This window comes from Pseudomonas sp. LBUM1651 (genome assembly GCF_059716135.1).
On record NZ_CP166805.1, the window covers coordinates 398,806 to 514,148 of the forward strand.

Here is a 115,343-nt window from a genome sequence, read left to right on the forward strand (position 1 = left end):
CCTGAGCGATGGCCGCAGCGTGCGGATGATCGGCTTGAACACGCCCGAGCTGGGCAAGCAGGGCCGTTCCGACGAGCCGTTCGCCGTGGCGGCGCGCAAGCGTCTGGAAGCATTGGTGACCGCCAGCGACGGCCAGGTCGGCGTGCTCCCGGGTAAAGAGAGCAAGGATCACTACGGTCGCACCCTTGCGCATCTCTATGGCGCCGATGGCGTCAACCTCGAAGCGCAGATGCTCGCTGAGGGCCTTGGGTTTCAGGTGGCGGTCGCGCCGAATGTCGATCTGGTCACCTGTCAGCAAGCGGCGGAACGCAGTGCGCGGCAGGCCGGGCTCGGCGTGTGGCGTCAGTCACCTGTACTGAAAGCGGAGCAGATCAACGCGTCCGGTTTCGCCGTGGTCAGTGGGCGTGTGAGCAAGGTTCAACGCAATCGCGGCGGCGTTTGGATCGAGTTGCAGGATGCGCTTGTATTGCGTGTTGCACCCAACTTACTGGGGCAGTTCGATGTCGCGGCGCTGGAGCGACTGAAGGGCAAGCAGGTCGAGGCGCGTGGCTGGGTCGTGGACCGTTCCCGCCGAGGCGGGTTGAAACCGGGGCAGGCACGCTGGCTCCTGCCTTTGACCGATCCGGTGATGTTGCAAGCGGCACATTTATAAAAAATTGTAGACATTTTTTATGTGGATTGTGAACAGACTATCCCTTGTGTTCCGTGGCTCTTGGCCCAAAGTCGTAGTGCCGGGCGCTTGACAGGGGTGACTGGTCAGTCTTGTGGGGACTTTGCGAGGCGCGTATCCTCGCTGACCAGTCTGTCCAACAGTAAAAGCGGAATGCCCCCATGTCTGATCTGAAAACTGCCGCTCTCGAATATCACGCCCATCCTCGTCCAGGTAAGCTGAGTGTCGAGCTCACCAAGGCCACCGCTACCGCCCGCGACCTGTCGCTGGCCTACAGCCCCGGCGTAGCCGAACCAGTACGCGAAATCGCCCGCGATCCTGAACTGGCCTACAAATACACCGGCAAAGGCAACCTGGTTGCAGTCATTTCCGATGGCACCGCGATTCTGGGCCTGGGTAACCTCGGCCCATTGGCTTCCAAGCCAGTGATGGAAGGTAAAGGGGTGCTGTTCAAGCGTTTCGCCGGCATCGACGTGTTCGACATCGAAGTCGATTCCGAAAGCCCACAAGCCTTCATCGACACCGTCAAGCGCATCTCCATCACCTTCGGTGGCATCAACCTGGAAGACATCAAGGCACCTGAGTGCTTTGAGATCGAACGCGCTCTGATCGAGCAGTGCGACATTCCAGTGTTCCACGATGACCAGCACGGCACCGCAATCGTAACCGCGGCCGGCATGATCAACGCCCTGGAAATCGCTGGAAAAACCCTCGCCGACGCCAAGATCGTCTGCCTGGGCGCCGGTGCTGCCGCCATCTCCTGCATGAAATTGCTGGTGAGCATGGGCGCCAACATCGAAAACATCTACATGGTTGACCGTACCGGCGTGATCCACTCCGGCCGTGACGACCTGAACCAGTACAAGGCTGTCTTCGCTCACGCGACCGACAAGCGCACCCTGGCTGATGCCCTGACCGGTGCAGACGTGTTCGTGGGCCTGTCCGGCCCGAACCTGCTGAGCGCTGAAGGCCTGAAGTCCATGGCGGCCAACCCGATTGTGTTCGCGTGCTCGAACCCGGATCCGGAAATCTCCCCGGAACTGGCTCACGCTACCCGTGACGACGTGATCATGGCCACCGGCCGTTCGGACTACCCGAACCAGGTCAACAACGTACTGGGCTTCCCGTTCATTTTCCGTGGTGCCCTGGACGTTCGCGCCAAGCGCATCAACGAAGAAATGAAAGTGGCGGCGGCCAACGCCCTGCGTGAACTGGCCAAGCTGCCGGTACCTCAGGAAGTGTGCGACGCCTACGGCGGCATCAAGCTGGAATTCGGTCGTGAGTACATCATTCCGAAGCCAATGGATGCCCGCCTGATCACCTTGATCTCCGACGCCGTCGCCAAGGCTGCGATCGAGACCGGTGTGGCAACCCTGCCGTATCCGAAGAACTACCCGCTGAAAAGCGTGGATGACGTGTTTAACGGATAAAAGCAGCGCCCATGAAAAACCCAGCCTGGTGCTGGGTTTTTTTATGGCTGTAGGAGCGAGCTTGCTCGCGAAGGTCGTGAACGATAACGCGTAAAACCAGATGCCAAGAGGCGCCCTCGGGTTTTTCGCGAGCAAGCTCGCTCCTACAGCTAGAACAAATCGATCGGCGCCGCTTCATCCGCTGGCAGCGGGCTTCCCGGCGCGTTGCCGTTACCCAGCTCATTCACCGACGGCGGCGTGTCTTCGGCCTTGAACAGCTCGAAGTACGCGCCTGGCGTGCCAGGGGTGGCAGCGCGACCACTGACCGGGTCAACCCGCAGGCTCAGAATGCCTTCCGGCTCTGGCTGCGTATGCGGCGGCTTGTCCTTGAGCGCGGCTGCCATGTAATTCATCCAGATCGGCAACGCCACAGTGCCGCCGAACTCACGTTTGCCCAGGCTTTCCGGCTGGTCGAAACCGGTCCAGACGGTGGTCACATAATCGGCGTTGTAGCCCGAGAACCACGCATCCTTGGATTCGTTGGTGGTGCCGGTCTTGCCCGCGATGTCGGGGCGGCCCATGGCCAGTGCGCGGCGGCCCGTGCCGAGTTTGATCACGTCCTCGAGCATGCTGTTGAGGATGTAAGTGGTGCGGCCATCGACAATGCGTTCTGCGACGGCCGGTGCCTGAGGCGCTGGCTGACCCGGAGCCTCGCCCGGCGTCGCGTTGACCGTGAAGGCCTCGGCGACTGGGGCGGCAATCCCGTCCGGGGCGACATCGCCTTTCGGCACACTCGGCGGGTTGGCGACGAACAGCGTGTCGCCATTACGGCTTTCGATCTTGTCGATGATGTACGGGCTGACCTTGTAGCCGCCGTTGGCAAACGTGCTCCAGCCGGTGGCGATTTCCATAGGCGTCAGGGTCGCGGTGCCCAGGGCCAGCGACAGGTTGCGCGGCAGGTCCTGCTTGTTGAAGCCGAACTTGCTGATGTAGTCGATGGTGCGATCAACGCCCAGCGCCTGCACCAGACGGATCGACACCAGGTTGCGCGACTTGTACAGCCCTTCGCGCAGACGGATCGGGCCGAGGAAAGTGTTGGTGTCGTTCTTCGGTCGCCAGACCTTGTCCAGGTATTCGTCGACGAACACGATCGGTGCGTCGTTTACCAGGCTGGCGGCGGTGTAGCCGTTATCCAGTGCGGCGCTGTAGACGAACGGTTTGAAGCTCGAGCCTGGCTGGCGCTTGGCCTGCAGGGCGCGGTTGTAATTGCTCTGCTCGAAGGCGAAGCCGCCGACCAGCGAACGAATGGCGCCGTTCTGCGGGTCAAGGGAAACCAGCGCGCCTTGTGCTTGCGGGATCTGGCTGAACTTCAGCGAATTGTCCGGTTGGCGCTGCACGCGAATCAAGTCGCCGACCTGGGCAACATCCGACGGCTGCTTGGGGTTGGCGCCCATGCTGTTGGTGTTCAGGAATGGCCGTGCCCATTTCATGCTGTCCCAGCCAATGTGCTCGTCGCCGGTACGGGTCATCACTTGCAGGCCGGTCTTGTCGACCTGGGTGACGATGGCCGGTTCAAGGCCGCTGATGGTGCGCTGTTTGGTCAGTTCGGTGGCCCAGGCTTCACGCGTCTTGCCCGGCAGGCGCGACTCGGGGCCGCGATAACCATGACGCTGATCGTAAGTCATCAAGCCTTCGTGAAGCGCGGTGTTGGCCATTTCCTGCAGGTTGCTCGGCACGGTGGTCGTGACGCGGAAACCTTCGGTGTAGGCATCGCTGCCATAGCGGCCGACCATTTCGGCGCGAGCCATTTCGGCGATGTAGGGTGCGTTCACTTCCGGGGTCGGCACGTGATAGCTGGCGTTCAGCGGCTCGTTGATCGCAGCGGTGTAGTCGGCTTCGGTGATTTTCCCGAGCTTGTACATGCGCCCCAGGATCCAGTCGCGACGCTCCTTGCTGCGCGCCGGGTTGGCCAGCGGGTTGAAGCGCGACGGGGCTTTTGGCAGACCGGCGATCATCGCCATCTGCGCCAGGCTGACGTCACGAATCGACTTGCCGTAATACACCTGCGCCGCCGCCTCGATGCCGTAGGCGCGGTTACCCAGGTAGATCTTGTTGACGTACAGCTCAAGGATCTCGTCTTTGGTCAGCTGTCGTTCGATCTGCAGCGCCAGGAGGATTTCAGTGGTCTTGCGCGAGAAGCTGCGTTCGCTGGTCAGGAAGAAGTTCTTCGCCACCTGCATGGTGATGGTGCTGCCGCCGGACTGAATGTGGCCGCTTTTGACCAATTGGGTGGCGGCGCGCATCAGGCTGCCGGGATCGACGCCGTAATGGTTGGCGAAATTGTCGTCTTCAGCACTTAGTAACGCATTTATGAAATTGGGGGGAATGTCGGCGAAACGGATCGGAGTGCGGCGCATTTCGCCAAATTCTGCGATCAACTTGTTATCGCTGCTGTATACCCGTAGAGGAATCTGCAACTGAATGCTTCTCAGCGCCTCCACAGACGGCAATCCGGGGCTAAGGTAAAGAAACGCACCGCTCAGACCAAGAAGCAGTCCGCAGAAAACGGCGACGATGGACCAACCGAAAAATTTCAGCAGACGAATCAAGGCTTTGGGATATCCAGGGCAAAGAATGAATGAGGCATCAGGGTTCAGGTTAAAAGGAGAACGACCCGCGCTTGACGTAAAAAGCGGAAAAAAACGCTGGGCATTATAAGCATTTTTCCGTCGAGAGCGTCATTTGCGCTGCTGTCAAGACGGGTGGATGGAACGCAATGGACATTACAGAGTCCGTAACTCACGGATAGTCATAGGGAATTGGTAGTGCTAGGACTCTTCAATAAAAAGGCCAATACGCTTCTGGGGATCGACATCAGCTCCACGTCGGTGAAGCTTCTGGAGCTAAGCCGCCAGGGCGACCGCTACCGGGTCGAGGCCTATGCGGTAGAGCCGCTGCCCGCCAGCGCGGTGGTCGAGAAAAATATCGCCGAGCTCGAAGGCGTGGGTCAGGCACTCACGCGCGTGCTGCTCAAGGCCAGAACCAGTCTCAGGAACGTCGCGGTGGCCGTTGCCGGCTCGGCGGTGATCACCAAGACCATCGAAATGGATGCCGGTCTTTCCGACGACGAGATGGAAAACCAGCTGAAAATCGAGGCTGATCAATACATCCCTTATCCGCTGGACGAAGTCGCCATCGACTTCGAAGTCCAGGGGCCATCGGCGCGCAACCCCGAGCGGGTCAATGTGTTGCTGGCAGCCTGTCGCAAGGAAAACGTCGAAGTCCGTGAGGCGGCGCTCGCACTGGCCGGTCTGACCGCTCGTGTGGTCGATGTCGAGGCCTACGCGCTGGAGCGATCCTTCGGTTTGCTGACAGGGCAACTGGCGGTCGCTCAGGAGCGCCTGACGGTTGCCGTGGTCGACATCGGTGCGACCATGACGACGCTCAGCGTCCTGTACAACGGACGCATCATCTACACCCGCGAACAATTGTTCGGCGGTCGTCAACTGACGGAAGAAATCCAGCGACGTTATGGCCTGACCCTCGAACAGGCAGGGTTGGCAAAGAAGCAGGGCGGTTTGCCGGACGACTACGTCAGCGAGGTGCTGCAGCCGTTTCGTGATGCGCTGGTGCAGCAGGTGTCGCGGTCATTGCAGTTTTTCTTCGCCTCCGGGCAGTACAACGCGGTCGATCACATCCTGCTGGCCGGCGGCACCGCTTCGGTCCCGGGGCTGGACCGGTTGATCGAGCAACGTTTGGGCACGCCGACGCAGGTGGCCAATCCCTTCTCGAACATGACCCTGAGCAGCAAGGTCAACGCCGGCGCCCTGGCCAGCGATGCACCGGCGCTGATGATCGCTTGCGGGCTGGCCCTCAGGAGTTTCGACTGATGGCGCGGATCAACCTTTTACCCTGGCGCGAAGAACTGCGGGAACAGCGCCGCAAACGCTTCTTGCTGGCGCTGGTCGGTGTGCTGGTGGGGTCAGTGGGAGCAGTGCTGATTGCGGATCAGGCCATCAGCGGCGCCATCGATCGACAAGTCGCCCGAAACGATTACATCGGTAAACAGATTACGGTGGTCGACGAGCGGATCAAGCAGATCAGTGACCTGAAAGCCCGTCGCCAGCAACTGGTCGAGCGCATGCGCATCATCCAGGACCTGCAAGGCAATCGTCCGATCAGCGGGCGGATCTTCGATCAGTTGGCGCGTACCTTGCCGGACGGGGTGTATTTCACCGAGGTGAAAATGGAAGGCAAGACCCTGTCCATTACCGGCGCGGCAGATTCCAATAACCGCGTGTCAGACCTTATGCGCAATCTGGATGCATCGGACTGGTTCGACGCGCCGAACCTGACGGAAGTCAAGGCGACCACCGCTGGCCAGCTGGATCAGGCCAACGTCTTCCAGTTGACCGTTCGTCAGACCCCGCCTGCCGCTACGGAGACTGTTCAATGAGGCCGGCCGAATGGATTGAAGGCTTGCGCAAGATCGACATCAACGACCTGGACACCAACAACATGGGGTCCTGGCCGCCCGCCATCAAGACGCTGGCGGGTGCGCTGTTGATGATTCTGGTGCTGGCGCTGGGCTACAGTTTTTCCATCAGCGACCTTGAGAGTCAGCTCGCACTCAAGCGTGAGGAAGAGTCGACGCTCAAAGAGCAATTCGCCTCCAAGGCGCACATGGCGGCGAATCTGGAGCTATACATCCAGCAGATGAAGGAAATGGAGAATTCCTTTGGCGTGCTCTTGCGGCAATTGCCCAGCGACACAGAAGTGCCCGGTCTGCTGGAGGACATCACCCGAACCGGCCTGGGCAGTGGCCTGGAGTTCGAAGAAATCAAACTGCTGCCGGAGGTCACCCAGCAGTTCTACATCGAGTTGCCGATCCAGATCACCGTCACCGGCGCGTATCACGACCTCGCCACGTTCGTCAGTGGCGTGGCCGGGCTGCCGCGAATCGTCACCCTGCATGACTTCGACCTCGCGCCGGCCAACCCCGAGGGCGGGACGAAATTGCGCATGAGCATCCTCGCCAAGACTTACCGCTATAACGACAAGGGGCTGCAGAAATGACCCCTATGCGTTTTATCCCGATGATCGGAATACTGGTCGTTCTGGCCGGTTGTGGCGGCGACACTGACTTCAGCGACCTGGATGCGTACATGAACGAAATGCGCCTGCGTGCGCCGGGCAAGATTGAACCAACACCGACATTCCGGTCTTACCCAACGTTCACCTACAACGCCGCTAACCTGCGAAGCCCCTTTTCCCGGCAGGTCAAAGTCGACCTGGCGGGCCAGAAACACGGCTCACGCAACGTCAAGCCTGATCCCAACCGGGTCAAGCAGTACCTCGAAGGTTTCAACATCGAGCAGTTTGAAATGGTCGGCACGATCTCCAATGCGACTGGCTCCTTTGCGCTGTTGCGCGGGGCGGGCGGTGTGCATCGGTTGAAGGTCGGCGATTACCTGGGACGTAACGATGGCCGGATCGTCGCCATCAGCGGCTCGCAAGTCGATGTGGTCGAAATCGTTCCCGACGGCGAAGGCGCCTGGCTGGAACGGCCGCGGACCATCCCTTTGAAAGAGCACTCATAGTGGAACTCGAATAATGAACAGGATTTTCGCAACCTTCGGAATATCGCTATGGATAGCGGTGCTGTCGCCGATGGTACAAGCGGTCAACCTCAAAGCGCTGGATGTCGCTGCGCTGCCAGGGGACCGCGTCGAGTTGAAGTTGTCTTTCGATGGCGCGCCACCGGCGCCCCACGGTTACACGACGGAGCAGCCTGCGCGGATTGCGCTGGACCTGCCCGGTGTGGTCAACCAGCTGGCGAGCAAAACCCGCGACCTCGGCGGCGGCAATGCCCGCAGCGCCACGGTGGTGGAAGCCAAGGACCGCACGCGGCTGATCATCAACCTGACTCAATTGGCCCCGTACACCGCTCGTGTCGAAGGCAATAATCTGTTTGTGGTGGTCGGGCGCGGAGCCAGTAACCCAGCCTCCGCACCCGCAGCCAAACCGCCACGTGTCGCCACGGCAACTCCGGCGCCGGTCAAGGCCTATACGCCAGTGAGCAAAGCGATCCGCGGCGTGGATTTCCAGCGCGGCACCCAGGGTGAAGGCAATGTGGTCATCGACCTGTCGGATCCATCCATTGCCCCAGACATTCAGGAGCGCGATGGCAAGATTGTCGTTGGTTTCGCCAGGACCCAATTGCCGGAACCGTTGCGGGTCCGTCTGGACGTCAAGGATTTCGCCACGCCCGTGCAATTCGTCAACGCCAGCGCCACGGGAGACCGGGCGACCATCAGCATTGAGCCCAGTGGAGCGTTCGATTACTCGACCTATCAGACCGACAACAAGCTGACCGTCAGCGTCCGCCCGATGACCGTAGACGACTTGCAGAAGCGCAACGCGGAGCGTTTTGCCTACACCGGTGAAAAGCTCTCGCTGAACTTCCAGGACATTGACGTGCGTTCGGTGCTGCAACTGATCGCCGATTTCACCAACCTCAATCTGGTGGCCAGCGACACGGTGCAGGGCGGCATTACCTTGCGCTTGCAGAACGTGCCGTGGGATCAGGCGCTGGACCTGGTGCTGAAAACCAAGGGCCTGGACAAACGCAAGATCGGCAACGTGCTGCTGGTGGCACCGGCCGATGAGATTGCCGCCCGCGAGCGCCAGGAACTGGAGTCGCAGAAGCAGATCGCCGAACTGGCACCACTGCGACGCGAGCTGCTGCAAGTCAATTACGCCAAGGCGGCCGATATCGCCAAGCTGTTCCAGTCGGTGACCAGTGCCGAGGCGAAAGTCGACGAACGGGGTTCGATCACCGTGGACGAACGAACCAATAACATCATTGCCTATCAGACCCAGGACCGCCTCGACGAGCTGCGCCGTATCGTCGCGCAACTGGATATACCGGTGCGTCAGGTGATGATCGAGGCACGGATTGTCGAAGCCAACGTCGACTACGACAAAAGCCTCGGCGTGCGCTGGGGTGGTTCGTTGCAAAACAAGGGCAACTGGAACACGTCCGGGGTAAGCAACGGCGCCAACGCATCGTCGACCATCGGCACGCCCGGGAGCACCAGTACCAACTCACCGTTCGTCGACATGGGCACCGCCGCCAACACCTCGGGGCTCGGCATCGCCTTCATCACCGACAATGTGCTGCTGGATCTTGAGCTGACCGCGATGGAAAAAACCGGTAACGGCGAAATCGTCTCGCAACCCAAGGTGGTCACCTCCGACAAGGAAACCGCGAAAATCCTCAAGGGCACCGAGATTCCGTACCAGGAAGCCAGCTCCAGCGGCGCTACGTCGGTGTCGTTCAAGGAAGCCTCGCTGTCGCTGGAAGTGACGCCGCAGATCACCCCGGACAACCGGATCATCATGGAGGTCAAGGTCACCAAGGACGAACCGGACTACCTGAACAAGGTGCAGGATGTACCGCCCATCAAGAAAAACGAGGTCAACGCCAAGGTCCTCGTCAATGACGGCGAGACCATCGTGATCGGTGGGGTTTTCTCAAATACTCAGAGCAAGGTTGTAGATAAGGTGCCATTTCTCGGTGATGTGCCGTATCTTGGCCGCCTTTTCCGGCGTGACGTGGTTTCGGAGAAAAAATCCGAGCTGCTGGTATTTCTCACTCCGCGTATCATGAACAACCAGGCGATTGCTGTGAGTCATTGATTCTGTGCGAAATTTGATTCTTGTTGGACCGATGGGGGCTGGAAAAAGCACCATCGGCCGGTTGCTGGCCAAAGAGCTGCGCCTGCCATTCAAAGATTCCGATAAGGAAATTGAATTGCGCACGGGCGCCAATATCCCATGGATTTTCGATAAGGAAGGCGAACCGGGCTTCCGTGACCGCGAGCAGGCGATGATTGCCGAGCTGTGCGGCTGCGATGGCGTGGTACTGGCGACCGGCGGTGGAGCGGTCATGCGCGAAGCCAATCGTCGAGCGCTGCGTGCCGGTGGTCGGGTGGTTTATCTGCATGCTTCTGTCGAGCAGCAGGTTGGCCGTACCGCCCGTGACCGCAATCGACCCCTGTTGCGTACTGCCGATCCGGCCAAGACCCTTCGGGACCTGCTGGAGTTGCGTGATCCGCTGTATCGGGAAATCGCCGACCTGGTGGTGGAAACCGATGAACGACCGCCGCGAATGGTGGTGCTCGACATTCTTGACCGCCTGCAGCAGCTGCCTCCCCGTTAAAGCACAGCGCGAAATGCGCTATCCTCGGCGTCCTGCCGCGACCGCTCAAGGTTGTGGCGCAAGGCTGCCGAACGGCGTCACACCAACAGATGCCGTGGACATTCGATAACTCAAGGCAGGACGCCTGATTCCATCTTCACTGTGGGGACACATGCAGACACTCAAGGTCGATCTAGGCGAGCGCAGCTACCCGATTCATATTGGCGAAGGTTTGTTGGATCAGCCGGAGCTGCTGGCCCCGCATATTCGCGGACGACAGGTGGCGATCATCTCCAACGAAACCGTTGCGCCGCTCTATCTCGAACGTCTGACCCGCAGCCTTGCGCAGTTCTCGGTGATTTCCGTGGTGCTGCCTGACGGCGAAGCCTTCAAGACCTGGGAAACCCTGCAACTGATTTTCGACGGTCTACTGACCGCACGCCATGATCGCCGCACCACCGTGATCGCTCTCGGTGGCGGTGTGATTGGCGACATGGCCGGTTTTGCTGCTGCCTGCTACCAGCGCGGTGTCGATTTCATTCAGGTTCCGACCACGCTGCTGTCGCAAGTCGACTCCTCGGTGGGCGGCAAGACCGGGATCAATCATCCGCTGGGCAAAAACATGGTCGGCGCCTTCTATCAGCCGAACGTGGTGCTGATCGATACCGCCACACTCAACACTCTGCCGGCCCGCGAGTTGTCCGCCGGGTTGGCTGAAGTCATCAAGTACGGGCTGATTTGCGACGAGCCGTTCCTCACCTGGCTCGAAGAAAACGTCGATCGCCTGCGCGCCCTGGACCAGGTTGCCCTGACTTATGCGATCGAGCGTTCCTGCGCGGCCAAAGCGGCGGTGGTCGGTGCCGACGAGAAGGAAACCGGCGTTCGTGCCACCTTGAACCTTGGACACACCTTCGGCCATGCCATCGAGACCCACATGGGATATGGTGTGTGGCTACATGGTGAGGCGGTAGCTGCCGGCACCGTAATGGCCCTTGAGATGTCCACGCGCCTGGGCTGGATCAGCGAGCAGGAGCGTGATCGCGGCATTCGCCTGTTCCAGCGCGCCGGCCTGCCGGTCATTCCGCCGGAAGAGATGACTGAAGCCGATTTTCTCGAACACATGGCAATTGACAAGAAAGTGATCGACGGTCGCTTACGCCTGGTGCTGCTGCGCCACATGGGTGAAGCGGTGGTGACCGACGATTATCCGAAAGAGGTTCTACAGGCCACGCTGGGAGCGGACTACCGCGCCCTGGCTCAGCTTAAAGGTTAATAAGATCCCGATGACTAGTTTGCACGCCGACGAGGCTTTCCTCGGCCATTACCAGTTAAGCCATGACCCTTTTGCTCCACGGGTGCCGGGCTTCAAATTTTTCCCGGCCCAGCGCAAACCGGTGCTGGGGCAACTGCATCACCTGGCCCGCTACAGTCAGTTGCTGCTGGTGGTTACCGGTCCGCAAGGCAGTGGCAAGACCCTGTTGCGTCAGGCTCTGGTGGCCAGTACCAACAAACAATCCGTTCAGAGCGTGGTGGTTTCCGCTCGTGGCGCCGGCGATGCGGCTGGCGTGCTGCGTCAGGTGGCCCAGGCGTTGAACGTCGCCCAAGCAGAGATTGGCCCGATCCTGGCTCAGGTCGTGCAGCTCGCGCTGACGGGGCAGGAAGTCTATTTGCTGGTGGACGATGCCGAGCAACTCGACGAATCCGCGCTGGAAGCCTTGATGGAGTTGGCCGCTGGTGCTCCGGAAGGTCGCCCGCATGTGTTCCTGTTCGGCGAGTCCTCGCTGATCGCCCAGCTGGAAGCGTTGAATCTTGAAGAAGAGCGCTTCCACGTCATCGAGTTGCAGCCTTACACCGAAGAAGAAACCCGCGAATATCTGGACCAGCGGCTCGAAGGCGCCGGCCGGGGTATCGAACTTTTTACCGCAGATCAGATCTCTGATATTCACGAAAGCTCCGACGGCTGGCCTGGCAACATCAACCAGGTTGCCCGCGATGCAATGATCGAAGCCATGATAGCCAGCCGCTCAGCGGTCAAGCGTCCAAGTATGGGGTTCAACATGCCGAAGAAACACGTATTGGCGATTTCCGCCGTCGTCGTGGTCGCGGTAGCCGCCGCCTGGTTGATGCCGGGTCGCAGCAAAGCACCGACCACCGGCGCACCTGCCAACGAACAGGCGCAACTGCCGCTCGGCCAGGGCACGCCACAACCTAACAGCGGCGGCGCACCTGCCGTGGAATTCGCTGGCAACTCGCAACCGATGCCATTGCCGCTGGTCGGCAACTCGCAGCCGGTCATGCGTGGCCCGCTGGCCGAAGCGGCCGGTGGCATCACCGAAGGCGACGACGGTGTGCCGGTCGAAGGTTCCAGCGATACGCCGCCGACCGTGACCACCACCGCGCCTCCTGCGGGCGTTCCGGCCGGTCCGGCGCCAACACCTGCCGCCAAGCCGACGCCTGCGCCGACTCAGGTCGCGACAGCCAAGCCGGTCCCGACGGCGCCTGCAGTGAAGCCGGCTCCAGCGCCAGCCAAGCCAGCCGCGGTCGCTACCGCCAAGCCTGCCGAGAAACCAGCCGCCGCTGCTGCTAAAGGCGCTGGTGGCACCTGGTACGCCGGACAACCTACGAGCAATTACGTGGTGCAGATCCTCGGCACCAGCTCCGAGGCGGCTGCGCAGAACTTCGTCAAAGAGCAGGGCGGCGAGTACCGTTATTTCAAGAAAGTCCTCAACGGCAAGCCACTTTACGTCATCACCTACGGTAACTTCGCCAACCGCGATGCTGCCGTTACTGCCATCAAGGCCTTGCCAGCGAAGGTTCAGGCTGGTAAACCTTGGCCTCGCACAGTCGCCAGCGTCCAACAGGAACTGGCAACAACTCGCTGAAGATTCGGCGGCCTTACCCAGGCCGCCTCTCCAAGCACCTCAAAATTTCTACGAGTGCGCGCCGTCTCTACAGACCGCGTGCCTTGTGGTGTCTGCGTTACAGTAGTCTTTGAGTCGTTGCGGTCAGAATTAAAAAAGTTTTGACTAGCACAGCAGATCGCTTTAAACCTTTCACAAATGCGACATAGATTTGCGACAGTTCGTCGTCAAATTTGTGAGCGTCTGTGTCGCTGTGTACAATGACCACCCTTTTGCCCCCGCTAAGCCGGCGTACGTTCGGCGCGGAGTGTAAGTGGTTGAATTGAAAAGAAATTTGCCTCGTTAAGAGGCAGCCTGGTGAGAAAGTGTCTATGAAAGCAGGTCTGTACCAACCAGATGAATTCAAGGATAACTGCGGTTTCGGCCTGATAGCTCATATGCAGGGCGAGCCCAGTCATACCCTTTTGCAAACGGCCATCGAGGCCCTGACCTGCATGACCCACCGCGGTGGGATCAACGCCGACGGCAAGACCGGTGACGGTTGCGGTCTGCTGATTCAAAAGCCGGATGTGTTCCTGCGTGCGATCGCCCAGGAAACCTTCGGCGTCGAATTGCCCAAGCAATACGCAGTGGGCATGGTCTTCTTCAATCAGGATCCGGTCAAAGCCGAAGCCGCTCGCGAGAACATGAACCGCGAGATCCTGGCCGAAGGCCTGACCCTGGTCGGCTGGCGCAAAGTGCCGATCGACACCAGCGTCCTCGGCCGCCTGGCCCTCGAGCGCCTGCCGCAGATCGAGCAGGTCTACATCGGCGGTGAAGGCCTGAGCGATCAGGACATGGCGATCAAGCTGTTCAGCGCTCGTCGTCGCTCGTCCGTGGCCAACGCCGCCGACGTCGATCACTACATCTGCAGCTTTTCCCACAAGACCATCATTTATAAAGGCCTGATGATGCCGGCGGATTTGACCGCCTTCTATCCAGACCTCAGTGATCAGCGCCTGCAAACCTCGATTTGCGTGTTCCACCAGCGCTTCTCCACCAACACCTTGCCGAAATGGCCGCTGGCCCAGCCATTCCGCTTCCTCGCCCACAACGGCGAGATCAACACCATCACCGGCAACCGCAACTGGGCCCAGGCCCGTCGCACCAAGTTCACCAACGATCTGATGGATCTGGAAGAGCTCGGCCCGCTGGTGAACCGCGTCGGTTCCGACTCCTCCAGCATGGACAACATGCTCGAGCTGATGGTCACCGGTGGCATCGACCTGTTCCGTGGCGTGCGGATGATCATTCCGCCTGCGTGGCAGAACGTCGAAACCATGGACCCGGACCTGCGTGCGTTCTACGAATACAACTCGATGCACATGGAACCGTGGGACGGCCCGGCCGGCGTGGTCATGACCGACGGTCGCTACGCGGTGTGCCTGCTCGACCGTAACGGTCTGCGCCCGGCGCGTTGGGTCACCACCAAAAACGGTTTCATCACCCTGGCCTCCGAAATCGGTGTCTGGAACTACCAGCCTGAAGACGTTATCGCCAAGGGCCGCGTTGGCCCGGGTCAGATCTTCGCCGTGGACACCGAAACCGGTCAGATCCTCGACACCGACGCCATCGACAACCGCTTGAAGTCTCGTCATCCGTATAAGCAATGGCTGCGCAAGAATGCCCTGCGCATTCAGGCGACCATGGAAGACAACGACCACGGTTCGGCGTTCTACGATGTTGACCAGCTCAAGCAGTACATGAAGATGTACCAGGTCACTTTCGAAGAACGTGATCAGGTCCTGCGTCCGCTCGGCGAGCAAGGCTACGAGGCCGTTGGCTCGATGGGCGACGATACGCCGATGGCCGTGCTGTCCCAGCGCGTGCGCACGCCGTACGACTATTTCCGCCAGCAGTTCGCGCAGGTCACCAACCCGCCGATCGACCCGCTGCGTGAAGCCATCGTCATGTCGCTGGAGATCTGCCTCGGTGCCGAGCGCAACATCTTCCAGGAGTCGCCGGAACACGCCTCGCGCGTGATCCTCAGCTCGCCGGTCATTTCCCCGGCCAAGTGGCGCTCGCTGATGAACCTCGATCGTCCGGGCTTCGAACGCCAGATCATCGACCTCAACTACGACGAAAGCGTCGGCCTTGAAGCCGCCGTGCGTAACGTCGCCGATCAGGCTGAAGAAGCCGTTCGCGCCGGTCGCACCCAGATCGTCTTGAGTGACCGTCACATCGCGCCGGGCAAGTTGCCGATCCACGCTTCCCTTGCCACCGGTGCGGTACACCACCGCCTGACCGAAAAAGGCCTGCGTTGCGACTCCAACATCCTCGTGGAAACCGCCACCGCTCGCGATCCGCACCACTTTGCAGTACTGATCGGTTTCGGCGCCTCGGCGGTCTATCCGTTCCTGGCCTACGAAGTGCTGGGTGACCTGATCCGCACCGGTGAAGTGCTGGGCGACCTCTATGAGGTGTTCAAGAACTACCGCAAAGGCATCACCAAAGGCCTGCTGAAAATCCTGTCGAAGATGGGTATTTCGACCATCGCTTCGTACCGGGGTGCGCAGCTGTTCGAAGCCATCGGCCTGTCCGAAGAAGTCTGCGACCTGAGCTTCCGTGGCGTGCCAAGCCGCATCAAGGGCGCACGTTTCGTCGACATCGAAGCCGAGCAGAAAGCCCTGGCCGCTGAAGCCTGGAGCCCGCGCAAACCGATCCAGCAGGGCGGTCTGCTGAAGTTCGTCCACGGTGGCGAATATCACGCGTACAACCCGGACGTGGTCAACACCCTGCAAGCCGCTGTGCAGCAGGGCGACTACAGCAAGTTCAAGGAATACACGGCGCTGGTGGACAACCGTCCGGTGTCGATGATCCGCGACCTGTTCAAGGTCAAGACCCTGGACACGCCGCTGGACATCAGCGAGATCGAACCGCTGGAATCGGTGCTCAAGCGCTTCGACTCCGCCGGCATCTCCCTCGGCGCGCTGTCGCCGGAAGCTCACGAAGCCCTGGCCGAAGCCATGAACCGCCTCGGTGCGCGTTCCAACTCCGGCGAAGGCGGCGAAGACCCGGCGCGTTACGGCACCATCAAGAGCTCGAAAATCAAGCAAGTCGCGACCGGCCGTTTCGGTGTCACTCCGGAATACCTGGTCAACGCTGAAGTGCTGCAGATCAAGGTCGCTCAGGGCGCCAAGCCCGGCGAAGGCGGTCAGCTGCCAGGCGGCAAGGTCAACGGTCTGATCGCCAAGCTGCGTTACGCAGTGCCGGGCGTGACTTTGATTTCGCCTCCGCCGCACCACGACATCTATTCGATCGAAGACTTGTCGCAGCTGATTTTCGACCTGAAACAAGTCAACCCGAAGGCCCTGGTCTCGGTGAAGCTGGTGGCAGAAGCCGGCGTCGGCACCATCGCCGCCGGTGTGGCCAAGGCCTACGCGGACTTGATCACCATCTCCGGCTACGACGGCGGCACCGGCGCATCGCCGCTGACCTCGATCAAATACGCGGGCGCGCCGTGGGAACTCGGCCTGGCCGAAACCCACCAGACCCTGCGTGGCAATGACCTGCGCGGCAAAGTCCGGGTGCAGACCGACGGCGGCCTGAAAACCGGTCTCGACGTGATCAAGGCCGCGATCCTCGGTGCTGAAAGCTTCGGCTTCGGCACCGCGCCAATGATTGCGCTGGGCTGCAAATACCTGCGTATCTGCCACCTGAACAACTGCGCCACCGGCGTCGCGACTCAGAACGAAAAATTGCGCAAGGATCACTACATCGGCACCGTCGACATGGTGGTGAACTTCTTCACCTACGTCGCCGAAGAAACCCGTGAGTGGCTGGCCAAGCTGGGCGTGCGCTCCCTCGAAGAGCTGATCGGCCGTACCGATCTGCTGGAAATCCTCGAAGGCCAGACCGCCAAGCAGCAACACCTCGATCTGACGCCGTTGCTCGGCAGCGATCACATCCCGGCAGACAAACCACAGTTCTGCCAGGTCGACCGCAACCCGCCGTTCGACAAAGGCTTGCTGGCCGAGAAAATGATCGTCATGGCCACTTCGGCCATCAACGACATGAGCGGCGCCGATTTCGCCCTGGATATCTGCAACTGCGACCGTTCGATCGGTGCGCGGATCTCCGGTGAAATTGCGCGCAAGCATGGCAACCAGGGCATGGCGAACGCGCCAATCACCTTCCGCTTCAAAGGGACGGCCGGTCAGAGCTTCGGTGTGTGGAACGCCGGCGGCTTGAACATGTACCTGGAAGGCGACGCCAACGACTACGTCGGCAAAGGCATGACCGGCGGCAAGCTGGTTATCGTTCCGCCGAAGGGCAGCGTCTACAAGACTCAGGACAGTGCGATCATCGGCAACACCTGCCTGTACGGCGCCACCGGCGGCAAATTGTTCGCCGCCGGCACCGCAGGCGAGCGTTTCGCGGTGCGTAACTCCGGTGCCCACACCGTGGTTGAAGGCACGGGCGATCACTGCTGCGAGTACATGACCGGTGGTTTCGTCTGCGTGCTGGGCAAGACCGGTTACAACTTCGGCTCAGGCATGACCGGCGGTTTCGCCTACGTGCTCGACCAGGACAACACCTTCGTTGACCGGGTCAACCACGAACTGGTGGAAATCCAGCGGATCAGCGGCGAAGCGATGGAAGCCTACCGTAGCCACCTGCAACGCGTGCTGGACGAATACGTCGCGGAAACCGACAGCGAATGGGGTCGTAACCTCGCTGAAAACCTCGATGACTATTTGCGTCGTTTCTGGCTCGTCAAACCGAAAGCGGCGAGCTTGAAATCTTTGCTCTCCAGTACTCGTGCGAGTCCGCAATAAACGACGCAGCTACAAGCGGCAAGCTTCAAGCCGCAAGCTTGAGGCAGTGCGCGGTGTGGCGGATTAATTTGATTTTCTTGCAGCTTGAAGCTTGTAGCTTGGAGCTGTCGTGTACGAGGTTTTGAAGATGGCCGAACGTCTAAACAACGACTTCCAATTCATCGATGTCGGGCGCAAAGATCCGAAGAAGAAACTGTTGCGTCAACGCAAGAAAGAGTTCGTGGAGATCTACGAACCCTTCAAACCCCAGCATTCGGCCGATCAGGCCCACCGCTGCCTGGGTTGCGGTAACCCGTATTGTGAATGGAAGTGCCCGGTGCACAACTTCATTCCGAACTGGCTGAAACTGGTGGCTGAGGGCAACATCCTCCAGGCCGCCGAACTGTCGCACCAGACCAACACCCTGCCGGAAGTGTGCGGCCGGGTGTGCCCGCAGGATCGTCTGTGCGAGGGTGCCTGCACCCTCAACGACGGTTTCGGCGCGGTGACCATCGGTTCGGTCGAGAAGTACATCACCGACACCGCGTTCGCCATGGGCTGGCGCCCGGACATGTCCAAGGTCAAGCCGACTGGCAAGCGTGTTGCGATCATCGGCGCAGGCCCGGCCGGTCTCGGCTGTGCCGACGTGCTGGTACGCGGCGGCGTGACCCCGGTGGTGTTCGACAAGAACCCGGAAATCGGCGGTCTGCTGACCTTCGGCATCCCCGAGTTCAAGCTGGAAAAGACCGTGCTGAGCAATCGTCGCGAAGTCTTCACCGGCATGGGTATCGAGTTCCGCCTGAACACCGAAGTTGGCAAGGACGTGTCCGTCGAGCAACTGCTCGAAGAATACGATGCCGTGTTCATGGGCATGGGCACCTACACCTACATGAAGGGCGGCTTTGCCGGTGAGGATTTGCCGGGCGTGCATGACGCGCTCGACTTTCTGGTCGCCAACGTCAACCGCAACCTGGGCTTTGAAAAGTCGCCGGAAGATTTCGTCGACATGAAAGGCAAGAAGGTTGTGGTGCTGGGCGGCGGCGACACGGCGATGGACTGCAACCGTACCTCGATTCGCCAGGGCGCCAAGTCGGTGACCTGCGCCTATCGTCGTGACGAAGCGAACATGCCGGGCTCGCGCAAAGAGGTGAAGAACGCCAAGGAAGAAGGCGTGAAATTCCTCTACAACCGCCAGCCGATCGCCATCGTCGGTGAAGACAAGGTCGAAGGCGTGAAGGTGGTCGAGACCCGTCTCGGCGAACCGGACGCCCGTGGCCGTCGCAGTCCCGAGCCGATCCCGGGTTCCGAAGAGATCATCCCGGCCGACGCCGTGGTCATCGCTTTCGGTTTCCGTCCAAGCCCGGCGCCGTGGTTCGAGCAGTTCAGCATCCAGACTGACAGCCAGGGCCGCGTTGTGGCGCCGGAACAAGGTCAGTACAAGCATCAGACCAGCAACCCGAAAATCTTCGCCGGTGGCGACATGGTTCGCGGCTCTGACCTGGTGGTGACGGCGATCTTCGAAGGCCGCAATGCCGCCGAAGGGATTCTGGATTACCTGGGCGTCTAACCCCCGTTCGAAACTGCACTGCAATTCCTGTGGGAGCTGGCCTGCCAGCGATAGCATCACCTCGGTCTACCTGACCAACCGAGGTGCCTGCATCGCCGGCAGGCCAGCTCCCACAGTGTTTTTTGGTGCTGCAAAAATGCGACAAATTGACCCGATAGACAAAAGGCTGACCTGCAACCGTGCCTTTTGCCTCGCGCTCTGAGAAAATGCCCGCACTTTTTTTCCGGATGCCGACATGACTGCCCTGAAGAACGACCGTTTCCTTCGCGCCCTGCTCAAGCAACCCGTAGACGTCACGCCTGTCTGGATGATGCGTCAGGCCGGTCGCTACCTGCCGGAATACCGCGCCAGCCGTGCCAAGGCCGGCGACTTCATGAGCCTGTGCATGAACCCGGCGTTCGCTTGCGAAGTCACGATGCAACCGCTCGACCGCTACCCACAACTGGACGCGGCGATCCTCTTCTCGGACATCCTGACCATCCCCGATGCCATGGGCCAGGGCCTGTACTTCGAAACCGGTGAAGGTCCACGCTTCAAGAAAGTCGTCAGTACGATGGCCGACATCGAAGCCCTGCCGATTCCTGATCCGCACAAAGACCTCGGCTACGTGATGGACGCGGTCAGCACCATCCGCCGCGAACTGAACGGCCGCGTGCCGCTGATCGGCTTTTCCGGCAGCCCTTGGACGTTGGCCACCTACATGGTCGAAGGCGGTTCGTCGAAAGACTTCCGCAAGACCAAAGCCATGCTCTACGACAACCCGCAAGCCATGCACCTGCTGCTGGACAAACTGGCCCAGTCGGTCACGTCCTACCTCAACGGCCAGATCATGGCCGGCGCGCAAGCGGTACAGATTTTCGACACTTGGGGCGGCAACCTTTCGGCAGCGGCGTATCAGGAATTCTCCCTAGCCTACATGCGCAAAATCGTCAGCGGCCTGATCCGCGAACACGAAGGCCGTAAGGTTCCGGTCATCCTGTTCACCAAGAACGGCGGCCTGTGGCTGGAAAGCATCGCCGACGCGGGTGCTGATGCGCTGGGCCTGGACTGGACCTGCGACATCGGCAACGCCCGCGATCGCGTCGGCAGCAAAGTCGCCTTGCAAGGCAATATGGATCCGACCGTGCTCTACGCCAAACCGGAAGCCATTCGCACCGAAGTCGGCCGGATCCTCGCCAGTTATGGCAAGGGCAGCGGTCACGTGTTCAACCTCGGACATGGCATCACCCCGGAGGTCGATCCGGAGCATGCGGGTGCGTTCCTGCGCGCGGTGCATGAGTTGTCGGCGCAGTATCACGAGTAGTCATTCCCAGGTTCCATCCAGCCTGTCCGGCCAACGCCGGGCAGGCTTTTTTTTGCCTGAAAAACGTATGCCAGCTTAATGGGTTTTCACTTGTAAGAATGTTTTCTCTCTTTGTCAGATAAGTGAAGAGAGAGATCAATCCTCATGCAAGCGAAGACTTGTCCTACATAGAAAACGGGTTCATCCCGGTAAGGTTCCAGACCTTCGTTCGGTGCCGCACACCGAGCGGAATTACGAACAGCGGCGCCCGAAAAGGCGCCTTAATTTTCGATAAGTAGTCTGGAACACAATCATGAAAAAAACTCTCTACAAGGGAGGTGTGTTAACTGCATGCGCCTCTCCAATGATCCTGTTATCGGCAATGTTGGCGTCTCAAACTGTTTCGGCCCATGGTTATCTTGAAGTGCCACCTTCGCGGGCATTGCTTTGCCAGAAAGGCTTGAACACCAACTGTGGTGGCGCGCAATACGAGCCTCAAAGCGTTGGCGAGACGTTCAAAGGCTTTCCGGCCGGTGCAGGTGGTGCTCCTCTGCAAGGGCCGATCGATGGCAAAATTCCGAGTGGCGGTCATCCATCGTTCTCCGCTATGGATGCCCAGTCCGCCACCCGTTGGCATCTGACGGAAATCAAGGACCGCAATATCGATTTCCAATGGCGCTACACCGCGGTTCACCCGGCCACCAAACATGAGTACTTCATCACTCGCAACGGCTGGAACCCGAACGAGTCGCTGAAACGTGCCACCTTCGAAAGCACGCCTTTCTGCACCATCGATGGCGCAAATCAGAAGCCTGAGTCTGGTGACAAGCACAACTGCACCATCCCGACAGACAAATCCGGCCAGCATGTGATTCTGGCGATCTGGACCGTCGGCGATACCGACGCGGCGTTTTACAACGCGGCGGATGTGAACATTATTGCGGAAGCAGAGTTGCCGGGTGGCTGGTCTTCCGTTGGCGGTATCGCACCGTCAACCCAGTTGTTGATCGGCGACAAGGTCAAGGCCCGTGCATTCTCTGCCAACGGTGTCAGCTCTGATTACGACGTTGAAATCACCATCGCCACTGCCGAAGAAGGCTTGCCAAATAACTGGGCGTTCAAACTGGCAGAAAAGATCAACGCCACTCACAAACTCATCCGCGCCGGTATTCGTGATGAGAGCGGCAACATCGAACCGGTCCGGGGTAACAACACCCTCTACGCCCAAAAAGAAAGCGGCGTAACCCGTTACGAAGTTCAGCTGGACATGAAGGAAGACGCCGCAGCACGCATGTCGGTAGCTTCTCAGCAAGCGGAATACGTACTGGAAAAAGGCCTGGCCAAGGTCGGTTTCAGCATGATCTCCAATCGCAAAATGAACGTCGAAGCGACCTTGTTCGATGAGAACAACAAGCCGGTCGGCACCACCTCCGCACAGGTGGACAGCGGTTCGACGACGTTGACCCTGGATGTGCGCAGCAACCCGGGCAAACACACGCTGACACTGGTCGGTACCACCCTGGATGGCCGTACCACTCGTCAGGACACCCAGCCGACCAACATGACCGGTGAAGGCGCTGGCGTCGAGCATGACTTCGTGTTCCCCGAAGGCATCAGCGAGTACACCGCCGGCACCAAAGTGCTGCAACCGAAGACCAACGAAGTCTTCGAATGCAAGCCATTCCCCGAGTCCGGCTACTGCAAGCAGTACAACCCGAATGCCAACGGTTTTGAACCGGGTGTCGGTGAGCACTGGCACATGGCGTGGAACAAGCTTTAAGCCCGCCGTAACACTTCAGGCGATCCGCGAATGGATCGCCTGAAGGTTCATCCTCTTGTAGAAAATCGAGTTGAAAAATGACGGTTTTGGGTTATTCCACCCAACGCGTATGGCTGCACTGGTTATCGGCGGCAGTCATCGTCTGGACCCTGATTTCCGGTTTTTATGTGGCCAGCGTCAACGCGTCCCCACGGCTCGCTCAATGGGTCGCTTTTTTCAATGTGTCGCTGACCACGGTGTTCATACCGTTTTTTGTCTGGCGCCTATTTATCTTTACCTCTCATGCCCGACATACCAGCGTGAGGGCCTTTGACTTCATGGAAAAACTCGCACTGTTCGCGCACACGCTGATCTATCTCGTCATCAGTATCGTGCTGGTCACCGGCGTGTTGATGATGGATCGCCCGATCGACGTGTTCGGCTTGGTCCAAATAGCTCAGCCACTGAGCGATCCCGAGCTGATCTCCCGCTTCCTCATCATTCACGTTTGGGCCTGTGTGGTCCTTTCGGTGCTCATCGTGCTGCATGTCGGCGCGGTCGTTGTCCATGAGCTGTGCGGCCACCGCGTGCTGCGACGAATGTCCCTGTGCAGCATTGTTCGAAGTGAGCGACTCGAGTGAGCAGGCGCCTGAGCACACTCTGCCTGCTGGTTATATCCGTAGGTTACGCCGCGTTTTTGGCGTGGCAGGAATGGGGCTTTCGCAAAAGTCTTGCCTCGCCGTTGTCGTTCGCTGTGACCGTGCCGACGCCACCGTCCCGTGCGCCCCTGGACACCACCGCGGTCGCAACGGTAATCGGTCTTGCGACTGAAACCATGTTGCTGCCCAGTGCCGAGCCGTTGACCTTGCAGGCCAGTTTTGTCCTCGATACGGGGTTGTCCAGAGCGTTGCTGGCGGACGCTCAAGGCTCACGGGTTTACCAGGTGGGGGATCAGTTGCCGGGGGGCAGCGTCCTGCGTCGCGTCGAGGTGAATCAAGCGGTGTTGTGGAACAAGGGTCGAGAAGAGGTGCTGACGTTGCAGACCTCTTCCGCGAGTTTCCTGCGTCAACTCGACTCACCATCCCCCCCACAGACACCCGTCAGTTCTACGCGTTTTCTACGCCCTCTTTCCGGGCAGTCAGAGTGATCACACCCATGAACAGCTTCATCGGCGCGCATCCCTTGCGCACCCTTCTTTTTCTGGCCGCTTTGGCGACGACGTTCTTTCATGACACGTTGCAAGCCGAGGAAGAAAAATGGCAACTGGCGATGAACAATGCCGAGTTGCGCGACATCGTCGAAGAAATTTCGACCATTCTCGGGACCACGGTGGTGCTCGACCCCAGAGTCTCCGGGCGCATCACCGTCATGTCCCGCCAGGCCCTCGACCGCGAGGGCGTTCGCCGGTTGTTTTATTCGGTGCTCGATGCCCATAACTTTACGGTAATCGACGAAGGTGACCGCATTCTGATCACGCCGGTCACCGAGGCGAAAACCCGGGCAGGCCAGGGCACCGTAAAAACCGCCACGGCGTCGCAGTTCGTCACGCAGGTCATCGAGTTGAACACCAGCAGCGCCTCCGATATTGCCGGACTGGTCCGGCCATTGGTGTCGGTCAATGGTTACGTCGGCCCGTCGGTGTCGGCCAATGCGCTGGTCGTCACCGATACGGCTGCCAATGTGGGGCGCATTGCCAAGGTCGTGGGTCAGTTGGATTCGGGGCAGAACAACCTGCATGCCGTGGTGCAGATGCATCACGCCCAGGCCGCCGACGTGATGACGATCATTGAGTCTTCACTGGGCAAGCGCACCGCCGATACGCCGATCCAGGTGCTTGCCGACACCAGAACCAATCGACTGATCCTCATTGGTCCACCGTCGGTGCGCCAGCGCCTGATCGACCTCGCACGCAGTCTCGATACGCCCGCCACCGCGTCCCTCGACAATGCCCGGGTCATTCGTTTGCGCCACAGCGATGCCAAGCAATTGGCCGACGTTCTGGAAATGATGGGTCAGACCCGAAAGCAGGCATCGACCCTTGGCGGCGTGAAGGATAGCTCGTCCGGCGCGACGTTCATGATCAAGGCCGACGAGAGCCAGAATGCGCTGGTGCTGATCGCCGAGCCCGCACAAATCCGCACCATCGAAAACATCGTGCGCCAGTTGGACCAGCCCCGGGCCCAAGTGCTGATCCATGCCGCCATCGTCGAAATCTCCGGAGACATCGCCGAAGCCGTAGGCGTCCAGTGGGGCATCAGCAGCGGCGACGCGAAGGGCTTTATCAACTTCCCCGGCACCGACATTCCGATCATTGGCGGGCTGACCTTCGACGAGAAAAAATCGGCCCCGGAAGGCGCGCTCCTGCAACTGGGCAATGACCGTTTTGGCGCGTTGATTTCGGCATTGGCCAGCAACACCCATAGCAATCTGCTTTCCACACCGAGCCTGCTGACTCTGGACAACCAGGAAGCGGAAATCATCGTCGGTCAAAACGTGCCGTTCAAGACGGGCTCCTACGCCACCAACAGCAACGGTGCGGACAATCCGTTTACCACCGTCGAGCGCAAGGATGTCGGCATCAGCCTGAAGATCAAGCCGTACATCAACGAAGGTTCGACGTTGCGCCTGGAGGTGGAACAGGAGGTGTCGGACATTGCGCCGTCGGTGTCCGGTATCGATTCCTCCGATCTGATCACCAACAAGCGTGCACTCAAGAGCACCATTCTCGCCGACGATGGCGAGATCATCGTGATCGGCGGGTTGATCCGCGACAGCGTTCGTACCCAGCAAAGCGGCGTGCCGCTGCTGCGCAATATTCCTTACCTGGGCGCGCTGTTTCGCTGGACCCGGGACACACAAACCAAAAGCAACCTGATGGTCTTTTTGCGGCCCACCATCGTGCGCAGCAAGGAAGATCTGGCGGATGTGAGCCAACAGCGCTACGACGCGCTGCGTAAGCTGAGCCAGCCGGGCGCACACGGGAACAACTCGTTGTTGCTGCCGGCAGAATCGCGTCAGTTGTTCGACCCGGCCACCGATGCACCTGTGTTCGATTTGCGCAAGCAGACTCCGGTTACGCCATGAACGCAAAAATCGACCAGCTGCCTTTCGGTTTCGCTCGGCGTTTCGGCATTCTGCTGGAGTGCGAGGGGCCCGACTTGAGCCTTGTGCTGCGAGCCGATACGCCGCTGACGGCCCTGTCGGAAGCGCGCCGGGTGTGCGGGCGGAATCTGCCGATCCGGGTGCTGGATGCCGATGCCTTTGCCGCGCGTCTGGCCGCCGCTTACCGTGACGGTCAGAGCGCGGCGGAGCAAGTTGCACAAGGGCTGGACGACGAACTGGATCTGCTCAGCCTGGTCGATCAAGTGCCGCAGACCGCCGACTTGCTGGAGCAGCAGGGCGACGCGCCGATCATCCGGCTGATCAACGCCCTGCTCAGCGAAGCCGTGCGCGAGCATGCCTCGGACGTGCACCTTGAGACCTTCGAGCACTCTCTGTCGGTGCGCATGCGGGTCGACGGGCAGTTGCGCGAAATGCTCAGGCCCCGGCGTGAATTGGCGACGTTGCTGGTGTCGCGGATCAAGGTCATGGCGCGTCTGGACATCGCTGAAAAACGTATCCCGCAGGACGGTCGAATGGCTCTGCGACTGGCCGGGCACGAAGTCGATGTGCGGGTCTCGACATTGCCGTCGGCGCACGGTGAACGGGTGGTGCTGCGGTTGCTCGACAAACAGGCCGGGCGCCTGGAGTTGCAGCGACTCGGTATGCCTGCCGACACCCTCGCGGCGCTGCGGCAGTTGCTCGCAAAACCCCACGGCATTCTGCTGGTAACCGGGCCCACCGGCTCCGGCAAGACCACCAGTCTGTACGCCGCGTTGAGCAGCCTGAACGATCAGACACGCAACATTCTCACGGTCGAAGACCCCATCGAATATCACCTGCCGGGTGTGGGGCAGATGCCGGTCAACCCGAAAGTGGACATGACCTTTGCCCGAGGCTTGCGGGCGATTCTGCGTCAGGACCCGGACGTGGTGATGGTAGGCGAAATCCGCGATCGCGAAACGGCGGAAATCGCCGTTCAGGCCTCGCTGACCGGGCACCTGGTGCTCTCGACGTTGCACACCAACAGCGCGGTGGGCGCGGTAACGCGACTGGTGGACATGGGGGTTGATGCCTACCTGCTGGCGTCGTCGCTGGTGGGCATTCTGGCTCAACGGTTGCTGCGCACGCTGTGCCCGCACTGCAAGGTGCCGTACCGCGCCGATGCGGCTCTGTGTCAGCGGCTCGGGCTCGATGCGGCGGAGCCACCGCAACTGTTCAGCGCCGTGGGGTGTGAGCAGTGCCAGCACGGTTATCGCGGGCGTATCGGGATCTACGAACTGATCAGCGTCACGCCGGCCGTGTCGACGCTGATTCATCAGGGTGCCAGTGAGCAGGCGTTGATCGATGAGACGCGCAAGGTCTCCCGCAGCCTGTTTCAGGACGGTCGGCAACGGGTGCTCGACGGCGTCACCAGCCTTGAGGAGTTACTGCGCGTAACCCAGGAGGACTAGCGAGTGCCGACGTTCGATTACCGCGCTGACGACGCCCAGGGCCGACGCTGCAAGGGCCGACTGGAAGCCGACAGCCCGCGTCATGCCCGACAACTGATGCGCGAGCGCGGTTTGTGGCCGCGTGAATTGAATGAGGTCAGCACGGGGGGCGCCGCCGGTGCGCAACCGCGCAGTGGGCGGCTGGGGGCGGCTGAACTGGCGCTGTTGACGCTGCAGTTATCCACGCTCGTTCAGGCCGGTTTGCCCCTGGAAGAAGCGCTGGAAGCGGTGACCAAACAGAGTACCAGGCGCAAGGTCGCCGGCCTGTTGTCGGCGGTCCGCAGCCGGGTGATGGAAGGGCATGCCCTTTCAACCGCGTTGGGCCTGTTTCCCAAGGCGTTCCCCGAGTTGTTTCGCGCCACCGTCGCGGCCGGTGAACGTTCCGGGCACTTGGGTCATGTGTTGGAGCAACTGGCGGCTTACACCCAGGCGCGTCAGGCATCGCGGCAGAAAATCCAGATGGCCTTGGTCTACCCGTTGATCCTGATGCTGGCCAGCGTGGCGATCGTTGGTTTCCTGCTCGGTTACGTGGTGCCGGACGTGGTGAAAATCTTCGTCGACAGCGGCCAGCCGTTGCCTTGGCTGACGCAGGCGCTGATCGGTTTGAGCGACGGTCTGCGCAACCATTTCCTGACATTGATGGGCGTGCTGGCGACGTTGATCGGTCTCTGGCGCTGGAGTTTGCGTCAGCCGCTCTGGCGCCTGCGCTGGCATCGTCTGGCATTGAAACTGCCGGTCGCAGGCGAGGTGTTGCGGGCGATGGAAGCCGCACGGTTTGCCAGCACCCTGGCAATTCTCGGCAAAAGTGCCGTGCCGCTGGTGGACGCGCTGGAAATCGCTGCCGCTGTCATCGGCAATCTGACCATTCGTGCGCGCATGGTCGATGTCGCCCGCTCCGTACGCGAAGGCGGAACCCTGACCCGGGGCCTGGAGCTCAGCGGCGACATCCCGCCGATGATGCTGCACATGATCGCCAGCGGCGAACGCGCGGGCGAACTCGATCACATGCTGGTACGGGCCGCCGAGCAACAGGAAAACAGCCTGGCGGCGCGCATCGCGCTGGTCGTGAGCCTCTTTGAACCGGCCATGCTGGTGCTGATGGGCGGCGTCGTGCTGCTGATCGTCATGGCCATTCTTCTACCGATTCTCAGCCTCAACCAATTGGTGAATTGACCCATGCAACCTCTACGCAGCAACTCGCGCCGCGGGCAACGCGGTTTTACCCTGATCGAAATCATGGTGGTGGTCGTGATCATCGGCGTGCTGGGGGCCATCGTGGTGCCGCAGTTCATGAGCCGGCCCGACCAGGCCAAGGTCACCGCGGCAAAAATTGATATCCAGGCCATCGCCACCACCCTGGAAATGTACCGCCTCGACAACTTCCACTACCCCTCGACGCAGCAAGGGCTGGAAGCCTTGAGCAAACGACCTTCGGGCCTGCCGGCGGCGAGAAACTGGAACCCTCAGGGTTACCTGAAAAGCCTGCCGGTGGACCCGTGGGGTACGCCCTATCAGTTTATCAATCCCGGTGTTCAATCGATCGACGGCAGCTACGACTTGTATTCCCTGGGTTCCGATGGCGTGGTGGGCGGCGAAGGGCATGCGACCGATATCGGCAATTGGGGCGACTGATTCATGCACCAACGTTGCCGCGGGTTTACTTTGCTCGAGTTGATGATCGTGATCGTTGTGATCGGCGTGCTGCTGTGCATGGTGAGTCTGGTCGCCGGCCCGAACCCGGTGCGTCAGGCGCGGCACGAAGCGCACGGGATGGCAGGCCTGATTCAACAGCTGCGTGAGCGGGCGGTGCTGGATGGCGAGGAATACGGCCTGCGACTCAGTGACAGCGGTTACCGCGCGATGCGCCTCGATGCCCGAGGCTGGGAGCCGGTGGCTGCGTTTTACAAGTGGCCCGAAACCCTGCGGCTACACCTTGAGCAGGATGGGCATTCCCTGATGCTGGGAGCCGATGAAGGACCGCCGCAATTGCTGATGCTCAGCAGCGATGAGATCAGTGCCTTCACGCTGACGTTCGCGACCCGGGACAGCACGCTCCTGAGCCTTTCGAGCGATGGCCTGGGTGAGGCAGTGATTGATGGTTAAGGAACTGTCGCGGGCACGCACGCGTGGGTTCACGCTGCTGGAAATCATGGTGGCCCTGGCGGTCTTCGCGACACTGGCGGCGGCCGTGCTGTCGGCGAGCCAATACGTGTTGAAGCAGACCGGAGCAGTCGAGGAGCGACTCTTCGCCACCTGGTTGGCCGATAACCATTTGAATGAACTGCGCCTGCAACCCGGGTTGACCCTCGGCCAACAGCAACGCGTGGTGCACATGGATCGCCGCGACTGGCTGCTGCGCCAGCACATCAGCGCATCGACTGACCCGCGACTGCTCAAGGTCGACGTCGATGTCAGCCTTTCCGGTCGCGAGCTAACCCTGCACCGCGCCACTGGCTGGATACCTGATCGTCATGAATAGGCAATCCGGTTTCACCTTGCTGGAGCTGGTGATCGCCATGGCGATATTCGCGTTGCTCGGCCTGGCCAGTTGGGGCTTGTTCGATGGCATCGTGCGCGCGCAGCAGGGCACGACGGCCCACGAACGTGAGTTTCGACGCCTGCAACGGGCGGTGGCGGTGATTGAGCGGGACTTGCTGCAGGTCACTGAAGAGCCTGTCGTGCTCCAGCACACAGGGCTGCAATTGCAGCGCAGCCAATGGCGCAATCCTCTGGACCTGCCCCGCAGCGAGCGCCAGACACTGACGTACCGACTCGACAACGGTGTGCTGTGGCGTGAAAGCCAGGGCGAAGGCACGCCCATCATGCAGCGACAAAAACTCCTCGACGATGTGCGGGACTTGAGCTGGCGCTTGTTTGATCGTCAAACCGGATGGCGCAGCGAGTGGCCGACGGGGCGAGACGCGAAGGCACCGATGGCAGTGGAGCTGCAACTGTCGGTAGGCCGTTTCGAGGCGATCCGTCGGGTGCTGCTGTTGCCGGGCGTCTTGCCATGAACGGGCGTCAACGGGGCATCGCGCTGATCAGTGTGTTGCTGGTCATGAGTCTGGCGTTGTTGATCACCAGCGGCATGCTGCGCAGTCATCGCCTGTCGTTGCAAAGCAGCGGGCAAGCGGTGCATCACGTTCAATTGCGCCAACTTGCGAGTGCCGGGGAAACCTGGGCGCTTTTGCAGCTACAGGACGCCGCGAGTGCTTCGCAAAAAACCGTCGACCTGACTCAGGACTGGGCGCGGATGACGCCCGACTTCGACATCGAGGGCGCGCAGCTGCGCGTCGATATCGAAGACCTCGCCGGGCGGTTCAATCTCAATTCATTGTTGACCCAGGGCCAGATAGATCAGGTCACCCTCAACCGTTGGGAACGCTTGCTCGAGCTGCTCGATCTTGCGCCGCTGCAATTGAGTCAGGTCGGCGCATTACAGGAGCTGAGCCAGCTGCGCCTGCTTCCAGGTGTCGACGGCCAGCTGTTGCGTCAACTGGAACCCTGGGTCGCGATGCTTCCCGCAGACGCCGCTCTGAACATCAACACCGCGCCGGCGCTGGTATTGAGGATGCTCGATGGCGTGGAGGCGACGACAGCCGACGCATTGGTCCGTCAGCGGTCGGCGACTGCATGGGCGAGTGTTCAGGCCTTTACTCAGGACCCGCTGCTCGCCGGCGCAGGCCTGAGCAGCCATGGGCTGGGCACCGGCAGCCGCTGGTTCCGGATCACGGTGCAGGTCATTCAGGGGCAGAACCGTTTGCGGCTCGCCACTGATGTCGAGCGAGACCCCGACACGCACCACTTCAAGATCCTGCAACGACGCCTTCTTCCTTCGAGTACCCATGAGATGCCGCGATGAACACCTGGCTTTACCTGACCGCCGAAGGCTTGGCCGAACCGTCGACCGACTGGCCGTGTTGCCTGTGGTCTTCGACCGGCCAACGCCAGCTCATGCCATTGAATCAAGCCGCGCAGTCACTGAACGGGCAAACGGTCGATCTGTTGTTGCCCATGGAAATGTGCAGTTGGGTACGCAGTGATCCGTGGCCTTCCAGGCGTCAGCCCGGCGCACAAGCCATCGCGTTTGCCGTAGAAGATCAGATGAGTGACGCGCTGGAGAAACTGCACCTGGGCATTGGCGTTCGCGACCGGCAAGGGTGCTACCCGGTGATGGTGATCGGTCGAGAGCGATTCGCCACTGTGCTCGCGCTGTTGGCCGAGTCGGGCGTTGGCGTCCGTACTGTCTTTGTCGATGCCGATGTGTTGCCGGGGCCTCAGGCGGTCGTCGTCCGATGGTTCGGTCGATGGCTGATCGGCGGCGGGATGCCAGCCCGCGTGGCGGTGTCGGATGATGGGCTGGCCTCGCTCAGACCGGCTTTGCCCCCGGATATCCGGTGGATCGACGAGCGTCACGACGCGGTCGATGTCGACCAGTGCCTGACCCTTCGCCACTCCCAGGCCATCAACCTGCTGCAAGGAGCATTCGCCCCACGCGGCAAACGTCTGCCCTGGCATCTCGGTGGATTGGCGTTACTGATGCTGTTGCTGCTGACTTGGGGCGCCAGCGTCACGCGAATCCATTTTCTCGAGGGTGAAACCCGTCGGCTCTACAGCCAGAACGAGCAGCGCTTCAAGGCGCTTTACCCTGACCAGAGCCGCATCGTAGACCTGGCAACGCAACTCAAGGTGCTGCAGAGCCAGACCGCCGAACCGGAGAAGACACGTATCACCGGTTTGGTGGGGCTGGTCGAGCAGGTCATCGGCGCGAGCCATGTTGAAGTGCGGCGTATCGAATTTCGTGCGGGCGACGGCTGGAAAGTCCAGCTGACCGCCAACAGTTTTGCCGAGCTTGAGCAACTGCGTGAGCGCGGGCGGCAGCAAGGTGTGCCGGTCAGGCTCGACAGTGCGAGCAAAGAGCGCAATCGCGTGCAGGCGACACTGGTCGTGGAGGACAACACATGAAAATCGTCTGGCAACGCCTGTCCATTCGTGAGCAACGACTGCTGCTGGCTGTGGGCGCATTTTTGCTGGCGGTCGTGGTGTTCAGCCTGATCTGGCAACCGACCCGTCAGCGCCTGGAAGCCGTCGAGCGCCGGTATCAACAGCAATTGGCCCTGGCTGCGCAGCTGCAACGGGCCCAACCCCGAAGTACCGTTGCGATCGTCACTGACCAGCCCTTGTCGCTGCGTATCAGCGAAAGCGCCGCAGCGGCGGGGCTTGAACTGCGTCAGATGGATGCCGATAACGACCTGCTGCGTTTGACCCTCAGCGGTGATGCGAAGACGCTGCTGCAATGGCTGGATCGTGCCGAGCTTGATGGGGCTGTGGTGCAATCGCTGATGCTGGAAAAGCGTGATGCGGTGCTTGAGGCGCGGGTGGTGCTCAGGTAGTTGCGGTTGGCGGGTTTGCGGGTTGGGTTGGTGTACATATCCGTTTCTGCGGTAACGGCTGCTGGCGGTTTCGCTTTTACAGCGAGTCACTTTGGAAAAGCCGGAGTGCCGGCCCAGCCCAAAGTAACCAAAGGGCTCTTGCCCCTTTCGTTCGGTGGCTCGCTTAGGCTCGCCATGCCCTCGCTCCGGTCCTGCTCCGTGGGCCCGCCGCGATCGGCCATCCATGGCCGTGCGCGGCTAACCCGGCATCCATGCCGGGTTGCCCACTGCGCAGAACCTCCACTCGGCCTCTCGAGGGGGCGACTACCGCAACAGCACCGCGAGGCGGCCTACCGGCCGGCCTGGCTCTTCGGATGTATGCATTCTCCCTGTGGGAGCTAGCCTGCTAGCGATGTACGTCAACGATAAGGCGTGCTGTCTGAATGAACGCGGTGTCCATATGTTTTTCGCGAGCAGGCTCGCTCCCACAGTGGATCGGGGTATGGCTGTTGCTTTTCACCACTCATCAGGCCGAGCGTTAGCTCGACTTCAGCTTTTGATCTGGGTCTAAACCTGTGCAGCCCCCGGCAACAGCGGCAACTTCGCCAGTTTCAGCGCAATCAACAACGCCACCACCAGCAACGCGCCGATAAACAACCCGATCCCGTTCCACCCACCCAAGTGCCAGAACACCCCGCCCGCTGTGCCGGCGATGCTCGACCCGGCGTAGTAGCTGAACAGATACAGCGACGATGCCTGCCCCTTGGCTTTGGTGGCGCGACGGCCGATCCAGCTGCTCGCCACCGAGTGCGCGCCGAAGAAGCCGAAAGTGAAAATCAGCATGCCGATGATCACCACCGGCAGTGGTGTGAACATGGTCAGGGCCAGGCCGGCGAGCATCAGCACGATGGTGGCCCAAAGCACCTGGCGTCGGCCCAGTTTGTCCGCCATTGCACCGATTTTCGCCGAGCTGTAGATGCCCGACAGGTACACCACCGAGAGCAGCCCGACGAAGGCCTGGTCCATGTCATACGGGTCGGCGAGCAGGCGATAACCGATGTAGTTGAACAGCGTGACGAACGCGCCCATCAGCACAAAGGCTTCGAGAAACAACAACGGCAGGCCGGCGTCGCGAAAGTGCATGGTGAAGCCGTCGAGCAGGCTGCGCGGGTGCAGCGAGCGGGCGCGGAAGTTGCGCGATTCGGGAAGGATCTTCCAGAACACCGCCGCCGCGATCAGCGCCAGGCCGCCGATCACCAGCATCGCCGTGTGCCAGCTGACGAAGTCGATCAACACCCCGGTGATCAAGCGTCCGCTCATCCCGCCGATGGCGTTGCCGCCGATGTACAGGCCCATCGCCAAGCCGATGTGTTGCGGATGGATCTCCTCGCTCAGGTACGTCATGGCGACCGCCGCCAGGCCGCTCAACGACAACCCGATCAGCGCGCGCATTACCAGCACGCCGTGCCAGCTCGGCATCATCGAACTGGCGATGGTGCACAGCGCAGCGGCAAACAGCGCCGTCACCATCACCGGTTTGCGCCCGACACGGTCGGAGATCGGCCCAGTGATCAGCAAACCGATGGCGAGCATGCCGGTAGCCACTGAAAGAATCAGACTGCTTTGCGCCGCGTTAATGGAATATTCGTGGGACAGCAGCGGCATCATCGGCTGCACGCAGTACAGCAGCGCGAAAGTCGCGAAGCCGCCGGAGAACAAGGCCAGCACCGTGCGCATGAACATCGGCGTGCCTTTTTCGATGTAGATTTCCTTGAGCTCGGCGACGGCATCGTCCATCGCGGCGGGCGGAACTTCGTGGGCGAGTGGGGCGACAGCAGTTTTCACTTCAGACCTCGGGGCAGGCAGCCGGTCAGGCAATGAAAAAAGCATATAGCTGCCTAATGATTCAATCCAATATATTGTTCGACCTGTTTAAGAGGTTTTGCGACCTAATGGAGTTTTCATGGAATTGCGTCACCTGCGCTACTTCATCGCCGTCGCCGAAGAACTGCACTTTGGCCGCGCCGCTCAGGTGCTGGGCATCTCGCAACCGCCGTTGAGTCAGCAGATCCAGGCGCTGGAGCAGGAGGTCGGCGCGCGATTGTTCGAACGGACCAATCGTCGGGTCGAGCTGAGTGAGGCCGGTCGGCTGTTTCTGGAAGAGGCGCGCCTGGTGCTGGCGCAGGTTGATAAAGCAGCTGATGTGGCGCGGCGGGCGCAGCTGGGTGAGCTGGGTGAATTGAAGATTGGCTTCACTTCGTCGGCACCGTTCAACTCGACCATTCCTCAGGCGATTTTTTCGTTTCGCCAGCGCTTTCCAGCGGTGCATTTGAACCTGCGGGAAATGAGCAGCACCCAAGTGGCCGAGGCGCTGGTGGATGAGTCGATTGAGGTCGGGATCATGCGGCCGTTGGGGTTGCCGGACTCGCTCAGCGTTGTGGAGCTGATGCGCGAACCGCTGGTGGCGGTGCTCAGTTCCAAGCATCCGCTGGTGCAGGACAGTGAGGCGGGATTGTTTCTGTCGGCGTTGGCGCTCGAACCGTTTGTGTTTTTCCCACGCAGTTATGGCAGTGGTCTGTATGCGCAGCTGCTCAGCCTGGCGCGGGATGCCGGGTTCAGCCCACACTTTGCGCAAGAAGCGGGCGAGGCCATGACGATCATCGGGTTGGTGGCGGCGGGGTTGGGGGTGTCGGTGTTGCCGGCGTCTTATCAGCGGATGCGGATTGATGGTGTGGTCTATCGGCCGCTGCTCGACCCGGAAGCGGTTTCGGCGGTGTGGCTGGTGCAGCGCAAGGATCAGAAGTCGCCGATGGCGAAGGCGTTTGTGGAGTTGTTGACGCGTAAGGTAGACCCCCTCCAATCGTGATCGAACACAAACCTGTAGGAGCGAGGCTTGCCCGCGAAGAGGCCATCAAATGCACCATAAATGTTGGATGTGATGGCCTCTTCGCGGGCAAGCCTCGCTCCTACAGGGGAGTGTTCAGCAGTGGCTGTGGGACGTTTCCTAAGACGTGTTCCGGGAGGCTACAACACCTTGCGGCCGCGCCTACAACTACGACAGAATCCGCCGGCTTGTGCGCTTTGGGGGCCATCGGTAACTTGATTCGCGTCACTGATTCCCAGTGATCGGGTTTAGTAGCCCGTGGTCGAGTGAACCGCACTTGCGTTCCATACAGTCAGGTATTTCTATGCCTGCACTTGATGGCAGCAGTGCGCAGGGCGCCTTCGGGCGCGCCGGTTTCGCTCCTCCCCGGTCTACTAACCTGCGCGCCGCTGCCACCCTTTTGATTAGTAGCGATTAGGTGATGGCTCCGTTATTCCTGGAGAGCAAAACATGACCAAAACAACAAAAAATCCACCGGACACCGATCCGGACGCTCCACGCCAACCAAGCGGCATCTTCCTCATCGCCCCCGATATCGACAACCACACCCTGCTGGAATACGCCTGTGAATCCCTGGCATCAGCCAACGTCATGGCGAGCGATTTCGCGAGGTATCTGGAGGGATCGCAAAGCAACACTCTGCTGGGAATTCAACAGTCGATCATGTTGGGGGAGCTGGCAGTAAACCGTGTGCTGGATAACCTCGATCCGCCTGGATAACTTAAGCGAATATTAGAAAAGATCGCAGCCTTCGGCAGCTCCTACAGGTGTACACCGTTCTCTGTAGGAGCTGCCGAAGGCTGCGATCTTTTGATTTTGCTTACGACCAGCGCTTAAAAATCAGCGAAGTATTAACCCCACCAAACGCAAAATTATTATTCATCACATACTGGTTACTCATCTGCCGAAACTCGCCGCGCAGGTAATCCAGCTTGCCACAATTCGGATCGACCTCATCAAGGTTGAAGGTATGCGCGTACAGGTCGCGGTTCATCATTTCGATGCTGAACCAGGACTCCAAAGCACCGCAGGCGCCGAGGGTGTGGCCGAGGAAACTCTTCTGCGAACTGATCGGCATGTGTTCGCCAAACAGGCTGCTGGTCGCCAGTGTTTCGGCGATGTCGCCCTGTTCGGTCGCGGTGCCGTGACCGTTGACGTAGCCAATGTCCGACGGCTGCAACCCGGCGTCCTCCAGGGCCAGCTCCATGGCCCGGCGCATGGTGGCCAGCTCCGGACGCGTGGCGTGCTGGCCGTCGGCGTTGCTGCCGAAACCGACGAGTTCAGCGTGAATGTGTGCGCCGCGCGCCAACGCGTGTTCGAGCTCTTCAAGCACCAGCATGCCGCCGCCTTCACCGATCACCAGGCCATCACGACCGCTGTCGTAGGGGCGTGGCGAAGTTTGCGGTGCATCGTTTTTCAGGCTGGTGGCGTAGAGCGCGTCGAAGACCATGGCTTCGGTGGGGCACAGCTCTTCGGCGCCGCCGGCGAGCATCAAGGGCAGACGGCCGAACTTGATCGATTCGTAGGCATAACCGATGCCCTGGCTGCCGCTGGTGCAGGCGCTGGAGGTCGGGATCAGCCGGCCGGTGAGGCCGAAGAAGATGCTGATGTTCGCCGCCGTGGTGTGCGGCATCATGCGCACGTAGGAGTTGGCGTTCAGGCCTTCGGCCACGGAGTTGAGCAGCATGTTGCCGAACGCCTTGATCTCGTCGGTGCTGCCCGTGGAGGAGCCGCAGGCAACGCCCATGCGTCCGTCCTTGATCGACTCGTCACCCAGCAAACCCGCATCGGCCAACGCCCGCTCCGCTGCGCCGACGGCCAGGCGCGAAACCCGGCCCATGCTGCGCAGTTGCTTGCGGGTCCAGTGGCTCGGCACCTTGAAGTCATCGATGGGCCCGGCCAGGCGCGTGTTGAGTTCGGTAAAGCGATCCCACTCGTCCATCCGGCGGATGCCGCTGCGGTTGGCCGCGAAGTTGGCGGCGATGGTTTCCCAGTCGCTGCCCAGTGAGGTGATGCCGGCCATGCCGGTGACGACGACGCGCTTCATCAGCACAGGCCTCCGTTGACGGCCAGCACCTGCCGGGTGATGTACGACGCTTCCGCCGACATCAGGAAATTCACCGCGCCGGCCACCTCTTCCGGGGTGCCCATGCGTTGTGCGGGAATCATTTTCATCAGTTCTTCCACCGGTACGTTTTCGTCGAGCATGGCTGTGTCGATCAAGCCGGGTGCGACACAGTTGACGGTGATTTTGCGCTTGCCCAGTTCGATCGCCAACGCCTTCGCCGCACCGATCAAACCGGCCTTGGAGGCGCTGTAATTGACCTGCCCGCGATTGCCGATCAACCCCGAAACCGACGTGATACAGACAATTCGCCCAGCGGCGCGACGACGGATCATCGGCATCATTACCGGGTGCAGCACGTTGTAGAAACCGTCGAGGTTGGTGCGCATCACCACATCCCAATCATCCTCGCTCAACGCCGGAAAAGCACCGTCACGCGTCAGGCCGGCATTCAGCACCACGCCGTAATAGGCGCCGTGGCTTTCTACGTCGGCTTCAAGAACGGCTTTGCAACTGGCGCGGTCGGACACGTCGAATTGCAGGATGCGCGCGTTGCGGCCCAAGGCTTCGACTTCGATCTTCACGGCCTCAGCGTCCGCAAGCCCGCTGCGGCAATGCAGCACGATGTCGTGCCCGGCCTGAGCCAGACGCAACGCAATAGCGCGGCCGATGCCACGGCTGGAACCGGTGACCAGTACGGATTCAGTCATGACTGGATTCCTGGGGTTTCATGAAGATATTGAGCCGCCTGAGGCGGGCGAAACACGTTCAGACGAGCGGTTGCGTGAATGCCGGGGGCGTTGATGTGGCATTCGAAGACGCCCATGCCGTTATCGTCTTCCAGCGAACGCATCCCGTGGATGGTCAGCTCGGTGCCGGCGGGGAAGTGTTCGACGTTGCATTCGAATTTACGGGTGCCGAGCAGGAAACCCAACTCCACCGCATCGCCCCGCTGGCGCGCATGGCAACCGGCGTAGGCGGCCACGCTCTGCGCCATCAGTTCGATACCGACCCACGCCGGCAAGCTGCCGTCGGGACGACTGAACAGACCATCGGGTTTGACAGTAAGGCGGGTGTGGATCTGCTCGTCATCGAACGCCAGGATCTGATCGATGAGGATCATGTCGCCAGCGTGAGGCAGCAGTTCGGCGAGCGGCCAGTCAATCATGGGGCATCTCCGATAATCAGGCTGACGTTATTGCCCCCGAAGGCAAAGGAGTTGCTCATCAGGTAGCGAGGTGCAATGGACGTCAGGCGATCGGCCGGGGTCACCCAATTCAGGGTCGGCAGGTCGGGGTCGGGCTGGCCGTCCCAGACGTGTGGCGGCAGCGCATGGTGTTGATTGTCAGCGCTCAGGCTCAACCAGCAGAACGCCGCTTCCAGTGCGCCAGCGGCGCCGAGGGTGTGGCCGGTCATCGGTTTGGTCGACGAACAAGGTACACCGGACGGGAACAGCGCCGTCACCGCAAGGCTTTCCATGGCGTCGTTGTGCTGAGTGGCGGTGCCGTGCAGGTTCAGGTAACCGATCTGCTCAGGTTGCAGGTTCGCCCGGTTCAAGGCTTTGCGCATCGCCTGCAGGGCGCCACGGCCGGTCGGTTCCGGCGCGGAAATGTGGTGTGCATCGGAACTGGCGCCGCTGCCCAGTAGGGCAATCGACTGTTTGTCGCCAGCAACTTTAGTCATCAGGAACAGCACGGCGGCTTCGCCGATGTTGATGCCGTTGCGGTTCACCGAGAACGGGTTGCAGCGTTGTTCGGACACCGCTTCCAGCGCCGAGAAGCCGTTGAGGGTCAGTTTGCACAGAGTGTCGACGCCGCCGCACAGCACCGCGTCGCACAAGCCCAGGTCCAGCAGGCGTTGGGCACTCATCAACGCCCGGGCGCTAGAGGTGCAGGCGGTGGAAATCACATAGGCCGGGCCGCTCAGTTGCAGCCAGTCGGCGAGAAAATTCGCCGGCGCGCCGAGTTCCTGTTGCTGATAGTCGTAGTCCGCCGGGAACTGATGTTCGCGGATGTAATGAGCCAGTCCGCGACTGGCTTCATCAATGCCGGAGGTGCTGGTGCCGAGGATCACGCCGATGCGATCGCGGCCGTAAGTCTGGATCGCTTGATCGATGTCGTCGCGAATTTGCAGCGCCGCTTCCAGCAGCAATTGGTTATTACGGCTGCTTTGTCTCGCCAGTTCCGCCGGGATCGACGCCAGTTCGCCGCGCACCGCGGCCACCGGCAACGAGCGCTCCGGCACCCAGCCGGCCTCGCTGCGCATGCCGGAACAGTCACCGGCAAACAGGTTGCGCGCGACTTCCTGCTTGCTACGGCCCAGGGCGCAGATCACCCCGAGGGCGTTGAGGTAGGCGGTCATGGCGTCTCACCGGTCAGGGGCGTGACTAAATACTTCGGACCTTTGGGCAGGTTCAATTCAAAGCTCAGCGGTTGTGAGTAACGGATGTCCCAGTGCGACGGCAGGGAGCGTTGTGCGCCATGCTGCCAGGCGTCGGGGTAGTTGCCAGGCAATTCATCTTTGGGCGTGAGCGCAAACAGCAAAGCGGCGAACAACGCCCGGGCTTCCGGATTGGGTGGCAGCAAGCCGTCAGCCTGCCATTGACCGTCGATCAGTTTTTGACGTGCCTGTGGAATGCCCAGCAAATCCATCATCGACCAGCGAATGCCCGGGCCTTCACGGGCAATCACCAACACCCAATCCTGACGCTGGCCGTCCAGCAGACGCTGGATGTGCAGTTGCTGTGGCAACGGCAGGTTCGGGGTTTGCTCAGGCAGCGGCGCGTGGCTGGTGCAGGCGCTCAGCAACAACGCACACCCTGTAGGAGCGAGCTTGCTCGCGATGGACATCAACGATAATGCGTACTGTCTGAATAAACGCGTTGTCCAGACGTTTTTCGCGAGCAAGCTCGCTCCTACAGTGAACATCACACAGCACCTTCAAGCGGTTTGCGCGCCACCACATTGACCAGGGTTTCTTCCCGTAGGCCAAAAGGTTTTGGCTGGCGCAGGCCAAAGCGTTCAAGCAGGCCGAAATCCTTGGCGCGACTCCACCACAAGTAGGGATAAGACACGTTGTGCGCACCGAATTCAAAACCCTGGTGACGAATCATGTCGAGGTATTCGGCGGCGCTCTTTTGCACGTGCATCGGATGGCGGAACAGCCAGCGAATCACCCAGGTATCAATGTAAGCCTCGGTGGATTCGGCGAACAGCAGATAACCGCCAGGCTTGAGCACACGGTAGAACTCGGCCAGTGCCTTTTCCTGTTCCACCAGATGGTGGAAGGTCTGGTGACAGAACAGCAGGTCGACGCTGGCATCCGGCACGGCAAGCGTGGCGCAGTCGCTGCCGATCAACTCCACGTCCATGCCTTGGCGTGCGGCTTCTTCACCGCTCAAATCGAGGCTGTGCGGGTCGGCGTCCACACCGATCAGGCGCTGTGGCGCAAAGGTCTGGCGCAGGTACTGGAACGACTTGCCCTGACCGCATCCGGCATCCAGCACCACCGGGTTGCCTGGCAACGGCTCGCTGAACAGGCTGCGCAGGTCATTGATCGCGACGCGCAACACATGGTGCTGCCAAGTGTGGCTGCGCAGGAACCAGAAACCGAACCGGGTCTCTTCGACGTAGTTTTCGCTCAAGTAGCTCAAGAGGCATCACTCGCGCAAATTTCCGAAAGCATGCGCAACCGGCGCTTGGCTTCGCTGACGAACGGATTACGCTCGTCCCAGGCATAACCGGCCAGGATCGAGCTGATCATGCGGCGAATATCCGCCGAGCCACCCTCGTGATAAATCACATCCTGGAACGTCCCGGCGTACCAGCCTTCGACATAGCAACGGAAGGTGTCGACGCCGCGTTTGAGCGGTTCGGCGAACTCGGTCTGCCAGTCGACGCTTTCCCCTTGCAACTGACGATGCAGAACTCCGGCGGCCATGCTCGCCGAGCGCATGGCGATGGTCACGCCGGAGGAGAACACCGGGTCGAGGAATTCCGCCGCGTTGCCGAGCAGTGCAAAACCAGGACCGTGCAGGGTTTTGACGTTGGCCGAATACCCGCCGATGGTGCGCGCCGGCGTATCCCATACGGCGTTGTTCAGCACGCCGGAGAGGCTCGGGGTTTCAGCGATAAACCCACGCAGGCACTCGTCCAGATTGTCCATGCGGCCTTCATAGTGTTCGGCTGCTGCGACAACACCCACCGAGCAACGGCCGTTGCTGAACGGAATGGTCCAGAACCAGATATCGCGCTGGGTCGGGTGGGTGGTGATGAGGATCTTTTCCCGTTCGAATGTCGGGCTGTCGATATGGTCTTCGATGTGAGTGAACACGGCTTGGCGCACTGGAAAATTCGACGGTGCTTCAAGGTCGAGCAAGCGTGGCAGGACACGACCGTAACCGCTGGCGTCGAGCATGAAGTCAGCTTCGATAGCGTACTCGCTGCCGTCTTCACGACGCACGCCGAGATGCGGTTTCGCCCGATCGACATCGACGCTGACGATGGCTTCGCCGTAGCGGATTTCGACGCCCTGCAGCGCGGCCTGATCGGCCAGCAGTTTGTCGAAGTCGGCGCGCTGGACCTGGAAGGTGGCCGGCTTGCCGTGGCTGAACGTGTCGCCGAAATCGAAAGCGCTATAGCGCTCGCCCCAGGCAAATGCGGCACCGTTTTTCAACTGGAAACCGGCGGCGTTGACGGCATCGAGCATGCCGGCCTCCTCGACAAAATCCAGGCAGTGCGACAGCAGGCTTTCGCCGATGGAGAACCTTGGGAAATGCTGGCGCTCGATCACCAGAACGTCATGCCCTTTGCGCTTGAGCAGCGCGGCGGCGATGGCACCTGATGGGCCGGCGCCGATGATCACTACCTGACGACGTTCCATTTCAACGGTTGGCATGGGGGCTCCTTGCCGGGACGGCAGCTTTCAAGGGGGTTCGGTGCATGCCGACCAATGCCGGCAGCAGTGTCGCGATCAGGCCCATCAACATCAGCGCAAAGTACAGCGGCGGGCTGATGAGCTGTTGTTGCAGCAGCAGGTTGAGAAAGACGATCTCGCTCAAGCCGCGAATGTTCAGCAGCACACTTTCGCGCCAGCGACTGGCACCGGCAAACGAGGCGCCGGCCCAGCCGAGACCCAGCCAGTTGCCCAGCAGTTTGCTGGCAATCGGCAACAGCAACAGCGCGGCCAGTTGCACCCAGCTCAGGCTGTCCATGGCGCTGTGGACATTGATCTGCACGATGCCGAACGTGAGGATCAGCGGGATCGCGATCCAGGTCTGCAAGCGATTCATCCAGATCGCCTGCACCGGCAATACCAGCGGCACCTTCAGCGCGGCCATGCACAGCAGATAGCCGATACCGACAATCAGCGCATTGAGTTTGTAGTGCTCGGCCACCACCAGCAGCGCAAAGAAACACCCGCTGTAGAGTCGTGGCTGGCGCAGGCCGATAACCCACAGCAGCAAGGGCACACAGGCGCAGGCCAAGGGCAGCAGCAGGCTGCTCAGGTGCAGGCTGCCCTGGGCGATGGCGAACAGTGTCCAGCAAGTGAGGTCGATCAGGATCGCCGTCTGCACCAGTCGCCGGGTGGCGGTGGTCGGGTAACCGATATGCCGCAAGTACAAATACAACACCGGGATCGCGGTGATGGCGAACAACAGACCAACCGCCAGCGAACTGATCCACGGCTGTGGGGGCAGCCACCAGATCGCGGTAGCCAGGCCGCAGGCAAAAGGAACGCAGAAACTCGGTAGGGCGATTTTCAGGCTTTGGCGATCGAGTCGCAGATCGATCACATCGCTGAGGATGTAGCCCAGCAACAGCGCGAAACTCAGGCTGTAGAGGTTTTTCAGCCAGATCGGTGCGACCAGCGTCGCGCCGCTCAATTGCCAGTGGGGTTCGATCCAGAAATACATCAGCAACGGCAGGCCGACGGTGGCCAGCAACAACTGGCTGACGATCGGGATCAGGCCGAAGTGACGACCGACCCGCGTCGCCATGGCGAACAGCGCCAGGGCCATCGCCCAGAACAGCACGACCATCACGCTGCTGACTCCGCGACGCTGGTCGCATGCACTTGTCGCCCGGCCCACGGCGCGAGCAGGAAGCTGAACGCCAGGCCCAGGCTCACCGACAGACCGAAGTTACTCACCGCCGGTGTGCTGGACACCGCCAGCAAACCGAACGACAGCCAGGTGGTCAGCGCCGCCAGCAAGGTGCCCAGCAGGCTCACGGCGGCGCCGCCGACCTGTTCGCGCATGAGGATCGCGTAATCGACGCTGATCGCCGTCACCAGCAGCAGGCCGAACAGGCTGAACAACGTCAGCGGCTGTCCGAGCCAGCCAAGACTGGCAAGGCTGCACAGCGCCGCCAGCAGCGGCAGCGAGACGATGCGCAAAGCGCCGCCGAGGCCGAACGGCAGAATCAACACCAGCACGATCAGCACGCAGGAGGCGAGTTTCAGTTCAGCGGCGCTGATCTGCGTCTCGGCGAAAACCTTGTTCAATTCACCCAGTCGATCCACCAGTTCCACACCCGGCAAATCCAGCGCCTGAACCCGCAGCAGTGCAGGGTTGTTCAGGCCTTGCAGGCTGACCATCGCCGCCACGCCGTCATCGGTCGGGCCCAGCCACAGTGTGCGATAGGGTTCGGCCAGCGGACCGGTCAGCGCGCTGTCGATGTCTTCGACAGGCAATGCCTGCAACTTCGCCAACTCTGCTTTCAGCGCTTCAAGCGGCACGCCGACGTCGAGCAGCGGTTGCCAGAATTGCGGCAACTTGTTCAGCGCTTCGCGCACCTGGTGTTGTTCGCGGGGCTGGCTGACCAGTTGATTGAGCGACAGATAGCCCTGGAGTTTGTTCAGATTGACCAACTGATCCAGCCGCTCGCTCAACGCAGTCTGGCGTTCGAGCAACTCTTGCTGATTGCTCGCTCGCACCAGGAAAAACTGGCTGGTGGGTTGGTAACCGGTGATGCGCGCAATGGTCCGGGCTTCGTCGGTCAATTGCTGCGGTGCGCCGACCCATTGGCGAATGTCGTTTTTGCTGTCGAGCTGCAACAGGCCACCGACGCAGAAGGCGATCAGCAATGCCAACAGCACCGGCGTTTTCGCGATCCTGAGCAGCGCTTCACGACGATCCAGCAAATATTCGGACACCCGCAGCGGCCATTGCGCCGGGCGCAAATCCGCACCCTTGAGCAGCGCGGGCAACAGGCATACAGCCGACAGGTAGGCGCCGAGCAGGCCGGCGGCGGAGAACACGGCGATCTGGGTCAGGGCCGGAAACGGCGTCCAGGCCAGCGCCAGGTAACCGATGCAACTGGTGATCAGGCTCAGCGTCAGGCCCGGCAACGTCAGGCGCAACGCCGGCCAGGCGTGCCAGGGTTTCAGACTCCAGCTCTTGGACAAATAGTGCAGCGGGTAATCGACCGCGACGCCGATCAGGCTGGAGCCGAGCACCAGCGTCATCACATGCATATGGCCGAACAGCGCCACACACGCCACCGCGCCGAACAGCATGCCCACCAGCACCGGGACGAACGCCAGCAACACCCGCAACCGACGGAAGGCCAGCAGCAACAGCAACAGAATTCCCGCGGTAGCGCCACCGCCGACCCAGGTCATTTCCCGGGTGGCCTGTTGTTGACCGGCTGCTGCATAGAGCAACCCGCTGGCGGCCAGCAGTTGCACGTCGGTCTGAGCCGCTTCTTCGCGGCTGTGCTTGAGCAGATCGGCCACTTGCACCGGCAGGTTCATGTCGAAGGCATTGCCGGTGGTGCGCGCCCGCAGCAACACCCAGCTCTTGCCGTCGGCATCGGCCACCAGCGCACCGCTGCCGATGTCCAGTTGCACCGAACCGTGTTGCGGCTGGCTGTTCTGGATGCGTCCGGTCAGGCCCAGCCAGTCATCCTGGCTCGGCACCAGGCTGAAACCGGTGAACGGGTCGAATAGCGCTTGTACCCGTTGCTGGATAAACGCGTCGGGGTGCTCGATCAGTTGCTGTCGATCCGCCGCCGAGAGCATCGCCAGGCGACCTTGCAGCAATTGCGTGCGCAGCGCCGGCAAGTCGGCTTGAAGGGTCCACTGGACCTTTTCGAACAAACCGCTGGCCTGCCACTGCTCGCCCAGTTTCTGCGCCATGGCGACGGCTTGCTGACGATCCTTGTGACCGACCAGCACCAGCATTTCGCGGTTCAGCGGTTCTTGCATGCGTTGTTCGGCGCGCAGTTCCAGCGCGTCCGGTGCCGTGCCTGGCACCAGTTCCATCAGGTTGGCCGACAGCGGTGCGCCATCACGCCATTGCCAACCGGCGAGCGCAAGCACTGCCAGCAGCAGGATCAGAAACAGGCGTGGAAGCGTGCGTTCACTCGGCAAAGTCATGTTGCTCCGCGTCGCTCAACGGTTGGGCGCTGGTGCTGTCCTGCATGCGCAACAGGGTGCTGTCGCCCTGGGTTTCCAGCAGTTCGATGCTGTGCACCAGTTCACCGCCGGTGATGTTGATCTGATTGAACACCTGCTTGAGCAACAGCGAGCGCGGAATCAGGGTCAGTTTCCAGTTCTGCGCATCGCCGCTCAGGGACAGTTCGAAGTCCCGTTGCAGCCCGCTGCTGTCACCTTGCAGCACGGCGAGGAACAAGCGGTTCTGTTCGGCACCGGCACTCTTGCCCGGCAGCGTCTGCCAACCGCTGGCGTCACGCCGCGCGATGCCTTTGGCGGTGATGCGGTAATCCTGTTGCAGCGGCGTTTTCAGCAGCCAGAGCAGGCCGTGGTTTTTCGCCAGAACGAAGGTGCCCTTGCTGGTCAACGGCTGGGGCAGGGCGCGCAGGTGTTTTTCCTGGATGAAATTACCGTGGATAACCTCGGGTTTGGCCAGTTGATCGCTGAGCTGTTGCAGATCGAAGGCGTGAGCCATCGATGACAACCCGAGCAGCACCAAAACGCTGAGCCATTTGAGCACTTGTGGCGAGCGAGCTTGCTCGCGCTGGGCTGCGAAGCGGCCCCAATACGCCGACAAGGCCTGCCGGAGTTGTGAGTGCTGCGCACTCAAGCGCGAGCAAGCTCGCTCGCCACAAGGAATTGGGCTGGCATCAAAAGAGGTGTCGATTCCCGGGTTCATGCGAGCATCCTTTCTACGGCATCAGTGAAGATTTTGGGCGAGGCGAGCTGCATCTCGCGGCTGCTCATGTCGACCGCCACCTGCACTGAACTGGCCCTGGTCAAACGTTCGCCGGTTTCCAGATCGCTGATCAGGTAGCTGATCTTCAGACGGTTCTCCCACTCCACCAGATTCGCCCGCACATTCAACTTCTGGCCGAACACCGCGCCGCGCACGTAGCGCAATTGCAGGTCGATCACCGGCCAGGCGTAACCCGACTCGACCATCGCGGTGTAGTTGTGGCCGATCTTGTCCAGCAACGCACACCGGGCGACTTCCAGGTATTTGACGTAATGGCCATGCCAGACGACGTTCATGGTGTCGACGTCAAAGAACGGCACGAGGATTTCCGTATCGGTGTGAAGCACTCCCTTGCTACGCATGCAGCCTCCAGTGTTGCTCGGCAATCCGTTTCAGGCACAGGCGCAATTCGCCTTCCAGTGCGCGGTCTTCGATGACCGGCGGGAAGTCCTTGGCCAGCTCTTCGTGCATGGCGGCGAGGGCGGGTGGCAACGGGCGGGCGTCCTCGGCCTTGCTGCGCAGCCACACGCCTTGATTAGCGGCGAGCAGGGTGGCGGCGGCGACCTGTTCGGTCAGCTCCAGCACACGAATGGCATCGCGGGCGGCGATGGTGCCCATGCTCACTTTGTCCTGGTTGTGGCATTCGGTGGAACGCGAGAACACGCTGGCCGGCATAGTGTTTTTCAGCGCTTCGGCGGTCCAGGCGCTGGTGCCGATCTGCACGGCTTTGAAGCCGTGGTTGAGCATCGCGCGATCCGCCGAGGCGCCGGACAAATTGCTCGGCAAACCATGGTTGTAACGTTCATCAACCAGCAAGGCGAGTTGACGGTCGAGCAGGTCGGCAACGTTGGCCACCAGGTTTTTCAGGCTGTCCATGGCGAACGCAATGTGGCCGCCGTAGAAATGCCCGCCGTGCAGCACACGCTCGGCTTCGGCGTCGATGATCGGGTTGTCGTTGGCGCTGTTGAGTTCGATCTCGATGAACGAGCGCAGCCAGTTCAGGCTGTCGGCCAATACGCCGAGCACGTGCGGCGCGCAACGCAGGGAATAGCGGTCTTGCAGGCGATGCAGCGGCGCGGTCGGTGCGTCGATCGCCAGGTCCTTGCGCAGCCACGCGGCGACTTGCATCTGCCCCGGATGCGGTTTGGCGGCGAACAGGCGCTCGTCGAAGTGCTCCGGATTGCCTTGCAGCGCGACCACGTTCAGCGCGGTGATGCGGGTGGCCAGTTGCAGCAGGTAATCGGCGCGGGCATAGGCCAGGCAGGCAAGGCCCGTCATCACCGCGGTGCCGTTCATCAGCGCCAGCGCTTCTTTCGGGCGCAGAACCAGTGGCTCCCAACCGAGTTCGCGATGCACGTCCGCGGCCTGGCGGCGTTCGCCACGGAACATCACTTCGCGCTCGCCGGACAAGGTCGCGGCCACATAGGACAGCGGCGTCAGATCGCCGCTGGCGCCCACTGAACCTTCTTCCGGGATCAGCGGCAAAATGTCGTGTTCGAGGAACGCTTGCAGACGCTCCAGCAGTTCCACGCGCACCCCGGACACGCCGTGGCACAGCGACTGCAAACGCGCCGCGAGCACCGCGCGGGTGGCCTGGGCGTCGAGCAGTTTGCCCAGCCCGCAACCGTGGAATGTGTACAGATGACGCGGCAACGCCTCGACGTGATGCAACGGCACCGCAACCACGCAGGAATCGCCGTAACCGGTGGTCACGCCATAGATCACGCCTTCCTTGTCCAACAGGGAGTCGAGGAATCGTGCGCCCTTGGCGATGCGCTCGCGGTACGCAGGATCGTCCTGCAACTGCGTTGGCACCTGACGGTTGGCCAGGGCCAGCACGTCTTCGATGCGCAAAGGGAGTTCGCCGAAGGTTACCGGCTCAAGCGTTGGCGTCGTCATCGGTCTTCCAGAAAGGGTAAAAGTTGAACCATTGTTGAGGCGCTTCAAGGCAATAGTGACCCAGGCGTTCGGCGTAGCGGGAGGCCCACTGATGAATGACCTGTTCGCGGTCGCTGCGCTTCCAGGTGATCGCGTCTGCGAAGGGCTCGAGGGTCAGCCGGTAATCGCCGTCGGGTTTCTTCAGGCACAGCAGCAGGTTGACCGGGCATTTCAAAAGCCCCGCCAGCAGCCACGGCCCTTGCGGAAACTTTGCCGGATGGCCAAGGAAATCCACGGTCACGCTGCGCCCGCCGTGCAACGGCACGCGATCACCGGCAATCGCCAGCCACTCGCCGCGCTCCAGGCGCTCGTGCAGTTGCAGCATGATCACCGGGTCCAGTTCGCTGACCTGGATCAGCCGCAGATTGGTCGCCCCGGCTTCGCCCAGCAAACGGTTGAACTGCTCGGCGTGCTTGGTGTGCACCAGCACGTTCATCGTGACCTTTTCGCCGATTTCCGCCAACGCACGGCAGACCTCGAGATTGCCCAAGTGGGCGCCCACCAGCAGTTGCCCGCGGCTGCCACGCAGCTGATTGCGCAGCAACGCCGGGTCGATGATTTCGATCTGCTCGATGCTCAGCTTGCCGTTCCACACGTCGAGCTTGTCGAGCATCGAATCGGCGAAGGCCATGAACTGACCGAATACGCGCCAGTGGGTCGGGCGCAATTTGTCGCGACCACTCCAGTCGGCGAGGCGCTGCTGGTATTGCCAGGCGCTGTGGCGGGCACTGCGACCGAACAGAAAAAAGTACAGAACGATGCCGTACAACAGCGGGCTCAACAGTCGGCGGCCGAGTACCTTGGCGCCGAACGCGGTGAGCTTCATCAGCCAGAAGCTGCCGCGCTCCTGGCGGTCGGCCCAGTGTTCTTTATCTGCGTTGATGCTCATGCTCGCCACCGCCGCCAGAGGATCACCGGCGCCCGCAGCAACATGCCGAAGAACAACCGGGTATGCATGCTCGAAATCAGTACATTGTCGTGGAACATACGGAAGTGTGAGACGCCGTCCAGCGGGTAGTGCACCTTGGTGGGCAGCCACTGCATCGGCTGATTGCGCCAGGCCAGGCGCACCAGAATGTCCGAGTCGAAGTCCATGCGCTTACCGATCTTCGCCGAGTCGATCAGCGCCAGGGTCGGCGGCAATGGATAAACGCGGAAGCCGCACATGGAATCGCGAATCTGCAGCGACAGGGTATTGATCCAGACCATCACGTGCGTCAGGTAGCGGGCGTACAGGCGACCTTTCGGCACGCTCGCATCGTATTGCGGATAGCCGCAGATCACCGCGCGCGGGTGGGCGCGTGATTGTTCGATGAAGGTCGCGACGTCTTGCAGGTCGTGCTGACCGTCTGCATCTACCTGCAAGGCGTGGCTGAAGCCCAGGCGCGAGGCTTCGCGCAGGCCGGTCATCACCGCGCCGCCCTTGCCCTGGTTGGCGGCGAGGCGGATCAGGTAAACCATCTCGCGCCGGGCCAGTTGATCGAGCACCGCCGCGCAGGACGGGTCGCTGGCATCGTCTACCAGAATGCATGGCAAGTTGCATGCGATCACTGCGTCGACCACGGTAGTGATCGCGGTTTCGTGATTGTAGACCGGGATGATTGCGCAGGGGTTATGCATCTTGGGTTTCGCCTGTAAGACCGAGGCGCCTGCATCGCGAGCAGGCTCGCTCCCACATAGGACTTGTGTACGACGCCGCCCCCCTGTGGGAGCGAGCCCGCTCGCGATTGAGTGCGCAGCACTCACCAAGGTTATGCACCATGGGTGGGCTCCAGCAAAATCCGCCCGCTGGAGCAGGTGGCGGTCTCGTTGCGGTACGCGAAGTACAATTTGCTGCGTACCGGATCGAAGCGCAGGTGCAACTGGACTTCATCGCCGGGACGCACCAGTTGCTGGAATTTCAGCACTTCCATGCCGGCGAATTTTTCCGGCAGGTTCATCAATTGCTGGCCAAGGTGCAAGGCCCACTCCACCTGCACCACGCCGGGCAGAACCGGCGCCTGGGGGAAGTGGCCGCTGAAGTAAGCGAGGTCCGGTGGTATCGCCAGTTGCAGGCTCCACTCGCCATCGGCTTCGATGTGTTCAAGGACTTCCGGCGCTTTCGGGCGCGGCGTCAGCAGCAAGGCTTCCACGTCGGCCTGAGGCAGTTTGCCTTGAGTGTTGAGCGGCAATTGTCGCAGCAGGCGCCAGCGTCGTGGCAGGGCGAGGGCTTCGCAATGCTGGCTGAGGTGTTGGCGCAATTCCTGAGTGAGGGTGCGTCGACCCTGATTGCGCAAAGCATGCAAACCCGATTCGCTGAGAACCAGCAACGCACCCAGCGAGGCGCGATTTTCCTGAACCACGCCGAGGCGCGCGTCGCAGACCCATTCGTGGGCCATCAGCGCCTGCTCCAGCATCGGCAGCGAGATACGTTTTTCTTCCAGTTTGACGATCCGGTCCAGCCGCCCGAGCAATTCGAAGCGGCCGTCGGCGGCGATTCGCGCCGCATCCGCGGTGTGTTCGACGTGGCCGGGCGGCAAGTATGGCGACGCAATGAGCAGCGCGCCGTCGCTGTCCTGGCTCAATTCGATACCGGCAAAGACTTGCCAGAGATCGTTACCCTGACGCCAGGCGATGCCACCGGTTTCTGAACTGCCGAGGATCTCCGTCGGCCACTGTTGCAGCCGTTGCTGCAGGCTTAGCGCCGCCTCGGTCGGCAACGCACCGCCGGAGGAAAACACCCGGCGAACCGCGCTCAGAGCCGGCCAGTCAAGGTTGTCGCCCATGCGCTTGAGCAGCGCCGGGCTGGCGACCCACGCAAAGTCCGGGTGTTCGCGGCTGGCGCGTTGCAAATCTTCCGGAAAGGCCAGTTGCTTGCGCACGAACGAGCGCCCGGCACACAGCGGCCACAACACCCGAAACAGCAGGCCGTAGATGTGCTGGGTGGCGACGCTGCCAATGAGGCACGCCTCGCCCAGATCGGCCCCCCAGAGCTGCTCCAGCGCTGCGACTTCATTGGCCAGTTGGCGCAGGGTCTTGTCGATGCGCTTGGGCTCGCCGCTGGAACCGGAAGTGCACAGGCTCAGTGTGCCGCGATCCAGGTCCAGGACAGCGGCGGTCAGTGGCGCATGACGATAGTCGCAGAGCTGCGCATCATCGGCCTGATCCGTCAGCCACAGATCGACTTCGCTCGACCAGCGCTGGCGCGTTTGCGGTTGCAGGTCGGCGGGCAGCAGCACGCTGACCCCGGCGCGCCAGGCGCCCAGCAGGGCAATCGCCAGGTCGGCGGCGTCCTCAAGGTGCACGGCGATGCGTCGCACACCCTGGGCTTGCAGGCCGGCGGCCAGGCTCAGAGCCTGTTCGCACAATTGTGCGTGATTCAGCACCGGCCCGGCCGTCACGGCGCGTTCCGGTTGAGCCTTGAGCAACAATTGCTCAAGTTTTATCCAATTCATGGGTGGCCTCGTACCCGTTGTCGTATGAGCCATTCAATGGCAAACATCAGGCCGATCAATCCATAGGAGATCAGGCCGGTGTACAACATCCACCAACTCAGCGGCGCCCAGAGGGTCAGGGCGGCGGCGCACAAACCGTTGCAGAGAAAAAACACACACCAGGCAATGGTGACCTGGCGGGTATAGCGAATCGCCTTGGCCGGTAAGCGTGGCTCCCGCAGCCGGGCCAGGCGTTCGATCATCGGCGGGCCGTATTTCAGGGTCAACCCGAACAGCACCAGCATGAAGCCGCTGATCAGTACCGGGTACCACCGAAGCATGACGGGGCTGTCGAACAGGGCCAGCAACAGGCAAAACACGATGGCGACGATTGCCATCCACAGGCTTCCCGGCCGCCGCACGCCCGTCAGCGCCCGGGCCAGCCACAGGCTGCCCAGCAGCAGACCGAACTGCCACGGGGCAAAATGTTCCATGCCGAAATACACCGCGAAGGGGTACAGCAGGCCCGCCAGCAGCAGGCCAAGGCCGATCACTCGGCTCATGCGGCGGGTTGAACCAGACGGTAGACCGCCTCGACCACGTCGCTGACGGTACGCACCGTCTTGAATTCTTCAGCGGCGATTTTCTTGCCGGTCTGGCGCTTGATGTGGTCGATCAGGTCGACCGCGTCAATGCTGTCGATTTCCAGGTCCTGATACAAGTTGGAGTCGAGGCTCACACGCTGGGGGTCCAGCTCGAAGAGTTCGACCAAGGCATCGCGCAGGGTTTTGAAAATGTCATCACGAGTTTGCATGGTCCGGTCTCAAGCTGCCTGTTTTGCGGTGACGAACGCCGCAAGGCTCGCCACGTTGCGGAAGTGATTACGGGTGTCCTTGGCGTCGGCATCAATTTTGATGCCGTACTTCTTCTGGATCGCCAGGCCGAGTTCCAGGGCGTCGACCGAGTCCAGGCCCAGGCCTTCGCCGAACAGCGTCTGGTCGTCGCCGATGTCCTGGACACTGATGTCTTCAAGGCCCAGGGCGTCGATGATCAGTTCTTTGATTTCACTGTACAGATGGCTCATCTTCGGCGAGCTCCTTAATAAAGTAGTGATGCAGGTAATCATTGAGCTTGCGCGAGGCTTGAGGAGCAGGGCCCTGCGCGGCGAAGGCCTGTGGGTCTATATCGGCCCCGACCCGGAAACTGAAGTGCACGCGGCGTTTGGGGATCCGATACCAGGGTTCGGCCTTGGTCAATGTGGTCGGGCTGACCTTGATGATCACCGGGGTGAGGATTTTCGCACCGCGCAGTGCGATCGACGCCGCACCCCGATGAAAGGAGGGCGTTTCGCCGGGCTGAGTGCGGGTGCCCTCCGGAAAAATGATCAGGGTCTGGCCGCTTTTCAGTGCGTCGGCCGCAGCATCGAGCATGTCCATGCTGCCGTCGTTGCTGATGTATTCGGTACGGCGTAGCGGGCCGCGGGTAAAGGGGTTTTCCCAGAGGCTGCTTTTGACCACGCAGTTGGAATGGCGCACCAGGCCGATCAGGAACACCACATCGATCAGTGACGGGTGATTGGCGATGATCATCTGCCCGGGTCGACCGAGTTTTTCCGCGCCTTCAATGTCGTAGGTCAGCACGCCGGTGCGGGCCATGAACCGGACGAAAAACCAGAAACAGCGGCTGACGGTTTGTCGCGCCCGCAGGCGATGTGTCTGCGCATTGCCGGGCAGGCAGCTCAGCACCGGGAAAACTACCAGGCGCAGGCACAGCCCGCCCAGTCCGAAGAGGGTGAAGCTTGCGGCGGTGGCCAGCAAACGCCAGTAATAGGCGTCGCGGTTTTTTTCACTTACAGGTTGCGTTGCCAGGTCCATACACGATTTTTCCAGGCATGTTGGCAGGTGGTCTGCTGGCCGAGCAGGGTACGCAAGAGATTCAGGGCATGGGGCCAGTGGGCTTTGGACAACTCATCCGAAGTGCTGTTCAGGGACAGCTGCCAGTCGTTGCCGGGCGTTAGCAACAAACCCACCGCGTACGGGAAGGGCACATCGTCGATCCAGTCCGAATAGGCTCCGGGCGGCTGCTCTTCGGTGACCACCAGCAGAACTGCCGGAGCGCCTTCGGCAAGCAACGCGGCAGCCTCTAGCATGCCGTGTTCAAGGCCATCGCCGGCGGCAGCCAGGGCAGTCATTTCGCTGGTTTCGCCGCGCATGATCGACCACAGGCCGATGACCGCGTTATGCACCGACAGGCTGAACTGGGTCGGCGACAGTGGCTGATCGGCGGCCAGATCGCTGAGGATATCGAAGGTACGCGGGGTTTCGCCGTGGCGGGAAATAAAGACCAACGGTAGGTCAGGGCGACCATCGGCCAACGGCCAGCCGACACTGAACGCCATCCGCGCCAGACGACTGAGCCGCCGCCGCTGCATGGCCGGCAGAAACGAGACGTCGGGGGCGGCATCGCAGCTTGGCAGCGCGACCGGTTGTCGGCTCCAGGCCTGCCAATCGTCCACGCTTTCGAGCCCAGGGGCCCACGCGCGCCATTGGGCGATGTTGAAGTTGATCACAGGCATTCATCCCGCCCCTGCGGGCTTTCTTGACGCGGCGAGTCGAAAAAACAGCGGTTCACCTGATGTGACGCTGAGCGCCGAGTGGCGCGCATTATCCCGGTGCGGCGAGCGCGTAGCAAATGCTGGTTACATTTTGCCCAACGAAATGTACCGATTGGTTCGTGAATGGATGGCGTTTGGCCATTGCTCACGTCGAGTCGTGAATGTCTGTCGGCTCGGGGAGCATTTTCTGAACGAGATGGCAGCTTTTTCAGTGAGTGTTCGCACCTGACTGTGTAGTCCCTGTGCCGGCGAGGTAGCTAAGCAACGCCGTGGACCACTACACTCGGTCATTCTTTGATACACGGAGGTTTTGACATGCGGCGCGTGGTATTCAATCAGAAAGGCGGCGTAGGCAAATCCAGTATTGCCTGCAATCTGGCGGCGGTCAGTGCCAGCGAGGGCTATCGCACCCTGCTGGTGGATCTCGACGCTCAGGCAAATTCCACCCAGTACCTCACCGGGCTCACCGGTAATGACATTCCGATGGGCATCGCCGATTTTTTCAAGCAGACGCTGTCTTCGGGGCCGTTCTCGAAGAAAAGCCAGGTCGATATCTACGAAACCCCGTTCGATAACCTCCACGTCATCACCGCCACCGCAGAGCTGGCCGATTTGCAGCCCAAGCTTGAGGCGAAACACAAGATCAACAAGCTGCGCAAACTGCTCGACGAGCTGGCCGAAGATTACGACCGGATCTACCTCGATACCCCGCCAGCGTTAAACTTTTATGCGGTTTCTGCCTTGATTGCCGCGGATCGGGTGCTGATTCCCTTCGACTGCGACAGCTTCTCGCGTCAGGCGCTGTACGGCCTGCTGGCGGAAATCGAAGAATTGAAGGACGACCACAACGAAGGGCTGGAAGTCGAAGGCATTGTCGTCAACCAGTTCCAGGCCCGGGCCAGCCTACCGCAGCAAATCCTTGATGAACTGATTGCGGAAGGTTTGCCGGTGTTGCCGGTGTATTTGGGTAGTTCGGTGCGCATGCGCGAATCGCATCAGGCCAACACACCGCTGATCCATCTTGATCCACGGCACAAATTGACCCAGCAGTTTGTCGAGTTGCATAACCTTCTTGAAAGCGCCTGATTCCCGCAAACAACACCGAACCCCTGTGGGAGCGAGACCGGCTTGCCGGCGATGGCGGAGTGTCAGTCGGCATCAGTTTTGACTGTAATGCCGCTATCGCGAGCAGGCTCGCTCCCACAATTGATCGCGGTGTTCTTAAATTCCCTGGCTACGCAACCAGCTCATCAACTGCGGCAACGGGAAGGCCCCGCTCTGGCGCGCCACTTCCCGGCCGTTCTTGAACAGAATCAGACTCGGAATCGAGCGAATCCCCAACTGCGCCGACAACTGCTGGTTTGCCTCGCTGTCCAGTTTCGCCAGCCTGCACTTGCCCGCCAACTGACCGGCCGCCTGCTCGAACACCGGCGCAAACGACTTGCACGGCCCGCACCAGTCCGCCCACACGTCCACCAGCAACGGCAGATCGCCCTTGATCTGACTGGCGTAATCGCCTTGCTTCAGTTCAAACGGTTTGCTCAACAAGACCTCAGCCTTGCAGCGGCCACATTTCGGCTGGTCGTTGAGACGCTCGGCGGGTATGCGATTGAGGCCGTTGCAGTGGGGGCAGGGGATGAGGAGTGGGTCGGTCATAATCAGGCTCTGAGTAGTTGGGCAATCCATCACGCTGATCTGGAGTCGAATTCGGTGTTTATCAAGGCGAAATCCTGCTGGCCGCCTACGACGAACAACTGATCTCCAAATGTTTCCCCCACTCCGGCGGCCGCTCGGCATAACTCTCCATTCCAGGCTGCTCTTCGAACGGCTTGCTCAGCACCGCGTGCAGCCGACGAACCTCTGAATAGTCGCCGCTTTCCGCTGCATCGATGGCTTTCTGCGCCAGGTAGTTGCGCAGGATGTAGAGCGGGTTGACCGCGTGCATCCGTTGGCAGCGCTGTTTCTGATCAACTTCACCTTCGCGAGCAACACGGGCGACAAAGCGCTCGGCCCAGGCATCGAAGCCCTTGATGTCGACGAAATCGTCGCGCAATCGGGCAACGGCCAGCTCCGGTGATTCATCGCCGAGGCGGCGGAAGAACAGGCTGTAGTCGACGCCGCTGTTCTGCATCAGTTGCAGCAGCTGTTCCAGCAGTTTCTGGTCGTCGTCTTCGGCTGTGGTGAAGCCGAGGCGGCGGCGCATCAGGTCCAGGTAGTGAGCCTGGAACAGTGGCAGGTACAGACCCAGGGTTTCGCGCAGGGCCTCGACGCTGATGAACGGCGTCAGGGCTTGAGCCAAAGCGCTGAGGTTCCACTGACCGATAGGCACCTGGTTGCTGAAGGAGTAGCGGCCCTGGTCATCGGAGTGGTTGCAGATGAAATTGGCGTCGAAATCGTCGAGGAAGGCGAACGGGCCGAAATCGAAGGTGATGCCGAGGATCGACATGTTGTCGGTGTTCATCACGCCGTGGCAGAAACCATAGGCCTGCCATTTGGCGATGAGCTCGGCGTTGCGTTCGACGATTTCGCGGAACATCGCCAGATAGGGTTCGGGCTGTTCCAGGCACTCCGGAAAGTGCATGGCCAGCACGTGCTCGCCGAGCTCTTTCTGCTTCTCGGGGCGTTTGGTGTAGTAAAAATATTCGAAATGCCCGAAGCGCACATGGCTCGGCGCCAGGCGCAGGACCATGGCTGCGCGTTCCTGTTTTTCGCGCCACACCGGCGTATCGGAGCCGATCACGCATAACGCGCGAGTGGTCGGGATGTTCAGCGCATATAACGCTTCGGAGGCGAGAAACTCGCGGATCGACGAACGCAGCACGGCGCGTCCATCGCCCATGCGCGAGAAAGGCGTCTGGCCGGCACCTTTGAGGTGTAGGTCCCAATGCTCGCCGGCCTCGTTATAGACCTCGCCCAGCAACAGTCCGCGACCATCGCCCAACTGTGGATTGTAGGAACCGAACTGATGACCGGAATAGACCATCGCCCTCGGAACCGCATCGGCCCAGAGCTTGTGGCCGCTGAACAGCTCGGCGAACTCCGGCGTTTCGGCCACGGCCGGATCAAGGTCGAGCAACGCCATGGCGGCAGGGCTCGCGACCACGAGGCGCGGATTGTCGATGGGCTCGGGCAGCACGTGGGCGGAAAACGTATCGCCCAAGCGATCGAAGCGATTATCGAAGGTCAGTTCGTCGAGGGCTTTCACCGGCCATCTCCAGCAGAATGTCCGAGCATTCTGCTAGGGACAGGGCGGTTAGTCGAGCTTGGCGGGCGGCGTCTCTTGCAGCGGTTTGCCATCGACCCGCGGCACGATGGTTTTGGTTTCCGACTCGATCGGCACGATCTTGTATTCCTCGCCGTGAAGGTTCTTGAGGTAAACCTCCATCTGCCGGAACGAGATGTTGATGTGCTGCTTCTTGAACTCGCGGTTGATGAAGCGGTTGACCTCGTCGAGCACCGGGTTGCGGTCGCCGAGGTCGCGCACATGCATACGCAACTCGTGGTCGAGGGTGCTTTCGCCGAAGTTCAGGAAGTAAACGAGCGGCTCGGGCTCCTTGAGCACCCGAGGGTTCTCCCGCGCGGCTTTCAACAGCAGTTCTTTCACCAGGTCCAGGTCCGAGCCGTAATCGACGCCGAGCTTCAAGGTCACCCGGGTGATGGTGTCGGTCAGGGACCAGTTGATCAGTTGCCCGGTAATGAACGTCTTGTTCGGGACGATGATGTCCTTGCGGTCGAAGTCGGTGATGGTCGTGGCGCGGATGCGGATCTTGCTCACCGTGCCCGACAGGTTACCGATGGTGATGGTGTCGCCGATCCGCACCGGGCGTTCGAACAGGATCATGATGCCGGAGATGAAGTTCGCAAAAATCTCCTGCATGCCGAAACCGAGGCCGACCGAGAGCGCCGCCACCAGCCATTGCAACTTGTCCCAGCTCACGCCGAGGGTCGACAGGGTCGAGACGAAACCGACGCCGGCGATCACGTAGGACAGCAACGTGGTGGTGGCGTAGGCGCTGCCCTGGGCCAGATTCAGCTTCGACAACACCAAGACTTCCAGCAGGCCCGGCAAGTTGCGCGCGAGGGCGAAGGTGATGCCGATGATGATCAGCGCACCGAGCATGTCGCCGATGCTGATCGGCACCATGCTCATGTTGGCGCCGGTGCCGCTGGTGTATTCGTAGAGGGTGATGTTGTCCAGGTACGAGAACACCGAGATCAGGTCCGACCAGACCCAGTACAGCGCCGCCATGAACCCGCCCAGCAGCGCCAGACGAATCAGGCGCAAGGACTGTTCGTTGACCTTTTCGATGTCGAGGGTGGGCTCTTCGATCACCGCTTCGCCGTCGCCGGCCTCTTTGGCGGCCTGACGTTTGGCCAGCGCTCGCTGATAGGCCAGGCGCCGTGCGGCAACGCTGAGGCCACGGACAAAGGTCGCTTCGATCACCAGCCAGAACATCAGCAGGTAAAGGGTGTTGATCAACCGGTCGCTGAGTTTCAGTGCGGTGTAGAAATAGCCAAAGCACACGGCGACGAACAACGCGATCGGCAACGCAGTGAACATGATTGCCACGGCCTTGCGGAACAGTGAGGCGTTTTCGTGCGTCGGGCTGCTGATCAGCAGGCGGCTGAGCAACCAGGCCATCAGCGCGTAGCAGGTCAGAACCACCGGCATGCCGATCACATCATCGGCCAGTGCCGCCGGTTGCAGTTCGGCGATCGCCACTACCGCGACCAGAGCCATTACCACCAGACCCAGTCGACGGACCCAGCCTTGCAGGAATTCAACCTGGGGTTTTTCCCAGCGGAAATGCAGTTCGGCCACGCCGCCCGGCGCGAGGATCCGGTAAGCGGTGTAGAACACCAGCCAGGCCTGAGCCATTTGCAACAATGCCGAGCCCATGTTGGCGTTTTGCCCGCGAGCGTCGATCTGCAAGGCCAGGCCGCACAAGGCCAGGCCCAGCGCCACCGGCAGTGCCAACAGAATATTGAACAGGATCGCCTGCGGCGTGTGCCACTGGCTGTCACGCTTGAAGTGGCCGATGTCCTGGTGAACCTTGTTCAGTCGGGCATACAGGCTTTTGCGTCGCCACAGCAGGGCGCCGATCAGCAGCACCAACGGCAGAAACAGCAGCGGTCGCTGAGTCAGGCCGTCAATCAATTCGCTCACGCTCGACGCCAGCGGCAGGGTTGCCACCTGGCGTTGTAGACGATCCGGCACGCCGCGCATCCATTCCGGGTCCAGCGGCTTGTTGCTCGGAATCCAGAACATCTGCTCTTCAAGCGTGGCCCGCAGGCTTTGCGCAGTGCTCAGCAGTTGCTTCTGATTGAGTTGCAGCGTGATCGATTCGTTGAGCACCGCGCTGAGTTCGCGGTTCAGCCGCTCCAGCAGGTCGGCGCGGGTCGTGGCCAGTTCCAGCAGGCTTTTGCGCAGTTGCGGGGTGACTTGCTCGGGAGGTTGAGTCGAGAGCAGGTTGTCGACGTAGGTCGCCGGGTTGCTGAGCAATTCCCGTTGCTGGCTGACTTCGAACTGATACAGGCGGATGTCGGCGATCTGGTCGGCCAGGTCGCGGTCGAGCTTGAGGCGCGGCAGGCCCTGTTTCTGTTTGTAGAGAATTTTCGACAGCAGCAGGCTGCCCTTGAGCACGTTGATTTGCTCATCGAGGGCCGAATCGCTCTGGGTGACGTTGTCCAGTTGCTGCTTGGTTTGCAGGTTCTGCTGGGTGACTTCGTTGAGACGGTCGGTGCTTTTGAGCAGGTAGTCCGAGAGTTTCAGGTTCGCCGCGCTTTCGGTGGCTAACAAGGCGCTGCCGCCCGACTTCTGCGCCTCGATGGACTGTTGCGTCACCGTTTCCTGAGACTGGGCCAGGCGCTTCTGGTTGATCAGGTTTTGCAGTTCCTGGATTTCCCGATCCAGGCGATCGGATTTTTCCGTCAGCAAGTCATGCTGGCTGTTGCCCAGGTCCTGCAACTGGCTGTTGCCGGCCAGTTCCTGGCGGCGCAGCGGGATCAGCGCGTTCAGTGCCGCCAGCTCGGCATTGAGCAGGTCACGCTGTTCGCCACTCAAGGTCTTGCCGTTGTCCTTGCCATTCTTGAGGATATTATTGATTTGCTGGATGCGCGTCTGACTGCTGGAGATTTCAGCCTGGGCGCGCTCTGGGCGGGTTTGCGCGGTAATGACCAGGCTGTTCGCTTCGGCGAGGGCTTTTTGCAAGTCGCTTTGCTGGGTCGAGCGCTCGGTGAGCATCTGCTCCAGCTGCTGAATGGATTCTTTGGTATAGCGTTGCGCCACCGGCGTCACGCTGCTGCCCTTGAGGCGAGTCAGTTCGCGCTGGTTCTCGATGTTCTGCTTGGGGGCGGTGGCGAGTTGCTGCTTGAGCGCAGTCAGCTTCTGCTCGTAATCACGCTTATTGTTGAGCTGGGTCAGCGTGCTTTGCAGGAGCGTCTGCAGGGCTTTTTGATCGGCTTCCGGCAGTTTGCGCTCGGCGATCTTGTCCAGGTTTGCCTGCACGGCTTCGCTGGACGGCGGTTCGGCCGCTTGCAAACTACCGACAGAGAGACTCAAGCCCAACAGGGCCATGATGAAAAAGGTGCGCAGGGTTGACATAGAGACCGATCGAAAACGAGACGAAGAATGGAGTTTAGAGGAAGAGTCCCGGACCTGGGCGACTTCCTTCGGGGAATCTGACGCCCACTTTGCCGATCTTGTTCCCCTCCATGACCGCGACGGTCCAGATGGTGTTGTTCCACTCCACCTGGTCACCGACTACTGGCGCACCGCCTACTTTGTGGGCAATGAAACGTGCCAGCGTCATGTCCGGATCGATGCCTTCGACTTTCAACCCGTACAGGGCAGCAACCGCAGCCAGCTGGGCATCTCCTTCGAGTACGAAGTCGCCGAAGAAGCGCAAATCGAGGCCCCGTTGAGGCGCCTGGCTGAACAGTTTTCCAAGGGCCGACAGGTTGTGTTCGTGGCCGATTACGCACAGTAAATCATCGACTTCAAGCACCGTACTACCCGACGGATGGAGCAGTTGCTGGCCACGAAACAGGGCTGCGATGCGAGTGCCTTCGGGCATTTTCAGCTCGCGAAGGGGCGAACCGATGCACCATTTTTCAGCGCCGAGGCGATAAACGAACAGCTCCCACTCGCTGGTGACATGCACTTCCAGCGCGGCGCGGGAGATCGGCGCCGGCTCCGGCGGAACGGTCACCTTCAACAGTTTCGCCACCCACGGCAGGCTCGTGCCCTGTACCAGCAGCGAGACCAGCACGATAAAGAACGCGAGGTTGAAGTACAGCTGAGCGTTGGGCAGCCCCGCCATTAGCGGGAACACCGCCAGAATGATCGGGACCGCGCCACGCAGGCCAACCCAGGAAATGAAGGCTTTTTCGCGACCATGGAAGGCCTTGAACGGCAGCAGGCCGACCATCACCGACAGCGGCCGTGCAAACAGAATCATCCACAGCGCCAAACCCAGCGCGGGCAGGGCGATGGGCAATAAGTCGTGCGGCGTGACCAGCAGGCCCAGCACCAGGAACATGCCGATCTGCGCCAGCCAGGCCATGCCGTCGAGCATGTGCAAGATGCCGTGACGGCTGCGCACCGGACGGTTGCCGATCACCAGGCCGCACAGATAAACGGCGAGGAAGCCACTGCCGTGCAGGGCGTTGGTCAGGGCGAACACCACCAGCCCGCCAGCAATGACCAGGATCGGGTAGAGGCCGGTGGCCAGGTTGATGCGGTTGACCAGTTGCAGCATCAGCCAGCCGCCACACAGGCCGATCACGCCGCCGATGCCGAACTCGCGCACCAGATGCACCAGCAGGTTCCAGTGCAGGCCGGTCTCGCCGCTGGCGAGCATGTCGATCAGGGTGACGGTGAGGAACACTGCCATCGGATCGTTGCTGCCGGATTCGATCTCGAGGCTGGCGCTGACCCGTTCGTTCAGGCCTTTGCCGCCGAGCAGCGAGAACACTGCCGCGGCATCCGTGGAGCCGACGATGGCGCCGATCAGCAATCCCTGGATCAGGTTCAGATTGAACAGCCACGCCGCAGCCATGCCGGTCAGCCCGGTGGTAATCAACACGCCGACCGTGGCCAGCGACAGTGCCGGCCATAACGCTACGCGGAAACTCGACACCCGTGTCCGCAAACCGCCGTCGAGCAGAATGACGGCCAATGCGAGGTTGCCGACCAGATAAGCTGTTGGGTAGTTATCGAAAATAATACCGGCGCCATCGACGCCGGCGGCCATGCCCACGGCCAGGATAATCACCAGAATCGGGATGCCGAGGCGGGACGAAAGAGAGCTCACCAGAATGCTCGCACCTACCAGCAACGCGCCGATCAAGAACAGGCTGTTGATGGTCGTCGAATTCAAAGGCAATACTCCAGAAAGCTGAAAGGCGGGCACAAACTGACCATGCAGTCTGCGTGCCAGCGATTCTAACCTGTTGAAATGTGATGCTGTCAAAAAGGTTTTTGAAGGAGCGAACTACGTCGTCAAGTCGAGCGCAGTCACTGTGGCGAGGGGGCTTGCCCCCGTTGGGTCGCGAAGCGACCCCAAGTCAGCCGCTGAAATATTTCTGAGAAATCCCACCCGCAGGTTTTACGGCTGCTTCGCAACCGAACGGGGCGGTGCGACGTTTCGCCAAGCCCCCTCGCCACAGCAAGCCCCTCAAGCCACAAAAAGTTGTTGACCGTTACAGACTGAACCGCCCAACCATGTTGTTCAGGTCCAGCGCCAACCGCGACAACTCATTGCTCGCCGCGCTCGTCTGATTTGCCCCGGTCGCCGATTGCACCGACAGATCACGAATGTTCACCAGGTTGCGATCTACTTCCCGAGCGACCTGCGCCTGCTCTTCAGCCGCGCTGGCGATGACCAGGTTGCGTTCGTTGATTTCGACGATGGCGCTGTTGATGGTGTCCAGCGACAGGCCGGCACCACGGGCGATGTTCAGGGTCGACTCGGCACGCTCGGTGCTGTTGCGCATCGAATCCACAGCGTGTTCGGTGCCGCTTTGAATGCTGCCGATCATCCGTTCGATTTCACTGGTCGATTGCTGGGTGCGATGCGCCAGGGCGCGAACCTCATCCGCCACCACCGCAAAACCACGACCGGCTTCACCCGCACGAGCGGCTTCAATCGCCGCGTTCAACGCCAGCAGGTTGGTCTGGTCTGCCAGGCCGCGGATCACGTCCAACACCTTACCGATATCGCGGGATTCATTCGCCAGGTCGCCAATCAGCGTGGCGGTGCTCTGCACATCGGCGCTCATGCGTTCGATGGCGCTGACGGTTTCCTGAACCAGATCACGGCCGTCGCCAGCAGAGGTGGTGGCGTTCTTCGACGCTTCGGACGTGCTCACCGCGTTGCGCGCCACTTCTTCCACAGCGCTGGTCATTTCGTTGACGGCGGTGGCGGCCTGTTCGATCTCGTTGTTCTGCTGGGTCAGGCCGCGTGCGCTTTCGTCGGTGACACTGTTGAGCTCTTCAGCGGCGGAGGCCAGTTGCGTGGCCGAGCCGGAAATCCGCTGCAGCGTATCGCGCAGCTTGTCCTGCATCTTCGCCATCGCTCCCAGCAACCGACCGGCTTCGTCTTCGCCATCAACGGTGATCGGGCGAGTCAGGTTACCTTCGGCGATTTCTTCGGCAGCGCTCAAGGCCTTGGCGATCGGTTTGGTGATGCTGTTGGTCAGCAACCAGGCAAACAGCACGGTCAGGCCGGTGGCGATGACCAGCAAGGTAATCACTAGGTTGAAGGCCGAGGAGTACTGGTCGACGGCTCGCTGGGTGGTGTCGGCGGTCTGCTGAGTGTTGATTTCCAGCAAACGATTGAGTACAGCGTTGATTGCTTCGGAGTTGGTCAGCAGATCGGTGTTGAGCAAGGTGCGCAGTTCATCGATCTGATTGTTGCGCGACAGGGTTTTCATCCGGTCTTCGATCTGACGGTACTGCCCCAGCAACTGCACGTATTGATCGTAGGCAGCACGTTCCCGCGGGCTGGCGATCAGTTTTTCGTAGGTCGCCTGAGCGGCACGAATCTGCTGGTTACGCGTCTCCAGCAGGTCCACGGTTTTTTGCTGAACGTCGGGTTCGCGGTTCACCAGCAAACGATAGGACAGCACCCGCAGGCGTAAGGTGAGTTGAGTGAACTCGTCGAGGCTTTTGATGCTCGGCACGCTGCTCAAGGTGATCTCCTCGGCGGCACCGCGAATCTTGCTCATCTGGTTCAAGGCAAACACCCCCAGAACCAGCATCAAACCGCCAATCAGAGCGAAGCCGAGGAACGCCCGCGGCGCGATATTCATATTACGAAGGGACATGGTGTTTACCGAAAAGAGCGCAGCCGTGCGGCGCTGGGACTGACGTATGAGTGACTTATCGGTCATACGACTAAAGTCTTGAGTGCCTGTGCGTATTTGTCGCAGCCAGGTCGTTACCTGGAGCGAAGCTTGCTCGCGAAGAACGTCCAGGCACCGGGTTCATTCAGACAGCACGCGTTATCGTTAACGTCCTTCGCGAGCAAGCTTCGCTCCTACAGAAATTATGGCGACGAAGTGCAGGAACCAGATCAGCCAATCACAGTCTTTAAAGTTCGCGAGGGAGGTCACCCGCCAGCAAAATCAAGGCCTTGCGCCCCAATAACCCTGGCATCCGTGGTGACTTTTCTTTATCGTACGCGCCCTTTGAAAATGCCTGGAAAATCAAAATGTTGGAAGCATCCCTAAGCCAATTGGAACAGCTGGTCAGCGACCTTGTTCAACAGAACCAGAACCTGCTCGGCACCAACCAGACCCTGAGCGCAGAATTGGCCCAGGCCAAGGATGAAAACGAAAGCCTGCAACTGAGCCTGATGGAGCAGGAAGAAAAACAAGGCGCCACCGCCGCCCGCATTCAGGCCCTGGTTGAACGCGTCAGCGCCGGCCCGGTCAGCGCATGAGTTACGGCGCCGCAGGGGTAAAAGTCGTCTCGATCCTGGGGGAGGACTATTCGATCAAGGCGCCGGCCGGGGAAGAGCAAACCCTGCTGGACGCCGCAATGATGTTGAAAGCCGCTTTGGCCGACACCAAAAGAAAGTACCCGACGCTGATCGGTGACCGCCTGTTGGTGCTGGCCGCGATGAATCTTTGCTCTCAGCAGATCGAAATGCAAAAGCAGCACAAGCTCGAACTCGACCGTTACCAAGAGCAAGTCAGCGCCACGGTTGAAGTGATCTCCAAGACGATCAATCAGGCCTGATCGGCTTTGCGCGCAACCAAAGAATAAATTGTCGTTTGTGTTGTATACAATCGGCACGGCTGTTGCAGTGTTCCAGCCTCTTATTCTTTGGGGGTGCTCCATGCAGTTCTGGCGTCGCAGTATTCAATGGCAGTTGATCCTCAGTATGGGCACCGCTCTGCTGGTCAGCATTCTGATCGTGGTTGGAATTTATCCCTCGTGGTCAACCGCCTCGCCCAGCGCTATCTGGTCGAACAAGCATTGCCGTCGAGCATCGAAGCGATGCGCAACGACATCGAGCGCATCCTCATTCAACCCCTCACCGCCGCCAAGGACATTGCCAGCAACAGCAATGGTGCGCGACTGGCTGGCCACGGGTGAAAACAGTGCCGGACCGCCACGTTCGATGGGTGGGTTTCGGTTACGCTGAGTGTGTGCTGTCCAGCAATTAGCTGCATCACCCAAAGGCATGGCGATCAAGCGGCGGGCCTTGGGATGCTGGTCGCTGTGTAATCGATGCGGGGACCTAGAGTTCCGAGGGACAAGTCCCGGTAATGTGATGATTTTCTCCGAAATAGCAGTTGTGTTGTTCATCATGAATACTCATCAGGCGTATCAGGTTGCAGGAGAAGTTTCATAAGGTGCAACGTGCCTATGAGGCGTCGGCCTCATAGGCAGGAGAATGTCTATTTGTCAGGCTGTGTAGTAGCTTCTATACTTTCCTCTCTGGGTAATACCGTGAAATAAGTTGACTTCATCATAGGGCCCAGCGCTGTATTTCCCTGTGCTGACAGCCATTTATCCCCCTCTTTCACAGTAAAAATAATTGTAATCAGTCCTTCTGTGTCATCATAAGAGATGCCCTCTAGGTTGCTCACGTCCCCTCGAAGAAAAGATGCGATATTATTCGGTCCGGTAAAAGTATTTCCATACTGATCCTGCAGCGCCAGATTTACATTCGCATATGTACTTTTACCAAGTTGAGGTTTGTTTAGAGTTGATGGTGATATGGACGGAGTGAACCTTGCGAGTACTGGCGGTCCTGGATCGGCTACGGTTACACTTGTACGGCCATAAAGTTTTCCTCCGTCTCCGCTGGTGTTTGCTATGAATCGGGCTCTAAACACTGAGTTTGTTAAGTGATAATCATGATTATGTCCAAACAACGTATTTGCCTGATTTACGAGTACAAAACCATCCCACAGTGGGTGCCATTGGTCGTTTAAAAGTATGTCTATGTACGTTTCAACACCGGTTTTTGATTGGTTGAGCATGTAAAGTGGAACGATTAAAGTGCCTTTTGGTATAACAAAATTCGGACTGGTCCATCCAACCTCCCCATTAAATGTATGTTCCATTACGACGGTTCCGTTTTTTTCCTGATGGGATAGTGATGTTGTCTGTCTCTGGTAGACATCGTTTAATTGGCTGTTCGGCGAGGAGCTATTTGAGCTCATGATGTGATATTCCTTTATTACGTCATTGGTGGTAATAGATTGCCGAGAGTCAAGAATGACGACCGGTCGGAGTAAAAAATACGAATAAGAAACTGAGGGCGCTACTGTCAAAGTTGACAGGTAGCGCCGTGTAAAATTTTTGTTTGAATATTAAGACATTGAAGCTAAAAGGTTTTTTAGACTATGAGGAGAAAGATAATATGGCGAGTTGTTCGTTTTTTCCGATAAGTGGGCCGGCTTATACCAACGCCATCAAAACCACTCATCCTGCATCCCAAGACAAACATCATCCCGCGCCTCAAGAATCGCCAGTTCATGATGGCAACCCGGCACTTCCCACGTCAGGAAATACCGCGCGGCCTGCAGCTTGCCTTTATAGAAGCTCACATCCGCCGCATTCCCTTTGGCCAACCCTTCCTCGGCGCGAATCGCCTGTTCCAGCCAGCGCCAGCCAATCACCGTGTGCCCGAACACTTTCAGGTACAGCGCCGAGTTCGCCAGACTGCTGTTGACCTTGCCTTGGCCTAGATCGGTCAGCAGGCCAATGGTCACTGTTTGCAAGCGCGCCACCAGTTTCTCCAGGGGGTCGCGCAAAGGGGTTAGCGATTCGTATGCATGAGCGCGCTCGGCAGTATTGGCAATCAGGCGGATCAATTGCTTGAGCCCCGCGCCACCGTTCTGCGCCAGTTTGCGACCCAGCAGATCCAGCGACTGAATACCGTGAGTGCCTTCGTGGATCGGGTTCAAACGATTGTCGCGGTAATACTGCTCGACCGGGTATTCACGGGTGTAACCATGTCCACCGAGAATCTGGATCGCCAGTTCGTTGGCCTTCAGACAAAACTCCGACGGCCAGGATTTGACGATTGGCGTCAGCAAATCCAGCAGCTCGTGCGCCTGTTTGCGCTCGGCTTCAGTCTCAAGGGTCGTGGTGTCATCGAACAGTCGCGCGGCGTACAGGCCAAGGTCGAACGAGCCTTCGACGTAGGCTTTTTGCGTCAGCAACATGCGTTTCACGTCAGCATGTTGAATGATCGCCACCGGCGCGGTGTTCGGGTCTTTGCTGTCCGGCACGCGGCCCTGTGGACGCTCGCGGGCGTACTCCAGCGAATACAGATAACCGGCGTAACCGAGCATGACCGCACCCATGCCGACGCCGATCCGCGCTTCGTTCATCATCTGGAACATGTAGCTCAAACCGTGGTGCGGCTTGCCCACCAGATAGCCGACGCACTCGCCGTTGTCACCGAAATTCAGTGCGGTGGACGTGGTGCCGCGCCAGCCCATCTTGTGGAACAGACCGGCCAGCAACACGTCATTGCGCTTGCCCAGACTGCCGTCATCGTTGACCAGGAACTTGGGCACGATAAACAGCGAAATGCCCTTCACCCCGGCCGGCGCATCCGGCAACTTGGCCAGCACCATGTGCACAATGTTTTCCGACAGCGGGTGATCGCCGCCGGAGATGAAAATCTTGTTGCCCTTCAGGCGATAAGTACCGTCAGACGCAGGCTCTGCGCGGGTACGAATATCCGACAGCGACGAACCGGCGTGCGGTTCGGTCAGCGCCATGGTGCCGAAGAAGCGGCCGTCGATCATCGGTTGCAGGAAGCGTTGTTTCTGCTCTTCAGTGCCGAAGCTTTCGATCAGGTTGGCCGCGCCCATGGTCAGGAACGGGTACGAGGTTGATGCCGCGTTGGCCGACTGGAAGTGCGCGAAGCATGCCTGGGACAACAGCGTAGGAAGTTGCATGCCGCCGGCGTCGAAACTGCGGGCGGCGTTGAGGAATCCGGCTTCGAGGAAGGCATCCACCGCCGGTTTCACTTCCGGAATCAGAATCGCCTGACCGTCCTCATAGCGCGGCTCGTTCTCGTCACCCTTGCGGTTGTGTGGGGCGAAGAACTTCTCGGCGATGCTGCGGGCGGTGCCGATGGCGGCATCGAAGGTTTCGCGGTTGTGCTCGGCGAAACGCTCACGCTGGGTCAGGCCTTCGGCGTCGAGGACTTCGTACAGCTCGAAAGCCAGATTGCGGGAACTGAGCAACGTCTCGGACATGGCGGCTTACCTTTTTTTGGAATGGACCGAGTCTAGGCGTGGGGAGGGCGAGCGGAAAGGATGATTGACGAGCGTGATGGTGGAGCAGCGCACCAACTTAGCAGACGCCACAAAACAAATGTGGGAGCGAGCCTGCTCGCGATTGCGTCGGTACAGCCAACATTGATGTGACTGAAAGGACGCCATCGCGAGCAGGCTCGCTCCCACAGGGATTTTGCATGCCGGGCACCTATCGCAGGTGCCCGGTTTTGTTGCGGTTTAACCGATAGTCATCAGGCTGGCATTACCACCCGCCGCAGCGGTGTTAACGCTCAACGCTCGCTCGATCACCAGGCGCTCCAACGCGATGTTGGTTTCACCTTGCGACAAACCATGAACCCCGACAATCGCACCGGCACGCTTGGCCACTTGCTGGCAAACCGCACGCAGCTGATCAGAATGGCCGTGATGCACAACTGCATCAAACACCACTTCGTCTTTGTTCCAGTCAGAAACCAGCTTGATGCGCGCCTGAATTTCCTTCGGCAGACGTGCGAACAGTGCCTTGGTCAATTCTGCTTCCGGCCACACCGCCGAACCGCCGACGGCCAATACCGCCGCCAGTTGCGTCAGCAGATCGCCTTCGACTTCCGCCAGGCACAGCACATGTTCGCGCGGCAGGATGGCGTAGCTGTTGCGCTCGCCGGTCGGGCCCGCCAGAACACGGGTGATCCCGCTTTGCGATTGCGCCGCGAACTGCACGCACAGGGCGCTCAGGTCGGCAAACTTGTTGCTGTCGGCCCAGGCTTGCAGCGCGGTCAGCGGTTTGCTCATGGCGTCACGCAGACGAACATCCGGTGCAGTGACGGCGTCGCCGCGAGCGAAGGATTGTTCGATTGCATCGGTAGGACGCGTCGACAACAGACGGTACAGGTACAACGGACCACCGGCTTTCGGGCCGGTACCCGACAAGCCTTCGCCACCGAACGGTTGCACGCCAACCACGGCGCCAACGATGTTGCGGTTCACGTAGACGTTACCGGCATTGACGTTGTCGATCACCTTGGCGATGGTCTCGTCGATACGCGTGTGCACACCCAGCGTCAGGCCGTAGCCGGAAGCGTTGATCTGGCCGATCAACTGGTCGATGTCTTTGCGCTTGTAGCGAACCACGTGCAGCACCGGACCGAAGATCTCGCGTTGCAGCTCATCGAAGCTTTCCAGCTCGATCAGCGTCGGCATCACGAAGGTGCCGCGTTTGACTTCTTCGCTGTTGGCGATCGCCACCTGGTACACGGAGCGACCTTTGTCGCGCATGGCCTGGATGTGCTTCTCGATGCCAGCCTTGGCTTCGGCGTCGATCACCGGGCCGATGTCTACGGACAGACGCTCCGGGTTACCGAGGCGGCATTCAGCCATGGCGCCCTTGAGCATTTCGATGACGCGGTCAGCGGAATCTTCCTGCAAGCAAAGTACGCGCAGCGCCGAGCAACGTTGACCGGCGCTGTCGAAGGCAGACGATACGACGTCGATCACAACCTGTTCGGTCAGTGCCGAGGAGTCGACGATCATTGCGTTCTGGCCGCCGGTTTCGGCAATCAGCGGAATCGGGCGGCCCTGTGCATCCAGACGGCCGGCGATGTTGCGTTGCAGCAGACGAGCGACTTCGGTGGAACCGGTGAACATCACGCCTTTGACCCGATCGTCACCGACCAGACGAGCACCCACGGTTTCGCCACGGCCCGGCAGCAGTTGCAGCACGCCTTCCGGAATTCCGGCTTCGAGCAACAGGCGCACGGCTTGAGCGGCGACCAGCGGGGTTTGTTCAGCAGGCTTGGCCAGTACCGGGTTACCGGCAGCCAGTGCCGCAGCGACTTGACCACTGAAGATGGCCAGCGGGAAGTTCCAAGGGCTGATGCACACCACCGGACCCAACGGGCGGTGGGCGTCGTTGGTGAAATCGTTGCGCGCCTGCACTGCGTAGTAACGCAGGAAGTCCACGGCCTCACGCACTTCGGCGATGGCGTTGGCAAAGGTCTTGCCGGCTTCACGAGCCAGCAGGCCCATCAGCGGCTGGATCTCGCCTTCCATCAAATCGGCGGCACGTTCCAGAATCGCAGCGCGTTCGGCGGGCGGAGTGGCCTGCCAGATCGGCGCGGCGTTCAAGGCGCACTGGATCGCGTTGTCGACGTCTTCGACGGTTGCTTCCTGCACGTGGCCAACGACGTCGCGCAAGTCGGACGGGTTCAATACCGGTGCAGGCGTTTCAGTACTGGAGACGCAACCGAGCATCGGCGCGGCTTTCCAGTGGTTGTGAGCGGTGGCCAGCAGGGCGCAGGACAGGGAAGCCAGACGATGTTCGTTGGCCATGTCGATACCGCTGGAGTTGGCGCGCTCGGCACCATAAAGGTCGCGCGGCAGCGGAATGCGCGGGTGCGGCAGGCCGAAGCCGCCTTCCAGCGTCGCCATCTGCTCGATGCTGGCCACTGGATCGGCCACCAGCTCCTGAATCGAAATGGACTGGTCGGCGATACGGTTGACGAACGAAGTGTTCGCGCCGTTTTCCAGCAGACGACGCACCAGGTACGCCAACAGTGTTTCGTGAGTACCGACCGGAGCGTACACGCGGCACGGGCGGTTCAGCTTGCCTTCGGAAACTTTGCCTACAACCTGTTCGTACAGCGGTTCACCCATGCCGTGCAGGCACTGGAACTCGTACTGACCGGGGTAATAGTTCTGACCGGCGATGTGGTAAATGGCCGACAGGGTGTGGGCGTTGTGCGTGGCGAACTGCGGATAGATGACTTCCGGCACCGACAGCAGTTTGCGCGCGCAAGCGATGTAGGAAACGTCGGTGTACACCTTGCGGGTGTAGACCGGGTAGCCTTCCAGGCCTTCGACCTGGGCGCGCTTGATTTCGCTGTCCCAGTACGCGCCTTTTACCAGGCGGATCATCAGGCGATGACGGCTGCGGCGAGCCAGGTCGATCACGTAATCGATCACGTACGGGCAACGCTTCTGATAGGCCTGGATCACGAAACCGATGCCGTTCCAGCCGGTCAGTTGCGGCTCGAAGCACAGGCGCTCCAGCAGATCCAGCGACAGCTCGAGGCGGTCGGCTTCTTCGGCGTCGATGTTCAGGCCGATGTCGTATTGCTTGGCCAGCAAGGTCAGCGACAGCAGGCGCGGGTACAACTCGTCCATCACGCGCTCGTACTGCGCACGGCTGTAACGCGGGTGGAGTGCCGACAGCTTGATGGAAATGCCCGGGCCTTCATAAATCCCACGACCGTGGGACGCTTTGCCGATCGAATGGATGGCTTGTTCGTACGAGGCCAGGTACTTCTGGGCGTCGTGCTCGGTGAGTGCGGCTTCACCCAGCATGTCGTAGGAATAGCGGAAGCCCTTGGCTTCGAACTTGCTCGCGTTGGCCAGGGCTTCGGCGATGGTTTCGCCGGTGACGAACTGCTCGCCCATCAGGCGCATGGCCATGTCGACGCCCTTGCGGATCATCGGCTCGCCGCTCTTGCCGATGATGCGGCTCAAGGAAGAAGTCAGGCCCGCTTCATTATGGGTGGCGACCAGTTTGCCGGTCAGCAGCAGACCCCAAGTGGCGGCATTGACGAACAGCGATGGGCTGTTGCCCAGGTGCGGCTGCCAGTTGCCGGTGCTGATCTTGTCGCGAATCAGTGCGTCGCGAGTGCCTTTGTCCGGGATGCGCAGCAGCGCTTCGGCCAGGCACATCAGCGCTACGCCTTCCTGGGACGACAGGGAAAATTCCTGCAACAGGCCCTGAACAATCCCGGCACGGCCGCCGGCGCTCTTCTGATTGCGCAGTTTCTCGGCAATCGAGGCAGCGAGCTTGTTGGTGGCTTCGGCCATGGCGACCGGCAGGCGAGCCTGTTCGATCAGCATCGGCACCACTTCCGGCTCAGGGCGACGGTATGCGGCGGTGATCGAAGCGCGCAGCACCGATTGCGGCAGGATGCTTTCAGCGAATTCGAGGAAGCACTGGTGCGCATGGTCAACATGGACTTCGCCACTGTCGTCTACTTCTTTGGCGGTCAGGCCGTTCAGCTCGGTCAGGGTTGCACCACCCTCGAGTTTTTCCAGGTAATTGAAAATTGCCTGCTTGATCAGCCAGTGCGGCGTGCGATCAATCGAGGTCGCGGCGGCCTTGAGGCGCTCGCGGGTCGGGTCATCAAGTTTGACCCCAAGGGTGGTGGTAGCCATATTTTTATCCTCATGTTTGCCACGACCGCGTGGCATCAGCTGGCCGCAAGATTAGCTGGGCAATCTTTGAGGTGCAACCGGGTGCAACCCTTTTTTTGTCGGAATAATAAGCAGCTCGTCAGGAATTAAATTCCGGTACGAACGTACCGCTCCTGCTTGGTGCTTTTAATTCTAGAAAAGGTCGTTCACTGCGCTAAAAGGAAGCAAAAACCACCTTTTTTCAGGTAAATCCGACTAGGTGCAACTTATTCTCAAGAAATGGGTTGCACCTTATTTGCTTTGTTGAATAGCATTCGCGGCCAAGGTGCAACCGGTCAAAAAAGACAGGTGCACCGGCTGATGGCTTTCCTGGGGAAACATCAGTCCTAAATGCGCGGGATTCACAATCGTCTGCCAAACGTCGTCGTTTGCGAGCGGTTAACAAAAAACCGCCGCTACATAAAAACAAAGCCAGGGCGTAACTTAATGAGCGTAAGCAATCCAACCCTGATCACGTTCGTGATCTACATCGCAGCAATGGTGCTGATCGGCTTCATGGCCTATCGTTCCACCAACAACCTTTCTGACTACATTCTGGGCGGTCGCAGCCTGGGCAGCGTCGTGACTGCATTGTCCGCCGGCGCCTCCGACATGAGCGGCTGGTTGTTGATGGGCCTGCCGGGCGCCATCTACATGTCCGGTCTGTCCGAAAGCTGGATCGCCATCGGCCTGATCGTCGGTGCTTACCTGAACTGGCTGTTCGTCGCCGGCCGTCTGCGCGTGCAGACCGAGCACAACGGTGATGCGCTGACTCTGCCGGATTACTTCTCCAGCCGTTTCGAAGACAAAAGCGGCCTGCTGCGGATCATCTCCGCGGTCGTGATCCTGGTGTTCTTCACCATCTACTGCGCCTCCGGCATCGTGGCTGGCGCCCGTCTGTTCGAAAGCACCTTCGGCATGTCCTACGAGACAGCGCTGTGGGCCGGCGCTGCGGCGACGATTGCCTACACCTTCGTCGGCGGTTTCCTGGCCGTGAGCTGGACTGACACCGTACAAGCCACGCTGATGATCTTCGCCCTGTTGCTGACGCCGATCATCGTGCTGCTGGCCACCGGCGGCGTTGACACCACGTTCCTGGCCATCGAAGCGCAAGACGCCAGCAACTTCGACATGCTGAAAAACACCACCTTCATCGGCATCATCTCGCTGATGGGCTGGGGCCTGGGTTACTTCGGCCAGCCGCATATCCTCGCGCGTTTCATGGCCGCGGATTCGGTCAAGTCGATCGCCAACGCTCGCCGTATCTCCATGACCTGGATGATCCTGTGCCTGGGCGGCACCGTCGCTGTTGGTTTCTTCGGTATCGCTTACTTCTCGGCGCACCCTGATGTGGCCGGTCCTGTGACCGAAAACCACGAGCGCGTGTTCATCGAACTGGCCAAAATCCTGTTCAACCCATGGATCGCCGGTGTACTGCTGTCGGCCATTCTGGCTGCCGTGATGAGTACTTTGAGCTGCCAGCTGCTGGTGTGCTCGAGCGCCCTGACCGAAGACTTCTACAAAACCTTCCTGCGTAAAACCGCTTCCCAGGTTGAACTGGTCTGGGTCGGTCGCGCCATGGTGCTGCTGGTTGCCCTGATCGCCATCGCGATGGCCGCCAACCCGGAAAACCGTGTACTGGGTCTGGTCAGCTACGCCTGGGCTGGTTTCGGTGCGGCGTTCGGTCCGGTCGTCCTGATCTCCGTGATCTGGAAAGACATGACCCGCAACGGCGCACTGGCCGGCATTCTGGTTGGCGCGATCACCGTGATCGTGTGGAAACACTTCGAGCTGCTGGGTCTGTACGAAATCATTCCTGGTTTCATCTTCGCCAGCCTGGCGATCTACATCGTCAGCAAACTGGGCAACCCGACTGCCGGCATGCTTCATCGCTTTGCCGCTGCCGAGGCAGATTTCCGCCTGAACAAGTGATCGGGATGAGCTGAGGCTCTGACCTTTCGCCGAACATGAAAACGGCCCGCTTCCTTTGGAGGCGGGCCGTTTTTTTTTTGCGTTAGGAAATCCCCCTGTAGGAGCGAGCTTGCTCGCGATGGTGTGTCAGCCAAAGAGGTTTCGACTGACACACCATCGCGAGCAAGCTCGCTCCTACAGTTGTCGGTTGTGTTTCTGAAAGGGATGTCTGTAGTCAGATGTTCCGATTTTCGAAGGAAAAATCTCTAAAAAAACCCGACAAATCTGAGTTTCCTGTCCCTTCGTCAACACCCCTTGTCGCTCATGCAGAATCGCCCGCCTTCATTCTGCAGAGACACATCGGATGTTCGCTCTCGCCAATCAACCGCGCTTCACGCTGACCGTCGACGGCAACCAGAATGAACTCAAGGTGCTTGAGTTCACCGGCAAGGAAGCCATCAGCCAGCCTTACCGCTTTGACCTGGAACTGGTCAGCGAGCGACCGGACATCGAGCTTGAAAGCCTTCTGCATCGTCAGGCTTTTCTGAGTTTTGATGCGCAAGGTTGCGGTGTTCACGGTCAGATTTTTCGGGTTGGTCAAGGCGATTCCGGCCAGCGTCTGACGCATTACCAGGTCAGTCTTGTCCCGCGTCTGACCTACCTTGACCAGCGCATCAATCAGCGAATCTTCCAGCGTAAAAGCGTGCCGGCGATTATTGCGCAAATCCTTGAGGATCATGGCATTCAGGGCAACGCGTTCAGGTTTCAGCTCGGCAGCGAGTACCCCGATCGCGAGTATTGCGTGCAATACGCGGAAAGCGATCTGGCGTTCATCCAGCGCTTGTGCGCCGAGATCGGCATTCACTACCACTTTCAACACAGCCCCGATGGCCATCTGCTGGTGTTCGGTGATGACCAGACGGTTTTTCCTCTGATCGCCGAACCGACGCTTTACTTGCCTGACACCGGAATGGCAGCAGATGCGCCAGCGATCAATCGCTTCAATGTACGACTGGAAGCCCGCACCACGGCGGTAACCCGTCGCGACTACGACTTCCACAAACCGCGACTGCAACTTGAAAGCCGAATCGACAACGGGCAGCTGCCGGCCCTTGAGGATTACCACTTTCCTGGCCAGTTCACGGATCGCGAATACGGCGGGGAGCTGGCTCAGCGAGCGCTTGAACGTCACAGCGCGGACTACCGTCAGGCTGAAGGGCGGGGCGATGAATCTGCTTTGGTCAGCGGGCATTTCCTACACCTGGCCGAGCATCCGCGTCAGGCATGGAATGACCTGTGGCTGATCACCCAAATCGAACACCATGGCCGTCAGCCGCAAGTGCTGGAAGAGATGGCCGAAAGCAACCCGGAAGACTTCCAAGGCTATCGAAATACCTTTCTGGCAGCGCCGTGGGATGTTTCGTTTCGCCCACCGCTGATAGGCAAACCTTCTTGCGCCGGTTATCAAACGGCTGTAGTCACGGGCCCAAGTGACAGCGAGATCCACTGCGACGAGTACGGCCGGGTCAAGGTTCAGCTCGCTTGGGATCGTGACGGGAAGCGCAACGAACATTCCAGTTGCTGGCTGCGCGTGGCCACGGGTTGGGCGCATGACGGCTACGGCATCGCACTGATTCCTCGGGTCGGCATGGAAGTGCTGGTGGGGTTCGTCGATGCCGACGTCGATAAACCGATGGTCATGGGCTGCGTGCCCAATGGCGCCAACTCGACACCACTGAATCTGCCCGCCGACAAAACCCGCAGCATTTTCCGAAGCCAAAGCAGTCCCGGTGGTGGCGGTTACAGCGAATTACGCATCGAGGATCGCAAAGGCGCCGAGGAAATTTTCCTGCGGGCCCAGCGAAACTGGACTCAGCATGTGCTGCAAGACATGCACGTTCAGGTCGGCAACCAGCGCAGTGCAGTCATTGGTGCAAACGATAACCTGCACGTTCATGGTGACAGCCACATCCGCGTCAACAGCCAGACCCTCAAGGCGAGCGGACAATTCCATGCAAGCGCCGGCGAGCAAATCGTCATCGACGGCGGTGCCAGCGTCACGCTTCAGGCGGGCGGGCACTGGATCAACATTGGCCCCGCCGGGATCTTCAGCAGCGTTCCTATTGAACTCGGTGGTGCACCGATGCCGGCAATGGGCGCGCCGAGCAGCCAAAGACAACTCGCTGTACTCACCGTTGCACAGATTCTGAGCCTCAAAAGCGATGCGCCGTTCTGCGAAGAATGTGCGCGCTGCAAGGAGGGTGTCTGTGCCGCCTGATTGCTTGTTGCCCCGCGAATGGCTGGAGCGCCAACCGCTGAAACCTTCGGAACAGTTGTTCGCGATCTTCAGCAATACAAGCTCCGCAGAACCCTTAAAGGCCTGGCAGCGATCGTTCGCCGCTCAAGCACCCAGTCCGATCTGGGCCGACACCGACTATGCCGAGTGGGAACCGGTCATGGCCTACGTCGGAATCGTCGCGGCTGGCAGTGAGTTTCTGGAATGGGTGGCCACGACCGAGTCTTGCGACTGGGGTTGGCTGGCAGTTTCTTCTTCGACCCAAGGCGTGCTGGTCGAGCATTTGCGCAGCCTCACCCAAGTTCTTTTGCCTAATGGCAGCGCGGTGTTTTTCCGTTTCTGGGACGGGCGTTATTTGTTGCCGATTCTGCAGTCTGCCGAGGTCGACGTCGCTCAACTGCTGCCCGTGATGGGGCGTTGCCTGATCAATGGCCAACCGCTCGAAATCGGTGGCGCCGCGCTGAAAACCTCCAGGATTTTTCCATGGTGGGAAGTCTCCGAAACGCTCCTGGAACATCTCGCTGAACAGTCAAACACCACTCGGGTGAACAACTTGCTCAAGTGGCTGAGCGAGGACCGTCCTGATCTTTTCGAAGCGTTTTCCGAAAACGTTTTGCGGCACAAGGTTGCGATCTTTCTGGAAGAGCCGGGCCTGCCGCCAGCACCGAAATCAGCCTTGGTGGATTACCTGATAACGGAGCTGGACTGATGGATCAGATCGTACAAATCGAGCAGGAGCTCGACGGTTTCAAATACACCCTGACGCTCTATCGCGAACAACTTGGAAACTGGTTCAACCGTACTGCCGACAAGCTCAGCCGGGCGACGGACATGCCCTCGCTGATGGGCGTGGAACGGCAGATCAAGCTCGGCAATACCACCAAGTCGGTGAGCAGTGGTGATGACGATTTTATCTCCAGTGTTGCTCAGTGTCCTGCGAGCGGAATTCTGGAGATAGAGAGCAAGTTCGAGTCGGTTTATGACATTCCGCTGGGGAACATCGATGTTGATGTGATTGCCGTTGATGGGGGCGAAAGGACGACGGTCACGCTCGATGAACATGGCAAGGGAGAGTTCGAAGGTAAGCCCGGCAAGTTCTACCGCGTTCATGTCCAGAGTGAAGTTACCCCGAAGCAAGTTGAGGAGCTTTTCTCCTCTTACGACGGCCTGACCAACCAGTTGGAAGACTGGCTGCGCAACGAGTGGAAAGGATTCAAACCGCAGTGGTCGCAGTCGGTTTTTGCCGCGGCGGGTAACGGGATGCTCGCCGGAAGTTGGGCTGCGATCATTGGTGTGTGGGACAGCATCAGCCTGCTGTCGGACGTACTCCAGGATCCCGGCGAGTTCGTTGAACGATTGGGTAGCGGTGCTGATGAGCTGGCCAAACTCGCAAAAACTGCGCCGGACGTGATGGCAAAAGTCCAACTGCTGGCCAGTGATGAAGCAGCACTGTGTTTGCTGCTGCGCACTGCCAGCCTCTGGTTGGAGATGCTGCCGCCCAGCGAGATTGCCGGCAAAACTGCCGAAGCTGTATCAACAGTAGTCGTGCAACTGCTCATCGACATTCTGATCGGGATTGTCCTGACCTTCGCTGGTGCAGGAGCGGGTATTGCTTATCTGGGTATGCGTTTTGCCAGCTACGGCGCCCGCATCGTCAGCGCCGTGCAGGGATTCGTCAAAGCGATCTTCACACTTATCAACAGCTTCATGTCCTACGTCGATCGCTACAAAAAAGTCGCCGCACGGGGTGTCGCGGCCGGTCTGAAAAACGGCCAGATGCAATTGCGTTGGGACGCCAAACGCAACACCACCATCAAGCAAAACGAACACCACGAAGACGTCCCGGTTCAAGCGAAAAACCCCAACGGCGACCCCGCCGATTCCGCCGATAAAACCGCCACCAACAAATGCCCGGTGTCGATGGTCACCGGCGAAGAACTGTTGACCCTCACCGACGGCTCGCTGGACGGCGTCCTGTCCTTCGACTTCACCCGCCTCTATCGCACCAGCGCCGTCGAGATCGATTGCGGACTCGGTTTCGGCTGGAGTCACAGCCTCGCGCACCGGTTGGAAATCGATGGCGATAACATCATCTGGATCGACCACGAAAACCGCCGCACCACCTTTCCACTCCCGACAATCGAACGGCCGGCCATCCACAACAGCCTCTCGCGCGCGGCGATTTTCCTGGGTGAAGAACCCGAAGAAATGATCCTCGCCCAGGCCGGCGAAGACACGCGTTTCTATCACTTCATCAACGGTCGATTGACGACGATCAGCGACGGTTACGACAACCGACTGCGTGTAACACGCGATCGCCAGGAGCGCATCAAGCGCCTCGATAACGGCGCCGGCCGAGCCTTGCTGTTGCGTTATGAACGTAGCCATCTGGTCGCCGTTGATTATCAGGTTTTTGTTCCGTCCGAGACCCTCGATGAGGGTTGGCACACGGAACAGACACTGATCAGTTACCGCTACAACGAGCGCCGTCAACTGATCGAAGCGACCAACGCTGTCGGCGAACGCGAGCGTTACGACTACGACGATCAGCACGTCATCCTGCAGCGGCAACTGGCCGGTGGGGCGAGTTTCTTCTGGGAGTGGGAAAGGTCAGGCAAGGCTGCACGATGCGTCCGACATTGGGCGTCGTTTGCGCAGATGGATGCGCGGTATGTCTGGGATGACGAGGGCAGCGTCACCGTCCGGAACATTGACGGCAGCGAAGAGGTTTACCAGCACGATGATCGGGCGCGGCTGGTGCGCAAGGTCGGGCTCGATGGCGCAGAACACCTCAAGGCGTACGACGATAAAGGCCGGTTGATTGCCGAGCAGGATCCCCACGGCGCCGTCACCGAATACCACTACGACGAAGTCGGACGGCTGGTCGCGCTGATTCCGCCGGAAGACGAACCAACCTCCTACGAGTATCGCAACGGTTTCCTGCATGCGCAGTCCCGCGGCAAAGCCGTCTGGACGTATCGGCGCAATGCCCAGGGCAATGTCACCGAGGCGACCGATCCCGACAGCCATGTCATCCATTATCACTACGATGAAAAAGGTCGTCTGCTGTCGATCCGGTATCCGGATACCAGTCGCCATGTTTTCGTCTGGAACGGTTTGGGCCAACTGGTTGAAGAAACCTTGCCGGACGGTGGTCAGCGGCAGTTTTCCTACGACGCGTTGGGGCGGCGGATTACGGGTCAGGACGAACACGGGGCCGTAACCCGTTACGAGTGGGACGCCGTCGGACGACTGATCCAGACCACGCTTCCCACAGGTGCCACTCGCGCCTTCAGCTACAACGCCTACGGAAAAATCACTGCCGAACGCGACGAACTGGGTCGTGTCACGCGCTACGAATACCTCGACGATTTGCACCTGGTCAGTCGCCGCATCAATGCCGACGGCACGCAGCTGAAGTATCGCTACGACAACGCACAGCTGTTGCTCACGGAAATTGAAAACGAATCCGGCGAAAAATATCGCCTGGACTACACACCCAACGGCTTGATCCGACAAGAAAGCGGATTCGATGGCCAGCGCACGGCGTATGCCTACGACCTCAACGGCCATTTGCTGGAGAAAACCGAGTTCGGCGATGACGGTTCGCAGCGAGTTACCGCTTATGAACGAGACTCGGCAGGGCGTTTGCTGGTCAAGACGCTGCCGGATGGCGTCAAGGTCGAGTACCGCTACGACAGCCTCGGCCGACTGATCAGCGTCGATGACGGTCACGACCACCCGCTGGAGTTCGAGTACGACCAACAGGATCGCTTGATCACCGAGCACCAAGGCTGGGGCACCTTGCGCTATGGCTACGACGCCTGCGGCCAGCTCAACCGCATGCGCCTGCCGGACGGCAGCAAACTCGACTACCACCACGAAAAGGGCGGAGCACTGGCCGCCATCGACCTCAACGGCGCGCGGCTCACCACCCACCAATTCGCCTTCGATCGCGAGCAGCAACGCCAACAAGGTCAACTCACCAGCCAGTACCACTACGACGAACAGGGCCGGTTGCAGGCCCATGCGATCAACCAGTCAACCCAACCGTTGTACATGCGCCACTACAGCTACGCGGTCAACGGCAACCTGGCGACCATCGCTGATAGCCGTCACGGCCAGCGCAGCTATTACTACGACGCGCTCAACCGCCTGACTCGCGTGCGCCACACCCGCGACGACCCGCCGGAAACCTTCGCCCACGACCCGGCTGGCAACCTGATGATGCAGGATCGACCTGGTTTGGCGACCGTTAAAGGTAATCGCCTGCTGATGCAAGGCGACCGGCATTACGAGTACGACGCCTTTGGCAACCTGATCCGCGAACGCCGCGGTACCGCGCAAAAACTTGTCACCGAATACCGCTACGACTGCCAGCACCGATTGGTCGGCGTCACGTCCCCGGACGGCCGCCGCACCAGTTACCGCTACGACGCCTTCGGCCGCCGCATCGCCAAAACCGTCGACGGCCACACCACCGAATTCTTCTGGCAAGGCGACAACCTCGTCGCCGAAAGCAGCCGCGAGCATTACCGAAGCTACGTCTACGAACCGGGCACATTTCGCCCATTGGCCATGCTCGACGGCAAAGGCCCGCGCAAGGCGTGCCCGTTTTACTACCAGCTTGATCACCTGGGTACACCGCAGGAACTGACGGATTTTGGTGGCGAAATCGTCTGGTCGGCGAAGTACAACGCCTACGGAAAAGTCACGCGTCTGGCGTTTGGCGGGGGAGAGGAACTCGAACAACCGCTGCGGTTTCAGGGACAGTACTTCGACGCCGAGAGCGGCCTGCACTACAACCGTCATCGGTACTATGATCCGGAGGTTGGACGGTACCTGACGCCGGACCCGGTCAAGTTGGCGGGTGGGCTGAATCAATACCGGTACGCGCTGAACCCGACGGGCTGGGCTGATCCGTTGGGGTTGAGCGGGAATTGTCCGCAGTCGGATAAGCCTGGGTGTGGGGCGCCGGATGATACGACTGGCGCTAAAGTTGAGGAGGGCGAGCCAGAGCTTCCGAGGCTGACGGGTGATCAGCGGCGTGCACGCATTGATGAGCTGGGTGAAGCGAACGCTTACAGGCGATTGAAGGAAATGGAAGAGTCGATAGATAACGCCCACTTTCTACAAAAGCACGGTGCCCAAACTACCCGTCAATCTCAACTTGAGCGAGTGAGCACGGGTAGAAACCCTACGACTGGAGAGATTGAGTACTATAAAAGAGGGAAAAAGAAGGGGCAGCCTGTCATACCTGGTGCCGCGACCCAGTTCATTAGTCATCGAGATCAATTGAACGCGATATATAGGGCGAAGTTAATATTTAGGCAGAGTGGCTTGATGAATTCTCGCGAGCCTATTGATTTTGGGCGAAAGGTTGGGGGAGGTTACAAGAGGAAAGGGCTGGAGTATGGTGAACAAAATAGGGCTGTTGTCATACTTAATGATGATGGTGACGCGATAACATCTTACACAGAGTTCAAATAATGAAGCCGAAGCCAAGCATGGTTGTTTTGAGAAGCTTGCTTTTCGTATTTGATATTGAAAATACAACGAATGAAGAAAGAGAAGAGATAATAGTTTCCAAGGATGTAAATGACGACAATGAGCTGGCTGAACTGTTCGATATTCTATTGAAGCCCGATTTTCTGGTTTTTCAGCCGCATGAACGTCAAATCTTTATCGACACGTTATCTTATTATCTCGATGCCGGGGACGACTTCGAAGAAGTGTTTACTAGAGTAGATACCTACTTTGATACCGATGTTGAAGATCAGCGTCGATTTATGCAGGTATTGTTGGAGCGTTTGAAGATTTACCACTTTCAAAGTGAAGCAGAGTGAGTTGATGCCTGAGATTATTGAGGGAAGGTGGTCGTTTGACGATTTCAAGCGTTGGACGTGTGGAGAGACGGACGCCGAATTGTTTGATGATGACTACGCGGAAGATCCCGATTCTGTTGATATGAATATTCTAGGAGAGTGCGGAGATGCTGGCATTTTAGAATTGATTTCGAACCCGGATTGCAGGGCTCGGTCTTATTTTGCCGATCTCCTAGCGTTAAGTTTGTGTAACGTATTTCGATCCGGCCGGGATTTACCATTTCATTTCTCTCGATTTCTTGGAATCAAGGCGCTGGACGAGTACATGCTTGAGGTTCATGAGGTGGCGACGCGTGTTTATGAAAAATGTTTGGTGATAGATAGTATGAAAAATATTTCGGATCCTGCTATTCAAGCATTGTACAAACAGATTATGGATTTTCGAAATGATGAAACCAGTTGCGTGTCTGAGCTCTATTTGAACTGCAGGAGAAAAACAGATCTCAGCCTGTTTGAGACTGATGCAGATCGGTGATACGTGCAGATCGGATCCTACGCGTTCTGCAAAAGGATTTTGAGTTTAGACGCTAGCTGTGTTGCTACTTCTATTCATCGATGCGAAATTTTCGGGCAAGGTCGTCGGAGGTTTCCTTCAAGTTTTAGCGGTTTCCATGAACTGGTGGGAAATACGTTCCGTCGATAGTCTCTGGTGGTCACTGAGATTTCAGTGATGGGGTGTAGGAACCCTTGAAGACTAGAGAGGACGCTTTGGCGTCGACACCTGAATTGCGGCCGTAAACGTGCTTCCGTAAGATCAGTTGCGGCGGCTGTGCGCGGGCACGCTTCGGTGTGGTCGAGTTCTCTGGTCTCGATATTCCTACCCCGCGTATAGCTGCCACCCAAGCCTGTAGGAAGGCTGATGGTAGCTTCACTTTTACCAGAGGCTTAAAAAATGAAAAATTTTCATCCAGATCCACCCTACGAAAAACCAACCCCCTACCCCGAAAACCGCTTCAAACCCCTCACTAGCAACTGCGACGACATGCCGACGCTGTTCTTCGACACCCAAGCGCCGCTGTATGTACTGAACGACGCCGCTGTATTCCGGATCAAAGCCGTCACCCAAGTGCTGGAAAACCTCGGCATGCGCGGTTCGATCGAGTGCGAGTCGTTCATCCTCAGTGATTTTGCGTTGCTCTGTGCCATTCCTTTGCGCGATGGCTGTGACCTGCTGGATACAATCAGGCAGCGGTTGCGGGCGCAGTCGCCCGATTAGCGTGAGCCGGCCTGAGGATCGTTCCCGCGCTCTGCGTGGGAACGATTACCAAGGATGCCAGACGACCTGAAGGATATTTTTGCTAATGGGATTTCCAGAGTCTTGAACAAAGAGTTTCCCGAGCTGCACGATTTTTTCGGTGCGTACTTTCATCAGGATTGGACGGTTGAGCACGAGACGACTGAACAAGTGATTGATGCTTTTTTAGCTGACTCCGAGCCCAGGGAGCTAGTGTTGGTTCGGAAAGAGCTCAATTTTCTGCTTGATCAACGGAAGGAAGAAGTGGAGTTAAGGGCGTACCTATTGAAGAACCTGAGCTGTTACTACTGCTACTGGAACGTGTGGGCATCAGGCGAGTTATGGTTGCGCCATATTGCTAGCAAACTGAATAGTACAACTTGATAAAAAACACGAACCCTCAGCTGATTGCTCGCTATTTATGCGGCCGATAGATTTAATGACCGCTTCGCGCTCAATTCGCGGGCAAGCCTCGCTCCTACAGGATTGGGGTCGTTCATATTTTTGGCGGCATACCTCGATTCTGTAGGAGCGAGGCTTGCCCGCGAAGGCGGTATTACAGGCTGCGAAATTTCCGGGCAAGGTCGTCGGAAGTTTCCTTCAAGTTTTAGCGGTTTGCATGAACTGGTGCGCTTTGAGCCACACCGATAGTCTTTGGGCAGTCACTGCAAATTCAGTGACAGGGTGTGGAAGCCCTTCTATCGTTAGGCGCGTCAAGCGCCACCAGGTCGGCGTTTTTTATCGTCTGTGTTTTATGGTGGCTGTGCGCGGGGCGCTTTCGAGTGCGCCGAGTGCCTAACGTCTCGGTCTTCCACACCTGCGTACAGCCGCCACCCATTGCGTGGAAGTGATTGCTGGCGGTCCAATTTCATACGTTAGGAATCAGACTGATGACAAATCTTCACCCCGATCCACCCTACGAAAAACCAGTTCCTCCACCCAAAAGCCGCTTCATGGCACGGATCAGCAATTGCGACGACATGCCCACCCTGTTCGTCGATACCCTCGCACCACTCGACGTTTTATACGACGCGGCCAGCTATCGAATCCGCGCCGTCACCCAAGTAATGGAAAACCTGTCGATGCGTGGCTCGATCGAATGTCAGTCTTTCATCCTTAGTGACTTTGCATTGCTCTGCGCCATTCCGTTGCGGGATGGGTGTGATGTGCTGGATGTGCTGGGGCGGCGGTTGAAAGCGCGGCGTTCGGAGTAGCGCCGGACGCTGTTGTGGCGAGGGAGCTTGCTCCCGCTGGGCTGCGAAGCGGCCCCAAAACGTGCAACCCGGTTCTGTCGGTTACACCGAGGTGCTTGGTTTTGGGGCTGCTCCACAGCCCAACGGGGGTAAACCCCCTCGCCACAGGGTTTGTGTGGTGTCACTGCCCGCTCGGCTGTGAAGCCCTGACGTTCGCGTCGGTACAAGGTAAACTTCCCGGCCTTCGCAGGAGCAATCATGAATTATCGTCACGCCTTCCATGCCGGCAATCACGCCGATGTGTTCAAACACCTGACCTTGACCCGCCTCATCGCCCTGATGTCGCGCAAGGAGCAGCCGTTTGCCTATCTCGACACTCACGCCGGCATTGGTCTGTATGACCTGCAGGGTGATCAGGCGAGCCGCACCGGGGAGTACCTGGAAGGCATCGCACGGTTGTGGGATCAGCCGGATCTGCCGGCGTTGACCGCCGATTACATGAAGGTGCTGCATGACATGAACCCGGATGGCCAGTTGCGCTACTACCCGGGTTCGCCGGAGCTGGCGCGGCGTCTGACGCGGCCGCAGGATCGGGTGATGCTCAACGAGAAGCATCCGGAAGACGGTGTGTTGCTCAAGGACAATATGGCCGGCGATCGTCGGGTGAAGGTTCACTTGGGCGAAGGCTGGCATGTGCCGCGGGCGATGTTGCCGGTGCAGGAGAAGCGGGCGGTGATGTTGATCGATCCGCCGTTTGAACAGCTGGATGAAATGCAGCGTTGTGCGGCGGCGCTGAAAGAGGCGGTTGGCCGGATGCGCCAAACCGTGGCGGCGATCTGGTACCCGGTGAAGGACCAGCGCATGTTGCGTCGTTTCTATCAGGATCTGGCGGGGTCGGGCGCGCCGAAGTTGTTGCGGGTGGAGTTGCTGGTGCATCCGCTGGACACGCCGAACAGTCTGAACGGGTCGGGGTTGGCGATTGCGAATCCGCCGTGGGGGCTGGAAGAGGAGTTGCGTGAGTTGCTGCCGTGGTTGTCCAAGAAGCTTGGGCAAACGCAGGGTGGGTGGCAGATGGATTGGTTGATTGCTGAGAGTTGATGGCTGATCAGATGGATTGATGGCGTCTGATCGGACGCCTTCGCGGGCAAGCCTTGCTCCTACAGGGATCTATGTCTGAGCACAATTTTGTGATTGACGTAGATCCCTGTAGGAGCAAGGCTTGCCCGCGAAGCTTTTCAGGACCCGAGATTTAGATCGGGCAGGTCACGCCCGTACCACCAATCCCGCAATACCCTTCTGGATTCTTGGCCAGATACTGCTGGTGATAGGCCTCGGCGAAGTAGAACGTCGGGGCTTCTTCGATTTCAGTTGTGATGGTGCCTTTACCCGCCTTGGTCAGTTCAGCCTGGAACACTTGCTCGCTGTGTTTGGCGGCGGCCAGCTGAGTCGGGCTGGTGGCGTAGACCACCGAGCGATACTGAGTGCCGATGTCATTGCCCTGGCGCATGCCCTGGGTCGGGTTGTGCAATTCCCAGAACATTTTCAGCAGCTCTTCATAGCTGACTTTCGCCGGCTCGTAGACCACCAACACCACTTCGCTGTGGCCGGTCAGGCCCGAGCAGACTTCTTCATAGGTCGGGTTTGGCGTAAAGCCGCCGGCGTAACCCACTGCCGTACTGACCACACCTTCGCGCTGCCAGAACTTGCGCTCCGCACCCCAGAAGCAACCCAGACCGAAGATCGCAAAATCCACGTCCATGGCAAACGGGCCCAGCAGCGGGGCGTCGTGGACGAAGTGTTTTTCCGGCACGGTCATCGGGGTTTCGCGGCCAGGCAGAGCTTGTTCTTTAGTAGGGAGCACGTTTTTGTTCACCAGAATTTCCGAGCGCAGAACCATTAGCAGTCCCCTCAGTCAGGTTGAAATTGTCAGACACGCAGTTTGCCCGAGTGCAACGCCGCTGTCAGGCGATTGGGCCACGCGGGTAGCGCTTGAGCTTTTCGATCAGCTCGGAGCCCGGGATCGGTCGGTCGAACAGGTAGCCCTGGCCGACGTCGCAGCGGTGACGCCTCAAAAACGCAAGCTGCTCGGCCGTCTCGATGCCTTCAGCCACGACCTTGATTTTCAGGTTGTGGGCCATGGCGATCACCGCGGAGGTGATTTCCATGTCGTCCTGGTTGTCCGGGATTTCGTGAATGAAGCTTCGATCAATCTTAATGATGTCGATCGGGAATTTTTTCAAGTAACTAAGCGACGAGTAACCGGTGCCGAAGTCGTCCATGGCCAGGGTCAGACCCAGACGCTTGAGCTGGTCGAGCTGCAAGTGGGTGTCTTCGGTGGCTTCCAGCAGCAGGCCTTCGGTCAGTTCCAGCTCCAGCAGGTTCGCCGGCAGCGCTTCTTCCTTGAGAATGTTGGCGATCGACGACACCAGGTCCGGGTCGGAGAACTGCTTGGGTGACAGGTTGATCGCCACTTGCAGGTTGCCCAGCCCCGCAGCCGTCAGTTCTTTACTCATGCGGCACGCCTGGCGCGCGATCCATTTGCCGATCGGAATGATCAGCCCGGTTTCTTCGGCGACGCTGATGAACTGGTCCGGACGGATCATGCCTTTTTCCGGATGATTCCAGCGCAGCAGCGCCTCCATGCCGAGCAGGCGACCGCTGCGCAGACACAGCTTGGGCTGATAGAAGACGTCCAGCTCGTTTTGCGTCAGGGCGCGTCGCAGGTTGTTCTCGACGAACAGTTTGTAGCTGGCTTCGGCGTTCAGTGCTTCGGTGAACACCTGAACCTGGTGTTTGCCGTTGGCCTTGGCCTTGTGCAGCGCGAGCCCGGCGTTACGCATCAGGGTTTGTGGATCGCGGCCGTGCAGTGGCGCGCAGGCCAGGCCGACGGAGCCGGTGACGCTGATCAACTGGTTGTCGACGAACATCGGTTTGTCGAGGGTCGCCAACAGTTGATTGGCGACTTGCTGGCCCATCGCGAGATCGGTGTTGTCCAGCAGCACGGCGAATTCGTTACTGGCGAAACGCGCCAGGCTGCCGCTCGGGATCAGGCTGTTGCGCAGGCGGCGGGCCAGGCTGATCAGCAGCTTGTCGCCGGTCTGGTGGCCGAGGCTGTCGTTGATCCGCTTGAAGTTGTCGATGTCCACCAGCAACAGGCTGATCGGTGTATCGCTGTCTCGGGCGAAGCGTTCATCGAGGTTGCGGATAAACGCGGGTCGGTTGCCGAGGTTGGTCAGGTTGTCGGTGTAGGCCAGGCGCTCGATGCGCTGCTGGGCGAGTTTGGTGTGGGTGATGTCTTCGTAGATGCCGATGTAATGCGTCAGCTCGCGGTTGTCGCCGTAGACCTTGGAGATCGACAACTGGCCCCAGTAGGGTTCGAGGTTTTTGCGGCGGCTTTTGAATTCGCCCTGCCAGCTGTTGCTCTTGGCCAGCGCCGAGGGCGCGTCGAACAGCAGTTCGCTGAGGTTTTCCAGGGCCGGCAGTTCCGACAGCCGCTGGCCATGGACTTCTTCGGTGCTGTACTGGGTGATCGCGGTGAAGCTCGGGTTGACGTATTCCACCACGCCGTCGCAATTGACCAGCAAAAAGGCGTTGGCACTTTGCTCGACCGCACGCTGGAACAGGTGCAGGGCGCTGGTGGCGGTGCGGCGTTTGTGGTTGTTGATGACCTGGGCGAACTGGTCGGCCAGCTCGCCAGCGAAGGCGATTTCATCGGATTGCCAGGCGCGGGTCGCACCCGTTTGTTCCAGGCAGAGCACGCCGACCACCTGGCCATCGACACGAATGCTGGCGTCGAGCATCGCGTTCACATCGCGCAGGCGCAGGCTCTCGGCCATTTCCCGGGTGCGTGGGTCACGAATCGCATTATGGGCATCGATCGCACGGCTGCCGTGCAGCGCATCCATGTAATCGGGGAAACTGCTGACGTCGATCAGCTCCGGCAACGCGTATTCCTGGGTCGCGCGGTGATACGCCGAGATCGGCACCAACATCGAACCTTCGAGGTTCCACAGGCTGGCGCAGTCGATTTCGTAGATGTCACAGGCACTGCGGGTGATCAGTTCAGCGGCTTCTTGCAGGGAATTGCCGGTGCTGTAGCGCTGGCGGGTCAGCAGCAGGATCAGGTCTTGCTGGGCGCGCACGCGATCCAGGTGCAGGAGTTGCTCCTGTTGGGCGCGCTGATTGAGTTCAAGAGCGATCTGCAGGCGTGAGTTCTGGGTTTCCAGGTCCAGCGCCGGCAGCAGCGGTTCGCCCTCGAACAGACCGTCGACCACCAGCAGGTAGCCGCGCAGCAGATGCCGATTGTGTTGTTTGTAGGCTTCGCCCATTTCCAGCAGGGTCAAGGTGCCTGCGGCGGTGTGCAGGGTGTAGCGAATCAGGTAATGCGGGCTATCGGTGAGTTGCTGCTGGACAGCATCGTGCAGCTCATAGCGCGCTTCGGGCTCCATCAGGCTGGCGTAGGGCGAGCCGACCAGGGCACAGAGCTCCACCGCCGGCAGGCCGAACTGTCGCTCGCAATTGGGATCGAGAAACAGCAGCGCCCAGCTTGGTTCATTCAGCCGTTCGAAACGCAGCATGCCGAGCCGCGAGGGCACAGGCAACTGCGTCACTACCTCGGCCACCATACGGCTGGCGGCATCGGGTTGGCTCTTCATATGGAGGGAAACTCGCTTCGAATGTGCTGATCGCGCCGGGCTCTCGCCCTCTTTACTGTTGCCTGCGGCAAGGTTGCATCATTGCGACACCGACTGACAAGAGACATGAAGGCCAAGTGCTATAAGAATATGTCGGCAGACGTGAACATTTCTTCAATCAGCGCTCAAAATCAATGCATTTGACCTTCTCGCGCTTAACGGAGCGTTATGTTCACCGTTTGCAGCGGCTTGCCTTCCCGGTCGTGATAACTGACGCGAATCCGCTCTGACTCTACGATCAGATGGGCAAAGTTGTCCTGGCTGATCACCTCGCTGGTCAGATCATGCCGATAATCTCCCGCCGCTGTCCGGGCGAGCGGTTGATCGAGGATGAAGGTGGAGGCCTTGGCGTAGGGCAGCAGTTTGCTGTTGCACAACGGCGACGAGACGATGGTGTGAACCTCGAAATCCGGGTCTTCGCTATGTGTCAGCCGGCTGGTGAGGGAGCCGTGCACATCGCCGGACACGAAGAAGACGTTCTTGATGCGGTGTGTGCGAATAGTCTCCAGCAACCGTAGGCGTTGTTCCGGAAAGGCTTGCCAGGCGTCATCGCCCAAGCGTTTGCGGTCGGGATAAAACATCACACTGGTGACCACGAACTTGACCCGGGCCGGACTGTGGATCAGCCAGTTGCACAAGGCTGTTTCCTGCTCTTCGTCGAGGATCCGCCGGTCGCTGGCCGATAGATTGCGCCGGGTTCGGCTGTCGGTGACAAACCACTCGATATCACCGTGGGTGAATTGATACCAATAGCGCGTCAGGTGTCGATCGATGTTTCCATCTTCCAGCAACTCACGGGCCGGGCTGTGGCTGGCTTGATATAACTCATAGGCGGCGATGGCATTGTTATAGAGATGGTCGTCGTTTTTGTTTTTATTGGCGGGCCAGTTGTCTTCGGTTTCATGGTCGTCGAGGATCATGTAAGTCGGCGTGCCGGACATCAACTTCGCAATATGAGGCTGGGAAAAAGCGGTGCGGTACTTACTGAGTATTTCCTTGTATTCCCGATCAGGGGCGATGATGTTCAAGTCATCGATATAAACCTGGTCGCCAGTCATCAACAGGGCGCTGATGGGCGTTTCGGCGCGCTGCGCCAGGTGGGTGATGGAGGCAAAGATCCGGTCGCCCAGATGCGGGAGCGAAGGCGCGCCGACTGTCATCCGCAGGTAGCGGCACGAGCCGACGATGTAAGCCCGTGGCACCGCGGGATTACTGGACGGGGTGCTGAAACGGTAGACAGCCCGGGGCCATTGCAACGGCAGTTCCTGAATCGTCTCCACGGTGTGCACCGGGCTCATGGGGCTGAACCAGCCCGCCTGGTATTCGTACTCGGTATCGGCGGCGAGGCCGTTGAGCGCAAAGACGTCGCACATGTCTTGCGCGCTTGTCAGTTGAATGAAAATTCCTTTCGACCAAGGCGTGTCGCCCCTACGTCGATAACGAACTCCACCAAATACCAACGTGTCTTCTTGAAGTTCTCCACGTAAAAAGATACGTGCGTGATGAGCTGTAGTGTGGCCAATAATCGGGCCGACTGTAGGTTTAAACATATTCGAATCCATTCGAAGGAGTACTAACTAATCAAGTAAGTTTGCTTAACTTTGCGTCAGTTGTTTGTGTAACTAAGCCTAGTGGGTGGCCGGAAAAAAATATCGTGCCGAAGTGGATTCAAGTTGTGGGTGAACTCAGCCACGAGCGTAGGAAAGAGACTTTCTTCAGGGCAAAAAAAGCCCCGCCCAATTGGCGGGGTTGAGGTACGAGCGTGGCGCTCGGAAAACGTGGAGCGCGACAGGCCCTCCGGTGAAGGAGGGCCGGCCGGTGTTACAGCAAGATGGTGCGGATGTCCGCCAGCAGGTCGCTCAGACGCTTGGTGAAGCGTGCAGCGGCGGCGCCGTTGATCACACGGTGATCGTAGGACAGCGACAGTGGCAGCATCAGTTTCGGCTGGAAGGCTTTGCCGTCCCAGACTGGCTGGATGGTTGCCTTGGAAACACCGAGGATCGCCACTTCCGGCGCGTTGACGATCGGCGTGAAGCCGGTGCCGCCAATGTGGCCGAGGCTGGAAATGGTGAAGCAGGCGCCCTGCATGTCGTCAGCGGTGAGCTTCTTGTCGCGGGCCTTGGCGGCCAGCACAGCCGCCTCAGCCGCAAGCTGCAGCAGGCTTTTCTGGTCGACGTTCTTGATGACCGGTACCAGCAGGCCATCTGGCGTGTCGACGGCGAAGCCGATGTTCACGTACTTCTTGCGGATAATCGCCTTGCCGCTTGGTGCCAGCGAACTGTTGAAGTCCGGCAGTTCCTTGAGCAGGTGCGCGCAGGATTTGAGCAGCAGCGGCAGGATGGTCAGCTTGACGCCGGCCTTCTCTGCAACGGCTTTCTGAGCGATACGGAACGCTTCCAGCTCGGTGATATCAGCCGAATCGAACTGAGTCACGTGCGGAATGTTCAGCCAGCTGCGGTGCAGGCTCGACGCGCCGATCTGCATCAGGCGAGTCATCGGCACTTCTTCGGTTTCACCGAAGCGGCTGAAGTCCACGACCGGAATCGGCGGGATGCCCGCGCCACCGGTTGCGCCTGCCGCAGCGGCCGGTGCTTCCTTGGCCTTCTGCATCATGGCTTTGACGTAAACCTGCACGTCTTCCTTCAGGATGCGACCGTGCGGACCGCTGGCGCCAACGGCGCTCAGCTCGACGCCGAACTCGCGAGCCAGTTGGCGTACCGCCGGGCCTGCGTGAACCTTGGCGCCTGGCTTGGCCGGTGCGGCAGCCGGTGCGGTCGGTGCCGGAGCAGCAGGCGCAGCGGCGGCCGGGGCAGGAGCGCTCGGTGCAGCAGCAGCGGCTGGAGCTGGAGCAGCGGCCGGAGCAGCGCCTTTGACTTTCAGCTTCAGGATCAGGTCGCCAGTACCGACTTCGTCATCCAGCTTGATGGAAACGCTTTCCACCACGCCAGCGGCAGGCGATGGAATTTCCATGCTCGCCTTGTCGGATTCCAGGGTGATCAGCGACTGGTCGGCAGTGACGGTGTCGCCAGCCTTGACCAGCACTTCGATGATCTTGGCCTTGCCGGCCGAACCGATGTCCGGAACGTGAATGTCCTGAACGCTGTCGGCAACCGGTGCAGCCGGAGCGGCAGCGGCTGGCGCCGGAGCAGCGGCCGCAGGTGCAGCCGCCTGAGCTGGCGCAGCAGCAGGGGCCGCAGCACCTGCCACTTCCAGATCCAGGATCAGGTCGCCAGTGCCGACTTCGTCGTTGAGCTTGACGCTGATGCTCTTGACCACGCCAGCAGCAGGCGATGGGATTTCCATGCTGGCCTTGTCGGATTCCAGGGTGATCAGCGACTGATCAGCAGCGACGGTGTCGCCAACCTTGACCTGGATCTCGATGATCTGAGCCTTGCCCGCCGAACCGATGTCCGGCACGTGCACTTGCTGAACCGAAGCGGCAGCAGGCGCAGCAGCAGGAGCTGGAGCTGCAGCCGGTTTGGCTTCAGCCTTGGCCGCCGGCGCAGCGGCAGCCGCAGGGGCCGCAGCAGCGGCACCTTCGACTTCCAGCTCCAGCAGTTCATCGCCTTCTTTCAGACGATCGCCCAGCTTCACTTTCAGGCTCTTGATGATACCGGCCTTCGGCGCAGGCACTTCCATGCTCGCCTTGTCCGATTCCAGCGTCAGGATGCTCTGGTCGGCTTCGATACGGTCGCCGACCTTCACAAACAGTTCAATTACTTCACCTTCACCGCTGCCGATGTCAGGTACGCGAATGAGTTCGCTCACAGAGTGTCTCCTCAGCAGTCCAGTGGGTTGCGTTTTTCCGGGTCGATACCGAACTTGGCGATAGCTTCAGCCACCACTTTAGGCTCGATGTCGCCACGGTCAGCCAATGCTTCCAGGGCTGCCAACACCACGAAATGACGATCGACTTCGAAGAAGTGACGCAGCTTCTTGCGGCTGTCACTGCGGCCGAAACCGTCGGTGCCCAGGACTTTGAATTCCTTGGACGGTACCCACTGACGAATTTGCTCTGCGAACAGTTTCATGTAGTCGGTAGACGCGATGACCGGACCTTGACGGCCGTTCAGGCACTCTTCGACGTAGCTCAGTTTAGGCTTCTGGCCAGGGTGCAGACGGTTGGTGCGCTCAACGGCCAGGCCATCGCGACGCAGTTCGTTGAAGCTGGTAACGCTCCACACGTCGGCGCCGACGTTGAACTGTTCACGCAGGATCTTCGCCGCTTCACGGACTTCACGCAGGATGGTGCCGGAGCCCATCAGTTGAACGTGGTGCGCCGCTTCGCGGGTGTCTTCTTCGAGCAGGTACATGCCCTTGATGATGCCTTCCTCGACACCGGCCGGCATGGCTGGCTGCTGGTAAGACTCGTTCATCACGGTGATGTAGTAGAAAACGTCCTGCTGCTCTTCGGTCATCTTCTTCATGCCGTCCTGAATGATCACCGCCAGCTCGTAGCCGTAGGTTGGATCAAAGGTGCGGCAGTTCGGGATGGTGGCAGCCAGGATGTGGCTGTGACCGTCTTCGTGTTGCAGGCCTTCGCCGTTCAGCGTGGTCCGGCCGGCGGTGCCGCCGATCAGGAAGCCACGGGTACGGCTGTCGCCGGCAGCCCAGGCCAGGTCGCCGATACGCTGGAAGCCGAACATCGAGTAGAAAATGTAGAACGGCAGCATTGGCTGGTTGTGGCTGGAGTACGAAGTACCGGCAGCGATGAAGGAGCTCATGGCGCCCGCTTCGTTGATGCCTTCTTCGAGGATCTGGCCCTTCTTGTCTTCCTTGTAGAACATCACCTGGTCTTTATCGACTGGCTCGTAGAGCTGGCCGACGGAGGAGTAGATGCCCAACTGACGGAACATGCCTTCCATACCGAAGGTACGGGCTTCGTCCGGGATGATCGGAACGATGCGCGGACCGATTTCCTTGTCCTTGACCAGTTGCGCGAGGATCCGCACGAACGCCATGGTGGTGGAAATTTCACGGTCGCCCGAACCATCAAGAATGGCCTTGAGGGTGTCCAGCGATGGGGTCGGAATGTTGAAACTCTGCGCGCGACGCTGTGGTACGAAACCGCCCAATGCAGTGCGACGCTCGCTCAAATAACGGGCTTCGGCGCTGTTTGGTTCTGGTTTGAAGAACGGCAGGTTTTCCAGCTCGTCGTCGCGCACTGGAATGTCGAAACGATCGCGGAACAACTTCAGGCTCTCGACATCGACTTTCTTGGTGTTGTGCGCGGTGTTTTTCGCTTCGCCGGCACCGGTGCCATAACCCTTGATGGTCTTGGCCAGGATGACGGTGGGTTGTTCTTTGTGGTTGACCGCTTCGTGGTACGCCGCGTAGACCTTGTACGGGTCGTGGCCGCCACGGTTGAGTTTCCAGATCTCGTCGTCGGACAGATCAGCAACCATCGCCTTGAGTTCTGGCGAGTTGAAGAAGTGTTCACGCACGAACGCGCCGTCTTTGGCCTTGTAGTTCTGGTATTCGCCGTCGATGACTTCGTCCATGCGACGTTGCAGGATACCGTCGACGTCTTTGGCCAACAGTGGGTCCCAGAAACGGCCCCAGATGACTTTGGTCACGTTCCACTGAGCACCGCGGAACACGCCTTCGAGTTCCTGGATGATCTTGCCGTTGCCGCGAACCGGGCCGTCGAGGCGCTGCAGGTTGCAGTTGATGACGAAGATCAGGTTGTCGAGCTTCTCGCGGCCAGCCAGCGAGATCGCGCCCAGGGATTCCGGCTCGTCGCACTCGCCGTCGCCCAGGAAGCACCAGACTTTCTGCTTGCCTTCCGGGATGAAACCACGGGCTTCCAGGTACTTCATGAAGCGTGCCTGGTAGATCGCCTGGATCGGGCCCAGACCCATGGATACGGTCGGGAACTGCCAGAAGTCAGGCATCAGCCAAGGGTGCGGGTAGGACGACAGGCCCTGACCGTCGACTTCCTGGCGGAAGTTGTTCATCTGGTCTTCGGTGATGCGGCCTTCCATGAACGCACGGGCGTAAACGCCTGGCGAGGTGTGGCCCTGGAAGTAGATCAGGTCGCCGCCGTGTTCGTCGGTCGGGGCCTGGAAGAAATAGTTGAAGCCGATGTCGTACAGGGTTGCGCTGGAGGCGAAGCTGGAGATGTGACCGCCCAGGTCAGAATCTTTCAGGTTCGTACGCATCACCATGGCCATCGCGTTCCAGCGTACCAGCGAGCGAATGCGGCGTTCCATGAACAGGTCGCCAGGCATGCGTGCTTCGTGGGTAACGGGAATGGTGTTGCGGTATGGCGTGGTGATGGCGTAAGGCAATTGCGAACCGCTGCGGGTTGCGAGTTCGCCCATACGGGTCATCAGATAGTGAGCACGGTCTTCGCCTTCTTTGTCGAGAACCGATTCCAGGGCGTCCAGCCATTCCTGGGTTTCGACGGGATCGAGGTCTTGCATGGCTTGCTCCAGGGCGGAAAGGCTTCCAGAATCGGTTGCCTGAGTTTGCGACTGGCCTTGTGGGCAGACGATATAAATTCTTGGATTGCCGAGAGGTAGGTTCCGGCGACGTGTAGTTTTACTACAAATCATCGGGCATTTCAGCCTTTCGAATGTATAGACGAGTAGTAAAACTACAGATGAGCGGCTTGTGGCCTCCGGCTGCGTTGTGAGAATAATCGTTAAGGTTGTTCTTTTGCCAACCAAAAAAGGTGAGGACTGGATGGTCGCTGCTAAAAATAAACAAATTTCAGCTATTTCTAACCTTTGTTTGACAGTCGATCACGTAGTGCCTTTTGCCGAATCACTACATGCAGCCCTCTACACGCCGATCAAGGATAGTCCATGAGCCTCCCTTCGCTTGCCGAGCTGCCCGGCATTCTCCTGCCGTTTGTCACCCGTGCCGAACAGTCGTTCCGTGCGGCCGTCGAGGCGCTCGATGATGATCATGGCCTGTCCGGCTGGACGCCTGAACGCTGGGCGCAATTCGCCCGTGTCACCGCCGCCAGCGACTTCGTGATTGAACAGAGCGTTCGTGACCCTTTGATGTTGCTGGCACTGGTGCAGTCCGGCGAACTGGATCGCGGCTTTGCCCCCGGCGAGTTGTGCGCGCAGATTGCGGCGGCGGTGAATGCCGCGGAGACCGAAGACGAACTCGGTCGCGCCCTGCGTCGCCAGCGCACCCGTCATCAAGTGCGGATCATCTGGCGTGACCTGACCCGTCAGGCCGACCTCATCCAGGCCTGCCGCGACCTCTCGGACATGGCCGATGCCAGCATTGATCAGGGTTATCAGTGGTTGTACTCGCGCCATTGCCAGCAGTTCGGCGTGCCGACCGGTCGGCGCAGCGGCGAGCCGCAGCAGATGGTCATCCTCGGCATGGGCAAGCTCGGCGCGGTTGAGTTGAATCTGTCGTCGGACATCGACCTGATCTTCGCCTACCCCGAGGGCGGCGAAACTGTCGGGGTGAAACGCTCGCTGGATAATCAGGAATTTTTCATCCGTCTCGGCCAGCGCCTGATCAAGGCGCTGGACCCGATGACCGTCGACGGTTTTGTGTTCCGCGTGGACATGCGCCTGCGACCTTACGGTTCGGCCGGGGCGTTGGTGCTGAGCTTCAACGCGCTGGAGCAGTATTACCAGGATCAGGGGCGCGACTGGGAGCGCTACGCGATGATCAAGTCGCGGGTGGTGGCCGGCGATCAAGTGGCGGGCGCGCAACTGCAAGAGATGCTGCGGCCGTTCGTGTACCGGCGTTACCTGGACTTTTCGGCCATCGAAGCGCTGCGCACGATGAAGCAGCTGATACAGCAGGAAGTCAGGCGCAAGGGCATGGCCGACAACATCAAGCTCGGCTCCGGCGGCATCCGCGAAGTCGAGTTTATCGCCCAGGCGTTTCAGCTGATCCACGGCGGCCGCGACCTGAGCCTGCAACAACGTCCTCTATTAAAAGTATTGAGCACCCTGGAAGGTCAGGGTTACCTGCCGCCGGCGGTGATCAGCGAACTGCGCGAAGGCTACGAATTCCTGCGTTACACGGAGCACGCCATTCAGGCGATTGCCGACCGCCAGACCCAGATGTTGCCGGACGGTGCGCAGGATCAGGCGCGTATTGCCTTTATGTTGGGCTTCGCCGATTGGGACGCCTTTCATGAGCGGCTGATGTATTGGCGCGGTCGCGTTGCGTGGCACTTTGGCCAGGTGATCGCCGATCCCGATGAAGAGGACGGGACTGAAAGCGAAGTGGTGGTCGGCGGTGAATGGTTGCCATTGTGGGAAGAAGCGCAGGACGAGGAGGCCGCTTGTCGTCAGTTGGAGGAGGGCGGGTTTGTCGATACCACCAAAGCCCTGAAAGCCTTGGCCGGCCTGCGCAGCAGCCCGCAATTGCGCGCGATGCAGCGTTTGGGGCGCGAACGCCTTGATGCCTTTATTCCACGGTTGCTGGCGCAGGCGGTCGAACACGCCAATCCGGATCTGGTGCTGGAGCGCGTGCTGCCACTGGTGGAGGCTGTTGCGCGGCGTTCCGCTTATCTGGTGCTGCTGACCGAAAACCCCGGCGCGCTGCGACGTTTGCTGACGTTGTGCGCCGCGAGCCCGTGGATTGCCGAACAGATCACTCGTTTCCCGCTGTTGCTCGACGAATTGCTCAACGAAGGCCGGCTGTTCAAGCCGCCCCTGGCGCCGGAGCTGGCGGCTGAGTTGCGCGAGCGCCTGACACGAATTCCCGAGGACGACCTCGAGCAGCAAATGGAAGCCCTGCGCCATTTCAAACTGGCGCACCGCTTGCGCGTCGCCGCGTCGGAAATCGCCGGCAGCCTGCCGTTGATGAAAGTCAGCGATTACCTGACCTGGCTCGCCGAAGCGATCCTCGAACAGGTGCTGGCCCTGGCTTGGCGCCAGACCGTGGCCAAATACGGCACGCCGCTGCGCAGTGACGGTACGCTGTGCGATCCGGGCTTCATCATTGTCGGTTACGGGAAAGTCGGCGGGCTGGAACTGGGGCATGGTTCGGACCTGGACCTGGTGTTCATTCACGACGGCGATCCGCAGGCGGAAACCGACGGCCCGAAACCGATTGACGGTGCGCAATTCTTTACCCGGCTGGGGCAGCGGATCATTCACTTGCTCACGGCCCAGACCAACTCCGGTCAGCTGTATGAAGTGGACATGCGCCTGCGACCGTCCGGTGCTTCCGGTCTTTTGGTGAGTTCGCTCGGGGCGTTTGCCCGTTATCAGGAAAACGAGGCCTGGACCTGGGAACATCAGGCGCTGGTACGGGCGCGGGTGTTGGTGGGCAGCCAGGACGTCGGTCAGGCGTTCGAGAAGGTTCGCGCAGCGATATTGGGCAAGCCGCGAGATTTACCGACCTTGCGTCAGGAGGTCAGCGAGATGCGCGCCAAGATGCGCGACAACCTCGGCAGCAAGAGCACCGCGGCCGGCACCGGGGCGAATGCCTTCGAGGCCACGGCGCCGTTCGATCTCAAGCAGGACGCCGGAGGTATCGTCGATATTGAATTTATGGTGCAATACGCGGCCTTGGCGTGGTCCGAAACACACCCGCCATTGCTGCGCTGGACCGACAATATCCGGATTCTGGAAGAGCTGGAACACGAAGGGCTGATGCCCGCCGAAGACGCCAGCCTGTTGCGTGAGGCCTATAAAGCCTACCGCTCCGCCGCGCACCGGCAGGCCTTGCAGAAGGACGCCGGGGTGATACCGGGTGACCAGTTCGTGGATGAGCGACGGCAGGTGTTGCGGATCTGGAAAGAGCTGGGACTATAGGAGCAAGCTTGCTCGCGATGGTCGTCAACGATAACGCGGCAAACCTGACACCCCGCGGCGTTCTCCGGTCCATCGCGAGCAAGCTAGCTCCTACAGTGGCATTGCATTGTTTTGTAGATTGAGGCAGCTAAGCTGCACCGCACTGGATGTGCACCAATACCCAATGTGGGAGCGAGCCTGCTCGCGATAGCGGAGTGACAGTCGGCAGCAATGTTGAAGGTGATGACCCATCGCAAACAGCCCCGCTCCCGCAGTGATTCTCGAGGCGGGGAGGCGTATGCCTCCCCGGTTCGTTTTTGGAAACCACATGAAAATTCTGATCGTTGGGCCCAGTTGGGTCGGTGACATGGTGATGGCGCAGACACTGTTTCAGTGTCTCAAGCAACGCCACCCGCAGTGCGAAATCGACGTGCTGGCCCCCGAGTGGAGCCGGCCGATTCTTGAGCGCATGCCCGAAGTTCGCCAGGCCTTGAGCTTTCCGCTCGGCCACGGCGTCCTGGAGCTGGCGACGCGTCGGCGCATCGGCAAATCCCTGGCCGGCCAGTACGACCAGGCGATCCTGTTGCCCAATTCCCTGAAATCGGCATTGGTGCCGTTCTTCGCCGGCATCCCGAAACGCACCGGCTGGCGTGGCGAATTCCGCTACGGTCTGCTCAATGACGTGCGCACGCTGGACAAAGAACGTTACCCGCTGATGATCGAGCGCTTCATGGCGCTGGCTTACGAGCCTGGCCTTGAACTGCCGAAACCGTATCCGCGCCCGACCTTGCAGATCGATCCGGTGACCCGCGAAGCGGCACTGGCCAAATTCGGTCTGGCCCTCGACCGTCCGGTATTGGCGCTGTGCCCCGGTGCCGAGTTCGGCGAGTCCAAGCGCTGGCCGTCCGAGCATTACGCCAAGGTCGCCGAAACGAAGATTCGCGAAGGCTGGCAAGTCTGGCTGTTCGGTTCGAAAAACGATCACGCCGTGGGCGAAGACATCCGCGCGCGGCTGATTCCCGGCCTGCGTGAAGAGTCGGTGAACCTCAGCGGCGGCACGTCCCTGGCCGAGGCCATCGACCTGATGTCCTGCGCGGACTCGGTGGTGTCCAACGATTCCGGCCTGATGCACGTCGCCGCGGCGCTGAATCGCCCGTTGGTGGCGGTGTACGGCTCGACGTCGCCGGGCTTCACGCCGCCGCTGGCCGAGCACGTCGAGATCGTGCGCCTGGGCATCGAATGCAGCCCGTGCTTCGATCGCACGTGCCGTTTCGGTCATTACAACTGCCTGCGCCAGCTGATGCCGCAAGCGGTGAACGAAGCCTTGCAGCGGTTGCAGGGCACTGTGGTCGAGGTCAAATAGTTTGCGGGTTCTGCTGATCAAGACTTCTTCGCTGGGCGACGTGATTCATGCGTTGCCGGCGCTGACCGACGCGGCCCGGGCGATTCCCGGCATCACGTTCGACTGGGTGGTGGAAGAAGGTTTCGCCGAGATCCCGACCTGGCACCCGGCCGTGGGCAAAGTGATTCCGGTGGCGATCCGTCGCTGGCGCAAGAACATCTGGCAGACCATCAAGAGTGGCGAGTGGAAGCGCTTCAAGCAAAGCCTTCGCGCCACGAAATATGATCTGGTGATTGACGCACAGGGCCTGCTGAAAAGCGCCTTGCTGACTCGCTACGTCAAGGCACCGGTGGCGGGCCTCGATAAAGGTTCGGCACGGGAGCCGATCGCCGCGCGTTTCTACGATCGGCAGCTGGCGGTTGCCCGTGGCCAGCACGCGGTTGAGCGAGTGCGTCAGTTGTTCGCCATCGCCCTGGGCTACGATTTGCCCAAAGGGCTGGGCGACTACGGTCTGAACGTCGAGCGCCTGGTGGAATTGCCGCGCAAGAACCCTTACGTACTGTTCCTGCACGGCACCACGTGGGACACCAAACACTGGCCCGAAGCCTACTGGCGCGAGCTGGCCGAACGCGTCGGCTATCTGGGCGTCGGCGTGAAGCTGGCGTGGGGCAATCCGGCGGAGAAAGCCCGGGCCGAACGCATCGCAAAGGACATGCGGCACGTCGAAGTGCTGCCCAAACTGAATCTGGCGGGCATTGGCAAAGTGCTGGCCGGCGCGCAGGCGTGCGTGGCGGTGGACACCGGCCTCGGTCACCTTGCCGCTGCACTGGACGTGCCGACCCTGTCGCTGTTCGGCCCGACCAATCCGGGCCTGACCGGCGCCTACGGTAAAGCGCAGATCCACATGGCCAGCGATTTTCCCTGCGCACCGTGCCTGCAAAAGAAATGCACCTATCAACCGACGGCCGAAGATGCCCGCCGGTTCGATCTGAAACGCGAGTGGCCGCTGTGCTTCACGCGTCTGAATCCCGAGCGTGTCGCGACCCGACTGAGCACGTTGTTACTGGCTGAGGAGCTGCGCTGATGCAATTGGCATTCGTCTTGTACAAGTACTTTCCATTCGGGGGGTTGCAGCGTGATTTCATGCGCATCGCCCTGGAATGCCAGAAGCGCGGCCATCAAATTCGCGTCTACACGCTGATCTGGGAGGGCGATATTCCGCCGGGTTTCGAAGTGCTGGTAGCGCCGGTCAAGGCGTTCTTCAATCATCGCCGCAACGAGAAGCTCAGTGAGTGGATGGAAGCCGATCTGGCCAAGCGTCCCGTGGACCGTCTGATCGGCTTCAACAAGATGCCGGGTCTGGACGTTTACTACGCTGCCGACGGTTGCTTCGAAGACAAGGCGCAAAACCTGCGCAACTCGCTGTACCGTCGCTGGGGCCGCTACCGGCACTTCGCCGAGTACGAGCGCGCGGTGTTTGCCAGGGACGCCAAGACTGAAGTGTTGATGATCTCCGAAGTCCAGCAGCCGCTGTTCATCAAGCATTACGACACGCCGCTGGAGCGCTTCCATTTGCTGCCGCCGGGTATCTCTCAGGACCGCCGCGCGCCGGCCAATGCCGCGCAAATCCGTGCCGAATTCCGACGTGAGTTCAACCTGAAAGACGATGACCTGTTGCTGGTGCAGATCGGCTCCGGGTTCAAGACCAAGGGTGTGGATCGCAGCCTCAAGGCGCTGGCCGCGTTGCCCGCTGATCTGAAGAAGCGCACCCGGCTGTTTGTAATTGGCCAGGATGACCCCAAATTGTTCCAGATGCAGAGCGCCACGTTGGGGCTCGGTGACAACGTGACGTTCCTCAAGGGTCGCAGCGATATCCCGCGCTTCCTGCTCGGGGCCGATCTGTTGATCCACCCGGCGTACAACGAAAACACCGGGACCGTGTTGCTCGAAGCGCTGGTGGCCGGGTTGCCGGTGCTGGTGAGCGCGGTCTGCGGTTATGCCCATTACATCGCCGAGGCAGACGCCGGCCTGGTGCTGGATGAACCCTTCGATCAGGCGCAACTGACGCAATACCTGACCGGTATGTTGAACGACGCTCAAGCACGGGCGGCCTGGAGCCGCAACGGTCTGGCCTTCGCCGAGACGGCCGACCTCTACAGCATGCCGCAACACGCGGCCGATGTGATTCTGGCGGAGCACGCTTAATGAAGTTGATGCTGGCTGAACCGTTCAAGAGCCTTTGGGCCGGACGCGATCCATTCGCCGAGGTCGAAGGGCTTCAAGGCGAGGTGTACCGCGAGCTGGAAGCTCGCCGCACGTTGCGCACCGAGGTGAACGGCAACGGGTTTTTCGTGAAGATCCACCGTGGCATTGGCTGGGGCGAGATCTTCAAAAACCTGCTGACGGCCAAGCTGCCGGTACTCGGCGCGGGTCAGGAATGGAAAGCCATTCAACGCCTGCAGGAAGTCGGCGTGCCGACCATGACGGCGGTTGCCTACGGCGAGAAGGGCAGCAACCCGGCGGACCAGCATTCGTTCATCGTCACCGAAGAACTGGCGCCGACCGTCAGTCTCGAGGACTTCAGCATCGACTGGGTCAAGAACCCGCCGGAGCCAAAACTCAAGCGTGCGCTGATCGCCGAAGTCGCGCGCATGACCGGCATGATGCACCGCTCCGGGGTCAACCACCGCGACTGCTACATCTGCCACTTCCTGCTGCACACCGACAAACCGGTGACGGCTGAAGACTTCAAGCTCTCGGTGATCGACCTGCACCGCGCCCAGACCCGCCCGGCGATCACCCAGCGCTGGCGCAACAAGGATCTGGCGGCGCTGTACTTTTCGGCCCTGGACATCGGTCTGACCCGGCGCGACAAGCTGCGTTTCCTCAAGGGTTATTTCCAGCAACCCCTGCGCCAGATCCTCGGCGAAGAAGCCGGGTTGCTCGCCTGGCTCGAAGGCAAGGCCAACAAACTCTACGAACGCAAACAGCGATACGGGGATGCGCTCTGATGTCGGGCTGGAAACTGGAACCTGCTTACAGCGACCTGGCCGACGATTTCGGCAGCCTTGAAGCAGTGTTTGCCCTTGAGGGCGAGCAGTTGACCCGCGACCCGTTGTCCGAGGTCGTCCGCGTCAAGCGCAATGGCGTCAACTACTACGTCAAGCGCTACGTGGGCGCTGGCAAGGGCCTGCGCCGCTACCTCGGCAAGCCGCGGGTGAAGATGGAATGGCAAAACCTCAAGCGCTTTGCCAAGTGGGGCATTCCCACTGCAGAAGTGGTGGCCTGGGGGCTGGAACGGCGCGGTGCAGCGTACGCTCGCGGGGCGATGATCACCCGTGAACTGCCCAATACCGAAGACCTGAATGCCCTGGCTGAGCGGCGTGATCCGAAACTGAGGGATCGCGCCTGGGTCGATCACATCAGTCGGCAACTGGCCGGTTACACCCGGACCATGCACGACAATCGCTTCACCCATAATGATTTGAAGTGGCGCAACCTGCTGGTCGACGATGAGGCACAACTGTTCCTGATCGACTGCCCCAACGGTGATTTCTGGAGCGGTTTCTGGCTCAAGTACCGCATCACCAAGGATCTGGCGTGTCTCGACAAGGTCGCCAAGTATCACCTGTCGGCCACCCAGCGCCTGCGCTTTTACCTGCAATACCGCCAACGGACGCGGCTCAATGCGGCCGATAAAAAACGGATCCGGCACGTGGTGAGATTTTTCGAGGGTCGCGAATGACTGATTTTCTGGCCGCTGAAGACCGTGCGCTACTGGAGCGTCACGGCCTCGGCACCTTCGATGCACTGTGGGCCAGACAGCTTGAGGCTGTGGATGAGCCCAACACCGCACGCGGTGGCTGGAGCAGCGTGTTTCGGCTGGATCTTGAAGGTCACGGCTTCTACCTCAAGCGCCAAAGCAACTACCAGATGCACACCTTGCACGCGCCCTTCGGCGAGCCGAGTTTTGCCCGGGAATTTCGCAACATCAGCCGTTATGAAAAGCTTGGCATTCCGGCGCTGAAAGCGGCGTTTTTCGGTGAGCGCAAGGTCGACGGCGAAGTTCGGGCGGTTTTGCTGACCCGCGCGCTGGACGGCTGGGATGACCTGGATTCGCTGTTGCAGCGCTGGTCGGATCTGAGCCCGGCGCAGCACTCGGCCATTTTGCAGGCGTGCGGGCAACTGGCTAGGCGCCTGCACGGTGCGCGTCAGGTCCACGGCTGTTTCTACCCCAAGCACATTTTTCTCCAGGCCACCGGCGACGGTTACATGGCCCAGCTCATCGACCTGGAAAAGACCCGGCCGCTGCTGTTCGGTCAGCGTGACCGGGTCAAGGATCTGGAGCCGTTGACACGGCGCTCGCCCCAGTGGAGCGATGCGCAACTGCGCGAGTTGTTGGCCGTCTACCTGGACCAGCCGCAGGACAGTTCGCTGATCGACAAGTGGCTGACGCGATTGACCGCGCGGCGCAGTTACAAGAGGGCGAACTGATGCGTTTGTCCGAACTGAAAGAGGCGGGTCGCCATCCGGGTCTGCCGCTGAGTATTTCGCTGGCCGATGCCGCCGGGCCTGCCGAGTTGCAGTTGTTGAGCCTGTTGCGGGTGCTGCCAGGCCAACGCTATGTCGGCGCCGGTGTCTGGCGTGGCCGGCCGGTATTGGCCAAGTTGTTGGTCGGCAGCAAAGCGGCGCGGCATTTTCAGCGTGAGCTGGACGGCGTGCGCTTGCTTGCCGCCCAGGGGCTGACCACGCCGCAGCTGTTGGCCGATGGCCTGAAGGACGGCGAAGGTGGCTGGCTGCTGTTCGATTACCTTGAAAGCGCGCAAAGCCTGGGGGATACCTGGAAACAGGTCGAGCATTTGCCGGTGCTCGCGGATGGGCAAGGGGCCGTGTTGGCCGAGGCGCTGGGCGCGATCGGCCAGATGCACCGCAAAGGGCTGTGGCAGGAAGACCTGCACCTGGACAACCTGCTGCGCCAGGGCGGCCGACTGTATTTGATCGACGGAGCCGGAATCTGCACTGAAACCCCCGGCCAACCGCTGTCGCGGCAGAAAGTCCTGGAAAACCTCGGGGTGTTTTTTGCTCAGTTGCCCAAGTCGCTGGAGCCTTTCACTGAAGAATTGCTGGTGTATTACCTCCTGAGCAACGGCGAACATGCCTTGCCGATGGAAGCGTTGCAGAAGCAGATCGACAAGGTGCGCAGTTGGCGCCTCAAGGATTTTCTGATCAAGGTCGGCCGCGAATGCACGCTGTTCAGCGTGCAGCGCGGGGCGTTCGGTTTGCGCGCGATTCGCCGCGAAGAAGAAGCGGCGATGCTGCCGGTGCTGGAGCAGGCCGATGCGTTGCTCGATCAGGGCCACCTGTACAAGACCGGCGGCGCGGCGAGTGTCGGAAAAGTCGAGGTGGCTGGTCGTACGCTGGTGATCAAGCGCTACAACATCAAAGGGTTTGCCCACTGGCTCAAACGCTTCTGGCGCCCGAGCCGTGCCTGGCATTCCTGGCGGGAAGGCAATCGACTGGTATTTCTGGGGATCGCCACGCCGAAACCGTTGGCGGTACTGGAGAAGCGTTTCCTCTGGTTGCGCAGCCGGGCTTATCTGGTGACCGAGCACTTGTCGGGGCCGGACATCATCGAGCGGTTCGCGCCCTACGTTGACAGCGGTGAAGCGCCCGAAGCCGAGCTGGTGGCGCTGGATTATCTGTTTGCGGAGCTGATTCGCGAGCGGATCAGTCACGGCGACTTCAAGGGCCACAACCTGTTCTGGCAAGAGGATCGCTGGGCGCTGATCGATCTGGATGCGATGTGCCAGCACAGCTCGCTCGGCAGCTTCGCCCCGGCGTATGCGCGGGATCGGGCGCGGTTCATGCGTAACTGGCCTGAGAGCAGTGCGTTGCATCAGGTCATTGATCGGCGGCTTCCCAAAGATATCTCCAGCGCTGCCTGAGTCGACTTCGCCGGCTTGCCGGCGAAGAGGCCAGAACAGCCACTGAAGATCAGGGGACAGGTTCTTATGAAATGTCCTACATGATCTCCAGACCCCATGAACTGGGCTCTGAATAGTCACGATGCTAGTTTGCCTGACGACCTCGGAGGGCAAATCTTGACGATAAAAACGGCTGTCATGCTTGGCGTTTGTTCAATAGCGTTATCCGGCTGCGGAACGGCTCTCACGGTCCTGCAAAATGACGAAGACGCGGCGCGCGGCCTGCGAAAGCAGAAGACCTACTGCCAGTCCATCCCGCGTATCTACAGCGGCCTGGCCTACGATTTCTGTGTGTTGAATGCCCCGCCGGACCCCACGGGCTTTCTCGTCCCGCTGGTCCTGCTGGATCTGGCGCTGTCAGGTGCGCTGGATACCGTTTCCCTGCCCTACACGATTTACCGACAAGGGGTGGATGGCAATATCAGGATCTACTGGCGGGCGAGCCGCGGATAGCCCGGGGTTTCGTCGTCGCGCGGGCCATCATTGCGCCGCTGATAAGCGTAGGGTCATTCCTGCCATGTTTACGCTATAATCCCGCCCTTTAGCTGTCTCTCGCCCCCTTGCGAGGGCACATTCATTTTGAGGCGCCTTGCGCCTGCATGCAGACTAAAGAGGCTAGACCCCTGTGGCATTGACGATTCTTGGCCTGTCCGGCGCCCTTAGCCATGATCCTTCCGCAGCCTTGTACATCGACGGCAAGCTGGTCGCGGCGGCTGAAGAAGAGCGCTTTGTGCGCGATAAACATGCAAAGAACCGCATGCCTTACGAATCGGCGAAGTTCTGCCTCGAGCAGGCGGGCATCAAGCCGTCCGACGTTGACGTGGTCGCCATTCCGTTCGCGCCGATCAGCCTGTTCGGCAAAGCGCGCTGGCACTACGCCAAGCGTTACTGGTACGCCCCGGACCGCGCACTTGACGCGATCCTGATGGGCAACCGCCGCTACAAGCGCTACCGCAACAAGATCGTCTGGTGCCTCGAGCAACTGGGCTTCGATCCGAAAAAGATCAAGATCGAGCCGGTCGAACACCACCTGGCTCACGCCTCCAGCGCTTACCACTGCTCGGGTTTCAAAGAGAAAACCGCGATCCTCGGGATCGACGGCAAGGGCGAATACGCCACGACCTTCTTCGGTTACGGCGAAAACGGCAAGATCCACAAGATAAAGGAATTCTTCGATCCGGACTCCCTCGGCGGCCTGTACGGCGCGATCACCGAGTTCCTCGGTTTCGAGATGCTCGACGGCGAGTTCAAGGTCATGGGCATGGCGCCGTACGGCGATGCCAGCAAATACGATTTCTCGCGTCTGGCCTCGTTCGAGAACGGCGAACTGGTGATCAACACCGACTACGCCAACGTCATCGGTCTGCGTCGCTATAAAGAGAAGGGCAAGGGTTTCTACTTCTCGCCGAAGCTGATCGAGTGGCTGGGTCCGAAGCGCGAAGGCGACATCGCCGACGAGCCGTACATCCACTACGCCGCGAGCATGCAAGCGCTGTTCGAGAAGCTGGCGCTTCAGATGATCGACCACTACCTGGGCGACGTGCTCAAGGAAACCGGCAAGCTGGCCTTCGCCGGCGGCTGCGCGTTGAACGTCAAGCTCAACCAGAAAATCATCGCCCGCGACGACGTCAAGGAACTGTTTGTGCAGCCTGCGTCCGGCGATGCCGGCACCGCGGTCGGCGCGGCGGCGTATGTGTCTCACGCCCGTGGCGTGCCGGTCGAGAAGATGGAACACGTCTACCTCGGTCCGTCGTACAGCAACGAAGACGTGCTCGCCGCGTGCGCCCGTCACCCGAGCAAGCCGGTGTGGCGCAAGCTCGAGAACATGCCGGAAAACATCGCCAAAATCATGGTCGACGGCAACCCGGTGGCCTGGTTCCAGGGTCGCATGGAGTTCGGTCCGCGTGCTTTGGGCGGTCGTTCGATCATCGGTTGCCCGAGTGCGACCGGCGTGGCTGACCGCATCAACCACCAGATCAAGTTCCGCGAGCGCTGGAGGCCTTTCTGCCCGTCGATGCTCGACACCGTCGCACCGCAGATGATCAAGATCGATCACCCCGCGCCGTTCATGACGTTCACCTTTGAAGTGGCGGAAGAGTGGAAGACCCGCGTGCCGGAAGTCGTCCACGAAGACGGTACCTCCCGGGCTCAGGTGCTCAAGCGCGAATACAACCCGCGCTACTACGACATGATGAAGGCGCTGGAAGTACTGACAGGCAACGGCGTATCGCTGAACACCTCGCTCAACCGTCGCGGCGAACCGATGATCTGCTCGCCGACGGATGCCCTGAACATGTTCTTCGGTTCCGACCTACAGTATCTGATCATGGAAGACATTCTAGTGGTCAAAGAGGGCGCGGACGCATATGACACGCTCGGCTGAACGCCATGTGCTGCAGTTCTGTCACGGCTATGACGGTCCGTTTCTGGACTGCGCGCGGCAGTACGCCAGCCTGTTCGCGGGGACCGGTTATCGAGTGACCACGGTGTTTCTGACCGGGGTTGCCGATGCCAGAGTCGCCGAGGCCTGCGCCTCCGATGAAGTGCTGTTCATGGAATACAGTTCCAAGGCTATTCGTGGCCTGAAGCTGGGCGCTATCGGCGATCTGCGCAAGATCGCCGCTTCGCGCAATTTCAGTTTCTGCATTGCTCACCGTTTCAAACCGATCTACATCGCCTTGCTTGGCACTTCGTTGCCGGTGATCGGCGTGCATCACGCGTTTGACGACTACAAGCGCGGCACTCGCAAATTCTTTGTGAATTTTTTCCGCAAGCGTTTGAGTCTGCTCGGGGTTTCCGATGCCGTGCGCGACGACATGCGCAGTTGCCTGCCGAATTGGCCGGCTGCACGGATTCAGACGCTCTACAACCGCATCAATGTGCAAGCCTTGCAGGGCAGTCACGTGTCGGTTCGCGAAGCCCGGGAAACCCTGGGTTTGTCCATGGATGCGTGGATTATCGGTAATGTCGGCAGACTGCACCCGGACAAGGACCAGACCACGTTGCTGCACGGTTTTGCCGCGGCGTTACCGGGTTTGCCGGCTAACAGCCAGTTGGTGATTCTCGGTATCGGTCGGCTGGAACAGGATCTCAAGGCCATGGCCCGTGAACTGGGGATCGGCGACCGCGTGCTGTTCCTCGGTCAGGTGCCGGAAGCCCGTCGTTATTTTCGTGCGTTCGATGTGTTTGCCTTGAGCTCCGATCACGAACCGTTCGGCATGGTGCTGCTGGAGGCCATGGCCGCCGGTGTGCCGTTGCTCGCGACGGCATGCGGCGGTGCGAAGGAAGTGGTCGAGGGCGTCGGCATTCTGTTCCCGCTGGGCGACGCCGAGCACTTGGCTCAAGGGCTGCAACATCTGGCCGCGATGGATGAACAGCAGCGCCGCCAGTGTGCCGAGTTGATGCTCGACCGTTTGCGTGAGCGCTTCTCCGACCGCGCGGTGCGCGATGCTTTCTGGCATTTGCCCACCGTCACCGAACTGGCGGCGAGGGGTTGATGCTCAACCGATTTCAAGGATGGCGCGAGCGTGGCTGGGCGGTGATCGACGCCTCGACATACACCGAGGCCTGGCACCGTTATGGCGGCAGCGTCGCCACTCATCCGATGGTGGTCGAGCGCCTGGCGCAGTTGGCCGATATTCCGGTGCGTTACCTGGCCTGGGCGCCAAATGGCGAAGTCCAGGCTGCAATTCCGACCTGGGGCCGCGACCTGGCCTTGTCCAAGGACGTGCTCAAGCGCAACGGTAAAAAGGGCCTGTTCGACCTCGGCAATGCCGAGTTCATCCTGCCTGCCGCCGCTGATACGCAAGCGCCCCTGCGCCATCGTGCGCGTTACTTGTCCGCGCTGAATGAAGGCCGCTTCAGCGGCATCAGGCTGCAGGCGGAACAACTGGCCATGGCCCGCACTCCCGAGGAACTGTCGAAGAAGTTTCGCTATAACCAGCGTCGCGAATTGCGTTTGCTGGAAGAGGCGGGCGGCGTGGTGCGGCCGGTCAGCGAGTTTTCCAGCGGCGAGCTGGCGGCGATTTACTGCGACTTGTTCCAGCGTCGCTGGGGTTTTCCGGCGACCGGTGCCACGCGCATGGCCGAGGTGATCGAGTTGTTGCGTGACTTGCTGATCGGCTCGGTGATTTTCCTGAACGATGCGCCGATCGCGATTCAACTGGTGTACCGCGTCGAAGCGCCGCAATGGATCAGCGTCGAGTACATCAACGGTGGCGTCGATCCCGAAACCCGCGAATTCAGCCCCGGTAGCGTCTTGAGCTTTCTCAATACCCAAAGCGCCTGGGAGCATGCACGTGCGCTGGACAAGCCTCTGCGTTTTTCCTTCGGTCGCGCCGACCGTGAATACAAGGACCGCTGGTGTAATCCTGTGCCGGTCTTCACCGTATGAGCGAACCCATGAGTCGAAAACAGCAATTGCTCAAGCGCCACCGGCGCAACAAACGCATCGGCCTGCTGATCGCCTTGGTGCTGTTGATCGTCATCGGCGTGCTGGTGGCCTGGTGGCTGCCGCTGGTGCTGGCGGTGCTGGGCTGGATCGCTCACGAAGCCTGGTTCGCCGACCATTTGTTCTATTCGCCCAAGGACGATTACGCCTACAGCTTCCCGCCTTACACCCCGCAACCCAAGATTCACCTGGACGGCGAGCGTTTGCGCCTGGATGACGGCGTCATGCTGGTGGACGACGCTACGCTGGTGTTGGCCCTGCGGATCAAGAGCACCTGGCTGGGACGCTTTATCGACCCGGCTGTCGAGCTGTCGGGTGGCGATAATCCCGATCGACAAACCTTCGAGCGTGGCGCCAACGGGCTGCGCTACCTCAACCTCAGTGGTCAGGCGCAAGTGCTGTCGCGAGGCGAGTTGCGTCTGCGCGGACGTTTTTGCCGAGTGCTGGGCGAACCCGTGCTCTGGGCGTTCGAACAACCGGATTACCGCCGTCAGCGGGTGATGGTCATTGCGCCACACGCCGACGACGCCGAGCTGGCGGCTTATGGTTTGTACAGTCAGGCCGACGAAGCCTGGATCGTTACCCTCACCGCCGGCGAAATCGAAGCAGGACATTATCAGCAGATCGGCCTGGACAAGGTCGAAGCAGCGCGCCTCAAGGGGCGGCTGCGGGCCTGGGACAGCATCGCCGTGCCACGCTGGGCCGGGGTGCCCGAAGCCCATTGCGTGCAGTTGGGGTATTTCTGCCTGCAGCTGGCGGCGATGCAGGCAGCACCGTCCCGGCCAGTGGGTTCACGGGAAGCGGAGATGGACGACACCCGCTTGTTCCGCCAGTTGAACCCCTTTGCACTGCCGGGCGACGCCGATGGTGCGCCGACCTGGAACAACCTGTTGGCCGACCTGCGCGAACTGCTGTTGCGGGCCCGTCCTGAAGTCATCGTGTTGCCGCACCCGACGCTCGATCCGCACCCGGATCACCTATGCGCCCAACAAGCGATCCTTGAAGCATTGCGAGGCCTGGAGTGGCAGCCGACCACATTGCTCGGTTACGCCAACCATTTGCATGACAACGATCGCTGGCCCATGGGGGATGCCGGCCATGGCATCGCGCTGCCGCCCGCCTTCGATTCGTCGGTGCCGATGCAGCCTTACTGCCTTCCGGTTCCCCCGGAACTTCAGCGTGATAAAGCCATGGCGCTGGGGATGATGCACGACCTGCAGCCGCGCATGCCATTCAAGCGGCGACTGCGTCGGTTGATACAGTGGCTCTTGGCCAGTAGAGTGCCGCCCCTCTATGGCGAGAATGAATTCTTTCGCAAGGCGGTCAGACGCCAGGAACTGTTCTGGCTTCTGAAGCATGGCGAAACACCTGCGAAGCAGAACTGAAGTACAACTCTGCCTAGCATGGCAGCGCTCCCAGCATTGACAGCGAGTTATCCATGATTAATCCATGCCCGCGTATTTTGTTTCTGATGCCTTATTTCGGCAGCTGGCCCTTCTGGATGCCGTTTTTTCTGGAGAGCTGCCGTCGCAATCCCGACATCGACTGGTTGTTCTTCACAGACTGCGGAGTTCCCGAGAATCTGCCGCCCAACGTGACCATCGAAAGCATGATGTTCAGCGATTACTGTGGACTGGTGTCCCAGCGGCTGGGTATCGACTTTGCGCCGACCCAGGCTTACAAACTGTGCGACATCAGGCCCGCGTTTGGACTCATTCATGCCGACCGCCTGGAGGGCTATGATTTTTGGGCGTTCGGCGATATCGACCTGGTGTACGGCGATCTGCGCAGCTACTTCACCGCAGATCGGCTCGCCTCGTACGACCTGTACTCCACTCACGAGCGGCGAGTGGCCGGGCATCTTTGCCTGATCAGAAACACCCCCCGCAAGCGTGAGTTGTTCAGGCAGATCAAGGACTGGGAAGCGCGTTTCACCGATCAGAAGCATCATGCGATCGATGAAGGTGCATTCAGTCGAATCTTTCTCTGGCGCAAGAATTTTCCCGAGCCTTTGTTCAAACTGGTGGGCAAGTTCAACCCGTGGCGTCGACGCAGCGAATTCACCGAGGCATTCAGTACGCCGGGTGGTTGCATCAAGTGGCATGACGGGACCGATAATTTCCCGCACCAATGGTTTTGGCGCGACGGCCATCTGACCAATGATCGCGATGGCGATCGCCGGTTTCCGTATTTCCATTTCGTTTGCTGGAAGCGCAACGAGTGGCCGCGGTTGCCTCAACCCGATCCAGCGGAGGTCATGCGCCTCGCCGCTGAACCCGCCTGGGTCATCGATGCAACTGGTTTTCACCGGGGAGAGTTATGAGTCAACGGTCAAAGGTTCTGCAATTGCAGCCTGACTACAATGTCAAAGCCCATGACTTTGCCGACCTGGCGGAGCAGATCGTCAAGGCTTTGCCGGGTGATCGCTATGAGGTGACCGCCGCGTTTCTGCGCGGCAAGCCAGGGCCAGGCGAGGCCGTGAGCCGTGCCGCGCGTTCCGTTTATTTCGAGTTTTCCGACAAGTCGCTCAAGGGCATGCGCCTGCGTGCCATGTGGCGGCTGTATCAGTTTTGCCGCAAAGAAAAATTCGATGTGGTGATCTGCAACCGCTTCAAGCCGGTCAACATGATGTTGACGCTCAACCGCTGGTTGAAAGTGCCATTGTGCATCGGCATCTCCCACGGCTTTGGTGAGTACGACCGATTCTACCGACGTCGGCAGACCCAGCGCCTGATCGATAGTCACTGGCGTTTTGTCGGCGTGTCGCCGGCGGTCAAACAGTACCTGCTGGACTGTGACTGCGGCTTCACCGACCAGAATACCTACGCCATTACCAATGCGATCGACATCGAACAGGCCGAAGGCTTGCAACACAGCCGCGAACGCGCCCGTGAACTGCTCGGCATTGATCCGTCGGTGCGACTGATCGGCGCATTGGGCCGGTTGGTGCCGGTCAAGGGGCACACCTACCTGTTGCAGGCGTTTGCGGCACTCAAGGACAAGTACCCGAACACCCAATTGGCGATCATCGGTGCCGGCCGCGAAGAGTCGCGCCTGGCCGCC

At 60.1% G+C, this 115,343-nt stretch carries 91 protein-coding genes and 2 pseudogenes (2 of these 93 only partly in view); 57 read left to right on the forward strand and 36 right to left on the reverse strand.

Annotated elements, in window-relative coordinates:
* Both ACA066_RS01930 and ACA066_RS01935 read left to right on the forward strand, forming a co-directional pair.
* Positions 1 to 652, forward strand: partial view of a thermonuclease family protein gene (locus tag ACA066_RS01930; RefSeq protein WP_497697902.1) — the 3' portion only. Its footprint begins 152 nt before the window's first position; 652 of the gene's 804 nt are visible here — the last part of the coding sequence; its start codon lies off the left edge, out of view; its stop codon occupies positions 650 to 652.
* A gap of 179 nt (positions 653 to 831) precedes the next feature.
* Complete coding sequence (locus ACA066_RS01935; RefSeq protein WP_449642738.1) at positions 832 to 2,100, forward strand: malic enzyme-like NAD(P)-binding protein; 1,269 nt, start codon at positions 832 to 834, stop codon at positions 2,098 to 2,100.
* 149 nt (positions 2,101 to 2,249) lie between these two features.
* On the opposite strand, the gene ACA066_RS01940 is transcribed toward ACA066_RS01935, so the two are convergent.
* Entirely contained in the window at positions 2,250 to 4,688 is a 2,439-nt protein-coding gene (locus ACA066_RS01940; protein WP_497697903.1) for a penicillin-binding protein 1A, read from the reverse strand.
* 216 nt (positions 4,689 to 4,904) lie between these two features.
* Here ACA066_RS01940 and ACA066_RS01945 point away from each other — a divergent pair, with 216 nt between their 5' ends.
* From ACA066_RS01945 to ACA066_RS02060, 24 genes are all read left to right on the forward strand, one after another.
* Positions 4,905 to 5,969: a pilus assembly protein PilM gene (locus ACA066_RS01945; protein ID WP_497697904.1), complete on the forward strand. Its 1,065-nt coding sequence runs from the start codon at positions 4,905 to 4,907 to the stop codon at positions 5,967 to 5,969.
* On the forward strand, positions 5,969 to 6,535 hold the full coding sequence (locus ACA066_RS01950; RefSeq protein WP_497697905.1) for a PilN domain-containing protein: 567 nt from the start codon (positions 5,969 to 5,971) through the stop codon (positions 6,533 to 6,535). Before ACA066_RS01945 ends, ACA066_RS01950 begins: the two co-directional genes overlap by 1 nt.
* Positions 6,532 to 7,155, forward strand: a complete 624-nt coding sequence (pilO, locus tag ACA066_RS01955; RefSeq protein ID WP_497697906.1) for a type 4a pilus biogenesis protein PilO — start codon at positions 6,532 to 6,534, stop codon at positions 7,153 to 7,155. The genes ACA066_RS01950 and pilO overlap by 4 nt, the downstream gene beginning before the upstream one ends.
* Positions 7,152 to 7,679, forward strand: coding sequence for a pilus assembly protein PilP (locus tag ACA066_RS01960; RefSeq protein WP_497697907.1), 528 nt, complete (start codon positions 7,152 to 7,154; stop codon positions 7,677 to 7,679). The genes pilO and ACA066_RS01960 overlap by 4 nt, the downstream gene beginning before the upstream one ends.
* Positions 7,680 to 7,692: 13 nt before the next feature.
* Positions 7,693 to 9,780 (forward strand): type IV pilus secretin PilQ, encoded by a 2,088-nt coding sequence (locus ACA066_RS01965; protein ID WP_497697908.1) that lies wholly within the window; start codon positions 7,693 to 7,695, stop codon positions 9,778 to 9,780.
* 4 nt (positions 9,781 to 9,784) lie between these two features.
* Positions 9,785 to 10,303 (forward strand): shikimate kinase AroK, encoded by a 519-nt coding sequence (aroK, locus tag ACA066_RS01970; protein ID WP_017336125.1) that lies wholly within the window; start codon positions 9,785 to 9,787, stop codon positions 10,301 to 10,303.
* 151 nt (positions 10,304 to 10,454) lie between these two features.
* Positions 10,455 to 11,555, forward strand: coding sequence for a 3-dehydroquinate synthase (aroB, locus tag ACA066_RS01975; RefSeq protein ID WP_497697909.1), 1,101 nt, complete (start codon positions 10,455 to 10,457; stop codon positions 11,553 to 11,555).
* A gap of 10 nt (positions 11,556 to 11,565) precedes the next feature.
* Complete coding sequence (locus ACA066_RS01980; RefSeq protein WP_497697910.1) at positions 11,566 to 13,164, forward strand: AAA family ATPase; 1,599 nt, start codon at positions 11,566 to 11,568, stop codon at positions 13,162 to 13,164.
* Positions 13,165 to 13,514: 350 nt separating this feature from the next.
* Positions 13,515 to 17,960: a glutamate synthase large subunit gene (gene gltB / locus ACA066_RS01985; protein ID WP_497697911.1), complete on the forward strand. Its 4,446-nt coding sequence runs from the start codon at positions 13,515 to 13,517 to the stop codon at positions 17,958 to 17,960.
* Positions 17,961 to 18,087: 127 nt separating this feature from the next.
* The gene (locus ACA066_RS01990; RefSeq protein ID WP_497697912.1) at positions 18,088 to 19,506 is read left to right on the forward strand and encodes an FAD-dependent oxidoreductase; all 1,419 of its coding nucleotides are present in this window, start codon (positions 18,088 to 18,090) and stop codon (positions 19,504 to 19,506) included.
* A gap of 235 nt (positions 19,507 to 19,741) precedes the next feature.
* Positions 19,742 to 20,809, forward strand: coding sequence for a uroporphyrinogen decarboxylase (hemE, locus tag ACA066_RS01995; protein ID WP_497697913.1), 1,068 nt, complete (start codon positions 19,742 to 19,744; stop codon positions 20,807 to 20,809).
* 292 nt (positions 20,810 to 21,101) lie between these two features.
* Entirely contained in the window at positions 21,102 to 22,568 is a 1,467-nt protein-coding gene (gene gbpA, locus ACA066_RS02000) for an N-acetylglucosamine-binding protein GbpA (protein ID WP_497697914.1), read from the forward strand.
* A gap of 77 nt (positions 22,569 to 22,645) precedes the next feature.
* Positions 22,646 to 23,188 carry a cytochrome b gene (locus tag ACA066_RS02005; protein ID WP_497697915.1) on the forward strand — a complete coding sequence of 181 codons (543 nt, stop codon included), beginning with the start codon at positions 22,646 to 22,648 and terminating at the stop codon, positions 23,186 to 23,188.
* Positions 23,185 to 23,694, forward strand: coding sequence for a type II secretion system protein N (locus ACA066_RS02010; RefSeq protein ID WP_497697916.1), 510 nt, complete (start codon positions 23,185 to 23,187; stop codon positions 23,692 to 23,694). The genes ACA066_RS02005 and ACA066_RS02010 overlap by 4 nt, the downstream gene beginning before the upstream one ends.
* An 8-nt stretch (positions 23,695 to 23,702) precedes the next feature.
* Positions 23,703 to 25,631: a type II secretion system secretin GspD gene (gene gspD / locus ACA066_RS02015; protein ID WP_497697917.1), complete on the forward strand. Its 1,929-nt coding sequence runs from the start codon at positions 23,703 to 23,705 to the stop codon at positions 25,629 to 25,631.
* On the forward strand, positions 25,628 to 27,100 hold the full coding sequence (gene gspE / locus ACA066_RS02020) for a type II secretion system ATPase GspE (protein WP_497697918.1): 1,473 nt from the start codon (positions 25,628 to 25,630) through the stop codon (positions 27,098 to 27,100). The genes gspD and gspE overlap by 4 nt, the downstream gene beginning before the upstream one ends.
* Before the next feature lie 3 nt (positions 27,101 to 27,103).
* Positions 27,104 to 28,312, forward strand: coding sequence for a type II secretion system inner membrane protein GspF (gene gspF / locus ACA066_RS02025; protein WP_497697919.1), 1,209 nt, complete (start codon positions 27,104 to 27,106; stop codon positions 28,310 to 28,312).
* A gap of 3 nt (positions 28,313 to 28,315) precedes the next feature.
* Entirely contained in the window at positions 28,316 to 28,771 is a 456-nt protein-coding gene (gspG, locus tag ACA066_RS02030; RefSeq protein WP_497697920.1) for a type II secretion system major pseudopilin GspG, read from the forward strand.
* A 3-nt stretch (positions 28,772 to 28,774) separates the two neighbouring features.
* A complete protein-coding gene (gene gspH, locus ACA066_RS02035) occupies positions 28,775 to 29,242 on the forward strand; it encodes a type II secretion system minor pseudopilin GspH (protein WP_497697921.1) in 468 nt (155 codons plus the stop codon).
* Complete coding sequence (gene gspI, locus ACA066_RS02040) at positions 29,235 to 29,618, forward strand: type II secretion system minor pseudopilin GspI (protein ID WP_497697922.1); 384 nt, start codon at positions 29,235 to 29,237, stop codon at positions 29,616 to 29,618. Before gspH ends, gspI begins: the two co-directional genes overlap by 8 nt.
* Complete coding sequence (locus tag ACA066_RS02045) at positions 29,611 to 30,153, forward strand: type II secretion system protein GspJ (protein ID WP_497697923.1); 543 nt, start codon at positions 29,611 to 29,613, stop codon at positions 30,151 to 30,153. The genes gspI and ACA066_RS02045 overlap by 8 nt, the downstream gene beginning before the upstream one ends.
* The gene (locus tag ACA066_RS02050) at positions 30,150 to 31,001 is read left to right on the forward strand and encodes a type II secretion system protein GspK (RefSeq protein ID WP_497697924.1); all 852 of its coding nucleotides are present in this window, start codon (positions 30,150 to 30,152) and stop codon (positions 30,999 to 31,001) included. Before ACA066_RS02045 ends, ACA066_RS02050 begins: the two co-directional genes overlap by 4 nt.
* Complete coding sequence (gene gspL / locus ACA066_RS02055) at positions 30,998 to 32,104, forward strand: type II secretion system protein GspL (protein ID WP_497697925.1); 1,107 nt, start codon at positions 30,998 to 31,000, stop codon at positions 32,102 to 32,104. Before ACA066_RS02050 ends, gspL begins: the two co-directional genes overlap by 4 nt.
* Positions 32,101 to 32,532, forward strand: coding sequence for a type II secretion system protein M (locus ACA066_RS02060; protein WP_497697926.1), 432 nt, complete (start codon positions 32,101 to 32,103; stop codon positions 32,530 to 32,532). The genes gspL and ACA066_RS02060 overlap by 4 nt, the downstream gene beginning before the upstream one ends.
* Positions 32,533 to 33,078: 546 nt before the next feature.
* Here ACA066_RS02060 and ACA066_RS02065 read toward each other — a convergent pair.
* The gene (locus tag ACA066_RS02065) at positions 33,079 to 34,308 is read right to left on the reverse strand and encodes an MFS transporter (protein WP_497699795.1); all 1,230 of its coding nucleotides are present in this window, start codon (positions 34,306 to 34,308) and stop codon (positions 33,079 to 33,081) included.
* Between the two features lie 166 nt (positions 34,309 to 34,474).
* Between ACA066_RS02065 and ACA066_RS02070 the strand changes: the two genes are divergently transcribed.
* Both ACA066_RS02070 and ACA066_RS02075 read left to right on the forward strand, forming a co-directional pair.
* Positions 34,475 to 35,377 carry a LysR family transcriptional regulator gene (locus tag ACA066_RS02070; protein ID WP_497697927.1) on the forward strand — a complete coding sequence of 301 codons (903 nt, stop codon included), beginning with the start codon at positions 34,475 to 34,477 and terminating at the stop codon, positions 35,375 to 35,377.
* Between the two features lie 468 nt (positions 35,378 to 35,845).
* Positions 35,846 to 36,115: a DUF6124 family protein gene (locus tag ACA066_RS02075; RefSeq protein ID WP_497697928.1), complete on the forward strand. Its 270-nt coding sequence runs from the start codon at positions 35,846 to 35,848 to the stop codon at positions 36,113 to 36,115.
* A gap of 100 nt (positions 36,116 to 36,215) precedes the next feature.
* Here the strand turns inward: ACA066_RS02075 and ACA066_RS02080 are convergent, their stop codons facing one another.
* The 20 genes from ACA066_RS02080 to ACA066_RS02175 all read right to left on the reverse strand — a co-directional run bounded on the left by ACA066_RS02080 (position 36,216) and on the right by ACA066_RS02175 (position 54,561).
* Positions 36,216 to 37,442 carry a beta-ketoacyl-ACP synthase gene (locus tag ACA066_RS02080; protein ID WP_497697929.1) on the reverse strand — a complete coding sequence of 409 codons (1,227 nt, stop codon included), beginning with the start codon at positions 37,440 to 37,442 and terminating at the stop codon, positions 36,216 to 36,218.
* Positions 37,442 to 38,170, reverse strand: a complete 729-nt coding sequence (fabG, locus tag ACA066_RS02085; RefSeq protein ID WP_497697930.1) for a 3-oxoacyl-ACP reductase FabG — start codon at positions 38,168 to 38,170, stop codon at positions 37,442 to 37,444. Before fabG ends, ACA066_RS02080 begins: the two co-directional genes overlap by 1 nt.
* Complete coding sequence (locus ACA066_RS02090; RefSeq protein ID WP_497697931.1) at positions 38,167 to 38,628, reverse strand: hotdog family protein; 462 nt, start codon at positions 38,626 to 38,628, stop codon at positions 38,167 to 38,169. Before ACA066_RS02090 ends, fabG begins: the two co-directional genes overlap by 4 nt.
* Positions 38,625 to 39,821 carry a beta-ketoacyl-[acyl-carrier-protein] synthase family protein gene (locus ACA066_RS02095; RefSeq protein WP_497697932.1) on the reverse strand — a complete coding sequence of 399 codons (1,197 nt, stop codon included), beginning with the start codon at positions 39,819 to 39,821 and terminating at the stop codon, positions 38,625 to 38,627. Before ACA066_RS02095 ends, ACA066_RS02090 begins: the two co-directional genes overlap by 4 nt.
* Complete coding sequence (locus tag ACA066_RS02100; RefSeq protein WP_497699796.1) at positions 39,818 to 40,309, reverse strand: hypothetical protein; 492 nt, start codon at positions 40,307 to 40,309, stop codon at positions 39,818 to 39,820. Before ACA066_RS02100 ends, ACA066_RS02095 begins: the two co-directional genes overlap by 4 nt.
* Before the next feature lie 77 nt (positions 40,310 to 40,386).
* Positions 40,387 to 41,112: a class I SAM-dependent methyltransferase gene (locus ACA066_RS02105; protein ID WP_497697933.1), complete on the reverse strand. Its 726-nt coding sequence runs from the start codon at positions 41,110 to 41,112 to the stop codon at positions 40,387 to 40,389.
* A complete protein-coding gene (locus tag ACA066_RS02110; protein WP_497697934.1) occupies positions 41,109 to 42,356 on the reverse strand; it encodes an NAD(P)/FAD-dependent oxidoreductase in 1,248 nt (415 codons plus the stop codon). The genes ACA066_RS02105 and ACA066_RS02110 overlap by 4 nt, the downstream gene beginning before the upstream one ends.
* Entirely contained in the window at positions 42,343 to 43,500 is a 1,158-nt protein-coding gene (locus ACA066_RS02115) for a cation:proton antiporter (protein WP_497699797.1), read from the reverse strand. The genes ACA066_RS02110 and ACA066_RS02115 overlap by 14 nt, the downstream gene beginning before the upstream one ends.
* Positions 43,500 to 45,839 carry an MMPL family transporter gene (locus ACA066_RS02120; protein WP_497697935.1) on the reverse strand — a complete coding sequence of 780 codons (2,340 nt, stop codon included), beginning with the start codon at positions 45,837 to 45,839 and terminating at the stop codon, positions 43,500 to 43,502. Before ACA066_RS02120 ends, ACA066_RS02115 begins: the two co-directional genes overlap by 1 nt.
* Positions 45,823 to 46,371, reverse strand: coding sequence for an outer membrane lipoprotein carrier protein LolA (locus ACA066_RS02125; protein WP_497699798.1), 549 nt, complete (start codon positions 46,369 to 46,371; stop codon positions 45,823 to 45,825). The genes ACA066_RS02120 and ACA066_RS02125 overlap by 17 nt, the downstream gene beginning before the upstream one ends.
* A 200-nt stretch (positions 46,372 to 46,571) precedes the next feature.
* Positions 46,572 to 46,997, reverse strand: a complete 426-nt coding sequence (locus ACA066_RS02130; protein ID WP_497697936.1) for an acyl-CoA thioesterase — start codon at positions 46,995 to 46,997, stop codon at positions 46,572 to 46,574.
* On the reverse strand, positions 46,990 to 48,534 hold the full coding sequence (locus ACA066_RS02135; protein WP_497697937.1) for an HAL/PAL/TAL family ammonia-lyase: 1,545 nt from the start codon (positions 48,532 to 48,534) through the stop codon (positions 46,990 to 46,992). Before ACA066_RS02135 ends, ACA066_RS02130 begins: the two co-directional genes overlap by 8 nt.
* Entirely contained in the window at positions 48,515 to 49,462 is a 948-nt protein-coding gene (locus ACA066_RS02140) for a lysophospholipid acyltransferase family protein (protein WP_497697938.1), read from the reverse strand. Before ACA066_RS02140 ends, ACA066_RS02135 begins: the two co-directional genes overlap by 20 nt.
* Positions 49,459 to 50,193, reverse strand: a complete 735-nt coding sequence (locus tag ACA066_RS02145) for a glycosyltransferase family 2 protein (RefSeq protein WP_497697939.1) — start codon at positions 50,191 to 50,193, stop codon at positions 49,459 to 49,461. The genes ACA066_RS02140 and ACA066_RS02145 overlap by 4 nt, the downstream gene beginning before the upstream one ends.
* Positions 50,194 to 50,324: 131 nt before the next feature.
* A complete protein-coding gene (locus tag ACA066_RS02150; RefSeq protein WP_497697940.1) occupies positions 50,325 to 52,007 on the reverse strand; it encodes an ApeI family dehydratase in 1,683 nt (560 codons plus the stop codon).
* Entirely contained in the window at positions 52,004 to 52,549 is a 546-nt protein-coding gene (locus tag ACA066_RS02155) for a COG4648 family protein (protein WP_497697941.1), read from the reverse strand. Before ACA066_RS02155 ends, ACA066_RS02150 begins: the two co-directional genes overlap by 4 nt.
* Positions 52,546 to 52,800, reverse strand: a complete 255-nt coding sequence (locus tag ACA066_RS02160; RefSeq protein ID WP_497697942.1) for an acyl carrier protein — start codon at positions 52,798 to 52,800, stop codon at positions 52,546 to 52,548. Before ACA066_RS02160 ends, ACA066_RS02155 begins: the two co-directional genes overlap by 4 nt.
* 9 nt (positions 52,801 to 52,809) lie before the next feature.
* On the reverse strand, positions 52,810 to 53,070 hold the full coding sequence (locus tag ACA066_RS02165) for a phosphopantetheine-binding protein (protein WP_497697943.1): 261 nt from the start codon (positions 53,068 to 53,070) through the stop codon (positions 52,810 to 52,812).
* Entirely contained in the window at positions 53,051 to 53,860 is an 810-nt protein-coding gene (locus tag ACA066_RS02170) for a lysophospholipid acyltransferase family protein (protein ID WP_497697944.1), read from the reverse strand. The genes ACA066_RS02165 and ACA066_RS02170 overlap by 20 nt, the downstream gene beginning before the upstream one ends.
* Complete coding sequence (locus tag ACA066_RS02175) at positions 53,836 to 54,561, reverse strand: beta-ketoacyl synthase chain length factor (RefSeq protein WP_497697945.1); 726 nt, start codon at positions 54,559 to 54,561, stop codon at positions 53,836 to 53,838. The genes ACA066_RS02170 and ACA066_RS02175 overlap by 25 nt, the downstream gene beginning before the upstream one ends.
* 354 nt (positions 54,562 to 54,915) lie before the next feature.
* Here ACA066_RS02175 and ACA066_RS02180 point away from each other — a divergent pair, with 354 nt between their 5' ends.
* Positions 54,916 to 55,686 carry a ParA family protein gene (locus ACA066_RS02180; protein ID WP_497697946.1) on the forward strand — a complete coding sequence of 257 codons (771 nt, stop codon included), beginning with the start codon at positions 54,916 to 54,918 and terminating at the stop codon, positions 55,684 to 55,686.
* Positions 55,687 to 55,821: 135 nt separating this feature from the next.
* On the opposite strand, the gene trxC is transcribed toward ACA066_RS02180, so the two are convergent.
* The 6 genes and pseudogenes from trxC to ACA066_RS02210 form a co-directional block, all read right to left on the reverse strand.
* Positions 55,822 to 56,256, reverse strand: a complete 435-nt coding sequence (gene trxC / locus ACA066_RS02185) for a thioredoxin TrxC (RefSeq protein WP_214380342.1) — start codon at positions 56,254 to 56,256, stop codon at positions 55,822 to 55,824.
* Between the two features lie 85 nt (positions 56,257 to 56,341).
* Entirely contained in the window at positions 56,342 to 57,805 is a 1,464-nt protein-coding gene (gene selO / locus ACA066_RS02190) for a protein adenylyltransferase SelO (RefSeq protein WP_497697947.1), read from the reverse strand.
* 48 nt (positions 57,806 to 57,853) lie between these two features.
* Positions 57,854 to 61,204 (reverse strand): mechanosensitive channel MscK, encoded by a 3,351-nt coding sequence (mscK, locus tag ACA066_RS02195; protein WP_497697948.1) that lies wholly within the window; start codon positions 61,202 to 61,204, stop codon positions 57,854 to 57,856.
* A 34-nt stretch (positions 61,205 to 61,238) separates the two neighbouring features.
* Positions 61,239 to 62,981 carry a potassium/proton antiporter gene (locus ACA066_RS02200; RefSeq protein ID WP_497697949.1) on the reverse strand — a complete coding sequence of 581 codons (1,743 nt, stop codon included), beginning with the start codon at positions 62,979 to 62,981 and terminating at the stop codon, positions 61,239 to 61,241.
* 322 nt (positions 62,982 to 63,303) lie between these two features.
* A complete protein-coding gene (locus tag ACA066_RS02205) occupies positions 63,304 to 64,176 on the reverse strand; it encodes a methyl-accepting chemotaxis protein (RefSeq protein ID WP_371916747.1) in 873 nt (290 codons plus the stop codon).
* Positions 64,159 to 64,995, reverse strand: a pseudogene (locus ACA066_RS02210) (MCP four helix bundle domain-containing protein); the annotation flags it as partial. The pseudogene ACA066_RS02210 and the gene ACA066_RS02205, both read right to left, overlap by 18 nt.
* A 320-nt stretch (positions 64,996 to 65,315) precedes the next feature.
* On the opposite strand from ACA066_RS02210, the gene ACA066_RS02215 reads away from it, so the two are divergent.
* The 3 genes and pseudogenes from ACA066_RS02215 to ACA066_RS02225 form a co-directional block, all read left to right on the forward strand.
* Positions 65,316 to 65,546, forward strand: a complete 231-nt coding sequence (locus ACA066_RS02215; protein ID WP_017336178.1) for a hypothetical protein — start codon at positions 65,316 to 65,318, stop codon at positions 65,544 to 65,546.
* Positions 65,543 to 65,845 (forward strand): cell division protein ZapA, encoded by a 303-nt coding sequence (locus ACA066_RS02220; RefSeq protein ID WP_084320977.1) that lies wholly within the window; start codon positions 65,543 to 65,545, stop codon positions 65,843 to 65,845. The genes ACA066_RS02215 and ACA066_RS02220 overlap by 4 nt, the downstream gene beginning before the upstream one ends.
* Positions 65,846 to 65,945: 100 nt before the next feature.
* A pseudogene (locus tag ACA066_RS02225) lies at positions 65,946 to 66,215 on the forward strand (chemotaxis protein); the annotation flags it as partial.
* A gap of 295 nt (positions 66,216 to 66,510) precedes the next feature.
* Here ACA066_RS02225 and ACA066_RS02230 read toward each other — a convergent pair.
* The 3 genes from ACA066_RS02230 to putA form a co-directional block, all read right to left on the reverse strand.
* Complete coding sequence (locus tag ACA066_RS02230) at positions 66,511 to 67,281, reverse strand: hypothetical protein (RefSeq protein WP_497697950.1); 771 nt, start codon at positions 67,279 to 67,281, stop codon at positions 66,511 to 66,513.
* 252 nt (positions 67,282 to 67,533) lie between these two features.
* The gene (locus tag ACA066_RS02235) at positions 67,534 to 69,336 is read right to left on the reverse strand and encodes an acyl-CoA dehydrogenase (RefSeq protein ID WP_497697951.1); all 1,803 of its coding nucleotides are present in this window, start codon (positions 69,334 to 69,336) and stop codon (positions 67,534 to 67,536) included.
* A gap of 258 nt (positions 69,337 to 69,594) precedes the next feature.
* The gene (gene putA / locus ACA066_RS02240) at positions 69,595 to 73,548 is read right to left on the reverse strand and encodes a trifunctional transcriptional regulator/proline dehydrogenase/L-glutamate gamma-semialdehyde dehydrogenase (RefSeq protein WP_497697952.1); all 3,954 of its coding nucleotides are present in this window, start codon (positions 73,546 to 73,548) and stop codon (positions 69,595 to 69,597) included.
* 465 nt (positions 73,549 to 74,013) lie between these two features.
* Here putA and putP point away from each other — a divergent pair, with 465 nt between their 5' ends.
* The 10 genes from putP to ACA066_RS02290 all read left to right on the forward strand — a co-directional run bounded on the left by putP (position 74,014) and on the right by ACA066_RS02290 (position 87,183).
* Positions 74,014 to 75,498, forward strand: coding sequence for a sodium/proline symporter PutP (putP, locus tag ACA066_RS02245; RefSeq protein WP_497697953.1), 1,485 nt, complete (start codon positions 74,014 to 74,016; stop codon positions 75,496 to 75,498).
* A gap of 343 nt (positions 75,499 to 75,841) precedes the next feature.
* Positions 75,842 to 77,755, forward strand: a complete 1,914-nt coding sequence (locus ACA066_RS02250; RefSeq protein WP_497697954.1) for a type VI secretion system Vgr family protein — start codon at positions 75,842 to 75,844, stop codon at positions 77,753 to 77,755.
* Complete coding sequence (locus tag ACA066_RS02255; protein WP_497697955.1) at positions 77,745 to 78,482, forward strand: DUF4123 domain-containing protein; 738 nt, start codon at positions 77,745 to 77,747, stop codon at positions 78,480 to 78,482. Before ACA066_RS02250 ends, ACA066_RS02255 begins: the two co-directional genes overlap by 11 nt.
* Positions 78,482 to 83,263 carry an RHS repeat-associated core domain-containing protein gene (locus tag ACA066_RS02260; RefSeq protein WP_497697956.1) on the forward strand — a complete coding sequence of 1,594 codons (4,782 nt, stop codon included), beginning with the start codon at positions 78,482 to 78,484 and terminating at the stop codon, positions 83,261 to 83,263. Before ACA066_RS02255 ends, ACA066_RS02260 begins: the two co-directional genes overlap by 1 nt.
* The gene (locus ACA066_RS02265; protein ID WP_497697957.1) at positions 83,263 to 83,619 is read left to right on the forward strand and encodes a hypothetical protein; all 357 of its coding nucleotides are present in this window, start codon (positions 83,263 to 83,265) and stop codon (positions 83,617 to 83,619) included. The genes ACA066_RS02260 and ACA066_RS02265 overlap by 1 nt, the downstream gene beginning before the upstream one ends.
* A 4-nt stretch (positions 83,620 to 83,623) precedes the next feature.
* On the forward strand, positions 83,624 to 84,133 hold the full coding sequence (locus tag ACA066_RS02270; RefSeq protein ID WP_497697958.1) for a hypothetical protein: 510 nt from the start codon (positions 83,624 to 83,626) through the stop codon (positions 84,131 to 84,133).
* A 417-nt stretch (positions 84,134 to 84,550) separates the two neighbouring features.
* Positions 84,551 to 84,874 carry a hypothetical protein gene (locus ACA066_RS02275; protein ID WP_497697959.1) on the forward strand — a complete coding sequence of 108 codons (324 nt, stop codon included), beginning with the start codon at positions 84,551 to 84,553 and terminating at the stop codon, positions 84,872 to 84,874.
* Between the two features lie 54 nt (positions 84,875 to 84,928).
* Positions 84,929 to 85,276, forward strand: coding sequence for a contact-dependent growth inhibition system immunity protein (locus tag ACA066_RS02280; protein WP_497697960.1), 348 nt, complete (start codon positions 84,929 to 84,931; stop codon positions 85,274 to 85,276).
* Positions 85,277 to 85,782: 506 nt separating this feature from the next.
* On the forward strand, positions 85,783 to 86,106 hold the full coding sequence (locus ACA066_RS02285; RefSeq protein ID WP_497697961.1) for a hypothetical protein: 324 nt from the start codon (positions 85,783 to 85,785) through the stop codon (positions 86,104 to 86,106).
* 237 nt (positions 86,107 to 86,343) lie between these two features.
* Positions 86,344 to 87,183, forward strand: a complete 840-nt coding sequence (locus ACA066_RS02290) for a 23S rRNA (adenine(2030)-N(6))-methyltransferase RlmJ (protein ID WP_145314312.1) — start codon at positions 86,344 to 86,346, stop codon at positions 87,181 to 87,183.
* Between the two features lie 151 nt (positions 87,184 to 87,334).
* Here ACA066_RS02290 and msrA read toward each other — a convergent pair whose 3' ends face one another.
* The 5 genes from msrA to aceE form a co-directional block, all read right to left on the reverse strand.
* Positions 87,335 to 87,982: a peptide-methionine (S)-S-oxide reductase MsrA gene (gene msrA / locus ACA066_RS02295; RefSeq protein ID WP_497697962.1), complete on the reverse strand. Its 648-nt coding sequence runs from the start codon at positions 87,980 to 87,982 to the stop codon at positions 87,335 to 87,337.
* A gap of 64 nt (positions 87,983 to 88,046) precedes the next feature.
* Positions 88,047 to 90,740 carry a sensor domain-containing phosphodiesterase gene (locus tag ACA066_RS02300; RefSeq protein WP_497697963.1) on the reverse strand — a complete coding sequence of 898 codons (2,694 nt, stop codon included), beginning with the start codon at positions 90,738 to 90,740 and terminating at the stop codon, positions 88,047 to 88,049.
* 194 nt (positions 90,741 to 90,934) lie between these two features.
* Positions 90,935 to 92,329, reverse strand: a complete 1,395-nt coding sequence (locus ACA066_RS02305) for an alkaline phosphatase D family protein (protein ID WP_497697964.1) — start codon at positions 92,327 to 92,329, stop codon at positions 90,935 to 90,937.
* A 271-nt stretch (positions 92,330 to 92,600) separates the two neighbouring features.
* Positions 92,601 to 94,547: a dihydrolipoyllysine-residue acetyltransferase gene (aceF, locus tag ACA066_RS02310; protein ID WP_497697965.1), complete on the reverse strand. Its 1,947-nt coding sequence runs from the start codon at positions 94,545 to 94,547 to the stop codon at positions 92,601 to 92,603.
* An 11-nt stretch (positions 94,548 to 94,558) separates the two neighbouring features.
* On the reverse strand, positions 94,559 to 97,204 hold the full coding sequence (aceE, locus tag ACA066_RS02315) for a pyruvate dehydrogenase (acetyl-transferring), homodimeric type (RefSeq protein ID WP_497697966.1): 2,646 nt from the start codon (positions 97,202 to 97,204) through the stop codon (positions 94,559 to 94,561).
* A 384-nt stretch (positions 97,205 to 97,588) separates the two neighbouring features.
* Between aceE and glnE the strand changes: the two genes are divergently transcribed.
* From glnE to ACA066_RS02390, 15 genes are all read left to right on the forward strand, one after another.
* A complete protein-coding gene (gene glnE / locus ACA066_RS02320) occupies positions 97,589 to 100,525 on the forward strand; it encodes a bifunctional [glutamate--ammonia ligase]-adenylyl-L-tyrosine phosphorylase/[glutamate--ammonia-ligase] adenylyltransferase (protein WP_497697967.1) in 2,937 nt (978 codons plus the stop codon).
* A gap of 307 nt (positions 100,526 to 100,832) precedes the next feature.
* Entirely contained in the window at positions 100,833 to 101,867 is a 1,035-nt protein-coding gene (waaF, locus tag ACA066_RS02325; protein WP_497697968.1) for a lipopolysaccharide heptosyltransferase II, read from the forward strand.
* 1 nt (position 101,868) lies between these two features.
* Entirely contained in the window at positions 101,869 to 102,930 is a 1,062-nt protein-coding gene (waaC, locus tag ACA066_RS02330) for a lipopolysaccharide heptosyltransferase I (protein ID WP_497697969.1), read from the forward strand.
* Positions 102,930 to 104,051, forward strand: a complete 1,122-nt coding sequence (locus tag ACA066_RS02335; protein WP_497697970.1) for a glycosyltransferase family 4 protein — start codon at positions 102,930 to 102,932, stop codon at positions 104,049 to 104,051. The genes waaC and ACA066_RS02335 overlap by 1 nt, the downstream gene beginning before the upstream one ends.
* Positions 104,051 to 104,857 (forward strand): lipopolysaccharide core heptose(I) kinase RfaP, encoded by an 807-nt coding sequence (gene rfaP, locus ACA066_RS02340; protein WP_497697971.1) that lies wholly within the window; start codon positions 104,051 to 104,053, stop codon positions 104,855 to 104,857. Before ACA066_RS02335 ends, rfaP begins: the two co-directional genes overlap by 1 nt.
* Positions 104,857 to 105,591 carry a lipopolysaccharide kinase InaA family protein gene (locus tag ACA066_RS02345; protein ID WP_497697972.1) on the forward strand — a complete coding sequence of 245 codons (735 nt, stop codon included), beginning with the start codon at positions 104,857 to 104,859 and terminating at the stop codon, positions 105,589 to 105,591. Before rfaP ends, ACA066_RS02345 begins: the two co-directional genes overlap by 1 nt.
* Positions 105,588 to 106,340, forward strand: a complete 753-nt coding sequence (locus tag ACA066_RS02350; RefSeq protein ID WP_497697973.1) for a lipopolysaccharide kinase InaA family protein — start codon at positions 105,588 to 105,590, stop codon at positions 106,338 to 106,340. Before ACA066_RS02345 ends, ACA066_RS02350 begins: the two co-directional genes overlap by 4 nt.
* The gene (locus ACA066_RS02355) at positions 106,340 to 107,791 is read left to right on the forward strand and encodes a lipopolysaccharide kinase InaA family protein (RefSeq protein ID WP_497697974.1); all 1,452 of its coding nucleotides are present in this window, start codon (positions 106,340 to 106,342) and stop codon (positions 107,789 to 107,791) included. Before ACA066_RS02350 ends, ACA066_RS02355 begins: the two co-directional genes overlap by 1 nt.
* 156 nt (positions 107,792 to 107,947) lie before the next feature.
* Positions 107,948 to 108,283, forward strand: a complete 336-nt coding sequence (locus ACA066_RS02360; protein ID WP_497697975.1) for a YceK/YidQ family lipoprotein — start codon at positions 107,948 to 107,950, stop codon at positions 108,281 to 108,283.
* Positions 108,284 to 108,455: 172 nt separating this feature from the next.
* Complete coding sequence (locus tag ACA066_RS02365; RefSeq protein WP_008027860.1) at positions 108,456 to 110,213, forward strand: carbamoyltransferase family protein; 1,758 nt, start codon at positions 108,456 to 108,458, stop codon at positions 110,211 to 110,213.
* Positions 110,197 to 111,327, forward strand: coding sequence for a glycosyltransferase (locus ACA066_RS02370; RefSeq protein WP_497697976.1), 1,131 nt, complete (start codon positions 110,197 to 110,199; stop codon positions 111,325 to 111,327). Before ACA066_RS02365 ends, ACA066_RS02370 begins: the two co-directional genes overlap by 17 nt.
* Positions 111,327 to 112,223, forward strand: a complete 897-nt coding sequence (locus ACA066_RS02375) for an antimicrobial resistance protein Mig-14 (protein WP_497697977.1) — start codon at positions 111,327 to 111,329, stop codon at positions 112,221 to 112,223. Before ACA066_RS02370 ends, ACA066_RS02375 begins: the two co-directional genes overlap by 1 nt.
* Before the next feature lie 8 nt (positions 112,224 to 112,231).
* Entirely contained in the window at positions 112,232 to 113,665 is a 1,434-nt protein-coding gene (locus ACA066_RS02380) for a PIG-L deacetylase family protein (protein WP_497697978.1), read from the forward strand.
* 53 nt (positions 113,666 to 113,718) lie between these two features.
* The gene (locus tag ACA066_RS02385; protein WP_497697979.1) at positions 113,719 to 114,603 is read left to right on the forward strand and encodes a DUF6625 family protein; all 885 of its coding nucleotides are present in this window, start codon (positions 113,719 to 113,721) and stop codon (positions 114,601 to 114,603) included.
* Positions 114,600 to 115,343, forward strand: the 5' portion of a protein-coding gene (locus ACA066_RS02390) for a glycosyltransferase family 4 protein (RefSeq protein ID WP_497697980.1). The gene runs 411 nt beyond the window's last position; 744 of the gene's 1,155 nt are visible here — the first part of the coding sequence; its start codon is at positions 114,600 to 114,602; its stop codon lies beyond the right edge, outside the window. The genes ACA066_RS02385 and ACA066_RS02390 overlap by 4 nt, the downstream gene beginning before the upstream one ends.

Bases quoted from the DNA above. Each gene is read 5' to 3' on its own strand.
- ACA066_RS01935 (WP_449642738.1), top strand. From the start codon at position 832: ATGTCTGATCTGAAAACTGCCGCTCTCGAATATCACGCCCATCCTCGT.
- ACA066_RS01950 (WP_497697905.1), top strand. From the start codon at position 5,969: ATGGCGCGGATCAACCTTTTACCCTGGCGCGAAGAACTGCGGGAACAG.
- pilO (WP_497697906.1), top strand. From the start codon at position 6,532: ATGAGGCCGGCCGAATGGATTGAAGGCTTGCGCAAGATCGACATCAAC.
- ACA066_RS01960 (WP_497697907.1), top strand. From the start codon at position 7,152: ATGACCCCTATGCGTTTTATCCCGATGATCGGAATACTGGTCGTTCTG.
- ACA066_RS01965 (WP_497697908.1), top strand. From the start codon at position 7,693: ATGAACAGGATTTTCGCAACCTTCGGAATATCGCTATGGATAGCGGTG.
- aroB (WP_497697909.1), top strand. From the start codon at position 10,455: ATGCAGACACTCAAGGTCGATCTAGGCGAGCGCAGCTACCCGATTCAT.
- ACA066_RS01980 (WP_497697910.1), top strand. From the start codon at position 11,566: ATGACTAGTTTGCACGCCGACGAGGCTTTCCTCGGCCATTACCAGTTA.
- gltB (WP_497697911.1), top strand. From the start codon at position 13,515: ATGAAAGCAGGTCTGTACCAACCAGATGAATTCAAGGATAACTGCGGT.
- ACA066_RS01990 (WP_497697912.1), top strand. From the start codon at position 18,088: ATGGCCGAACGTCTAAACAACGACTTCCAATTCATCGATGTCGGGCGC.
- hemE (WP_497697913.1), top strand. From the start codon at position 19,742: ATGACTGCCCTGAAGAACGACCGTTTCCTTCGCGCCCTGCTCAAGCAA.
- gbpA (WP_497697914.1), top strand. From the start codon at position 21,102: ATGAAAAAAACTCTCTACAAGGGAGGTGTGTTAACTGCATGCGCCTCT.
- ACA066_RS02005 (WP_497697915.1), top strand. From the start codon at position 22,646: ATGACGGTTTTGGGTTATTCCACCCAACGCGTATGGCTGCACTGGTTA.
- gspD (WP_497697917.1), top strand. From the start codon at position 23,703: ATGAACAGCTTCATCGGCGCGCATCCCTTGCGCACCCTTCTTTTTCTG.
- gspE (WP_497697918.1), top strand. From the start codon at position 25,628: ATGAACGCAAAAATCGACCAGCTGCCTTTCGGTTTCGCTCGGCGTTTC.
- gspG (WP_497697920.1), top strand. From the start codon at position 28,316: ATGCAACCTCTACGCAGCAACTCGCGCCGCGGGCAACGCGGTTTTACC.
- gspH (WP_497697921.1), top strand. From the start codon at position 28,775: ATGCACCAACGTTGCCGCGGGTTTACTTTGCTCGAGTTGATGATCGTG.
- gspI (WP_497697922.1), top strand. From the start codon at position 29,235: ATGGTTAAGGAACTGTCGCGGGCACGCACGCGTGGGTTCACGCTGCTG.
- ACA066_RS02045 (WP_497697923.1), top strand. From the start codon at position 29,611: ATGAATAGGCAATCCGGTTTCACCTTGCTGGAGCTGGTGATCGCCATG.
- ACA066_RS02050 (WP_497697924.1), top strand. From the start codon at position 30,150: ATGAACGGGCGTCAACGGGGCATCGCGCTGATCAGTGTGTTGCTGGTC.
- gspL (WP_497697925.1), top strand. From the start codon at position 30,998: ATGAACACCTGGCTTTACCTGACCGCCGAAGGCTTGGCCGAACCGTCG.
- ACA066_RS02060 (WP_497697926.1), top strand. From the start codon at position 32,101: ATGAAAATCGTCTGGCAACGCCTGTCCATTCGTGAGCAACGACTGCTG.
- ACA066_RS02065 (WP_497699795.1), bottom strand. From the start codon at position 34,308: ATGGACGATGCCGTCGCCGAGCTCAAGGAAATCTACATCGAAAAAGGC.
- ACA066_RS02070 (WP_497697927.1), top strand. From the start codon at position 34,475: ATGGAATTGCGTCACCTGCGCTACTTCATCGCCGTCGCCGAAGAACTG.
- ACA066_RS02075 (WP_497697928.1), top strand. From the start codon at position 35,846: ATGACCAAAACAACAAAAAATCCACCGGACACCGATCCGGACGCTCCA.
- ACA066_RS02080 (WP_497697929.1), bottom strand. From the start codon at position 37,442: ATGAAGCGCGTCGTCGTCACCGGCATGGCCGGCATCACCTCACTGGGC.
- fabG (WP_497697930.1), bottom strand. From the start codon at position 38,170: ATGACTGAATCCGTACTGGTCACCGGTTCCAGCCGTGGCATCGGCCGC.
- ACA066_RS02090 (WP_497697931.1), bottom strand. From the start codon at position 38,628: ATGATTGACTGGCCGCTCGCCGAACTGCTGCCTCACGCTGGCGACATG.
- ACA066_RS02095 (WP_497697932.1), bottom strand. From the start codon at position 39,821: ATGACCGCCTACCTCAACGCCCTCGGGGTGATCTGCGCCCTGGGCCGT.
- ACA066_RS02100 (WP_497699796.1), bottom strand. From the start codon at position 40,309: ATGTCCATCGCGAGCAAGCTCGCTCCTACAGGGTGTGCGTTGTTGCTG.
- ACA066_RS02110 (WP_497697934.1), bottom strand. From the start codon at position 42,356: ATGCCAACCGTTGAAATGGAACGTCGTCAGGTAGTGATCATCGGCGCC.
- ACA066_RS02115 (WP_497699797.1), bottom strand. From the start codon at position 43,500: ATGGTCGTGCTGTTCTGGGCGATGGCCCTGGCGCTGTTCGCCATGGCG.
- ACA066_RS02120 (WP_497697935.1), bottom strand. From the start codon at position 45,839: ATGACTTTGCCGAGTGAACGCACGCTTCCACGCCTGTTTCTGATCCTG.
- ACA066_RS02125 (WP_497699798.1), bottom strand. From the start codon at position 46,371: ATGGCTCACGCCTTCGATCTGCAACAGCTCAGCGATCAACTGGCCAAA.
- ACA066_RS02130 (WP_497697936.1), bottom strand. From the start codon at position 46,997: ATGCGTAGCAAGGGAGTGCTTCACACCGATACGGAAATCCTCGTGCCG.
- ACA066_RS02135 (WP_497697937.1), bottom strand. From the start codon at position 48,534: ATGACGACGCCAACGCTTGAGCCGGTAACCTTCGGCGAACTCCCTTTG.
- ACA066_RS02140 (WP_497697938.1), bottom strand. From the start codon at position 49,462: ATGAGCATCAACGCAGATAAAGAACACTGGGCCGACCGCCAGGAGCGC.
- ACA066_RS02145 (WP_497697939.1), bottom strand. From the start codon at position 50,193: ATGCATAACCCCTGCGCAATCATCCCGGTCTACAATCACGAAACCGCG.
- ACA066_RS02150 (WP_497697940.1), bottom strand. From the start codon at position 52,007: ATGAATTGGATAAAACTTGAGCAATTGTTGCTCAAGGCTCAACCGGAA.
- ACA066_RS02155 (WP_497697941.1), bottom strand. From the start codon at position 52,549: ATGAGCCGAGTGATCGGCCTTGGCCTGCTGCTGGCGGGCCTGCTGTAC.
- ACA066_RS02160 (WP_497697942.1), bottom strand. From the start codon at position 52,800: ATGCAAACTCGTGATGACATTTTCAAAACCCTGCGCGATGCCTTGGTC.
- ACA066_RS02165 (WP_497697943.1), bottom strand. From the start codon at position 53,070: ATGAGCCATCTGTACAGTGAAATCAAAGAACTGATCATCGACGCCCTG.
- ACA066_RS02170 (WP_497697944.1), bottom strand. From the start codon at position 53,860: ATGGACCTGGCAACGCAACCTGTAAGTGAAAAAAACCGCGACGCCTAT.
- ACA066_RS02175 (WP_497697945.1), bottom strand. From the start codon at position 54,561: ATGCCTGTGATCAACTTCAACATCGCCCAATGGCGCGCGTGGGCCCCT.
- ACA066_RS02180 (WP_497697946.1), top strand. From the start codon at position 54,916: ATGCGGCGCGTGGTATTCAATCAGAAAGGCGGCGTAGGCAAATCCAGT.
- trxC (WP_214380342.1), bottom strand. From the start codon at position 56,256: ATGACCGACCCACTCCTCATCCCCTGCCCCCACTGCAACGGCCTCAAT.
- mscK (WP_497697948.1), bottom strand. From the start codon at position 61,204: ATGTCAACCCTGCGCACCTTTTTCATCATGGCCCTGTTGGGCTTGAGT.
- ACA066_RS02205 (WP_371916747.1), bottom strand. From the start codon at position 64,176: ATGGCGAAGATGCAGGACAAGCTGCGCGATACGCTGCAGCGGATTTCC.
- ACA066_RS02215 (WP_017336178.1), top strand. From the start codon at position 65,316: ATGTTGGAAGCATCCCTAAGCCAATTGGAACAGCTGGTCAGCGACCTT.
- ACA066_RS02220 (WP_084320977.1), top strand. From the start codon at position 65,543: ATGAGTTACGGCGCCGCAGGGGTAAAAGTCGTCTCGATCCTGGGGGAG.
- ACA066_RS02230 (WP_497697950.1), bottom strand. From the start codon at position 67,281: ATGAGCTCAAATAGCTCCTCGCCGAACAGCCAATTAAACGATGTCTAC.
- ACA066_RS02235 (WP_497697951.1), bottom strand. From the start codon at position 69,336: ATGTCCGAGACGTTGCTCAGTTCCCGCAATCTGGCTTTCGAGCTGTAC.
- putA (WP_497697952.1), bottom strand. From the start codon at position 73,548: ATGGCTACCACCACCCTTGGGGTCAAACTTGATGACCCGACCCGCGAG.
- putP (WP_497697953.1), top strand. From the start codon at position 74,014: ATGAGCGTAAGCAATCCAACCCTGATCACGTTCGTGATCTACATCGCA.
- ACA066_RS02250 (WP_497697954.1), top strand. From the start codon at position 75,842: ATGTTCGCTCTCGCCAATCAACCGCGCTTCACGCTGACCGTCGACGGC.
- ACA066_RS02260 (WP_497697956.1), top strand. From the start codon at position 78,482: ATGGATCAGATCGTACAAATCGAGCAGGAGCTCGACGGTTTCAAATAC.
- ACA066_RS02265 (WP_497697957.1), top strand. From the start codon at position 83,263: ATGAAGCCGAAGCCAAGCATGGTTGTTTTGAGAAGCTTGCTTTTCGTA.
- ACA066_RS02270 (WP_497697958.1), top strand. From the start codon at position 83,624: ATGCCTGAGATTATTGAGGGAAGGTGGTCGTTTGACGATTTCAAGCGT.
- ACA066_RS02275 (WP_497697959.1), top strand. From the start codon at position 84,551: ATGAAAAATTTTCATCCAGATCCACCCTACGAAAAACCAACCCCCTAC.
- ACA066_RS02280 (WP_497697960.1), top strand. From the start codon at position 84,929: ATGCCAGACGACCTGAAGGATATTTTTGCTAATGGGATTTCCAGAGTC.
- ACA066_RS02285 (WP_497697961.1), top strand. From the start codon at position 85,783: ATGACAAATCTTCACCCCGATCCACCCTACGAAAAACCAGTTCCTCCA.
- ACA066_RS02290 (WP_145314312.1), top strand. From the start codon at position 86,344: ATGAATTATCGTCACGCCTTCCATGCCGGCAATCACGCCGATGTGTTC.
- msrA (WP_497697962.1), bottom strand. From the start codon at position 87,982: ATGGTTCTGCGCTCGGAAATTCTGGTGAACAAAAACGTGCTCCCTACT.
- ACA066_RS02300 (WP_497697963.1), bottom strand. From the start codon at position 90,740: ATGAAGAGCCAACCCGATGCCGCCAGCCGTATGGTGGCCGAGGTAGTG.
- ACA066_RS02305 (WP_497697964.1), bottom strand. From the start codon at position 92,329: ATGTTTAAACCTACAGTCGGCCCGATTATTGGCCACACTACAGCTCAT.
- aceE (WP_497697966.1), bottom strand. From the start codon at position 97,204: ATGCAAGACCTCGATCCCGTCGAAACCCAGGAATGGCTGGACGCCCTG.
- glnE (WP_497697967.1), top strand. From the start codon at position 97,589: ATGAGCCTCCCTTCGCTTGCCGAGCTGCCCGGCATTCTCCTGCCGTTT.
- waaF (WP_497697968.1), top strand. From the start codon at position 100,833: ATGAAAATTCTGATCGTTGGGCCCAGTTGGGTCGGTGACATGGTGATG.
- ACA066_RS02335 (WP_497697970.1), top strand. From the start codon at position 102,930: ATGCAATTGGCATTCGTCTTGTACAAGTACTTTCCATTCGGGGGGTTG.
- rfaP (WP_497697971.1), top strand. From the start codon at position 104,051: ATGAAGTTGATGCTGGCTGAACCGTTCAAGAGCCTTTGGGCCGGACGC.
- ACA066_RS02345 (WP_497697972.1), top strand. From the start codon at position 104,857: ATGTCGGGCTGGAAACTGGAACCTGCTTACAGCGACCTGGCCGACGAT.
- ACA066_RS02350 (WP_497697973.1), top strand. From the start codon at position 105,588: ATGACTGATTTTCTGGCCGCTGAAGACCGTGCGCTACTGGAGCGTCAC.
- ACA066_RS02355 (WP_497697974.1), top strand. From the start codon at position 106,340: ATGCGTTTGTCCGAACTGAAAGAGGCGGGTCGCCATCCGGGTCTGCCG.
- ACA066_RS02370 (WP_497697976.1), top strand. From the start codon at position 110,197: ATGACACGCTCGGCTGAACGCCATGTGCTGCAGTTCTGTCACGGCTAT.
- ACA066_RS02375 (WP_497697977.1), top strand. From the start codon at position 111,327: ATGCTCAACCGATTTCAAGGATGGCGCGAGCGTGGCTGGGCGGTGATC.
- ACA066_RS02380 (WP_497697978.1), top strand. From the start codon at position 112,232: ATGAGTCGAAAACAGCAATTGCTCAAGCGCCACCGGCGCAACAAACGC.
- ACA066_RS02385 (WP_497697979.1), top strand. From the start codon at position 113,719: ATGATTAATCCATGCCCGCGTATTTTGTTTCTGATGCCTTATTTCGGC.